General features: G+C 66.3%; 106 protein-coding genes (2 of these 106 cut by a window edge). 51 read left to right on the top strand and 55 right to left on the bottom strand.

The genetic code is table 11. From position 1 onward, the window contains the following. Positions 1-1,336, top strand: the 3' portion of a protein-coding gene (gene putA, locus ACZ1JS_RS09280; protein WP_465165825.1) for a bifunctional proline dehydrogenase/L-glutamate gamma-semialdehyde dehydrogenase PutA. 1,760 nt of this gene lie to the left of the window's left edge; the window shows 1,336 of its 3,096 coding nt (coding positions 1,761-3,096); its start codon lies beyond the left edge, outside the window; its stop codon occupies positions 1,334-1,336. Here the strand turns inward: putA and ACZ1JS_RS09275 are convergent. After that, positions 1,322-3,124, bottom strand: a complete 1,803-nt coding sequence (locus ACZ1JS_RS09275) for an aminopeptidase P family protein (protein WP_465165824.1) — start codon at positions 3,122-3,124, stop codon at positions 1,322-1,324. The genes putA and ACZ1JS_RS09275 overlap by 15 nt on opposite strands. Before the next feature lie 85 nt (positions 3,125-3,209). Between ACZ1JS_RS09275 and ACZ1JS_RS09270 the strand changes: the two genes are divergently transcribed. Next, a complete protein-coding gene (locus ACZ1JS_RS09270) occupies positions 3,210-5,267 on the top strand; it encodes a S9 family peptidase (RefSeq protein WP_465165823.1) in 2,058 nt (685 codons plus the stop codon). A 173-nt stretch (positions 5,268-5,440) separates the two neighbouring features. Here the strand turns inward: ACZ1JS_RS09270 and ACZ1JS_RS09265 are convergent, their stop codons facing one another. The 6 genes from ACZ1JS_RS09265 to ACZ1JS_RS09240 form a co-directional block, all read right to left on the bottom strand. Then, positions 5,441-6,499 (bottom strand): 5-(carboxyamino)imidazole ribonucleotide synthase, encoded by a 1,059-nt coding sequence (locus ACZ1JS_RS09265; RefSeq protein ID WP_465165822.1) that lies wholly within the window; start codon positions 6,497-6,499, stop codon positions 5,441-5,443. Next, positions 6,496-6,981 carry a 5-(carboxyamino)imidazole ribonucleotide mutase gene (gene purE, locus ACZ1JS_RS09260; RefSeq protein WP_465165821.1) on the bottom strand — a complete coding sequence of 162 codons (486 nt, stop codon included), beginning with the start codon at positions 6,979-6,981 and terminating at the stop codon, positions 6,496-6,498. The genes ACZ1JS_RS09265 and purE overlap by 4 nt, the downstream gene beginning before the upstream one ends. A gap of 785 nt (positions 6,982-7,766) precedes the next feature. Further along, entirely contained in the window at positions 7,767-8,453 is a 687-nt protein-coding gene (gpmA, locus tag ACZ1JS_RS09255; protein ID WP_242116654.1) for a 2,3-diphosphoglycerate-dependent phosphoglycerate mutase, read from the bottom strand. Between the two features lie 36 nt (positions 8,454-8,489). Next, positions 8,490-8,945, bottom strand: coding sequence for a GNAT family N-acetyltransferase (locus ACZ1JS_RS09250; protein ID WP_465165820.1), 456 nt, complete (start codon positions 8,943-8,945; stop codon positions 8,490-8,492). After that, positions 8,942-10,054: a M14 family metallopeptidase gene (locus tag ACZ1JS_RS09245; protein WP_465165819.1), complete on the bottom strand. Its 1,113-nt coding sequence runs from the start codon at positions 10,052-10,054 to the stop codon at positions 8,942-8,944. The genes ACZ1JS_RS09250 and ACZ1JS_RS09245 overlap by 4 nt, the downstream gene beginning before the upstream one ends. Next, positions 10,051-10,665 carry a DUF4136 domain-containing protein gene (locus tag ACZ1JS_RS09240; RefSeq protein ID WP_465165818.1) on the bottom strand — a complete coding sequence of 205 codons (615 nt, stop codon included), beginning with the start codon at positions 10,663-10,665 and terminating at the stop codon, positions 10,051-10,053. Before ACZ1JS_RS09240 ends, ACZ1JS_RS09245 begins: the two co-directional genes overlap by 4 nt. Positions 10,666-10,855: 190 nt before the next feature. Here ACZ1JS_RS09240 and ykgO point away from each other — a divergent pair, with 190 nt between their 5' ends. After that, positions 10,856-10,981 (top strand): type B 50S ribosomal protein L36, encoded by a 126-nt coding sequence (ykgO, locus tag ACZ1JS_RS09235; RefSeq protein ID WP_055755695.1) that lies wholly within the window; start codon positions 10,856-10,858, stop codon positions 10,979-10,981. Positions 10,982-11,259: 278 nt separating this feature from the next. Here ykgO and ACZ1JS_RS09230 read toward each other — a convergent pair whose 3' ends face one another. The 4 genes from ACZ1JS_RS09230 to ACZ1JS_RS09215 form a co-directional block, all read right to left on the bottom strand. After that, complete coding sequence (locus ACZ1JS_RS09230; RefSeq protein WP_465165817.1) at positions 11,260-11,673, bottom strand: hypothetical protein; 414 nt, start codon at positions 11,671-11,673, stop codon at positions 11,260-11,262. Then, positions 11,670-12,458: an arginyltransferase gene (locus ACZ1JS_RS09225; protein ID WP_465165816.1), complete on the bottom strand. Its 789-nt coding sequence runs from the start codon at positions 12,456-12,458 to the stop codon at positions 11,670-11,672. The genes ACZ1JS_RS09230 and ACZ1JS_RS09225 overlap by 4 nt, the downstream gene beginning before the upstream one ends. Before the next feature lie 100 nt (positions 12,459-12,558). Then, entirely contained in the window at positions 12,559-12,960 is a 402-nt protein-coding gene (locus tag ACZ1JS_RS09220) for a GFA family protein (RefSeq protein WP_465165815.1), read from the bottom strand. Next, a complete protein-coding gene (locus ACZ1JS_RS09215; protein ID WP_465165814.1) occupies positions 12,957-14,198 on the bottom strand; it encodes a threonine ammonia-lyase in 1,242 nt (413 codons plus the stop codon). The genes ACZ1JS_RS09220 and ACZ1JS_RS09215 overlap by 4 nt, the downstream gene beginning before the upstream one ends. Before the next feature lie 93 nt (positions 14,199-14,291). On the opposite strand from ACZ1JS_RS09215, the gene ACZ1JS_RS09210 reads away from it, so the two are divergent. From ACZ1JS_RS09210 to ACZ1JS_RS09195, 4 genes are all read left to right on the top strand, one after another. Then, complete coding sequence (locus tag ACZ1JS_RS09210; protein ID WP_465165813.1) at positions 14,292-15,266, top strand: SDR family oxidoreductase; 975 nt, start codon at positions 14,292-14,294, stop codon at positions 15,264-15,266. Positions 15,267-15,430: 164 nt separating this feature from the next. Next, positions 15,431-16,297 (top strand): NAD(P)-dependent oxidoreductase, encoded by an 867-nt coding sequence (locus tag ACZ1JS_RS09205; protein ID WP_465165812.1) that lies wholly within the window; start codon positions 15,431-15,433, stop codon positions 16,295-16,297. After that, positions 16,294-17,967: an amidohydrolase gene (locus ACZ1JS_RS09200; protein WP_465165811.1), complete on the top strand. Its 1,674-nt coding sequence runs from the start codon at positions 16,294-16,296 to the stop codon at positions 17,965-17,967. The genes ACZ1JS_RS09205 and ACZ1JS_RS09200 overlap by 4 nt, the downstream gene beginning before the upstream one ends. Before the next feature lie 68 nt (positions 17,968-18,035). Further along, complete coding sequence (locus tag ACZ1JS_RS09195; RefSeq protein ID WP_465165810.1) at positions 18,036-18,704, top strand: L,D-transpeptidase family protein; 669 nt, start codon at positions 18,036-18,038, stop codon at positions 18,702-18,704. 86 nt (positions 18,705-18,790) lie between these two features. Here ACZ1JS_RS09195 and ctrA read toward each other — a convergent pair whose 3' ends face one another. Continuing rightward, positions 18,791-19,492, bottom strand: coding sequence for a response regulator transcription factor CtrA (gene ctrA, locus ACZ1JS_RS09190; RefSeq protein ID WP_056450531.1), 702 nt, complete (start codon positions 19,490-19,492; stop codon positions 18,791-18,793). A 150-nt stretch (positions 19,493-19,642) separates the two neighbouring features. Further along, positions 19,643-20,545 carry a LysR family transcriptional regulator gene (locus ACZ1JS_RS09185; protein ID WP_465165809.1) on the bottom strand — a complete coding sequence of 301 codons (903 nt, stop codon included), beginning with the start codon at positions 20,543-20,545 and terminating at the stop codon, positions 19,643-19,645. Between the two features lie 92 nt (positions 20,546-20,637). Between ACZ1JS_RS09185 and ACZ1JS_RS09180 the strand changes: the two genes are divergently transcribed. Next, a complete protein-coding gene (locus ACZ1JS_RS09180; RefSeq protein WP_465165808.1) occupies positions 20,638-21,336 on the top strand; it encodes a pirin family protein in 699 nt (232 codons plus the stop codon). Between the two features lie 19 nt (positions 21,337-21,355). Beyond that, a complete protein-coding gene (gene wrbA, locus ACZ1JS_RS09175; RefSeq protein ID WP_242116641.1) occupies positions 21,356-21,958 on the top strand; it encodes an NAD(P)H:quinone oxidoreductase in 603 nt (200 codons plus the stop codon). 30 nt (positions 21,959-21,988) lie between these two features. Here the strand turns inward: wrbA and ACZ1JS_RS09170 are convergent, their stop codons facing one another. Then, a complete protein-coding gene (locus ACZ1JS_RS09170) occupies positions 21,989-22,711 on the bottom strand; it encodes a Crp/Fnr family transcriptional regulator (protein ID WP_465165807.1) in 723 nt (240 codons plus the stop codon). Between the two features lie 215 nt (positions 22,712-22,926). Here ACZ1JS_RS09170 and ACZ1JS_RS09165 point away from each other — a divergent pair, with 215 nt between their 5' ends. Then, the gene (locus ACZ1JS_RS09165; protein ID WP_465165806.1) at positions 22,927-23,919 is read left to right on the top strand and encodes a glycoside hydrolase family 43 protein; all 993 of its coding nucleotides are present in this window, start codon (positions 22,927-22,929) and stop codon (positions 23,917-23,919) included. A 190-nt stretch (positions 23,920-24,109) separates the two neighbouring features. On the opposite strand, the gene ACZ1JS_RS09160 is transcribed toward ACZ1JS_RS09165, so the two are convergent. Then, positions 24,110-24,895: a M15 family metallopeptidase gene (locus ACZ1JS_RS09160; protein WP_465165805.1), complete on the bottom strand. Its 786-nt coding sequence runs from the start codon at positions 24,893-24,895 to the stop codon at positions 24,110-24,112. Between the two features lie 74 nt (positions 24,896-24,969). Between ACZ1JS_RS09160 and ACZ1JS_RS09155 the strand changes: the two genes are divergently transcribed. The 4 genes from ACZ1JS_RS09155 (at position 24,970) to ACZ1JS_RS09140 (ending at position 27,772) form a co-directional block, all read left to right on the top strand. Beyond that, entirely contained in the window at positions 24,970-25,623 is a 654-nt protein-coding gene (locus ACZ1JS_RS09155; RefSeq protein WP_465165804.1) for an RluA family pseudouridine synthase, read from the top strand. Between the two features lies 1 nt (position 25,624). Continuing rightward, the gene (gene arfB, locus ACZ1JS_RS09150; protein ID WP_242116636.1) at positions 25,625-26,050 is read left to right on the top strand and encodes an alternative ribosome rescue aminoacyl-tRNA hydrolase ArfB; all 426 of its coding nucleotides are present in this window, start codon (positions 25,625-25,627) and stop codon (positions 26,048-26,050) included. Between the two features lie 57 nt (positions 26,051-26,107). Beyond that, positions 26,108-26,590 (top strand): GAF domain-containing protein, encoded by a 483-nt coding sequence (locus tag ACZ1JS_RS09145; RefSeq protein WP_465165803.1) that lies wholly within the window; start codon positions 26,108-26,110, stop codon positions 26,588-26,590. 105 nt (positions 26,591-26,695) lie between these two features. Then, positions 26,696-27,772 (top strand): RcnB family protein, encoded by a 1,077-nt coding sequence (locus ACZ1JS_RS09140; RefSeq protein WP_465165802.1) that lies wholly within the window; start codon positions 26,696-26,698, stop codon positions 27,770-27,772. 59 nt (positions 27,773-27,831) lie between these two features. Here the strand turns inward: ACZ1JS_RS09140 and ACZ1JS_RS09135 are convergent, their stop codons facing one another. Continuing rightward, the gene (locus tag ACZ1JS_RS09135; protein ID WP_465165801.1) at positions 27,832-29,121 is read right to left on the bottom strand and encodes a M20/M25/M40 family metallo-hydrolase; all 1,290 of its coding nucleotides are present in this window, start codon (positions 29,119-29,121) and stop codon (positions 27,832-27,834) included. Between the two features lie 410 nt (positions 29,122-29,531). After that, positions 29,532-29,987, bottom strand: a complete 456-nt coding sequence (locus ACZ1JS_RS09130) for a universal stress protein (protein WP_242116632.1) — start codon at positions 29,985-29,987, stop codon at positions 29,532-29,534. A 127-nt stretch (positions 29,988-30,114) separates the two neighbouring features. Between ACZ1JS_RS09130 and ACZ1JS_RS09125 the strand changes: the two genes are divergently transcribed. From ACZ1JS_RS09125 to ACZ1JS_RS09100, 6 genes are all read left to right on the top strand, one after another. Then, positions 30,115-31,479, top strand: a complete 1,365-nt coding sequence (locus tag ACZ1JS_RS09125) for a pyruvate dehydrogenase complex dihydrolipoamide acetyltransferase (protein WP_465165800.1) — start codon at positions 30,115-30,117, stop codon at positions 31,477-31,479. Next, entirely contained in the window at positions 31,480-31,698 is a 219-nt protein-coding gene (locus tag ACZ1JS_RS09120; RefSeq protein ID WP_465165799.1) for a hypothetical protein, read from the top strand. Continuing rightward, the gene (locus tag ACZ1JS_RS09115; RefSeq protein ID WP_345878240.1) at positions 31,688-32,080 is read left to right on the top strand and encodes an acyl-CoA thioesterase; all 393 of its coding nucleotides are present in this window, start codon (positions 31,688-31,690) and stop codon (positions 32,078-32,080) included. The genes ACZ1JS_RS09120 and ACZ1JS_RS09115 overlap by 11 nt, the downstream gene beginning before the upstream one ends. Then, positions 32,005-32,568 carry an endonuclease domain-containing protein gene (locus ACZ1JS_RS09110; protein WP_465165798.1) on the top strand — a complete coding sequence of 188 codons (564 nt, stop codon included), beginning with the start codon at positions 32,005-32,007 and terminating at the stop codon, positions 32,566-32,568. The genes ACZ1JS_RS09115 and ACZ1JS_RS09110 overlap by 76 nt, the downstream gene beginning before the upstream one ends. Continuing rightward, positions 32,569-33,981 (top strand): dihydrolipoyl dehydrogenase, encoded by a 1,413-nt coding sequence (gene lpdA / locus ACZ1JS_RS09105; protein ID WP_465165797.1) that lies wholly within the window; start codon positions 32,569-32,571, stop codon positions 33,979-33,981. A 61-nt stretch (positions 33,982-34,042) separates the two neighbouring features. Next, the gene (locus tag ACZ1JS_RS09100; protein ID WP_465165796.1) at positions 34,043-35,413 is read left to right on the top strand and encodes a porin; all 1,371 of its coding nucleotides are present in this window, start codon (positions 34,043-34,045) and stop codon (positions 35,411-35,413) included. A gap of 304 nt (positions 35,414-35,717) precedes the next feature. On the opposite strand, the gene ACZ1JS_RS09095 is transcribed toward ACZ1JS_RS09100, so the two are convergent. The 6 genes from ACZ1JS_RS09095 to ACZ1JS_RS09070 all read right to left on the bottom strand — a co-directional run bounded on the left by ACZ1JS_RS09095 (position 35,718) and on the right by ACZ1JS_RS09070 (position 44,717). Further along, on the bottom strand, positions 35,718-36,962 hold the full coding sequence (locus ACZ1JS_RS09095) for a pilus assembly protein TadG-related protein (protein WP_465165795.1): 1,245 nt from the start codon (positions 36,960-36,962) through the stop codon (positions 35,718-35,720). Between the two features lie 14 nt (positions 36,963-36,976). Continuing rightward, positions 36,977-37,408: a TadE/TadG family type IV pilus assembly protein gene (locus ACZ1JS_RS09090; protein WP_465165794.1), complete on the bottom strand. Its 432-nt coding sequence runs from the start codon at positions 37,406-37,408 to the stop codon at positions 36,977-36,979. A 192-nt stretch (positions 37,409-37,600) separates the two neighbouring features. Continuing rightward, entirely contained in the window at positions 37,601-37,876 is a 276-nt protein-coding gene (locus ACZ1JS_RS09085) for a hypothetical protein (RefSeq protein ID WP_465165793.1), read from the bottom strand. A gap of 167 nt (positions 37,877-38,043) precedes the next feature. Beyond that, positions 38,044-40,452: a TonB-dependent receptor domain-containing protein gene (locus ACZ1JS_RS09080; protein WP_465165792.1), complete on the bottom strand. Its 2,409-nt coding sequence runs from the start codon at positions 40,450-40,452 to the stop codon at positions 38,044-38,046. Positions 40,453-40,800: 348 nt separating this feature from the next. Continuing rightward, complete coding sequence (gene mfd, locus ACZ1JS_RS09075; protein WP_465165791.1) at positions 40,801-44,259, bottom strand: transcription-repair coupling factor; 3,459 nt, start codon at positions 44,257-44,259, stop codon at positions 40,801-40,803. A gap of 119 nt (positions 44,260-44,378) precedes the next feature. Beyond that, positions 44,379-44,717 carry an FAD assembly factor SdhE gene (locus tag ACZ1JS_RS09070; RefSeq protein ID WP_465165790.1) on the bottom strand — a complete coding sequence of 113 codons (339 nt, stop codon included), beginning with the start codon at positions 44,715-44,717 and terminating at the stop codon, positions 44,379-44,381. Between ACZ1JS_RS09070 and recG the strand changes: the two genes are divergently transcribed. Next, positions 44,716-46,776 carry an ATP-dependent DNA helicase RecG gene (gene recG, locus ACZ1JS_RS09065; RefSeq protein ID WP_465165789.1) on the top strand — a complete coding sequence of 687 codons (2,061 nt, stop codon included), beginning with the start codon at positions 44,716-44,718 and terminating at the stop codon, positions 46,774-46,776. The genes ACZ1JS_RS09070 and recG overlap by 2 nt on opposite strands. Before the next feature lie 4 nt (positions 46,777-46,780). On the opposite strand, the gene ACZ1JS_RS09060 is transcribed toward recG, so the two are convergent. Next, positions 46,781-47,929, bottom strand: a complete 1,149-nt coding sequence (locus tag ACZ1JS_RS09060; protein WP_465165788.1) for a helix-turn-helix transcriptional regulator — start codon at positions 47,927-47,929, stop codon at positions 46,781-46,783. Positions 47,930-47,964: 35 nt separating this feature from the next. On the opposite strand from ACZ1JS_RS09060, the gene ACZ1JS_RS09055 reads away from it, so the two are divergent. Continuing rightward, positions 47,965-48,405 (top strand): DMT family transporter, encoded by a 441-nt coding sequence (locus tag ACZ1JS_RS09055; protein ID WP_465165787.1) that lies wholly within the window; start codon positions 47,965-47,967, stop codon positions 48,403-48,405. Between the two features lie 126 nt (positions 48,406-48,531). On the opposite strand, the gene tyrS is transcribed toward ACZ1JS_RS09055, so the two are convergent. Further along, the gene (gene tyrS, locus ACZ1JS_RS09050) at positions 48,532-49,758 is read right to left on the bottom strand and encodes a tyrosine--tRNA ligase (protein WP_465165786.1); all 1,227 of its coding nucleotides are present in this window, start codon (positions 49,756-49,758) and stop codon (positions 48,532-48,534) included. A gap of 113 nt (positions 49,759-49,871) precedes the next feature. On the opposite strand from tyrS, the gene ACZ1JS_RS09045 reads away from it, so the two are divergent. The 5 genes from ACZ1JS_RS09045 to ACZ1JS_RS09025 are packed head-to-tail and all read left to right on the top strand — an operon-like array spanning position 49,872 to position 55,353. After that, a complete protein-coding gene (locus ACZ1JS_RS09045; protein WP_465165785.1) occupies positions 49,872-50,993 on the top strand; it encodes an anhydro-N-acetylmuramic acid kinase in 1,122 nt (373 codons plus the stop codon). Between the two features lie 9 nt (positions 50,994-51,002). After that, positions 51,003-52,175, top strand: a complete 1,173-nt coding sequence (locus tag ACZ1JS_RS09040; RefSeq protein WP_465165784.1) for a hypothetical protein — start codon at positions 51,003-51,005, stop codon at positions 52,173-52,175. Positions 52,176-52,210: 35 nt separating this feature from the next. After that, positions 52,211-53,305: a DUF2336 domain-containing protein gene (locus ACZ1JS_RS09035; protein WP_465165783.1), complete on the top strand. Its 1,095-nt coding sequence runs from the start codon at positions 52,211-52,213 to the stop codon at positions 53,303-53,305. Positions 53,306-53,310: 5 nt separating this feature from the next. Next, positions 53,311-54,690, top strand: coding sequence for a PAS domain-containing sensor histidine kinase (locus ACZ1JS_RS09030; protein ID WP_465168666.1), 1,380 nt, complete (start codon positions 53,311-53,313; stop codon positions 54,688-54,690). Positions 54,691-54,744: 54 nt separating this feature from the next. Continuing rightward, entirely contained in the window at positions 54,745-55,353 is a 609-nt protein-coding gene (locus ACZ1JS_RS09025) for a TetR/AcrR family transcriptional regulator (protein WP_465165782.1), read from the top strand. Here the strand turns inward: ACZ1JS_RS09025 and ACZ1JS_RS09020 are convergent. From ACZ1JS_RS09020 to gltX, 13 genes are all read right to left on the bottom strand, one after another. After that, on the bottom strand, positions 55,330-55,911 hold the full coding sequence (locus ACZ1JS_RS09020) for a biliverdin-producing heme oxygenase (protein ID WP_465165781.1): 582 nt from the start codon (positions 55,909-55,911) through the stop codon (positions 55,330-55,332). The two genes, ACZ1JS_RS09025 and ACZ1JS_RS09020, sit on opposite strands and share 24 nt — an antisense overlap. Positions 55,912-55,980: 69 nt before the next feature. Then, positions 55,981-57,672 (bottom strand): hypothetical protein, encoded by a 1,692-nt coding sequence (locus ACZ1JS_RS09015; RefSeq protein ID WP_465165780.1) that lies wholly within the window; start codon positions 57,670-57,672, stop codon positions 55,981-55,983. A 42-nt stretch (positions 57,673-57,714) separates the two neighbouring features. Continuing rightward, positions 57,715-58,791 (bottom strand): protein-glutamate methylesterase/protein-glutamine glutaminase, encoded by a 1,077-nt coding sequence (locus tag ACZ1JS_RS09010; protein WP_465165779.1) that lies wholly within the window; start codon positions 58,789-58,791, stop codon positions 57,715-57,717. Between the two features lie 2 nt (positions 58,792-58,793). Continuing rightward, positions 58,794-59,645 (bottom strand): CheR family methyltransferase, encoded by an 852-nt coding sequence (locus tag ACZ1JS_RS09005; RefSeq protein ID WP_465165778.1) that lies wholly within the window; start codon positions 59,643-59,645, stop codon positions 58,794-58,796. Between the two features lie 57 nt (positions 59,646-59,702). Continuing rightward, a complete protein-coding gene (locus ACZ1JS_RS09000; RefSeq protein ID WP_465165777.1) occupies positions 59,703-60,185 on the bottom strand; it encodes a chemotaxis protein CheW in 483 nt (160 codons plus the stop codon). Continuing rightward, positions 60,182-61,975 carry a methyl-accepting chemotaxis protein gene (locus tag ACZ1JS_RS08995; protein ID WP_465165776.1) on the bottom strand — a complete coding sequence of 598 codons (1,794 nt, stop codon included), beginning with the start codon at positions 61,973-61,975 and terminating at the stop codon, positions 60,182-60,184. The genes ACZ1JS_RS09000 and ACZ1JS_RS08995 overlap by 4 nt, the downstream gene beginning before the upstream one ends. Before the next feature lie 27 nt (positions 61,976-62,002). Beyond that, on the bottom strand, positions 62,003-62,524 hold the full coding sequence (locus ACZ1JS_RS08990) for a chemotaxis protein CheW (protein ID WP_465165775.1): 522 nt from the start codon (positions 62,522-62,524) through the stop codon (positions 62,003-62,005). Beyond that, positions 62,511-64,496 carry a chemotaxis protein CheA gene (locus ACZ1JS_RS08985; RefSeq protein ID WP_465165774.1) on the bottom strand — a complete coding sequence of 662 codons (1,986 nt, stop codon included), beginning with the start codon at positions 64,494-64,496 and terminating at the stop codon, positions 62,511-62,513. Before ACZ1JS_RS08985 ends, ACZ1JS_RS08990 begins: the two co-directional genes overlap by 14 nt. After that, positions 64,493-64,861 carry a response regulator gene (locus tag ACZ1JS_RS08980; protein ID WP_345878275.1) on the bottom strand — a complete coding sequence of 123 codons (369 nt, stop codon included), beginning with the start codon at positions 64,859-64,861 and terminating at the stop codon, positions 64,493-64,495. Before ACZ1JS_RS08980 ends, ACZ1JS_RS08985 begins: the two co-directional genes overlap by 4 nt. Further along, positions 64,858-65,166 (bottom strand): STAS domain-containing protein, encoded by a 309-nt coding sequence (locus tag ACZ1JS_RS08975; RefSeq protein WP_465165773.1) that lies wholly within the window; start codon positions 65,164-65,166, stop codon positions 64,858-64,860. The genes ACZ1JS_RS08980 and ACZ1JS_RS08975 overlap by 4 nt, the downstream gene beginning before the upstream one ends. A 266-nt stretch (positions 65,167-65,432) precedes the next feature. Then, positions 65,433-65,639: a hypothetical protein gene (locus ACZ1JS_RS08970; RefSeq protein ID WP_110154250.1), complete on the bottom strand. Its 207-nt coding sequence runs from the start codon at positions 65,637-65,639 to the stop codon at positions 65,433-65,435. Between the two features lies 1 nt (position 65,640). Then, positions 65,641-66,924: a citrate synthase gene (locus ACZ1JS_RS08965; protein ID WP_242116603.1), complete on the bottom strand. Its 1,284-nt coding sequence runs from the start codon at positions 66,922-66,924 to the stop codon at positions 65,641-65,643. A gap of 17 nt (positions 66,925-66,941) precedes the next feature. Continuing rightward, positions 66,942-68,372: a glutamate--tRNA ligase gene (gene gltX, locus ACZ1JS_RS08960; RefSeq protein WP_465165772.1), complete on the bottom strand. Its 1,431-nt coding sequence runs from the start codon at positions 68,370-68,372 to the stop codon at positions 66,942-66,944. A gap of 64 nt (positions 68,373-68,436) precedes the next feature. Between gltX and ACZ1JS_RS08955 the strand changes: the two genes are divergently transcribed. Continuing rightward, positions 68,437-70,602: a ComEC/Rec2 family competence protein gene (locus ACZ1JS_RS08955; RefSeq protein ID WP_465165771.1), complete on the top strand. Its 2,166-nt coding sequence runs from the start codon at positions 68,437-68,439 to the stop codon at positions 70,600-70,602. Here the strand turns inward: ACZ1JS_RS08955 and ACZ1JS_RS08950 are convergent. From ACZ1JS_RS08950 to ACZ1JS_RS08930, 5 genes are read right to left on the bottom strand one after another with little or no spacing between them, the layout of a single operon-like run. Then, the gene (locus ACZ1JS_RS08950; RefSeq protein ID WP_465165770.1) at positions 70,548-70,769 is read right to left on the bottom strand and encodes a hypothetical protein; all 222 of its coding nucleotides are present in this window, start codon (positions 70,767-70,769) and stop codon (positions 70,548-70,550) included. The two genes, ACZ1JS_RS08955 and ACZ1JS_RS08950, sit on opposite strands and share 55 nt — an antisense overlap. 5 nt (positions 70,770-70,774) lie before the next feature. Then, entirely contained in the window at positions 70,775-71,329 is a 555-nt protein-coding gene (gene dcd / locus ACZ1JS_RS08945) for a dCTP deaminase (protein ID WP_056450640.1), read from the bottom strand. Then, positions 71,326-71,769 (bottom strand): cytidine deaminase, encoded by a 444-nt coding sequence (locus tag ACZ1JS_RS08940; protein ID WP_465165769.1) that lies wholly within the window; start codon positions 71,767-71,769, stop codon positions 71,326-71,328. The genes dcd and ACZ1JS_RS08940 overlap by 4 nt, the downstream gene beginning before the upstream one ends. Beyond that, positions 71,766-72,434 (bottom strand): GH25 family lysozyme, encoded by a 669-nt coding sequence (locus tag ACZ1JS_RS08935; protein ID WP_465165768.1) that lies wholly within the window; start codon positions 72,432-72,434, stop codon positions 71,766-71,768. The genes ACZ1JS_RS08940 and ACZ1JS_RS08935 overlap by 4 nt, the downstream gene beginning before the upstream one ends. After that, entirely contained in the window at positions 72,434-72,916 is a 483-nt protein-coding gene (locus ACZ1JS_RS08930) for a UPF0262 family protein (RefSeq protein ID WP_242116597.1), read from the bottom strand. Before ACZ1JS_RS08930 ends, ACZ1JS_RS08935 begins: the two co-directional genes overlap by 1 nt. 91 nt (positions 72,917-73,007) lie before the next feature. On the opposite strand from ACZ1JS_RS08930, the gene ACZ1JS_RS08925 reads away from it, so the two are divergent. After that, complete coding sequence (locus ACZ1JS_RS08925; RefSeq protein ID WP_242116596.1) at positions 73,008-74,519, top strand: replicative DNA helicase; 1,512 nt, start codon at positions 73,008-73,010, stop codon at positions 74,517-74,519. A 77-nt stretch (positions 74,520-74,596) separates the two neighbouring features. On the opposite strand, the gene ACZ1JS_RS08920 is transcribed toward ACZ1JS_RS08925, so the two are convergent. Continuing rightward, a complete protein-coding gene (locus ACZ1JS_RS08920; protein WP_465165767.1) occupies positions 74,597-78,001 on the bottom strand; it encodes a TonB-dependent receptor in 3,405 nt (1,134 codons plus the stop codon). Positions 78,002-78,361: 360 nt separating this feature from the next. Between ACZ1JS_RS08920 and ACZ1JS_RS08915 the strand changes: the two genes are divergently transcribed. From ACZ1JS_RS08915 to ACZ1JS_RS08900, 4 genes are read left to right on the top strand one after another with little or no spacing between them, the layout of a single operon-like run. After that, complete coding sequence (locus tag ACZ1JS_RS08915; protein ID WP_465165766.1) at positions 78,362-79,882, top strand: tryptophan halogenase family protein; 1,521 nt, start codon at positions 78,362-78,364, stop codon at positions 79,880-79,882. Between the two features lie 9 nt (positions 79,883-79,891). Continuing rightward, on the top strand, positions 79,892-81,319 hold the full coding sequence (locus ACZ1JS_RS08910) for a tryptophan 7-halogenase (protein ID WP_465165765.1): 1,428 nt from the start codon (positions 79,892-79,894) through the stop codon (positions 81,317-81,319). Continuing rightward, on the top strand, positions 81,316-82,830 hold the full coding sequence (locus ACZ1JS_RS08905; RefSeq protein WP_465165764.1) for a tryptophan halogenase family protein: 1,515 nt from the start codon (positions 81,316-81,318) through the stop codon (positions 82,828-82,830). Before ACZ1JS_RS08910 ends, ACZ1JS_RS08905 begins: the two co-directional genes overlap by 4 nt. Next, positions 82,827-84,338, top strand: a complete 1,512-nt coding sequence (locus ACZ1JS_RS08900; RefSeq protein WP_465165763.1) for a tryptophan halogenase family protein — start codon at positions 82,827-82,829, stop codon at positions 84,336-84,338. Before ACZ1JS_RS08905 ends, ACZ1JS_RS08900 begins: the two co-directional genes overlap by 4 nt. Here ACZ1JS_RS08900 and ACZ1JS_RS08895 read toward each other — a convergent pair. After that, a complete protein-coding gene (locus ACZ1JS_RS08895; protein WP_465165762.1) occupies positions 84,335-85,351 on the bottom strand; it encodes a cupin-like domain-containing protein in 1,017 nt (338 codons plus the stop codon). The genes ACZ1JS_RS08900 and ACZ1JS_RS08895 overlap by 4 nt on opposite strands. Positions 85,352-85,539: 188 nt before the next feature. On the opposite strand from ACZ1JS_RS08895, the gene ACZ1JS_RS08890 reads away from it, so the two are divergent. The 9 genes from ACZ1JS_RS08890 to ACZ1JS_RS08850 are packed head-to-tail and all read left to right on the top strand — an operon-like array spanning position 85,540 to position 94,198. After that, on the top strand, positions 85,540-86,763 hold the full coding sequence (locus ACZ1JS_RS08890; protein ID WP_465165761.1) for an MFS transporter: 1,224 nt from the start codon (positions 85,540-85,542) through the stop codon (positions 86,761-86,763). Next, positions 86,760-87,818 (top strand): sugar phosphate isomerase/epimerase family protein, encoded by a 1,059-nt coding sequence (locus ACZ1JS_RS08885; RefSeq protein WP_465165760.1) that lies wholly within the window; start codon positions 86,760-86,762, stop codon positions 87,816-87,818. Before ACZ1JS_RS08890 ends, ACZ1JS_RS08885 begins: the two co-directional genes overlap by 4 nt. After that, on the top strand, positions 87,815-88,957 hold the full coding sequence (locus ACZ1JS_RS08880) for a Gfo/Idh/MocA family protein (RefSeq protein WP_465165759.1): 1,143 nt from the start codon (positions 87,815-87,817) through the stop codon (positions 88,955-88,957). Before ACZ1JS_RS08885 ends, ACZ1JS_RS08880 begins: the two co-directional genes overlap by 4 nt. A 2-nt stretch (positions 88,958-88,959) precedes the next feature. Continuing rightward, positions 88,960-89,337 carry a c-type cytochrome gene (locus ACZ1JS_RS08875; RefSeq protein ID WP_465165758.1) on the top strand — a complete coding sequence of 126 codons (378 nt, stop codon included), beginning with the start codon at positions 88,960-88,962 and terminating at the stop codon, positions 89,335-89,337. A gap of 5 nt (positions 89,338-89,342) precedes the next feature. Further along, on the top strand, positions 89,343-90,257 hold the full coding sequence (locus tag ACZ1JS_RS08870) for a hydroxypyruvate isomerase family protein (RefSeq protein ID WP_465165757.1): 915 nt from the start codon (positions 89,343-89,345) through the stop codon (positions 90,255-90,257). Positions 90,258-90,270: 13 nt separating this feature from the next. Next, positions 90,271-91,101, top strand: coding sequence for a 3-keto-disaccharide hydrolase (locus tag ACZ1JS_RS08865; RefSeq protein WP_465165756.1), 831 nt, complete (start codon positions 90,271-90,273; stop codon positions 91,099-91,101). Next, a complete protein-coding gene (locus ACZ1JS_RS08860) occupies positions 91,098-91,667 on the top strand; it encodes a gluconate 2-dehydrogenase subunit 3 family protein (RefSeq protein ID WP_465165755.1) in 570 nt (189 codons plus the stop codon). Before ACZ1JS_RS08865 ends, ACZ1JS_RS08860 begins: the two co-directional genes overlap by 4 nt. Beyond that, positions 91,664-92,497 carry a sugar phosphate isomerase/epimerase family protein gene (locus ACZ1JS_RS08855; protein ID WP_465165754.1) on the top strand — a complete coding sequence of 278 codons (834 nt, stop codon included), beginning with the start codon at positions 91,664-91,666 and terminating at the stop codon, positions 92,495-92,497. The genes ACZ1JS_RS08860 and ACZ1JS_RS08855 overlap by 4 nt, the downstream gene beginning before the upstream one ends. Before the next feature lie 24 nt (positions 92,498-92,521). Continuing rightward, positions 92,522-94,198, top strand: a complete 1,677-nt coding sequence (locus ACZ1JS_RS08850; protein ID WP_440488249.1) for a GMC family oxidoreductase — start codon at positions 92,522-92,524, stop codon at positions 94,196-94,198. A 215-nt stretch (positions 94,199-94,413) separates the two neighbouring features. Here ACZ1JS_RS08850 and ACZ1JS_RS08845 read toward each other — a convergent pair whose 3' ends face one another. The 8 genes from ACZ1JS_RS08845 to ACZ1JS_RS08810 all read right to left on the bottom strand — a co-directional run bounded on the left by ACZ1JS_RS08845 (position 94,414) and on the right by ACZ1JS_RS08810 (position 102,046). Then, entirely contained in the window at positions 94,414-94,881 is a 468-nt protein-coding gene (locus tag ACZ1JS_RS08845) for a hypothetical protein (RefSeq protein ID WP_465168589.1), read from the bottom strand. Between the two features lie 42 nt (positions 94,882-94,923). Then, complete coding sequence (locus ACZ1JS_RS08840) at positions 94,924-95,709, bottom strand: phosphoadenylyl-sulfate reductase (protein WP_465168588.1); 786 nt, start codon at positions 95,707-95,709, stop codon at positions 94,924-94,926. Then, entirely contained in the window at positions 95,702-96,127 is a 426-nt protein-coding gene (locus tag ACZ1JS_RS08835; RefSeq protein WP_242116578.1) for a DUF934 domain-containing protein, read from the bottom strand. Before ACZ1JS_RS08835 ends, ACZ1JS_RS08840 begins: the two co-directional genes overlap by 8 nt. Then, a complete protein-coding gene (locus ACZ1JS_RS08830) occupies positions 96,120-97,754 on the bottom strand; it encodes a nitrite/sulfite reductase (RefSeq protein WP_465168587.1) in 1,635 nt (544 codons plus the stop codon). The genes ACZ1JS_RS08835 and ACZ1JS_RS08830 overlap by 8 nt, the downstream gene beginning before the upstream one ends. A gap of 149 nt (positions 97,755-97,903) precedes the next feature. Continuing rightward, positions 97,904-98,200, bottom strand: a complete 297-nt coding sequence (locus ACZ1JS_RS08825) for a DUF2849 domain-containing protein (protein WP_465168586.1) — start codon at positions 98,198-98,200, stop codon at positions 97,904-97,906. Beyond that, positions 98,197-98,985 carry a uroporphyrinogen-III C-methyltransferase gene (gene cobA, locus ACZ1JS_RS08820; RefSeq protein WP_465168585.1) on the bottom strand — a complete coding sequence of 263 codons (789 nt, stop codon included), beginning with the start codon at positions 98,983-98,985 and terminating at the stop codon, positions 98,197-98,199. The genes ACZ1JS_RS08825 and cobA overlap by 4 nt, the downstream gene beginning before the upstream one ends. Before the next feature lie 77 nt (positions 98,986-99,062). After that, entirely contained in the window at positions 99,063-100,472 is a 1,410-nt protein-coding gene (astD, locus tag ACZ1JS_RS08815; RefSeq protein WP_465168584.1) for a succinylglutamate-semialdehyde dehydrogenase, read from the bottom strand. A gap of 86 nt (positions 100,473-100,558) precedes the next feature. Further along, a complete protein-coding gene (locus tag ACZ1JS_RS08810) occupies positions 100,559-102,046 on the bottom strand; it encodes a protein adenylyltransferase SelO family protein (protein WP_465168583.1) in 1,488 nt (495 codons plus the stop codon). A gap of 18 nt (positions 102,047-102,064) precedes the next feature. On the opposite strand from ACZ1JS_RS08810, the gene ACZ1JS_RS08805 reads away from it, so the two are divergent. The 4 genes from ACZ1JS_RS08805 to ACZ1JS_RS08790 all read left to right on the top strand — a co-directional run bounded on the left by ACZ1JS_RS08805 (position 102,065) and on the right by ACZ1JS_RS08790 (position 106,086). Beyond that, positions 102,065-102,943: an alpha/beta fold hydrolase gene (locus ACZ1JS_RS08805; protein WP_465168582.1), complete on the top strand. Its 879-nt coding sequence runs from the start codon at positions 102,065-102,067 to the stop codon at positions 102,941-102,943. Then, the gene (locus tag ACZ1JS_RS08800) at positions 102,940-104,076 is read left to right on the top strand and encodes a glycosyltransferase (RefSeq protein WP_465168581.1); all 1,137 of its coding nucleotides are present in this window, start codon (positions 102,940-102,942) and stop codon (positions 104,074-104,076) included. Before ACZ1JS_RS08805 ends, ACZ1JS_RS08800 begins: the two co-directional genes overlap by 4 nt. Positions 104,077-104,227: 151 nt before the next feature. Beyond that, on the top strand, positions 104,228-105,631 hold the full coding sequence (locus ACZ1JS_RS08795) for an NAD(P)H-dependent flavin oxidoreductase (protein WP_465168665.1): 1,404 nt from the start codon (positions 104,228-104,230) through the stop codon (positions 105,629-105,631). Next, entirely contained in the window at positions 105,631-106,086 is a 456-nt protein-coding gene (locus tag ACZ1JS_RS08790) for a hypothetical protein (protein ID WP_465168580.1), read from the top strand. The genes ACZ1JS_RS08795 and ACZ1JS_RS08790 overlap by 1 nt, the downstream gene beginning before the upstream one ends. A gap of 34 nt (positions 106,087-106,120) precedes the next feature. On the opposite strand, the gene ACZ1JS_RS08785 is transcribed toward ACZ1JS_RS08790, so the two are convergent. Further along, positions 106,121-106,315 carry a hypothetical protein gene (locus tag ACZ1JS_RS08785; protein ID WP_440488262.1) on the bottom strand — a complete coding sequence of 65 codons (195 nt, stop codon included), beginning with the start codon at positions 106,313-106,315 and terminating at the stop codon, positions 106,121-106,123. A 127-nt stretch (positions 106,316-106,442) separates the two neighbouring features. Between ACZ1JS_RS08785 and ACZ1JS_RS08780 the strand changes: the two genes are divergently transcribed. Together ACZ1JS_RS08780 and ACZ1JS_RS08775 are read left to right on the top strand one after the other, a co-directional pair. Beyond that, positions 106,443-107,123 carry a glutamine amidotransferase-related protein gene (locus ACZ1JS_RS08780; RefSeq protein ID WP_465168579.1) on the top strand — a complete coding sequence of 227 codons (681 nt, stop codon included), beginning with the start codon at positions 106,443-106,445 and terminating at the stop codon, positions 107,121-107,123. 186 nt (positions 107,124-107,309) lie between these two features. After that, a complete protein-coding gene (locus tag ACZ1JS_RS08775; protein WP_465168578.1) occupies positions 107,310-107,630 on the top strand; it encodes a hypothetical protein in 321 nt (106 codons plus the stop codon). 41 nt (positions 107,631-107,671) lie between these two features. Here ACZ1JS_RS08775 and ACZ1JS_RS08770 read toward each other — a convergent pair whose 3' ends face one another. Then, on the bottom strand, positions 107,672-108,673 hold the full coding sequence (locus ACZ1JS_RS08770; RefSeq protein ID WP_345878336.1) for a 2-hydroxyacid dehydrogenase: 1,002 nt from the start codon (positions 108,671-108,673) through the stop codon (positions 107,672-107,674). A 98-nt stretch (positions 108,674-108,771) separates the two neighbouring features. On the opposite strand from ACZ1JS_RS08770, the gene ACZ1JS_RS08765 reads away from it, so the two are divergent. The 3 genes from ACZ1JS_RS08765 to ACZ1JS_RS08755 all read left to right on the top strand — a co-directional run. After that, positions 108,772-109,254, top strand: a complete 483-nt coding sequence (locus ACZ1JS_RS08765; RefSeq protein ID WP_242116567.1) for an SH3 domain-containing protein — start codon at positions 108,772-108,774, stop codon at positions 109,252-109,254. 310 nt (positions 109,255-109,564) lie between these two features. Further along, the gene (locus ACZ1JS_RS08760) at positions 109,565-111,811 is read left to right on the top strand and encodes a S9 family peptidase (protein ID WP_465168577.1); all 2,247 of its coding nucleotides are present in this window, start codon (positions 109,565-109,567) and stop codon (positions 111,809-111,811) included. 74 nt (positions 111,812-111,885) lie between these two features. Beyond that, positions 111,886-112,495 carry the start of a DUF418 domain-containing protein gene (locus ACZ1JS_RS08755; RefSeq protein ID WP_465168576.1) on the top strand. Its footprint extends 749 nt past the window's final position, so 610 of the gene's 1,359 nt are visible here — the first part of the coding sequence; its start codon is at positions 111,886-111,888; the stop codon falls past the right edge of the window.

Genomic DNA, 112,495 nt, shown 5'->3' with positions numbered 1-112,495 from the left:
CACCGCCCAACCCCGCTGGAACGCGCTGGGCGGAACGGGTCGCGGCAAGGTCCTGCGCGCCATGGCCGACGCCCTCGACGCCCAGATGGACCGCTTCATCGCCATCCTCTCGGCCGAAGCCGGCAAGACGCTGAACGACGCCGTCGCCGAAGTCCGCGAGGCGATCGATTTCTGCCGCTATTACGCGCTCTTGGCCGAAACCCGCTTCGCCGGCCCGACCGTGCTGCCCGGCCCTGTGGGCGAAGTGAACCAGATCGAACTCCATGGTCGCGGCGTCTTCGTCTGCATCAGCCCGTGGAATTTCCCGCTCGCGATCTTCACCGGACAGGTCGCCGCCGCACTTGCCGCCGGCAACGCCGTCCTCGCCAAGCCTGCCGAACAAACCCCTCTGATTGCGTACGAAACCGTCGGCCTGTTCCACGCCGCCGGCCTCGATCCCGACTTGCTGGCGCTGCTGCCGGGCGAGGGTAGCGACGTCGGTGCGGCGCTGGTCGCGCATCCGTCGATCGCCGGCGTCGCCTTTACCGGCGGCACCGACACCGCCTGGGCGATCAACCGCAGCCTCGCCAACCGCAACGGCCCGATCCTGCCGTTCATCGCCGAAACCGGCGGTCTGAACGGTCTGTTCGTCGACACCAGCGCGCTGCGCGAACAGGTCGTCGACGACGTCCTCCTGTCGGCCTTCGGTTCGGCCGGACAGCGCTGCTCGGCGCTGCGTCTGCTGTACCTGCCGAAGGATACCGCCGATGCCGTCATCGAGACGCTGGTCGGTGCCGCCGGCTGCATTGTGATCGGCGATCCGTCCGATCCGACGACCGATATCGGCCCGGTGATCGACGCCGATGCGCGGACTGCCTTGAATGCCCATGTCGAACGGCTTGAACGCGAGGCGAAAATCCTCTTCCGCGCCGACGCGCGCGGCTGGGACCGACGCGGAACCTATTTCGCGCCGGTCATCGCCGAAGTGCCGAGCCCCGACTTCCTCGAACGCGAGGTGTTCGGCCCCGTCCTGCACATCTATCGCTACGACCCAGCCGACCTGCCGAACGTCGCGAGCAAGCTGGCGGCGCGCGGCTATGGCCTGACGCTCGGCATCCACAGCCGCATCGACCGGTTTGCCGAGGAAGTCGCGGCGCTGGTCCCGGCGGGCAACGTCTATGTGAACCGCTCAATCATCGGCGCCGTGGTCGGCGTCCAGCCGTTCGGTGGCGAGGGGCTATCGGGCACCGGCCCGAAGGCAGGCGGGCCCGACGCCCTGCTGCGCTATGCCGCCGAACGGTCGACGTCGATCAACATCATGGCGAAGGGCGGCGACCCGGCGCTACTCAACCTGTAACGGCGCGCACTTCGCCGCGACCCACGCCGCTGTCTCCATATCGAGCAGCGGCGTCAGCAGGTCGGCAACGCGGGCGTGATAGGCATCGACCCACGCCCGTTCGCTATCGGTGAGCAGCGCCGGGACGATCAGCGTCCGTTCGATCGGTACGAAGGTCAGCGTCTCGAATCCCAGCATCGGCAGGTCTCCGCCGGGCAAATCGCGCTCGACGACCAGCAACAGATTCTCGATGCGGATGCCGTATTCACCGGCCTTGTAATAGCCCGGCTCGTTCGACAGCATCATGCCCGCACGCAACGGCTCCATCGGCCCGCCGCCCGGATAATTGGGTGCGCCGATCCGTTGCGGTCCTTCATGCACCGACAGAAAGCTGCCGATGCCGTGGCCGGTGCCATGCGCGTAATCGAGCCCGGCCTCCCAGAGCGGCCGCCGCGCGAAGCCGTCGATATGGCCGCCCAACGTGCCGTCGGGGAAGATGGCGGTATCGATGGCGATATGCCCCTTCAGTACGCGGGTGAAGCGGTCGCGCATCTCGTCCGACACCGCCCCGACCGGCATGACGCGGGTGATGTCGGTGGTGCCGTCGACATATTGGCCGCCCGAATCGATCAGATATAGCTGGCCCGGCAGGATCGCCGCGTCGCTCTCCACCGTCGCCTTGTAATGCGGGCTGGCTGCATGCGCCCCGGTCGCGCTGATCGTATCGAACGACAGGTCGCGGAGCAGCCCGGTTTCGGCCCGGATCGCCGCCAGCCGGTCGGATGCCGACAATTCGGTGAGCGTGCCCGAGGGCGCCGTCTCCTCGAACCATTTCAGGAAGCGGACCATCGCCGCGCCGTCACGGGCCTGCGCGGCGGCATGGCCGGCGATCTCGACCGGGTTCTTGATCGCCTTCGCCAGCACGGTCGGGTCGCGTTCGGCGACGATCGTCGCGCCGCCATGGCGCAGCGTATCGTGGATTGCGGCGACTGCGCGGTCGGGATCGGCGGCGACGCGCTTGCCTGCGAACCGGCCGAGCGTGTCCTTGAACGCGTCCATCGGCTGCACGGTCACCGCGTTGCCGAGATGACGGACGACATCGTCGCCGACCTTGCCCGGTGCCGCGAACAACTCGGCGGTACCGTCGGCATGGACGATCGCATAGCTGAGCGCGACCGGGGTATGCGCGACGTCGGTGCCGCGCACGTTGAACGTCCATGCGATCGAATCGAGCGCCGACAGGATCACCGCGTCCGCCCGCCGTTCGGCCAACCATTCGCCGATCGCCGCACGCTTTTCGGCAGAGGTACGGCCGGTCAGCGCGTCGTCCTGCACGCACAGCGGCGCGGGCGAGGGGGCGGGGCGGTCGAGCCACAGCGCATCGATCGGGTTGGCATCGACCGCGATCAGTTCGGCACCGGCATCGGCCAGCGCCGCGCCGGTGGACGCGACCCAGTCGACCGTCGCCAGCCAGGGGTCATAGCCGATCCGGTCGCCGGCCTGCACCGCGCCGCGCAGCCAATCGGTCATCGACGTCGCGGGGACCTGTACGAACTGCCAGTCGGCGCCGTCGACCTGTTCGCGGACCTGCAGCGTATAGCGGCCGTCGGTGAACATCGCCGCCGTATCGCGCAGCACCACCGCGCTGCCCGCCGACCCCTTGAACCCGGTCAGCCATGCCAGCCGCTGTGCATAGTCGCCGACATATTCGCTCATATGTTCGTCGGTCAGCGGTACGACGAACCCGGTGAGGTCCAGCGTGGCGAGATGGGCGCGGAGCGCGGAGAGGCGTTCGTGGTAGTTGGTCATGGCGGCGTCGTTACCAGCCACGACCGCGCGGCAAAAGCACAAGTGAACTCGACTTCCGCTTCGGCTCGCCCCACATGGGCGTCCTATGACCAAGCCCATTCCGCCGATCGCCGAACAACGCACCCACAACTTTGAACGCCATGGCATCGTCGTCGACGACCCATGGGCATGGCTGCGCGACCCGAAGTATCCGAAGGTCGAGGATGAAGCGGTGCTCGCCTATCTGAAGGCGGAGAACGACTATTTCGACGCCGTGATGAAGCCGCACCAGCCGCTGATCGACACGCTGTTCACCGAGATGCGGGCGCGGATCAAGGAAGACGATGCGACCGTCCCGCAGCGTGACGGCGACTGGTGGTACTGGTCCGATTTCGAGACCGGTGGCGAGTATCGCCGCTGGTGGCGCAAGCCGGTGTCGGGCGGGGCGGACGAACTGATCCTCGACGAACCGGCGCTGGCCGAGGGCAAGGAATATTTCCGGCTGGGCGCGCTGTCGGTCAGCCCTGACGGACGGCTGCTCGCCTATGCGATCGACGATGACGGCGGCGAGCGGTTCGAGGCGCGGGTCAAGGACCTGACGACCGGCGAATTGCTGGCCGACGTGATTCCGGGAACGTTGTCGGAACTGGTGTGGACGGCGGATTCAAGCGGGTTCCTCTACGGCCTCGCCAACGAGCAGTGGCGGACCGACAATGCCCGGCTGCACCGCATCGGTACCCCGGTCGAGCAGGATATCGAACTCTATCACGAGGCCGATGAGGGCTGGCGCGTGTCGGTCGGCGAGACCCAGTCGCGGCGGTTCCTCGTCATTTCGGCGGGCGACCACGTCACCAGCGAGGTGCGTCTGGTCCCAGCCGATGATCCGACCGCCGAACCGATCCTGGTCCGCGCACGCGAGGAGCATGTCGAGTACGACGTGGAAGAGCATGACGGCACGCTGTTCATTCACACCAACGACACGCATCCGAACTTCCGCCTTGCGACCGCGCCACTGGAGCGGCCCGACGACTGGCAGGAGCTGATCGCGGCCGATCCGCATTTCTACATGACCGGCGTCACGACCTTCGCGAAGCTGTTCGTGGTCGAGGGGCGGCTCGACGGACTCGATCAGATCCGGTTGCATGACTATGCCGGCGGACCGGCGCGGCCGATCGCGTTCCCGGAGGCGAGCTATGTCGTCGGGCTGGGCGACAATCCCGAATATGACGTCGACACGCTGCGGCTCGGCTATGAATCGATGGTCACGCCGGGCACCGTCTACGACTATGACGTGGCGAGCGGCGAATTGACCGTGCGCAAGGTGCAGACGATCCCGTCCGGCTATGATCCCGCAAAATATGCGACCGAGCGGCTGCACATCACTGCGCGCGACGGGACGGCGATCCCGTGTTCGGTGGTGTATCCGAAGGACTTTCCGCGCGACGGGACGGGCAAGCTCTATCTCTACAGCTACGGCGCGTACGGCTATGCGATCCCGCCGGGGTTCTCGACCAGCCGCATGTCGTTCCTCGACCGGGGCATGGCGTTCGCCATCGCCCATATCCGGGGCGGCGACGATCTGGGCCAGCAATGGTATCTGGACGGGAAGCTGGAGAAGCGGACCAACACCTTCAACGACTTCGTCGATGTGGCGAAGGGGCTGATCGAGCTGGGCTTTACCGACAAGGGCAAGATCGCCATCGCCGGTGGATCGGCGGGCGGCGAGCTGATGGGGGCGGTGATGAACTCCGACCCCGAACTATGGGGCGCGGTGGTGGCGAGCGTGCCGTTCGTCGACGTGTTGAATACCATGCTCGACGACAGCCTGCCGTTGACGCCGGGCGAATGGCCGGAATGGGGCAATCCGATCGAGGACAAGGCGGCGTTCGAGCTGATCCGGTCGTACAGCCCGTACGACAATGTGACCGCGCAAGCCTATCCGCCGGTGTTCATTTCGGGCGGGCTGAACGATCCGCGGGTGACCTATTGGGAGCCGGCCAAGTGGGCGGCGCGACTGCGCGCGACCAAGACCGATGACAATGTGCTGCTGCTCAAGACCAATATGGGCGCGGGCCATGGCGGCAAGTCGGGGCGGTGGGAGAGTCTGCGCGAGGCGGCCGAGGAGATGGCGTTCGTGCTGTGGCAGTTGGGGGTAGACGCCTAAATTCTCCCCGCTCCGCGGGAAGAATCGGGTAGCTGCCTAAAATCCTCCCCGGCACGGGGAGGGGGACCAGCCGCAGGCTGGTGGAGGGGGGTATCCACGGGCGCTGTGCTGCGGGGCAATCCCCCTCCACCACCGCTGCGCGGCGGTCCCCCTCCCCGTGCCGGGGAGGACCTTCAGCGCGTCACCCGCGTCACATGCCCCATCTTTCGGCCGGGGCGGGCTTCGTTCTTGCCATAGAGGTGGAGGTGCGCGCCGGGTTCGGTCAGCAGCGCCTGCCACGCATCGACGTCGTCGCCGATCAGGTTGGTCATCTCGACCCGTTCGGCGATGCGGTCGGTGCCGCCGAGCGGCAGGCCGAGCACGGCGCGGATATGGTTTTCGAACTGCGAGGTCTCGGCCCCCTCGATCGTCCAGTGGCCCGAATTATGGACGCGCGGGGCCATTTCGTTGAACACCGCGCCGTCACGACCGCAGAAGAATTCGAGGGTCAGCACGCCGACATGGTCGAGCGCGTCGGCCACCTTGGTCGCCAGTGCCTCCGCCTCGGCACGCCATGGCTCGATCGAAGGCGCGGGTACGGTCGAGGTGTCGAGGATGCCGTCCTTGTGGACATTGGCCGGCGGCGGATAGAGGGCGACCGTGCCGTCGATGCCGCGCGCGAGGACGACCGAAAACTCCTGGTCGAATTCGACGAATGCCTCGAGGATCGCGGGACCGCCGCCGATCGCGAGCCATGCCGCGCTGGCATCGTCGGCCGACAGCAGCCGCGCCTGCCCCTTGCCATCATAGCCGAAGCGGGTGGTCTTCAGCACCGCCGGGCAGCCGACGCTGCGGATCGCATCGTCCAGCGCGGCGCGGTCGGGCACCTCGGCCCAGCGCGCCGGGCGCCCGCCTAGGGCCTCGACGAAGCGTTTTTCGCGGACGCGGTCCTGCGCGACGGCGAGCGAGCGGGCGGAGGGGCGGACCTTGTCGCCCAGCGCCTCGATCGGGGCGGCGGCGATATTCTCGAACTCATAGGTCACGACGTCGACCTGCCGCGCGAAGGCGCGCAGCGCGTCGATATCGTCATAGTCGCCGCGGCTATGCGCGAAGGCGATGTCGTTGGCCGGGCCGCTGTCGGGCGCGTAGACATGGATGCGGTAGCCGAGCTGCGCGGCGGCCACGCCGATCATCCGGCCGAGCTGGCCCGATCCGATGATGCCGATGGTCGATCCGGGGGGCAGCGGGGTCATTGCGGGTCGACCGCCACGCTATCGGTCTGCGCGGTGCGCCATGCATCGAGCCGGTCGGCCAGCGCATCGTCATGCGTCGCGAGGATCGAGGCGGCGAGCAGGCCGGCGTTGATCGCCCCCGCCTTGCCGATCGCCAGCGTGCCGACCGGTACGCCGCCGGGCATCTGCACGATCGACAGCAGGCTATCCATGCCCTTCAGCGCGTGCGATTCGACCGGGACGCCCAGCACGGGAAGGCGGGTCATCGACGCGACCATGCCGGGCAGATGGGCGGCACCGCCGGCCCCGGCGATCACGACCTTCAGCCCGCGTGCCACCGCATTGGTGGCATAATCGACGAGGCGGGCGGGGGTGCGATGCGCCGACACGACCTTGGTTTCATGGGGTATGCCGAGCCTGGTCAGGGTTTCGGCGGCGTGGCGCATCGTCTCCCAATCGGAAGTGCTGCCCATGATGATGCCGACCAATGGTGCGTCGTTCATTGTCTGCCCGTACCGCGTGGGGGAGGGCGCTGCTTAGGGAAGGGGTCGAAACAGGGCAAGCGCAAGGATGCCGTACGGGCATATTCAGTCGGCAAAGTTCACGAAGTTCACACTAGTGGCGAGTTTGTCGCGTCGGCGCGGGGAAGGCCAAAGTTCACGAAGTTCACATTAGTGGCGCTTTGTCGCATCGGCGCGGGCGAGGCCAAAGTTCACGAAGTTCACATTAGTGGCGCCTTGTCGCGTCGGCGCGTTCCCGGCCAAAGTTCACGAAGTTCACACTCGTGCGCGGTTTGCGTGACGGGCGGGGCGGCGGTGTCAAAGAGCGCGGGCCGGGTGCGGGGCCGGTGGGGAGTTTGGCGGGGGTGGGGCGTGTAGGAAAGGGGTTTGTGTTCGGCCGCTTGCACCTCACCCAAGATGCTGACCCATCCCCTTCCCGTTTGCTTCGAGCTTGTCGAGAACCGTAGTCGAGAAGGGGCTGCCGCAAACGGGGCGTTCTCGACGAGGGACAGGTCGGATTGTCCCCCGGACAATCCTGAACCATGCGGGGCATGGTTCACCTGTCCCTCTTCTCGACTTCGCTCGAAGCTGCTCGAACCGAACGGAAGGAAGAAAATGAAGGGCGATCTGGCGGAAAGACTTCCGCTTGAAATCCGTTCGTCCTGCGTAGCCGCTGAGCTTGTCGAAGCGGCGTATCGAAGGACCGCCACGGGGAGGTGCTTCGATACGGGTCCTTGGCAGGCTCAGCCCCTACTGAGCGCGAACGGAGGGCCTTAGTTCACATTAGCTTACCGCTCGCTGAGATAATAGCGATCGGTCGGCGTCAGGTCGTCGGCCAGTTCGTACACGATCGGCTGACCGGTCGGGATTTCGAGGCCGGTGATCTCATCATCGGGAATGCCCGAGAGATGCTTGACCAGCGCGCGCAGCGAGTTGCCGTGGGCCGAGATCAGGACGCGCTTACCGGCCTTGAGTTCAGGCGCGATGCGGCTTTCCCAATAGGGGAGGACGCGGTCGATCGTGTCCTTCAGGCTTTCGGTCTGCGGGATGGCGATCCCGGCATAGCGGCGGTCGGCCGACAGGTCCCACGGGCTGTCGGCTTCGGGAAGGGGCGGCGGCACGTCGAAGCTGCGGCGCCAGATCTTGACCTGTTCGTCGCCATGCTTGGCGGCCGTCTCCGCCTTGTCGAGGCCGGTCAGGCCGCCATAGTGACGCTCGTTCAGGCGCCAGTCCTTTTCGACCGGCAGCCACAACCGGCCCATCGCCTCCAGCGCGAGGTTCAGCGTCTTGATCGCGCGCGTTTGATAGCTGGTGAAGCAGAGGTCGAAATCATGCCCCTTTTCAGCGAGCAACTCGCCCGCCGCCTTGGCCTCGCCCTCGCCCTTCTCGGTCAGGTTGACGTCCCACCAGCCGGTGAAGCGGTTTTCGAGGTTCCAGGCCGACTGGCCGTGGCGGATCAGGACGAGCGTGGGCATGAAACCTCCGTTGCTGTGGTTGTGCGTGCGCCTAGCTCAAAGTGGGCGGGAGAGGAACCGGTTGAAGTCGGTCGCGACATAGTCGCCGAACGGCGCGCAGGGAACGAAGCCGTTGCGGGCATATAGGCGGTGCGCGGCGTCGAACATCGGACCGGTTCCGGTTTCGAGCAGGAGCCGGTTGATGCCGGCGGCGCGGGCGATAGTAATGATGTGGTCAAGGATCGCCTGTGCCACGCCGCGCCCCCGTGCGGCCGGATCGGTCCGCATCGATTTGATCTCTCCATCGCCCGTTCCCAGCGTGCGTAACGCTCCGCAGCCGAGCAGCGTGTCGCTATCCCATGCGGTGAAGAAAGCGATGTCGGGCGCCCCAAGACCGGACAGATCGAGCGCATAGACGCTGTCCGGCGGCGACGATGCGTGCATGTCGGCGAGGTGCGCCGTCAGCAGTGCCGCCGTCGCCGGATGGTCGAGCCCGCCGTTGCGAACGATCACCGGGTGAAGTCCGCCAGCACCTCCAGCCAGCTATGCGCCAGCCGCTTCGACCGTTCGGGCGACCAGCCATATTCGGGATCGGGATTGGGGTCGTGATCCTTGAACGGCATTTCCAGCGTCATGCAGAGCGCGCCGAACCGGTTGGCAAGCTGGTTAGTCGACATGGCAAGATTCGCCTGCCCCGCCGCCGCGATCGGATAGCCGAGCTTCGTCTGGAATTCGGGCGTCGCCGCCGCCCATGCCGCGCCGAAGCTGGTGAAGCGGGCGCCGTGTTCGTCGGTCCAGTTGGGAATGCCTTCGTACCCGGCGATGAAGTTGGCGGGGATGGCTTCGTCGCCATGGACGTCGATGGCGATGTCGACCCCGGTTTCGTCCATGCGGTCGCGCACGCACAGCACTTCGGGGCTGCGTTCCGGCGACGGGGCATGCCATTCGCGGTTGAGGTTCACGCCGGCAGCGTTGGTGCGCAGATGGCCGCGATAGGAGCCGTCGGGGTTCATGTTGGGGACGCAGTGGAAGGTCATGCGCTCCCGCAAATCGGCGGCGACCAACTCGGACGGGTCGGTCAGCCGTTCGAGCAGCCCCTCCATGAACCATTCGCACATCGATTCGCCGGGATGCTGCCGGGCATAGGCCCAGACCTGCAACGGCCCGGTGCCCAGCGTCAGATAGTCGATGGCGCGCCCGTCGAGGCTCTGGCCGAGTTCGCGGTGGGTAACGCCGGGGCGAGCGGCGATGCGGGCGATCAGGTCGTCGTGGCGATCCATGGTATAGGGGGCGAAATAGGCGAACCAGGCGAGTTCGCTGTCGATCGTCGCCGTGAAGGTCAGCACGCCATCGGCATAGTCGGTGTCGACCTGTCGCCATGTCGCGCGGTCGGTGCTCATGCGGGTGCGATAGCCAGGCCAGCCAAAGGCATAGGCCGATCCGCCGGCGTTGAGGATGCGGAAGGTCAGCGTCCTTCCGCGCGCACCGGCGACGCGGAAGTGAAACCATTGGTAGAAGTCGGACAGGTGGTCGGCGACGATCTCGAGGTCGATCACGTCGCCCTGAATGGCGACCACACGGATATTGCCGCTGTCGAACGCGGCGTTGACGATGATGCTCATTTCACCGTCGTAGTGATTCCCGACTCGCCTGGGAAGTTGCGGAACATGGCGTCGGCCAGACGATCCGCCTGAAATACCGGCTGCGCGCCGGGGGTGTTTTCGAGCGAATCAGTAATGGCGCGCGCTTCCCAGATGGTGGTGCCGTCGCTGCGGCGGCGAATCTGGACCATCATCTCGGTCCCGATCACTTCGCGCTGGCCACCGCCGATGCCGAAGCCGACCCCGCCGCCAAGACCCACGCCGCCACCGCGCCAGCCACCGCCGCCGCCGCCCGCGCCGACCCCGATCGAGACCGGCGGGCGCTTCTCGACGAAACCACGGGTGGCGCGGGTGAAGCCGACCGCGACGATCAGATCGGAAGGAGCGGTACCGGCGCGGACGAAGCCGAGCTTTTCCATCTCGCGCCCGACGGCATTGGCATAATTCTGGAATTCCGGGCTGATCGACCCGTTGGTCGACAGCGGTTCGAGCGAGAAGCTGCCTCGGGCGACCGGCTGGTTGAGGTGGAAGCGGGTGACGTCGACGGGGCGGACGCGCGACCCGGTGGTGGTACAGCCCGACGCCAACATTGCGCCCATGGCCATCAACCCGAATCTGAACGCATTGTTCATGCGACTCACCTTGTCTACGACACGCCTGATTGTTGCATAGCGCAACGCGCATCGACGGTGTTCGGGTTCATTGCGCTGGTGTTTCGATTGCGAACGCCGTTCCGCTCTTGACGAAAGGCGCGGTCGGCGATAGCTGGACGCCTCTTTTCCGGCCGTGCGAGCGGCCCTTTTGCCGTTTGAGAGCCGTGACATGAAGATCGTCAATTCGCTGAAGTCGCTCAAGGATCGTCACCGGGACAACCGCGTGATCCGCCGTCGCGGCCGTATCTACGTCATCAACAAGACCAACCGCCGCTTCAAGGCCCGCCAGGGCTGATTCGCGGTCGGTGCGGCCCGATCGGGCCGTGCTGGTTTGTGATTTGGAAGGGCATCCGATCCCATAGTGGATCGGGTGCCTTTTCGCGTTGGGGGTTTAGCAAGCTTTCCGTCATCCCAGCGCAGGCTGGGATCTCCCGGGGATGGCGTGGGACAAGCGCCGCGAGAGGCCCCAGCCTTCGCTGGGGCGACGTTTCAGGTCAGCTGAATCAGACGTTAGCATGTATCGCCCCGGCGTGCGCGGGGGTGACCATTCGGGACACGCTTTGGGAACGTGCCTTAGATCATCCCTTGTGACGCGGAACTGCGCGGCAGTTTGAGCGGCGAACAGGCGATCAGCACGCGCAATTCCCCGCTCGATCCGAACGGACGGGTCGCGTGGCCGGCCGGCACCTTCGCCAGCTCGGCGCGGAGCGGTGCGGGAAGGGCGGCATAAGCGACGTTGGGGCGCGAGGTGAGGGTGCCGGAAAAGATTCGGTCCTGCTTGTAGCGCGCGGCGATCCGCGCGGCGTCGGGGCAGGCGCGGATCGTGCGGGTGTCGGCGGTGAAGGTCGCGACGGCCCGGGTGCGCTCGGCCGGGGTCAGCGTTTCGGGGAGGCGGACTTCGAATTGCAGGAGGTCGACGCGGCGTTGGTCGAGCATTGGTCTCCCCGCCTGAGCAGCGAAGGCCAGCGCGACCAGCGTCGCGATCATGCCGGGACCGCCGTCCCGGCCGTTCCGACCGCCGCCGCCGCGGCCGCCGTCGCGTCGTCGAGCAGCGTCCAGCCGGCCGGCCCGAGGATCTCCAGCGGGCGGAACTTGGTCTTGTAGGTCATGCGCGGCGACCCCTGTACCCAATAGCCGAGATAGACATAGGGCAGGCCGGTCGCGCGCGCACGACGGATATGGTCGAGGATGATGAAGGTGCCTAAGCCCGCGCGCGCCTCCGGATCGGTTTCGAAGAAGCTGTAGACCATCGACAGCCCGTCGGCCTGTTCGTCGGTGATGCACGCGCCGACCAGCCGGCCGGGCACGCCGTCGACCGCAGGCTCGCGATATTCGATGACCCAGGACGTCACCGGCGAATGTTCGACCATGTCGGCAAAGTCGGTTTCGTCCATCGCGGTCATGCCGCCGCCGGGATGCCGCGCGGTCAGATAGCGGCGGAGCAGGCGGAATTGTTCGTCGGTCGCCCATGGCTTGCACGCGCGAATGTCGAGATCGGCGTGGCGGCGCATCAGCTTGCGCTGGGTCGCGTTCATCGTGAAGTCGCTGGCGACGACCCGGACCGAGACGCACGCGTTGCATCCGACGCAACTGGGGCGATACGCGACCGACTGGCTGCGACGAAACCCGATTCGCCCGAGCGCATCGTTCAGTTCATCGGCATGCGGGCCGTTAAGCTCCGTAAAAACCTTCCGCTCCTGCCGCCCGGGCAAATAGGGGCAGGGCGCGGGCGAGGTTACGAAGAAGCGGGGGAAACGAAACGGCGCGGTCACCCAGGGTTCCTTCGATCGGTCATGCCGGTTGGCATAGCGCCGAAAATATGGCGATTATCCTAACCGACGAAAAGTCGCTTCGCGATGATTTCGTCGGCGCTCAGAAGGCGGGCGGCCCCTGCCGATGCCGGGGCAGATCGTCGCCCAGGACCAGCCAGCGTTGCTGCGCCTCGGTCCAGATATGATCGGTCGGCTGGAAGCGGTCGGGGTCGTCGACGCTGCCGAGGGTCAGCCCGATCGTGCCCGCCGAGTCGCGGCGCGAGAACAGCGTCGTGCCGCAATTCGGACAGAAGCCGCGCAGCACGCCGGTGTCGCCATCATACCAGCCGACCGGACCCTCGATCGCGGTCGCGGCCAGCGGCACCATCACCCGCGCATAAAAGGGCGAGCCGGTCGCGCGCTGACATCGGCGGCAATGGCAGGCGCGGACGTTGATCACCGGCCCGTCGCTCCCATAGCGACACGCACCGCACAGGCACCGGCCGGTGATCCTGTCGCTCATGCCAGTTCGACCGGGCTTACTTCATAGCCGCCCGCGCGCAGCCCTTCGATCAGGCGGTCGAGATGGTCGCGGTCGCGCGTCTCGCATTCGATGTCGGTGATGAGGCCCTTCGCCGGCAGCGTGGTGAAGACGCGCTGGTGATAGACCTCGATGATGTTGACGGTGTGTTCGTGGAAGATCTTGGCGACGTGGAACAGCGCGCCGGGGCGGTCCTGCAGGCGGATGCGCAGCCGGGCGAGGCGGCCCGACCGCGCAAGGTCGCGCAGCAGCACGTTGGCGAGCAGGCGGGTATCGATATTGCCGCCGCACAGCACGATGCCGACGGTCTTGCCCTTGAACCGCTGCCCATGGCCGAGCAGCGCGGCGAGGCCGGCGGCGCCGGCACCCTCCACTACCGTCTTTTCGATCTGGACCAGCAGGCTGACCGCCTCTTCGAGCTGCCGTTCGCTGACCAGCACGATGTCGTCGACCAGTGCCGACACGACCTGCGCGGTCAGGCCGCCGGGCTGCTTGACCGCGATCCCCTCCGCCAGCGTGTCGCCGGCGCAGTCCATGGCGGTGCCGTGCAGGCGATTGTACATCGACGGGAAGAGTTCGGCCTGCACGCCGACCACCTCGATATCGCGCCCGGCGGCGCGGGCGACGGTCGCCATGCCGCTGATGAGGCCGCCGCCGCCGATCGGCACGACCAGCGTGTCGATGTCGGGCACGTCCTCCAGCATTTCGAGCGCGACGGTGCCTTGCCCCGCCATAATGCGCGGATCGTCGAACGGATGGACGAAGGTCAGCCCCTGTTCGGCCTCCAGCTTCAGGGCATGGGCATAGGCGGCGTCGAACGTCTCGCCCTCCAGCACCACGGTCGCACCGTGGCTTTGGGTCTGCATCACCTTCACGGTCGGAGTCGGGCGGGGCATGACGATCGTGACCGGTACGCCGAGTCGGTTGCCATGATAGGCAAGGCCCTGCGCATGGTTGCCGGCCGAGGCGGCGATCACGCCCTTGGCGCGGGTGGCCTCGTCGAGTTGCAATAGGGTGTTGAGCGCGCCGCGTTCCTTGTAAGCGGCGGTGAATTGAAGGTTTTCGAATTTCAGATAGACGGTCGCGCCGGTCAGGTCGGACAGCGTCCGGCTGATGAGCGTCGGCGTGCGCACGATCGAGCCGCCAATACGCATCGCCGCCTGACGCACATCGTCGACGGTGAGGGGCAGGGCGGGCGAAGCGATCGGGTTGGTAGCCATCGCGGGCGCGTAGCCGATTTGGTACCAAAGGGGAACCCGTCGACCCGGCGCGCGTCTGCTTGAGCGACGTTGCTCCAGCCGGAAAGCCGAACCATGACCGAGACCGATCGCCGCACCTTCGTGGCGGGTGCCGCCCTTGCCGGGATAGCCGCCAGCGCCGCGCCCGCCGCCGCGCAGGGGACGAAGCCGACCACCGCCGCTGCCGCCGCCTATCCCAAGCCGCCCTTTCCGGTGCAGCGCCAGCCCTGGCCGGGTCTCGCGTCAAAGATGAATCCGCGTCCCGACCATGGCGAGCAAAGCTACAAGGGATCGGGGCGGCTGGCCGGCAAGAAGGCGCTGATCACCGGCGGCGACAGCGGCATCGGTCGCGCCGCCGCGATCGCCTATGCCCGCGAAGGCGCCGATGTCGCGATCAATTACCTGCCGGCCGAGGAACCCGATGCGCGCGAGGTCGTCGAACTGATCCGCGCGGCGGGGCGCAAGGCGGTGGCGATCCCGGGCGACCTGCGCAACGAAGGCTTTTGCCGGCAACTGATCCAGCAGGCGGCGTCGCAGCTGGGCGGGCTGGACATCCTCGTCAACAACGCCGCGCGGCAACAGACCAGGCCCGATATCGCGTCGATCTCCTCGCAGGATTTCGACGATACGATGAAGACCAACGTCTATGCGCCGTTCTGGCTGACCAAGGCGGCGGTCGAGCGGATGGGGGCGGGCGGCGTCATCATCAACACATCGTCCGAACAGGCCGGCGATCCTTCGCCGGATATCGTCGATTACGCGCTGACGCGGGCGGCGGTGCTGAACTTCACCAAGGCGATGGCCAAGCAACTGGCGGCCAAGGGCATTCGGGTGAACGCGGTCGCGCCGGGTCCGTTCTGGACGCCGTTGCAGGTCAGCGGCGGCGCGACGCCCGAAAAGCAGCAGAGCTTCGGGAAGAGCAGCCCGCTGGGCCGGCCGGGGCAGCCGGCGGAGATCGCCGGGCTGTATGTTTCGGCGGCGGACCCGTCGAACAGCTTTTCGACGGGGCAGATTTTCGGGGCGACCGGTGGCGGTGGGCAGCCGGGGTGAGGTATTCCGGCGACGTACGTCATCCCAGCGCAGGCTGGGATCTCCCGGTAACGGTTCGGGACAGGAGCCGCGGGAGACCCCAGCCTGCGCTGGGGTGACGGGCGTGGTGGGCGGGGGAATTCCCCTCTTCCTTACAGCCGCCTAAGTCCATAGACCGCAGGCCCATGGCAAAACTCGCATTCATCGGCACCGGGGTCATGGGCGCGCCCATGGCCGGGCACCTCGTTTCCGCCGGCCATCAGGTCACCGTCTATAATCGCACCCGCGCCAAGGCGGCGGCATGGGCCACGCAGCATGGCGGCGATGTTGCCGAAACGCCGGCGGCGGCGGCGCGAGGGGCGGATGCGGTATTTGCCTGTGTCGGCAATGACGACGATCTGCGGCAGGTGACGCTGGGCGAGGACGGCGCGTTCGGCGCGATGCAGGCGGGCGCGCTGTTCGCCGATCATACCACCGTGTCGGCGGCGATCGCGCGCGAACTGGCCGAGGCGGGGGCGGCGAACGGGCTGCTGGTGCTCGACGCGCCGGTGTCGGGCGGACAGGCGGGCGCGGAGAATGGCAAGCTGTCGATCATGTGCGGTGGCACGGCGGAAGCCTTTGCGGCGGCGGAACCGCTGATGCAGGCTTATGCCGCGCGGATCGTTCATGTCGGCGATGCCGGTGCGGGGCAGACGACCAAGATGGTCAACCAGATCTGTATCGCGGGCGTGCTGGGTGGGCTGTCGGAAGCGCTGCGGTTCGCGCAAGGCTCGGGCCTCGATCTCGACAAGGTATTGGAAGCGGTGTCGGGCGGGGCGGCGCAGAGCTGGCAGATGGTCAATCGCTGGCCGACCATGGCGCAGGACCAGTTCGATTTCGGCTTCGCGATCGATTGGATGCGCAAGGATCTGGGCCTCGCCCTCGACGAATCGCGGCGCAACGGCGCGACGCTGCCGGTGACGGCGCTGGTCGATCAATTCTATGCCGAGGTGCAGGCCATGGGCGGCGGACGGCAGGATACCAGCGCGCTGGTGCGGAGGATCGCGAAATGATCCGCCATGCCCTGACCGTCGCGGCGCTGCTGCTCGCCGGCACCGCACAGGCCGACGGACTGGTCGATAACATCAACGGCGTCGCGCTGGATTCGCAGGGGAAGGTGGTGCGCTTCGGCGGCATCCTGATCGATCGCGAGGGCAAGGTCGTCCGGCTGGTGCCCAAGGGCGAGAAGGCGCCGAAGAAGCTCGACTGGCGCAGCGACATGGGCGGAAGGACCGTGATGCCGGGCATGATCGACGCGCACGGCCATGTGATGTCGCTGGGCTATCGCGCGCTCGAACTCGACCTGTCGAACACGAAGTCGTTGGCCGATGCGCAGGCGGCGATCCAGTCCTATGCGCGCGGCAACGGCAACCGGCAGTGGATATTGGGCGGCGGCTGGAATCAGGAGGCATGGGGGCTGGGACGTTTCCCGACCGCCGCCGAACTGGACGCGGCGGCAGGCGACAAGCCGGTGCTGCTGGAACGTGCCGATGGCCATGCGGTGTGGGCGAACAGCGCGGCGATGAAGGCGGCGGGGATCACCGCGAAAACCGTTGCTCCGGCGGGCGGACGCATCGAATTGCTGCCGAACGGGCAGCCATCGGGCGTGTTCGTCGACAATGCCGCCAGCCTGTTCGATGCCGCCAAGCCCAGGCCCAGCCCACGCGAACGCAATGCCGCGTTCCTGAAGGCGCAGGACATGCTGTTGTCGAACGGCATTACCGCGACGGCGGACATGGGGACGTCGGTCGACGACTGGCTGGTGTTCCGGCGGATGGGCGATATCGGCCAGTTGCGCGTGCGGATCATGAGCTATGGCGCGGGCCTCGAAACGGCGCTGACGGTCGCCGGGGCGGGGCCGACGCCGTGGCTTTATGGCGACCGGCTGCGCATGGGCGGGATCAAGCTGTACGCCGATGGCGCGCTGGGATCGCGCGGGGCATGGCTGAAGGCACCCTATGCCGATGCGCCCAAGCAGAGCGGGCTGTCGTTCATCAACGATACGACGCTGCTGAACCTGCTGAGCCGGGGCACGATGGATGGGTTCCAGTTCGCGATCCATGCGATCGGCGACCGGGCCAACCGGCAGGTACTGGACGCGATCGACGAACTGGCGTCGTCGTACAAGGACGATCGCCGCTGGCGGATCGAACATGCGCAGGTGCTCGATCCGGCCGATCTGCCGCGGCTGGGCAGGAACGGGATCATCGCGTCGATGCAGCCGGTCCATGCCACCGGCGACCGGACGATGGCCGAGGCGCGGCTGGGGCCGGCACGGCTGACCGGGGCCTATGCCTGGGCGACGGTGTTGCGCGATGGCGGGCGGCTGGCGTTCGGATCGGACTATCCGGTCGAGCATCCGAACCCGTTTATCGGCTGGGCGGCAGCGTTCACGCGCGAGGATGCGAACGGCCAGCCGCCGGGCGGGTGGCGGCCCGAGGAAAAGGTGACGCGGGAACAGGCGTGGAAGGCGTTCACGCAGGATGCGGCGTTCGCCGGGTTCGCCGAGCAGCGCTTCGGGTCGTTGCTGCCGGGGCAGAAGGCGGATTTCCTGGTGGTCGATCGCGATCCGGTCGCGGCGAGCCCGGCCGATTTGCGCGCGACCAAAGTGATCGAGACATGGGTCGGCGGGTACAAGGCATGGCCGCTGGACGAGAAGGCGAAGGCGGCGGCGGGGCGGTAAATCCTCCCCGTGCCGGGGAGGATTTGGTAAGTTCGATCGTGTAGGTCGGTCGTCGGATGGGAGAATCGATGCAGGTTGGCTGGCGGGCCGGAGTAGGAATCGCGTTGCTGGTCGGCGTCGCGGGGGCGACCGCCGGCGGGGCGGCGCTGTTGCTGCGCGCCGAGCCGGTGGCGCCGCCAGTTCCGATTCGCGTTGCTCCGGTGGCCAATGCGCCGGTCGTGCAGGCGAAGCCGATGCCTGCGCCCGCAGCTTCGCCGTCACCGATCGCCCGGCCGGAAGCGATGGTCGTCCGCCGCGTGCTGCCGATCGAGGGGCCGTTCACCCATGGCCGCTGGGTCTGGGACGAGGCAGGGGCGCCGGCGGTGGGTCCGCTGGTCGTCACCATCGACCTCGATGCGCAGGTGCTGTCGGTGTTTCGCGACGGCTATGAGATCGGCGCGGCGGTGGTGCTGTACGGTGCCGACTGGAAGCCGACGCCGCTGGGTGCGCTGAAGATCACCGAGAAGGACGCCGACCATGTCAGCAACCTGTACGGCGCGCCGATGCCGTACATGTTGCGGCTGACCAATGACGGCATCTCGATCCATGGCAGCGACGTGCAGGAAGGCGCGGCGACGCATGGCTGTATCGGCGTGCCGACCGCGTTCGCGAAGAAGCTGTTCGCGGTGGCGCGGCTGGGCGACCGTGTCATCATCACCAACGGCAAGCGATTGGCGATGGGCGGGGCGATCACGTAACGTCGGCGTGGTTTCGTCCGGCCCCCAAATGAACATGCCCCGGCGTTTGCCAGGGCATGTCGGAAATCGGGGGTGGTACGCGATCGTCAGGCGACGGCGGCTTCGCCCATTTCGTCAGGTTCGCGCAGCACATAGCCGCGGCCCCAGACGGTCTCGATATAGTTCTCGCCTTCGCAGGCCATGCTGAGCTTTTTGCGCAGCTTGCAGATGAAGACGTCGATGATCTTGAGTTCCGGTTCGTCCATCCCGCCATAGAGATGGTTGAGGAACATTTCCTTGGTCAGCGTCGTGCCCTTGCGCAGCGACAGCAGCTCGAGCATCGCATATTCCTTGCCGGTCAGGTGAACGCGCGCGCCGTCGACGTCGACCGTCTTGGCGTCGAGGTTCACCGAAAGCTTGCCGGTGCGGATCACCGATTGCGAATGCCCCTTCGACCGGCGGACCACGGCGTGGATGCGGGCGATCAGTTCCTCGCGGTGGAACGGCTTGGTAACATAATCGTCCGCGCCGAAACCGAACGAGCGGACCTTCGAATCCATTTCGTCGATGCCCGACAGGATCAGGACCGGCGTCTGTACCCGCGCCACCCGCAGTTTCTTCAGCACGTCATAGCCGTGCATGTCGGGCAGGTTCAGGTCGAGCAGAATGATGTCGTAATCATACAGCTTGCCCAGATCGAGGCCTTCTTCGCCGAGATCGGTCGTGTAGATATTGAAACCTTCGGTCGTCAGCATGAGCTCGATCGCCTTGGCGGTCGTCGGCTCGTCTTCGATCAACAGCACGCGCATCGGCAGTCCCCCGTTTCGCGGCGCACATTTCACCCAGCGCGCGACAAAAACATTAACGTAAACACCTCTGAACGCAAAAGGTTAATTTCTAACTAATGGAAAACGTTTCGTGAAATCCGTTGGTTAAGCGAAACGTCCTGAGTTCCTTGGCTAATCGCGCGGACAGGCGTTGCGGAACCGGGCGGAAAGAAACTCGATCAGCACCGCCACGCGCGCGGGTCGCAGCGTACCGGGCGGGGTCAGCAGGTGAAGCGCGACCGCACCGCTCGACCAGTCGGGAAGGATCGCTTCTAGCCGGCCGGCGGCGATATCGGCATCGACCAGAAAATCGGGCAGGCGCGCGACCCCCAGCCCGAGGCGCAGCGCGGGCAACATCGCCTCGCCATTGTTCACCGCCAGCGGACCGCCGGGGCGGACGGTGACTTCCTCTTCGCCCCGGCGGAAATGCCAGAGCGCATTGGGCAGGTTGGTATAGCGGAAACAGGCATGGCGCCCGAGATCGGCGGGATGGGTCGGTCGGCCATGTTCCTGCCAATAATCGGGTGCGGCGACGACGCGCACCGCGACCGGTCCCAGCCGCCGGGCGCGCAGCGAACTGTCGGGCAGTTCGGCGATACGCAGTGCGATGTCGATGCCGTCGGCGACGATGTCCACCTTCGCATCGGACAGGGTCAGGTCGATCTCGACGCCGGGATGCGCCTTCAGGAACTCGGCAATGGCCGGGGCGACATGCGTCTGGCCGAACGACATGGGTGCGGCAACGCGGACCAGCCCGGTCGGTGCGGCGGCGGCATCGCGCGCCTGTTCCTCCGCCGCCTGCGCCTCGGCAAGAATGCGGCCGGCGCGCTCGGCCAGCGATTGTCCGGCGTCGCTGAGCGTCAGCCGGCGCGAGGTACGGTGGAACAGGGTGGTGCCGAGCGATGCCTCCAGCCGGGCGACGGCCTTGGACACCGTCGCCTTCGACACGCCGATCGACTGCGCGGCGGCGCTGAACGAGCGGTGCTCGACGACGCAGGCGAACATCGCCCAGGCTTCGAAATCGGGGAGCCGCATATATCCTCCGCTGCGAAACGATAGGTTTCCGACGTTTCCATTTACGTCATGATTGCGGCGCTTATCTTTGGGGTCAAGCAAGGAGATCGACGATGATCGACAAACGTGACTTCAACAGCCTCGGCCATGCCGATCACGGATGGCTGAACGCGCGGCATCATTTCAGCTTCGCCAATTATTACGACCCCAAGCGGATGGGCTGGGGCGCGATCCGGGTGTGGAACGACGACGAGATCGCCGCGAACAGCGGGTTTCCGCCGCATCCGCACAAGGACATGGAGATCATCACCTATGTCCGTTCGGGCGCGATCACCCATCAGGACTCGATGGGCAACAAGGGCCGGACGGCAGCGGGCGACGTCCAGGTGATGAGCGCCGGCACCGGGGTACGCCACGCCGAATATAATCTGGAGGCGGAGACGACCCGCATCTTCCAGATCTGGATCGAACCACGTCAGAAGGGCGGCGCGCCGGCATGGGGTGCGAAGCCGTTCCCCAAGGGCGAGCGGTCGGGCAAGTTCGTGACGTTGGCGAGCGGTTTCGACGAGGACGACGACGCGCTGCGCATCCGCGCCGATGCCCGGGTGCTGGGCGCGACGCTGAAGGCCGGCGAAAGCGTGGAACATAGCGTGGGCGCAGGGCGTCACGCCTATCTGGTCGCGGCAACCGGCGCGATCACCATCGACGGGGTCGCCTTCGAGGCGCGCGACGGCGCCGCACTGTCCGGCGGGCAGACCGTCACCATCACCGCGACGCAGGACGCCGAAATCGTCCTGGTCGACAGCGAATAACCAACGGGAGTATCGCCGCATGGCCAAGGTATTGGTGCTTTATTATTCGTCCTACGGGCATATCGCGAAGATGGCGGACGCCGTTGCCGAAGGCGCCCGATCGGGCGGCGCCGAAGTCGATGTCCGCCGGGTGCGCGAAACGGCCCCGGACGAGGTCGCCAAGTCGGCAGGCTTCGTCGTCGCCGATCATCACGCATTGCTGACCGACCCCAACGAACTGACCAATTATGACGCGATCATCGTCGGCACCGGCACCCGTTATGGCCGGATGTCGAGCCAGATGGCGGCGTTCTGGGACACGACCGGCGGCGTGTGGGCGAAGGGCGGACTGGTCGGCAAGATCGGTGGCGCCTTCACCTCGACCGCGACCCAGCATGGCGGGCAGGAAACCACGCTGTTCTCGATCATCACCAACCTGATGCATCATGGGCTGACCATCGTCGGGCTCGACTATGGCTATGAAGGCCATACCGGACTGGACGAGGTGAATGGCAGCACGCCGTACGGCGCGTCGACCATCGCCGGTGGCGACGGCAGCCGCCAGCCGACCGAGATCGAACTGGGCGGCGCCCGGCATCAGGGCAAGCGGATCGCCGAACTCGCGGCCAAGGTGTTCGGATAAGTCGGATGGGGCGGCCTGCGGGTCGCCCCTTCACGCCTCCACTCGCGCGTCGAGGTGCAGGTAGCGCGGGTCGAATTCGGCCGCGTCCTGCAGCGCATCGATATCGTGGATCGTCATCTTGCGGCGGCAGAGCGACAACAGCCCCTCCGCCCGCATCCGCTGCAACACGCGATTGACGTGGATCGGCGTGATGCCGAGCGTGTCGCCAAGCTGTTCCTGCGTCAGCGGCAGGTCGAACGTGCCGTTTTTCGCCAGACCGACCTGACACATGCGCAGCCACATCTCGCAGAACAGATGGGCCATGCGGGTGTAGGAGTCGCGCTGGGCGACGTTGACCAGCCATTCGCGCGAGATCGCTTCGTCGACCAGCGCCGACCACCAGAAGCCTCGCGCCAGGGCCGGATAGCGTTCGGTCAGGTCGAGGATCACCTGTTTCGGGATCGCGGCGACCCGCGCGTCGCCGAGCGCGCGGATCGAATGGTCCATTTCCTCAAAGATAAAGATGTGCGGGTCGCACAGGTCGCCCGGGATCAGATAGGCGAGAATCTGACGCTTGCCATCGGGTAGATCCTTGTAGCGGCAGGCCCAGCCGTCGAGCAGCAGGAAGACTTGTTCGGGACGGTCGCCGATGCGGATCAGGTCTCTCCCGCCCCGAACCGTGAAGGTGTTGCGACAGAGTCGGTCGAGCGCTTCGGCATCCTCCGGCGTAAAGTTCGCGAAGCTGGCCAATTTTATCGTCAGCGGGTTGGACATGCCGTCCTCCTCGGTGCCGCGAGACCCAATTGGTCCGTAGCGTACCGACTAACCCAAAGCAGGGGCGGGGGCTTCGTTCCGGCATCGGATCGAAACGTGGCGTGGATGCGACGAACCGTTTGACGGCGAAACGAAATATCCCCTCCTCGATCGAAGCTGTTGGAATGGTAGCGCTATCGGCTATCATCGCGCGAAAAGAACGATGGGAGAGGCATGTGCGCGCATTCGGATGGACGGCATTGGCTTTGGCGGCAATGGCGGGGGTCGCGTCGGCGCAGGAGCGGGCGGCACCGGTAGCGGGCAGCAACCCGATCATCCGCGACAAGTTCACGGCCGATCCGGCACCGCTGGTCGTCGGCGATCGCCTGTATCTGTATGTCGGGCATGACCAGGCGCAGCGGGACGAGATGTTCAACATGCGCGAGTGGCTGGTCTATTCGACCACCGACATGCGCCACTGGACCGACCACGGCCCGATCATGAAGGTCGCCGATTTCAAATGGGCGAAGGCCGATGCCTGGGCCAGCCAGACGATCTACAAGAACGGCAGATACTGGTTCTATGCCGCGGTCGAGCATGACAATAGCCATCCGGGCAAGGCGATCGCGGTCGCGGTGTCGGACAAGCCGACCGGGCCGTTCGTCGATGCCAAGGGATCGGCGCTGATCACCAACCAGATGACGCCGAAGGGCACGCATAGCTGGGAAGATATCGACCCGACCGTCTTTACCGACAAGGACGGGACGACCTGGATCGCATGGGGCAACCGGCAATGTTACATCGCGAAGCTGAAGCCCAACATGATCGAGATCGACGGGCCGATCACCGAGATCACGCCGCCGCATTTCGAGGAGGGGCCGTGGCTGCATGAACGGAACGGCACCTATTACCTGACCTATGCCTCGCTCGACCGGTCGAAGCATCGTGACGAGCGCGTGTCCTATTCGACCGCGCCGTCGATCAAGGGGCCTTGGACCTATCGCGGCGAGCTGACGGGGTCGGGGAAGTACAGCTTCACCATCCATCCCGGCATCGCGCAGTTCAAGGGCGACTGGTATCTGTTCCTGCATAATGCGACGCTGGCGATCGGCGACATGAACGGCGCGATCGGGCGGCGGGCGGTGACCGTCGAGCGGCTTTATTACAACGCGGACGGGACGATGAAGCCCGTGGTGCAGACCGATGCGGGGGTTACTGCGGCGAAGTAGGAAGAATGGGTTCGCGCAGAGGCGCGGAGGCGCGGAGAGGCTCGATAGTGGCGACCGGCCCGCGAACGGCAGACCGGGGCTGTTGCTGCTACGAAGATGCGGCCCGCTGGCGCGGGTAAGATCCCTGCACGCGGAACGCCTCCGCGTCTCTGCGCCTCCGCGTGAACCCATTTCTTCTGTTCTTGTTAGATCACTCGACCTTCGGTTCGGCCGGAAACCGCGTCCGCGCAGTCGCGAACATGGTCCTTGCCGGCGTCGCGCCGGCTTCGCTGGCCGCCGTGCCGACCCAGCGCCAGTGCCAGGGTTCCCATTTCACCTGTTGCTTGTTGCCCGCCGGGAACGACATTTCGAAGCCGAAGCGGGCGGCGTTGGCGCGGAGCCAGCGGCCGGCGGGGGTGGCGCCGAAACACCCTTCCGCATTGCAGGCGGGCGCGGTCGCGCTGCCGAAGTCGACGACATAGCCGGTCGAATGTTCGCTGAACCCCGGCGGGGCGGAGGCCCATGCGCGTTCGGCGAAGCTGCCCGATCCGTCGGGGCCGATTCCGCCGCAGAAGGTGAGCTGCTGGAGCGCGACCGAGCGGTGGCACGATACCGCGCGCAGCGTGCCGGCGATCGCCGGGTCGGCATCGGCCGCGGCGAGCAGGCGGGTGAGGTCGGGCAGCATCGCCGGATGAATCCTGCACGATCCGCCGAGCGCGGGCGGGGCGTCGACCAGCGCGGTTGCCGGCATGTCGGGATAGGGGAAGTGATTGAACAGGCGGCCATCGGCGGTGCGCTGCACGGTGCCGCGCCCGCACAGTGCGACCGGGCCGGTGACCGGTGCGGGCGCCGGTGGTGCCGCGACAAATGGCGGGGCGACCGGGGTCGGTGTCGCTACCGGGGTCGGCACGGCGACGGGCGCAGGGGCTTGCTGGGCCGCCGGTGCGCAGGCGGCGAGCGGGGACAGGACACAGGCAAGGACGAAGGATCGACGCACGATGGTCTCCGGCTGGGGCGGTTGACCGCGCGAGCGCACTGGCACGGCGTCGCCAACGATGGCAAGGGAGGCAAATGCTCGACGACCTAGTCCTGTTCATCGATGGCGAAGCGATCGTCCTCGACAAGCCCGCCGGCCTGCCGGTCGATCCGCCGCGCGACGGATCGCCCAGCATCGTCGCGCGTGCCGACGAACTGCGCTTCACCTTTCAACGCGAACCGACCCCGGTCCACCGGCTCGACCGCGATACCAGCGGCTGCCTGTTGCTGGCGCGCAATCCCAAGGCGCATGCCCGGTTCCAGCAGGCATTCGAACAGGGCCGGGTGACCAAGCGCTATCTGGCGATCCTCGACGGCATTCCGAAGGGCGAGTCGGGCGAGATCGACATGGCGCTGGCGAAGGTCAGCAGCGTCGAGGAAGGCTGGCGCATGGTCGGCGATGCGAAGGGCAAGCCGGCGCGGACCAACTGGCGCGTGGTGCGGACGATCGGCGACCGGGCGCTGGTCGCGCTGTTCCCGGAAACGGGGCGTACCCACCAGATCCGCGTGCATATGGCGGAGGGGCTGGGCTGTCCGGTGGCGGGCGATCCGGTCTATGGCCGGGGCGGGCGCAATGGCATGTTGCTGCATGCGGCCGGGCTGATGGTGCCGCGCGACAACAAGCCGGCGATCGACGTCACCGCGCCATGGCCGCGCAGCTTCGTCGCGGCGGGGTTCGACGAAATCTAACGTGCCGCGCATTCCGATCACCCGGTCGATTTCGATCGATAGCGGCGAACTGGTCGAAAGCTTTACCCGGGCGTCGGGACCGGGCGGGCAGCATGTCAACACGACCGACAGCGCGGTGCTGTTGCGCTTCGACGTGGTGGCGTCGCCGGGATTGCCCGAGGCGGTCAAGCATCGGCTGGCGGTGCTGGCCGGATCGCGGCTGACCAAGGACGGCGTGCTGACGCTGCGCGCCGATGCGTCGCGATCGCAGGAGATGAACCGCCGCGAGGTGCGCGAGCGGCTGTTCGAACTGATCCGCGAAGCGACGATCGTTCCGAAGAAGCGCCGCGCGACCAAGCCGACCAAGGCGTCGCAGGTGCGGCGGGTCGATGCGAAGAAGGGCCGCTCACAAGTCAAGGCGGGGCGGGGAAAAGTGCGGTTCGACTGAATCCCCTTGTGATTGGGGAGGATTGGAACGTGGCTCCGTTCCGCCTACATCGCGGGCATGTACCAGTTCGACATTGCCACCGGCGCCAAGGGCGACCTGTACCGTGACCTGCTAAGCGCGCTCGACGCGCTGACGGGCGATGAGAGCGACGCGATCGCCAATATGGCCAATGCGTCGGCGTTGCTGATGCAATATCTGCCCGATCTGAACTGGGCGGGTTTCTATCGGTTGGTCGGCGACGAACTGGTGCTCGGGCCGTTTCAGGGCAAGGCGGCGTGCATTCGCATCGCGATGGGGCGCGGCGTGTGCGGCACCGCGGCGGCGTCGCGCGAAAGCCAGCTGGTGGCCGACGTTCATGCATTTCCCGGCCATATCGCCTGCGACGCCGACAGCCGCAGCGAACTGGTCGTGCCGATCGTAGTCGGGGATCGGTTGATCGGCGTGCTCGACCTCGACAGTCCGCTGCCGGGACGGTTCGACGACGCCGATCGGGCAGGATGCGAGGCGCTGGTCGCTTTGCTGGCGCCGCGCATCGGCTGACCCGGCGCGGGACGGCGCACGCATGGGCGGCGGATTGGCCGGGAACCGGGCGGCGTGATAGGGTTTCGACCTTCTATCTTGCCGTTCAGGGAGTTTTGTCGGCCGATGCGAACGCCATCCTATGCCGCCGCCGTCGCGCTGCTCGCTGCGTCCGGCCTGACCGCCGGCGTCGGCCAGGCGCAGCCGGTGGGGCAGGCGCCCGAGGCGCTGCCGCGCGGGCCGGCGGTGCAGGCCGGCGCGCCGCGCGTGAACCTGCCCGGACCGCGCTGGGGCGGGAAGGTGCGCGGGCGCTGGGTCGGCGGCCAATATGCGCCGGGCGGCTGGGCGGCGTATCGCCCGCCGGTGCGCGGCTGGGTGTTGCCGCGCTACTGGGTCGCGCCGAACTTCTTCATTCAGGACTGGCCGGTCTATGGCCTGAGCCGGCCGCAGCCGGGTTATGGCTGGTATCGCTATTATGACGATGCGGTGCTCGCCGATCGCGACGGGCGTGTGTACGACGTGCGCAGCGGGCTCGACTGGGATGCGCGCGACGACGGACGCTATGTCCGCGACGATCGCGCCTATGAACGCTATGCCGCCGAGCGCCGCGACGACGGTGTCGGCGGTGCGGTGATCGGCGGCGTCGCCGGGGCGGTTGCCGGCAATGTCATCGCCGGACGCGGCAACCGGCTGGGCGGAACGGTGCTGGGGGCGGGGATCGGTGCATTGGCCGGTACCGCGATCGATCGCGCCGAAGATCGCCGTGCCCCGCCGCCCCCGCCCCCGCCGCAGCCGGGCTATGGCGCGGACTATCCGATGCCGTATGACGATGTGCCGATCGCGCCCGACGACGGTTATTATGACGGCTATGACGACGCGCCGGTCGCACCCGATGTCGTGTTCGGGCCGATGCGCGAGCAGGTGCAGCCGATCGGGCCGCCACCGCCGCCGCGCACCCGCTATGTCGAGCGGCATATTGGTGCGCCGCCGGTCGCGCGCAGCTATACAACGACGACCACGACCACCGAGGGGCCGGAAGCGGGCTATATCGCCAACGGCTATTACTACCCGCCGCGCACGGTCACGACGGTGACGGTCGAGCATCCGTCGGTGGTCACGACGACGACCGAGGAGGTGGTGACCTATGCGCCGCGGCGTGCGGTGCCGCGGCGGGTGGTCCGGTCGAAGACGCTACGGCGATAGGGTTCTCGACGGGCGCTTCGCGACAGGCTCGAAGCTGCCCGAACCGAACGGGAAGGGGTTCAGCGCGGCGGGCGGCCGGCGAAGGTCGGCACGCTTTCCGCGCCGCCGGCCGATAGCGACGATACCGCGACGAAGTGATCGTCGACGATCACGCCCTTCAGCACCGCCTGCGCGCCGGTCACGTCGCGCTGGTCGGTCCAGTCCTGCGCATCGTTGCGGCGCCAGCGGATGCGATAGCCGGCCGCGCCTGCGACGGGCGACCAGCGCACCGTCGTGTCGGTCGACAGCGCGCCGTCGATCGACACCCCCGCCGGGGCGGCGGGCGCGGCCGCGAGACGGGCGATCGTCGCGACGTTCAGCGCGGTGACCTTCGCCAGATAGGGGAAGTCCATCCGGTCGATCGTGTCGCCATAGATTCGCGTGCCGTCGCGGCGCAGGTCCTGATGCTGCGCGTCGTAATTCTCGACCCCGACCGAAAAGCGGATCGCGGGATAGCCGAGCTTGAGAAAGGGTTCGTGATCGCCGCCGCGCCCGAACCGGTCGGGACGGCGGTCGAGAAAGGCATCGACGCCGCCGGGCAGAGTTTTCGCCACGGCATCGACCGTCTTGGCGAGCGCGCGCGACGGGCCGTCATCCTCGCCACCCGCCGCGCGGCGGGCGATCTGTTGTTCGATCGATTCGGAGGCGCGAATGCCTTCGGAAAACACCCGCACCCGGTCGGCGACGCGGCGGCCGTCCTGACCGACGGTGTTGCCGACAATGTCGTTGTTGAGGACGGCCGTGACGGTCCAGCCCTTTTCCTTCGCGGTGTCGGCGAGCAGTTGCGCGCCCCACAGTCCCTGTTCCTCGCCCGACAGCGCCGCATAGACGATGGTCGCGTCGAACTTCTCCTTCGACAGGATACGCGCCGCCTCCAGCACCAGCGCGACGCCCGAAGCGTCGTCATTGGCGCCGGGCGCATCGCTGGTCGCGTCCATGACGTCGCTGACCCGGCTGTCGATATGGCCCATGACGATCACGACTCGGCGCGGGTCGCGACCCTGCTGGAAGCCGAGCACGTCGACGACATTCACGCCCTGCGGCGCGCGCGGGCCGGTGAAGCCGCGTGCGATGTTGGCGACGGTAATGCAGTCGCCACAATCGCGTCCGATTCGGGTCATTTGATCGGCGAACCAGCGGCGCGCGGCACCGATGCCGCGCGTCGGATGGTTGGGATCGGAAGCGGTATGCCGTGTGCCGAAACCGACCAGCGTGGCGACGTCGGCGCGCAGCCGTTCGGGCTTTGGCGCATCCCGGGCGGGAGCGGCGGTGGCGAGCAACAGGGCGGGGAGCAGGAGAATCTTGCGCATTTGCGGGAGGATGCCGCCTTCGCCCCGGCGGCTCAACCGGTTTCGACGGATACCCATCGCTTGCGAAAACCCATCATCCGAATGGGTGAAATTGCTTAAACTGAATGTTTGGTTTCGTTTTTTGCAATTGCTAACAAGCCGGTTGCGATGCACAACGACTGTGCCTTTCAGGCATCCTCTCCTAAAACTTTCACAGGGTCGGTTCGCCGGCCCTTTTTTTTGTGCCGCTTCCGCGCTAACGCGATTCCACCAGTGCTGCGCTGAAATATAAGAGAGGACGCTGCCGGACATCCGGCGAACAGCAGCAGCCCGCGGGGGATCGAGCGCGAACCATGCGCGGCTCTCCCCCGCCCGGTACTTTCACAATATCGCATTGGCGGATCGCAGATGAACGCCGCATGTCCGACGGGTCAGCTAAGTCGATCAATTCCCTCGCGATCGAGGCTGCCCGGGATGATCATCAGCGGCACGGGCAGGGCGCCGGCATCGGTACCGGCGAAGTGGGTGACCATCGGTCCGGGCGATCCGGTGGCGGCGGCCCCCAGCACCAGCGCGGCGATATCGGGATTAGCGGCGATCATCTCGCGCACGATTCGCGGGCCATCGCCGGTGCGGACGGTCAGATGCGGTTGCAGCCCCGATTCGGCGATCAGCGTGCCCGCCGCCGCCTGTACCAATGCTTCGGCGCGCTCGGTCGCTTCCTCCTCGATCGTCGCCTGCACCCCGCCCCATGGGGCGAATTCCTGTGGTTCGACGAGCGCCAGCACCTCGACTCCGCCATTGGTCTTGACCGCGCGGCGCGCGGCGAAGCGGAGCGCGACCGCGCTTTCGGGGCTTTCGTCGACGACGACCAGATATGTGCGCATGATGACCTCGGCTTGGGCAACCGTTCATGCGCCGGTTCGGCGGGGTCGTGCAAGCTGTACCGGGGCTTGACCCGGACGCGCCCGACAGCGAAGAGGCGCGACGAGCCTGAGAGGACCAATCTGCCCCATGCCGATCGAGATCAAGATGCCCGCCCTGTCCCCCACCATGGAAGAGGGGACGCTGGCCAAATGGCTGGTGAAGGAAGGTGATACCGTCAAGTCCGGCGACATCATGGCGGAAATCGAAACCGACAAGGCGACGATGGAATTCGAAGCCGTCGACGAAGGCACGATCGGCAAGGTGCTGGTCGCCGAGGGTACCGACAATGTGAAGGTCGGTGCGGTGATCGCCATTCTGCTCGAAGAGGGCGAGGATGCATCGGCCGTCGACGCGGCGCCCAAGAAGGCCGAGACGCCGGAACCGGCCGACGACCAGTTCAAGGGCAAGCCCGACGCGACCGATCCGAACAAGACCGGCAGCGAAGCCGCGCCGGCTCCGGCCGGAACGTCGGACCATGGCCGCCCGGCGGGTGCCGGTGCCGCGCAGGGCGATGGTGCCAAGGATAGCGGGCGCGTGAAGGCAAGCCCGCTCGCCCGCCGCATCGCCGCCGACAAGGGACTCGACCTGTCGGGTATCGCCGGCAGCGGTCCCAACGGCCGGATCGTCAAGGCGGACGTGGACAATGCCAAGCCGGGCGCCGCGAGCGCGCCCAAGGCCGAGGCCGCCGCGCCTGCTCCGGTCGCTACTGCCGCACCGGCGGCCGAAGCGCCGAAGCCCGCCGCCGTGTGGTTCGACGATTCGATCCCGCACACGGTCGAGAAGCTGTCGAACATCCGCAAGACGATCGCGCGTCGCCTGACCGAATCGAAGCAGCAGGTGCCGCACATCTATCTGACGGTCGATATCCGTCTGGACGCGCTGCTGAAGCTGCGTGGCGACCTCAACAAGTCGCTCGACGCGCGCGGCGTGAAGCTGTCGGTCAACGACCTGCTGATCAAGGCGCTGGGCGTCGCGCTCGAAAACAGCCCGAAGTGCAACGTCACCTTCCTCGGCAACGAAATGGTGCAGTATGCCCGTGCCGACGTGTCGGTGGCGGTGTCGACGCCGACCGGCCTCATCACGCCGATCATCCGCGACGCCGCCAACAAGGGCGTGGCGAAGATCAGCACCGAGATGAAGGACCTGGCCGGCCGCGCCAAGGAGAACAAGCTGAAGCCCGAGGAATATCAGGGCGGCACGGCATCGCTGTCGAACATGGGCATGTTCGGCATCAAGCAGTTCGAAGCGGTCATCAACCCGCCGCAGGGCATGATCCTGGCGGTCGGTGCCGGCGAGAAGCGCCCGTACATCGTCGACGACGCGCTGGGCGTGGCCACGGTGATGACGGCGACCGGCAGCTTCGACCACCGCGCGATCGATGGCGCGGACGGTGCCGAAATGCTGAAGCTGTTCAAGGCGCTGGTGGAGTCGCCCCTCGGCCTGATCGCGTAAATGCGTAGCCGGCTGCTGACCGAGATCGTGCATGTCGTCGCCGGGGTGGCGGCGGCATGGGCGGTCGGGTCGCTGTCGGCATGGTCGTATCCGCTGGGGCGGCGCGACATCTGGACCGTGACATGGGGGGCGATGGCGATCGTCGTCGTGCTGGGTATCCGGCAGGTGCAGCGCGCCATGGCCGAGGAACGCGCCAAGGAGGTGCCGCATGATCGTTGAGAACTCGCCCGTTCCACCGGCCGACCAGCCCGCACTGCGCGTGACCGCGATGCCCGCCGACACCAATCCCTATGGCGACATCTTCGGCGGATGGATCATGTCGCAGATGGACATGGCCGCCGGCCTCGTCGCCGCGCGCCATGCCAAGGGACGGGCGGTGACGATCGCCGTCGATGCGATGCAGTTCCATGCCCCCGTCGCGGTCGGTGACGAACTGTCGGTCTATGCCGATCTGATCAAGGTCGGGCGGACGTCGATGACGATCAAGGTCGAGACCTGGCGCCGCGACCGCTTCGGCGAGGCGACGTGCCGGGTGACCGAGGCGCGCTTTGTGTTCGTGGCGATCGACGAGCACCGCAAGCCGCGGGTGATCGAGGGGTGATTGCTCCCGGACCTTTTCCCTCCCCCCGGGCGGGGGAGGGAGGGGCCCGCCGCGAAGCGGTGGGAGGGAGAGGGGGCGTTGCCCTTTCTCGTGCGCGTGCGATGCGGCGGGATCCCAGCGATGCGGAACGCAGCCTGTGGCGGCTGCTGCGCAATCGTCGTCTGGCCACGTACAAGTTCCGCCGGCAGCAGCCGATCGGACGCTACATCGTCGATTTCGTCTGTTTCGAGCGGCGGCTGATCGTCGAAGCCGATGGATCACAGCATATCGAAAGCGCCTATGATCGCGACCGCGACCATTGGCTGACGCAGCAAGGTTTTCGCGTCCTGCGACTGTTCAATTCCGATATTCTCGACAATCCCGAGGGCGTCTGCACCGCGATCCTCATCGCGTTGCATGGCGTCGGGAACGGCATCGAGCCGTCCCCGACGCCACCCCTCTCCCCAGCCCTCCCCCGCAAGGGGGGAGGGAGCCCTAGGAGCATTTAAATGGCTGATACCTACGACCTCATCGTGCTCGGTTCGGGCCCCGGCGGCTATGTCGCGGCGATCCGTGCGAGCCAGCTTGGCCTGAAGGTCGCGATCGTCGAGCGCGAGCGGTTGGGCGGCATCTGCCTCAACTGGGGCTGTATTCCGACCAAGGCGCTGCTGCGCTCGGCCGAAATCTATCACTACATGATGCACGCGGCGCAGTACGGGCTGTCGGCGGAGAAGCCGTCGTTCGACCTCGCCAAGGTCGTCGATCGCAGCCGCAAGGTCGCGGGCCAGCTGAACGCCGGCGTCAAGGGGCTGATGAAGAAGAACAAGGTCGCCGTCCATGAGGGCGTCGGCACGATCACCGCCAAGGGCAAGCTGTCGGTCAAGCAGGGCGACAAGACCACCGAGCTGGAAGCCAAGCACATCATCGTCGCGACCGGCGCGCGCGCCCGCGACCTGCCGTTCGCCAAGGCCGACGGGTCGAAGATCTGGACCTATCGTCATGCGATGGTGCCGCCCGAAATGCCGACCAAGCTGCTGGTCATCGGGTCGGGCGCGATCGGGGTCGAGTTCGCCAGCTTCTACAACGATATGGGCGCCGACGTGACGATCGTCGAGATGCTCGACCGGATCATGCCGGTCGAGGACGCCGAAGTCAGCGAGTTCATGCACAAGGCGCTGACCAAGCAGGGCATGACGATCAAGACCAAGTCGGGCCTCGAAAAGCTGGAAGCCGGCCCGGCGGGCGTGAAGGCCGCGATCAAGGGCGCGGACGGCAAGGTCGAGACGACCGAGTTCAGCCATGCGATCGTCGCGATCGGCATCGTGCCGAACACCGAGAATATCGGGCTGGAAGCGCTCAAGATCGAGACCGAGCGCGGCCACATCAAGACCGACGGTTACGGCAAGACCAATGTCGACGGCATCTGGGCGATCGGGGACGTGACCGGCGCGCCGTGGCTGGCGCACAAGGCGAGCCATGAGGGCGTGATCGCCGCCGAAGCCATTGCCAAGGCGCTGGGCAACAAGGACGTGCATCCGCACGCGATGGACAAGAACAATATCCCCGGCTGCACCTATGCCCGTCCGCAGGTCGCCAGTGTCGGCTTTACCGAGGCGAAGGCCAAGGAAGCGGGCTATAGCGTCAAGGTCGGCAAATTCCCGTTCATCGGCAACGGCAAGGCGATCGCGCTGGGCGAGGCCGAAGGGTTCGTGAAGACGGTGTTCGATGCCAAGACCGGCGAACTGCTGGGCGCGCACATGGTCGGCGCGGAAGTGACCGAGATGATCCAGGGCTATGTCGTCGCCCGTCAGCTGGAGACGACCGAGCAGGAACTGACCGAGACGGTGTTCGCGCACCCGACGATCTCGGAATCGATGCATGAGTCGGTGCTGGCGGCCTATGGTCGCGCGCTGCACATCTGATCGTCACACTATCGTCATAGTTCTTGACCCGCGCCGTGCCTGAACGGCATGGCGCGGGTCCATGAAGCAGCTCCTTCCGGCGATCCTCGCCACGTCGTTTCTGGTCGCACCGCCTGCCGCCGGGCAGACCGTGCAGGAGTTGCAGCGTCAGATCGACGAGTTGAAGGCGGTCATCGCCGAGATGAAGGCGGCGCAGGCGACTGCGGCGCCGCCCGCCGTCGCCGCTGCGCCGGCACCGGTGGCGGCAGCACCCGTTGCGCCAGCGCCGACGCAGGTCGCGGCCGCCCCGGCACCGGCCAAGCGCTGGTACGATCGCATCCGCATTCGCGGCTATACCCAGTTGCGGCTCAACGAGATCATCGCTGGCGACCGGACCGCGCCGGCGGGTGCGGCGCGGCTGCGGTCGGTCCATGACAGCGGCATCGGCGACGATACCGGCTTCACCTTTCGCCGGATCCGCCTGATCCTGCAGGGCGATCTGGGCGACCGGGTGTCCTTCTACCTGCAACCCGATTTCGCGACGGCGGTGTCGAGCCAGTCGGTCGGCGAGCGGCGCGAAGGGTTTCTGCAACTGCGCGACGCCTATTTCGATGCGTTTCTCGACAAGGACAAGCGGTTCCGGCTGCGTTTCGGCCAGTCGAAGGTGCCGTTCGGGTGGGAGAATATGCAGTCGTCGTCGAACCGGCTGACGCTCGACCGCAGCGACGCGATCAACAGCGGAGTGCCGAGCGAGCGCGATATCGGGGTGGTCGCCTATTATACGCCGGCCCATGTCGACGACATCTGGGAACGGCTGACCGAGGACGGGCAGAAGCTGTTCGGCAATTACGGCGCGTTCGGGATCGGCATTTATAACGGGCAGGGGATCAACCGCGAGGAAGCGAATGATGCGGTGATGGCGGTCGCGCTTGCGACATGGCCGTTCGAGATCGGCGGCGGGCGGGTGCTGGAGGTGGGCGGCAGTGCCTATACCAACCGCGTCCAGCCGGAGGTGCGCACCGGCGGGGTCAGTCCGGTCGCCTTCGCCGACGACCGGATCGGGCTGCACGCGATCCTGTATCCCCAGCCGTTCGGATTCCAGGCCGAATGGAATTGGGGGCGGGGGCCGGAATATGACCCGGTGCTGCGCGGCATCACGACCAAGGCGCTGCAGGGTGGATATGTGCAGGGAACGGCGCGGGTGCGGCAGTCGCCGGTGGGACCGTTCATGCCCTATGTCCGCTGGCAGACCTATCGCGGCGGGTGGAAGGCGGCGGTCAACGCGCCGCGGCTGGAGACGGACGAGATCGAGCTGGGCATCGAGTTCCAGCCGGTGCCCGCGCTGGAATGGACGATCGCCTATGCCCGGATGGAGCGCGCCGAGGCCGACGAGCGGCGGCTGGGCCGGGCCGAGGGCGATGTGTTTCGGACGCAGTTGCAGTTGAATTATTAGGATTTTTTCGGCGGATGCCGGCCAAAGTTCACTAAGTTCACACTTGCCACGTTTTGCGCCGGACGGAGAGCTACGGGTCGAGAAAGCGGGAAGCCATGGTGGCCGGCAAACAGAATGGCAGCGCCGCGGGGTGTAGGAAACCGTAGTATTGCGCCGTGCAGGTGTGATGCCGGTGTCAGCGCCGCCCTTATCTCAAAGGATGGTAGGAGGCGGAGCCATTCGGCACGTGGATCACCTTCAGGAAATTTGGCCGCAAGCAATTATTCCTCGTTGAATATTGCTCGACTAGAAATCGAGCGCATCATTAATGAACCAGTCTCGCTTTCGCTGTACCAATATTATTCTTGCAGTTGCGATGCGGCTTTGTTGATTTGTATTTGGAGTCGTTATCCAACTCCATTCTAGCTGCGACAATCCGGATGCAATCTGCTTCCCATGCGACGTCGTTCTCGAACTCTACCTGGCTGTTGGGCATGTAGATCGTTCCCGACGCCGACGCACCGAATTTCGAGTAGATGTCGTGATCGTTTTTGTTGGCGCGATCCGACCAGATCACCATCCCGGCATATGGCCCGGTGGTCGGCCCCTTCAGATCGAAACTTGTCTTGCGGTGGAAGAACAAGTCGTTTTCTTCCCCCTCCATGTAGATCAGCACGTCGTTCCCGCTGATCGCCGCACCGTTCCGTAACGTGAATTCGCCTTTGATGACGTAGATTCCCGGCAGGAACGTGACCGTAGCGTCATCGATCTCCAGTCCGTTACAAAAGGCGTACGTCGCGCCGATGGTGGCCGTGCCCCCCTTGATACGGTCCGCGCCGCCGCAATTGGTGTTCGTCGGTGGTGCGATGGCTGCGTAGGGATCGGCGATCGCAACCGCGCCCGACTCCGGGGCAGGGGAGACCGAAGCCTCGTCCGACTTGTCGAACCCGCCAACGACCCGGATGCTATCGACGTTCACATAGGAAGACTCGCCAAATTCCAGCGCGTTGGAATCCCGCGAATTGACCTGGACCGCGCAATCCGGGGCATCGATCTGCGCACCCGGATCCACGTCGAACGCTTCCTCATGCGTGGGGTGGAGGAGGAGAATGCATATCGGGTTGGGGGCGATCGCAACGGCTCTGGCTGACAGGTCCCATGACGATAGTCCGAACATTCCGGCAAAGAAGGTTTGGAGGGCGTTGTTCTTTGCTGCCGTCCGCGACACGGTCACCCGCACCGCGTTAATCGTTCCGTTCGGCGTAAAGCTACCCGCGTCCCAATTGCCGAATTCCAGTTCCGGCGCGCTCACCAGGTTCGTCACGCCGGGCTGGTTGCGGCCGGCATAGGTCTGCGCCGTCTTCAGTGCCGCTCTGCGGTCCGCCGTCGCGATATGACCCGCCGCGGCCAGCGCAGCCGCCTCCGCGCTGGTCTGCAACGCGTTTTTTTCGGCATATGCCATGCCGACATCGATGACGAGGCCAAGAACGGCAACGAGCAGCGGCAGCAGCAGCGCTATCAAGACCGCAACAGCGCCACGTCGATCACCCGGCAACCGACGGTTCCACACGGCCGTTCCTCGGGTCAATTTGCGATGCTCCGCATCGTCACGGTGGTCGACAGTCCCCCGGTTATGATATGTGCGATGGGCGTGATCTGCGCCATATTGGCCGGGGATATCGTCAATGTGACCTTGACGTCCTGATCCGAGGTATCACCCTTCGTTGCCGGATCGATCGTGGTCGTCACGGGGACATTCAGGTCGCCGCTCGCCCCGCGTCGGGCAAAACGTCTGGCCTCGGCCACGGTCATGTATCCGACCGAAACGCCCCGTGCTGCTTCCCGCGCATAGGTATGGATGACCATCCTCGCGTGCAGATAATTGGCTCCGGAAAAAATTCCGCCAAGTACCAGGATCAGGATTGGCGCTAATATGGCGAATTCGATCAGCACTGCGCCGCGCGTGTCCGGCTTAAAGCGATGAATTAGCCACATAATACTGGTGGCACCTTTCATCCTGCGTATCCTCCGATACAAACCATGGCATGGAAGTATCGGATCAACGTGAATCAACTGCTAATCGGGTAGGCTATTCATTAGTATGATGCGTCCGACTAATATCATTACTTTTGTGTGGCTTGGCTGTCTTTGATGGTAGAGCCGGCGCAGAATATCGGGACACGCCGATGATTCCTCAGGGGGATCCATTCAAGCTGAAGCGTAGCCGCTAGCGCGGAGATGGTTGGCGCATTGGTGAGCTGGGAAGGCGTCGAGCTGCGAGGCAATCTTCTTCCTTGTCGCCTCGAACGATCGTGTGTTTGCCGTGCGGAGCGGCGTCTTGCGCTTGATAAAGATCGGCGGCGAAGGGCTCGTCACCACGCCACGTTCATCCAGTTCCGGTAACAGGCGGAGCAACATCCCGGCGGCCGGGCTGCGGCGCGGCTCGCCCAGCGGACGCTGAACAGTTCGGCCGTCACCGGGCATGGTGGTGTCACGGAAAGTTGCGGAGGAAGGCCGGTGCGCAAGGTGGCACGGGTTTTCGTACTCGGAAGGCGCGGGACGACGGCACGGTCCGAGCGCGGAACCGGACGCGAATGCGCGCTTGCCGGACGCCGGGGGCGCCGCGTTCGGCGCACCCCGGTCCGATCGTATCAGTAGAAGAACCGCACCGACGCCGAAACCATACGGCCATAGAGGGTGCGGGCCAGCGCGATGTTGCTGGCGGGAAGCGAGGGTTCCAGTGTCTCGGTGATCGCCATCGCGTCGAACAGGTTCGTGGCGTTCAGGCTCAGGACCAGCCGGTCGACGGGACGTAGCTCGACGAACGCCCCGACCGTCGTATAGGCGGGCAGGCGCAGCAGGTTGACGTCCTGTGCGTAGCTGCCCGTAACGCCGACGATATTGGCACCGACCGAGAAACGATCGACGTCATATTGCGGCGTCAGCTGATAGATCAGCGCGGGCTGGTGGCGCGGCGTGTTGCCGACCAGCGCAGGATCTTCGGCCGAGGTGATCTGCGCATCGACCATCGTTCCGCTGGCGGTGACGCTGAACGGACCGGTGCGATAGCCGCCCTCGAACTCCGCACCGAAGGCCCGCGCGCCGCGCTGAACGAAGGCGACCTGGCTGTTGCCTGCCGCGTCCTGATTGACCTGCGACGTCGTTTCGCGGGTTTCGGCATGGAAGGCGGTCAGGTTGAGGGTCAGCCCGTTCCGGCGGAACTTCACCCCGGCCTCGGCCTGGCGCACGGAGTCGTTTCCGCTTTGCCGATCGATCAGGTCGCCGGTCAGCGGATTGATGCCCGGCGAGTTCAGCAGCGCGTCGCCAGCCGCACGACCGCCCTTGCTGTAGCGGGCGAAGATGGCCAGCGGGTCGGAAATGCGGAAGTTGATGCCGGTCGAATAGGAAAGATAGCCATGCCGGTAATCGACCGGCTGGGCGGCCGGCGTCACGGTGCCGATGACGCGATTGACATCATAGCGCAGCGAGCCGCCGATCGCGATCCGGTCATGTTGCAGATTGAACGAGCCATAGGGTGCGGTGATGTCATAGGCGACATTGGTGTAGCGGGTCGGCACGCCCGTGCCGCCGCCGGGCAGGGTGATCAGAAAGCCGTTCTGCGTGGCGGGCGCGCCGGTCGTGCCGTTGCGGATATCGACCAGGCTGGACTTTCCGCCTGTCTGCACATCCTGCACGAAGAAGGTGAGCGTCTGCGTCTGCTCGTAATTCTGTCGCGCCTTGTAGACCCCGACCGTGGTCGTCAGGCTTCCCAGATCGGTCGCCCAGACCCGGCTGGCGCGCAAGTCGTTAGTGACGCTGTCGGCATCGGGCGTGTTGGTGTTGTCGCCGAGGCTCAACGCCAGCAGGCCCGAACCGCGCGACGGGTCGAAGGCGCGCCCGGCCAGTGGCCCGTTCACATAGGTGAATTCGGGGTCGGCGATGCCGAGCGAGGCCGCCAGATCGGCCGGCGTGCCGGTCGAGTTCGGGAACAGCGACGTGCCGACGATGCTCATCGTCGAATAGCGGAAGCGATCGGTGATCGTCCATCCGGCGAGGCCGAACAGCAGTTCCGCGCCGCCGCTCTTCGCCTTCGCATGGATGCCGTCGCGGAACGGCTGGTTCTTCACCACGCCGTTCAGCGGGCCGGGGTTGGTCGTGATGTAGGACGACATCAGGGTGTTGCCGACCAGCGGAAAGCCGGGATAGTCCGAAAATTCCGGATTCTCGTTCGTGCCGGTCACGCGCACCGGATATTGCGCCAGCAGCGGCGTGTGGTCGTCGAGCAGCTTGGCGTAGAAGCGGATATGGCCGCCGTCGAACTCCCTGGTGATGTTCGCCTTGACCTGTCCGCCGCGGAAGGTGGTGAAGCCGGTGGCGCGGGGGCCTTCGCCGCTGCGATAGAAGCCGCCGACATGGAAGCGCCAGCCGCCGCCCAGATGGCCGCCATAATCGGCGTCGATGCGGTGGCTTTCATAACCGATGCCCGCCGATAGCTGCACCGAACCGCCCTCGGCCTCGCCGGTCTTGGAAATCAGGTTGATGACGCCGCCCGGCCCGTTCGATGCGAAGGTCGAGGCCGAACCACCACGGATGGATTCGATCTGCGCCACGTTGAAATCGGCGCGGACGAAATGATCGACCTGTGCTTCGAACAGGTCGCCCAGTTCCATGACGGGCAGGCCGTCTTCCTGGATCTGCAGATATTTCGACCCGTCGGCGACCATCGGCAGGCCGCGCACCGTATAGCCGTTGCCACCATCGCCCGCCGCCGCCTCGACGCGGATGCCGGGCACGTTGCGCAGCAGGTCGGCCAGCGATCGCGGCGACAGCTTCGTGATCTCGTTCTCCTTGATCACGCTGGTCGATGTCGCGCTGTCCAGCCGGTCGCGCCCCTTCGCGACGCCGGTCGTGATCATGTCGTTATCGTCGACCGTCTGGCTGGCTTCCCACGCGGTCGGCGCGACCTTCTGCTGGGCCTGCGCCAATGCCGGCCATGCGGTGCTGGCCAAGGTAAGCGACAGCCATGCGATCTTGCCGATAGCGTTGGAATGAATTGACATTTCGGTCCCCCTGCGCACGACTTGTGCGCCCCTGAATTCGTTCGAGGAGGAAGCTGTGCTCCAAAAAAGTTAATTAGACGTCATCATGTTATTGATGATGTTTGTTCTTGGACCTGTTTGATATTGTCGCAGACTGTATTTACAGCGATGCAGGCAATGCTCGCCGGGTTCGTCGATCAGAACGATTTGGCCGAGCCGGAACAGATGAAGTGTTTCTTTCCATGGACTTGGCATGGAAAAGCGAACTGGCCGGCCGCATCGACGACCGCTTGCAGGTTTCGCTTTCGCGAAACCGCCACGTCGATTTCCCGAATCGCGCCGAACCGACGCCGAGCGGGGCGCGCCGATTTAGCCCGCCGCCTTTGCCAGCCCCCGCGAGATCTGGAGCGCCGCGTTCAGCCGGGCCTGCGGGTCGCCGAAATTGCGGCTGATGACCAGCTTCATGTCGGGACGCAGCTTTGCCGTGCCGGCCAGCTTGTCGACATAGGCGAGCAACCCTTCGACACTCGGAAACTTGTCCTCGTGAAAGCTGACGATCGCGCCTTTCGCGCCGACGTCGATCTTGGCAATGCACGCCTTCTTGGCGTTCAGCTTGGCCTCGATCAGTTGCAGCAAATTGGCGGTGGCGACCGGCAGCTTGCCGAAACGGTCGATCAGTTCGGTGGCGAAGGCGTCGATCCCGGCGCGATCCTCGACATCGTTGAGGCGGCGGTACAGACCCATGCGCAGGTCCAGATCGGGGACATAGTCTTCCGGGATGAGGATCGGCGCGTCGACGGTGATGGCGGGCGAGAAGTCCTTCGGCTTGTCGTCGCGCAGGCCGCCGGCCTTGGCGTCGAGGATCGCTTCCTCGAGCATCGATTGGTAGAGTTCGAAGCCGACTTCCTTGATATGGCCCGATTGTTCGTCGCCGAGCAGGTTGCCGGCGCCGCGCTGGTCGAGGTCGTGGCTGGCGAGCTGGAAGCCGGCGCCGAGCGATTCGAGATCGGACAGGACCTTCAGCCGCTTTTCCGCCGCCTCGCTGACCAGCCGTTCGGGGGGCGTGGTCATGTACGCATAGGCGCGGGTCTTCGACCGGCCGACGCGGCCGCGCAGCTGATAGAGTTGCGCGAGGCCGAACTTGTCGGCGCGGTTGATGATCAGAGTGTTGGCCGACGGAATGTCGAGGCCGGATTCGACGATGGTGGTCGATACCAGCAGGTCGTAGCGCTTGTCGTAGAATGCCGACATGCGTTCCTCGACCTCGCTCGGTGCCATCTGGCCATGGGCGACGACATAGCGGATTTCGGGAACGTCCTCGGTCAGGAACTTCTCGATATCGGGCAGATCGGCGATGCGCGGGGTGACGAAATAGGCCTGCCCGCCGCGATAATGTTCGCGCAGCAGCGCCTCGCGCAACACGACCGGGTCCCACGGCATGATGTAGGTGCGGACGGCGAGGCGATCGACCGGCGGGGTCTGGATCACCGACAATTCGCGCAGGCCCGACATCGCCATTTGCAGCGTGCGCGGGATCGGGGTGGCGGTGAGCGTCAGGACATGGACGTCGGCCTTCATCGCCTTCAGCCGTTCCTTGTGCGTCACGCCGAACCGCTGTTCCTCATCGACGATGACGAGGCCAAGGCGTTTGAAATCGACCTGTTTCGACAGCACGGCATGGGTGCCGACCACCACGTCGATGGTGCCGTCGGTCAGGCCGTCGCGGACCTTCTTCGCTTCGGTCGCGGTGACGAGGCGGGAGAGGCGGCCGACCTCGATCGGGAAGCCTTCGAAGCGGGCTTTGAAGTTGTTGTAATGCTGGCGGGCAAGGAGGGTCGTGGGGCAGACGATCGCGACCTGCATTCCGGCCATGGCAGCGACGAACGCGGCGCGTAGCGCCACCTCGGTCTTGCCGAAGCCGACATCGCCGACGACGAGGCGGTCCATCGGCCGGCCGGCGGACAGGTCGTCGAGCACGTCGGCGATGGCGCGTTCCTGATCGTCGGTCTCCTGATAGGGGAAACGGTCGACGAACGCGGGGTAGCCGCCGCTATCGGGTTCGGCGACCTCGGCGGGGCGCATGGCGCGTTTCGCGGCGGTGGCGATCAGGTCGCCCGCGATTTCGCGGATGCGATCCTTCATCCGCGCCTTGCGCCGCTGCCATGCCTCGCCGCCCAGACGGTCGAGCGATGCGCCTTCCTCGCCCGCGCCATAGCGGCTGAGGACTTCGAGATTCTCGACGGGGACGTAGAGCTTGTCGCCGCCGGCATATTCGAGCTGGACGCAGTCGTGTGGCGCCTTGGCGACCGGCACCTGGGTCAGACCGACATAGCGGCCGATGCCATGATCGGCATGGACGACGAGGTCGCCGGGGGAAAGGGTGGCGAGTTCCTGCAGGAAGGCGTCGGTATTCTTGCGGCGTTTGGTACGGCGGACCAAGCGGTCGCCGAGCATGTCCTGTTCGGTCAGGACGGCGACGTCGGCGCTGGTGAAGCCGTGGTCGAGCGGCAGGACGACGAACGAGACGGTCGACTTCGCGCCGCCCAGCGCCTGTTGCCATGTCTCGACGGTCGACACGCCGGTCAGGTCGTGATCGGCGAGCAGGCCCATCAGCCGCTCGCGCGCACCCTCCGAATAGCTGGCGAGGATCGGTTTGCGGCCTTGCTTGCGTAAGCCCGCGATATGATCGACGACCGCTTCGTAGATATTGGCCTGTTGCGTGCGTTCGGGGGTGAAGTCGCGGGGGCCGTCGACTTCGAAATCGACCGAGGTGGCGCTGTCGGGGGCGTGGAAGGGCGTGACCTGATGCGCGGCGGTGTCCGACAGGCGGTCGGCCCATTCGTCCGACGACAGGTAGAGCGCGTTCGGCAGCAGCGGGCGGTAGCTGCCCGGGTCGTTGATCTGCGCGCGGACGCGGTTGGTGTGGTAGTCGGCGATCGATTCGAAACGCTGTTCGGCGGCAGCGGGGACGCCCGCGTCGCGGACGATGACCGCTTCGGGCGAGAGGTGGTCGAAAAAGGTTTCGAGCCGCTCTTCGAAAAAGGGCAGCCAATGCTCCATCCCCGACAGGCGGCGGCCATCGCTGATCGCCTGATAGATCGGGTCGCCGGTCGCGGTCGCGCCGAATTTCTCGCGGTAGCGGGTGCGGAAGCGCTTGACCGAATCCTCGTCGAGCAAGGCTTCGGAGGCGGGGAGCAGGGTGAAGCCGTCGACGCGGCCGGTGGTGCGTTGGTCTTCCGGAGAGAAGGTGCGGACGGTTTCGATTTCGTCGCCAAAGAAATCGAGGCGCAGGCCGGATTCGGAGCCTGACGGCCACAGGTCGACAAGGCCGCCGCGAACCGCGAACTCGCCCGCGTCGTGGACGGTATCGACGCGGTTGTATCCGTTGGCTTGTAGCAGCGCGGAGAGGCGCGGGAGCGAGATGCGTTCGCCGGGGGCGAGGCGCGCGACGAGCTGGCGGATGCGGAACGGGGTCAGCGTCCGCTGGGTCGCGGCGTTGACGGTGGTGGCAATCAGGCGGGGACCCTTCGCCTTGCCCTGTAGCGTGTGGAGGGCGGACAGGCGCTCCGCCATCGAGCGCAGCGTCGGGCTGGCGCGGTCATAGGGGAGGCAGTCCCAGGCCGGGAATTGCAGGACCGACAGGTCGGGGGCGAAGAAGGGGGCGGTGGTGGCGATGGCGCGCATCGCCGCTTCGTCGGGGGCGATGTAGACGAGGTCGCCCTTCGCGCCGCGGGCGAGGTCGGCGAGGAGGACGGGGAGGAAGCCTGTGGGCACACCCGCGAGGGTTAGCGAGCGGGGGGCGGACAGGATCTTGGAGAGGTCGGGCATTTGTCACCTTATGCCCTCTCCCCTTCAGGGGAGAGGGTTGGGAGAGGGGAATGCGGGCGCTTCGTTACTGCCCCTCTCCCCGACCCTCTCCCCTGAAGGGGAGAGGGGGATTGGTCGGTTCAGCGGCTGACCGGCACGAAATCCATCGTCCGCATGCCGTACAGCACCGGGTGATCGAACTGTGTCGGGGGCGGCTGCACTCCCATCGCCCAAGCCATGATGTCGACATCCTGTTCTTCGAGGAACGTCTCGAACCAGTCCATGTCCGCGTCGCTCCACGACGCGCTGTGCGCGTCGAAATAGCCGCCGATCATCAGGTCGGCTTCGCGGGTGCCGCGGTGCCAGCTGCGGAATTTCAGGCGCTTCAGGCGGGTTTCGCGGTCCATGGGACTCCAATGGCGATAGACCGACGGACGCTGGCAGCGGCCGCCGGTTCGGATATAGGACCAGATAGTCATGCGTCCCGATCTGCTCAACCCGCTGTTTGCTGAAGTGACCGCGCTGAAAGGCGTGGGGCCGGCGCTGGCCAAGCCGCTGGAGCGGTTGAAACTGGGCCGGGTGGTCGATGTCGCGTTCCATCTGCCGACCGGCTGGGTTGACCGGCTGCGGCGCGACGAGTTGATGGCGCAGGATGCAGGCCGCGTGATCGCGATCCCGCTGACCGCGACCGATTACCGGGTCAGCGCCGGGCGGGGGCCGACGCGGGTGCGCGCGGCGGACAGGCACGGCAACATCGTCAACCTGACCTATTTCGGCGGATCGTCGGGCTGGGTGAAGAAGCTGTTCCCGCTGGGCGAGACGCGGCTGGTGTCGGGCAAGCTGGAGACGTACGGGCAGGAATTGCAGATGGTCCATCCCGACCATGTCCTGCCCGAAGCCGAGGCCGGCAGCCTGCCCGAGCGCGAGGCGATCTATCCGCTGTCCGAAGGGCTGACCTCGCGCCGGGTCGGGCAGTTGGCGGCGCAGGCGATCGAACGCGCGCCCGACCTGCCCGAATGGATCGAGCCGAGCCTTTTGGCCAAGCACCAATGGCCGGCGTGGAAGGAGGCACTGGCGCGTATCCATGCCGACCCGGCCGATGCCAAGGCGCGGGAGCGGCTGGCCTATGACGAGGTGTTCGCCAACCAGTTGGCGCTGCTGCTGGTGCGCGGCGAGGCGCGGGCGCGCAAGGGGCGGGCGCTGACCGGCGACGGGCGGCTGCGGGCGAAGCTGGACCTGCCGTATAAACCGACCGGTGCGCAGTCGCGGACGATCGGCGAGATCGAGGGCGACATGGCGCAGACCCAGCCGATGCTGCGGCTGCTGCAGGGCGATGTCGGGTCGGGCAAGACGCTGGTGGCGCTGATGGCGCTGCTGATCGCGGTCGAGGGTGGGGCGCAGGGGGCGCTGCTGGCGCCGACCGAAATTCTGGCGCGACAGCATTACGCGACGTTGCAGCGGCAATTGGCAGGGACCGGCGTCACCGTCGCTGCCCTCACCGGGCGCGACAAGGGGCGGGTGCGCGAGGGCGTGCTGATGGGGCTGGCCGACGGGTCGATCGATATCCTGGTTGGGACGCACGCGATCTTTCAGGAGGCGGTCGGCTATCGCGATCTAGGGCTGGTCGTGGTCGACGAACAGCATCGCTTCGGCGTGGCACAGCGGATGATGTTGCAGGCGAAGGCGGCAAGACCGCCGCATTTGCTGGTAATGACCGCGACGCCGATCCCGCGGACGCTGACGCTGGCCCAATATGGCGAGATGGACGTCAGCCGGCTGGACGAGATGCCCCCCGGGCGGGAGCCAATCGAGACGGTGGTGATGTCCGAGGACAAGCTGGACGCGGTGGTCGATGGCCTCGCGCGGCATCTGTCGGCGGGGAAACAGGCCTATTGGGTGTGCCCGCTGGTCGAGGAAAGCGAGAAGTCCGATCTTGCCGCCGCCGAGGCGCGGGCGGAGGCGCTGCGGATGCGGTTCGGCGACAAGGTGGCGCTCGTCCATGGGCGGATGAAGCCGTTGGAAAAGGACGCGGTGATGGCCGAGTTCTCGGCCGCGCGCGCGGGCGTGCTGGTGGCGACGACGGTGATCGAGGTCGGGGTCGACGTGCCCAATGCGACGCTGATCGTGATCGAGGCGGCGGATCGCTTCGGCCTCGCGCAGTTGCACCAGTTGCGCGGGCGGGTCGGCCGGGGCGGCGGCAAGTCGGTATGTTTGCTGTTGCGGGGCAATTCGCTGTCGGAGACGTCGCGGGCGCGGTTGGCGCTGATGCGCGAGAGCAATGACGGCTTTCGGATCGCCGAGGAGGATCTGCGGCTGCGCGGCGGTGGCGAGTTGCTCGGCACGCGGCAGTCGGGCGAGGCGGTGTTTCGCCTCGCGACGCCGGAGATGCTCGGCGAATTGCTGCCGGTTGCTAACGCCGATGCGCGGTTGCTGGTGGATCGCGATGGCGGGCTGACAGGGCCGCGGGGGCAGGCGGCGCGGGTGGCGCTGTATCTGTTCGAGCGCGATGCCGGCGTGGGGCGGTTGCGGTCGGGCTGACGGGTCAGTTGCCCAGTCGGCCGATCAGCGCCGCGAGTTCCGATTGGCGGTGCGTCCCGGTTTTCATCAGGATGCTGCGGACATGGGTACGGACCGTTTCTCGCGACTGCCCGCGTTCCGCCGCGATCTGGGCCGGGTTCCGACCTGCCGCGATGGCGATGGCGATCGCCGCTTCGGTCGAGGTCAGCCGAAAGACGTTGGCGAGCAATCCCGCCATATCGTCGGGTGCGGCCTGATCGGGCAGGGTCAGTAATGCGCAGGTTTCCGAAAGGCCGGCACGGTCAGGCACCGGCGTCAGCGACGCGATGATCGCCGGCAAAGCGGCCGTCGCCGGACGCAGAACGATCCGGTTGCGCCGCATTGCCGCCGGGTCCCCTGCGGCGATCCGTCCGACCAGATTGCGCAGGTCGCGGTCCGCGTCGCGGTGACAGGCATATACGCGGCCGTGCCGCAGCCCCAGATATTGACCGCCGGAGAGCACGGGTTCGGCTCCGGGGGAGAGGGCGGTCGGTACCATATCCTGGCGAAGCGCGATGCAGAGGTGACGATGGTCGTCAAGGGCGACCGCCATCGCATCGGCCTGCATCCGGCCGAAGCGCACCGCCAACCGCGTCGCATCGGTGATTGCCGGGAACAGGCGTTCGAGCAGTCGCCGTACCGGAACGTCAGTCGTCGCGCCGCCTTCGCGACCGAGCAGGGCGAAGGTGATACAGGGGGCATCGCCATGAGCCGAGGATCGGACGATAGAGGCTGCGCACGAGCCGGTCGGAATGAACCAGTCGCGATAGATCGGCATGGCGCGCCGTACCGCAGCGGGCAACATGTCGTCGTCGGTAATGGCGACGCCGGGGGTGGCGCGCAACATCGCGGGAATGCGCGGATTGGTGGCCGGGTCGGATGTGCCGTAGCGTATCAGGTCGCGCATTTCGTCCGCCGAAACGCGCGACAGAACGCTTGCGACGACGCCCGCCTCTCGATCGATCACCGCAACCTGTCCGGTGCGGCAATCCAGCGGCCCGGCTATGGCATCGATCGCAGCCTCCCATGGGATATCGCCATAGGCCGCGCGCCAAAAGCCTTCGACGATCTGCGCCTCGTCCTGCATGGCCTTCCCCGCCGCTTTCCCTTCGCTTGCAGTATACGGTATCGCCATTGACTGTCGAGCCTAGGTTCATACGGCGGTGTCCCATGAACGCCCTCGCTCCGCTTGTCGTCGCTCTTTTGGGCGGTATCGGCCTTGCCGTGCAGCCGCCGACCAACGCGGCGCTCGGGCGGAGTATCGGGTCGGTGCTGCTGGCGGCGCTGGTGTCGTTCGTGGTGGGGGCGTTGATCCTGACCGGAGTGTGGTTGGTCGCCGATCGGACTCCGCTGGCCAATCTGCGCGAGGCGCGGGCGTGGATGTTCGTGGGTGGGGCCTATGGCGCGTTCTTCGTCGCGGCGGCGGCGTTTGCCGCGCCGCGGCTGGGGCTGGCGTCGATGCTGACGATCATGATCGCCACGCAACTGGTCGCGGCGGTGGTCATCGATCGGTTCGGGTTGATCGGGTTGCCGCGTACGCCGATCAGCGGGTTGCGGATGGCGGGCGTCGGGTTGGTGCTGGTGGGGGCGGTGCTGGTTCGGCGGGGGTAGGACTTGCTTCCCACGTTTGCTTCGAGCTTGTCGAGAACCGTAGTCGAGAAGGGCGTGCCCCAAACGACCAGGTTCTCGACGGACGCTTCTCGACAAGCTCGAAGCTGCTCGAACCGAACGGGTTTATCAGGAAGCCGGCGTCAGCAACCCGTGGTTCTTCTTCCCCGCCGACACGCGCACCGGGGCATCCACCGCGATCACCTGCGCCTCATCCACGACCTTTTCGCCATCCACCCGTGCGCCGCCGCCCTTGATGAGGCGGCGCGCCTCGCCCTTCGAAGCCGCCAGGCCCAATCCGACCAGTGCGTCGACGACGTTGATCGCGCCGCTGACACCGAAGGTCGGCAGCGTGTCACCCGCCGAGCCCTCTTCGAATGTCCGGCGCGCTGTCTCGGCCGCACCCGCCGCCGCATCCGCGCCGCGGCACATGGCGGTCGCTTCGTTGGCGAGGATCTTCTTGGCTTCGTTGATCTCGGCGCCCTGCAACGCCTCAAGCCGCGCGATCTCGTCGAGCGGCAGGTCGGTGAACAGGCGCAGGAAGCGGCCGACGTCGCGGTCGTCGGTATTGCGCCAGAATTGCCAGTAATCGAAATGCGGCAACTGGTCCTCGTGCAGCCAGACCGCGCCCGACATGGTCTTGCCCATCTTGCCACCATCGGCGGTGGTGATGAGCGGGGTGGTCACGCCATAGACGTCGGTCCCGTCCATGCGGCGCGCCAGTTCGATGCCGTTGACGATATTGCCCCATTGATCGCTGCCGCCCATTTGCAGGCGGCATCCGTGGCGCTGCGACAATTCGCGGAAGTCATAGGCCTGCAGGATCATGTAGTTGAATTCGAGGAAGGACAGCGACTGTTCGCGGTCGAGGCGCAGCTTCACCGAATCGAACGACAGCATCCGGTTGACCGAGAAATGCTGCCCGACTTCACGCAGGAAAGGGATATACTCAAGCCGGTCGAGCCATTCGGCATTGTCGAACATCACCGCATCGGTCGGACCGTCACCAAAGGTCAGGAAGCGTTCGAAGATGCGCTTGATCGACGCGACGTTGGCCGAGATGCCGTCCTCCGCCAACAGCTTGCGCGCTTCGTCCTTGAAGCTCGGATCGCCGATCTTGCCGGTGCCGCCGCCCATCAGCACGATCGGCTTGTGCCCGGTCTGCTGCATCCGGCGCAGCAGCATGATCTGCACCAAGCTGCCGACATGCAGCGACGGCGCGGTCGGATCGAAGCCGATATAGCCCGGCACGACCTGCTTGCTCGCCAGCGCGTCGAGGCCGGCGGCATCGGTCAGCTGATGGATATATCCCCGTTCGGACAGGGTGCGCAGCAGGTCGGAGCTATAGTTCGTCATGCGGCCTGTTAGCGTCGCCACCGCACCAAAGTCCACGCATCTCGACTTCGCGCTTGCCGTGGCATTACTATGAAGCGTGTATGGGGCGGGATGAACGCCCGGCGGAGAGGTCCATGCTTGCGATCGGCCTGATGTCTGGAACCTCGCTCGACGGCATCGACGCCGCGTTGATCGAGACCGATGGCGAGGGTGAGGTGCGGCCGGTGGCGTTCGTCGGCACGCCGTATAGCGACGAGGATCGCGCGGCGCTGGCGGCTGCTACCGAGCTGGCGCTGCTGTTCAACGATCCGGGCGAGCATCCGCTGATCGAGCGGGCCGAGACGTTGCTGACGCGGACCCATGCCGCCGCCGTCGCCGCGCTGCTGGAGCAGGCCGGGGTCGAGGCACGCAGCGTCGATGTGGTCGGTTTTCATGGGCAGACGGTCGCACACCGCCCCGACAAGGGCTGGACGTGGCAGTTGGGCGACGGGGCGGCGCTGGCGGCGGCGACCGGCATCGATGTCGTGGCCGACCTGCGCATCGACGATGTGCGGGCCGGTGGGCAGGGCGCGCCGTTGCTGCCCGTCTATCATGCCGCGCGCGCGGCGGGGATGGAACGGCCGGTGGCGGTGCTGAACCTGGGTGGGGTCGGCAACATTACCTATGTCGGCGAGGGCGACGAACTGATCGCGTTCGATACCGGTCCTGCCAATGGCCTTGTCGACAGCTGGGTCGAGGCGGAAAGCGGCGCGCGCTATGACGAGGGCGGCGCGCTGGCGGCATCGGGACAGGTCGACGACGCGGTACTGACGGCGATGCTCGACCATCCGTTTTTCGACCTGGCCGCCCCCAAGTCGCTCGATCGGCACGACTTCACCATCCAGCCGGCGCGCGGTCTGTCGGCGGCGGATGGGGCGGCGACGCTGACCGCGTTTACCGCCGCCTGTGTCGCCGAGGCGGTCGATCGGTTGCCGGCGCGGCCGGTGCGACTGATCGTCGGCGGCGGTGGGCGGCATAATCCGGTGATGCTGCGGATGATCGCCGAGCGGACCCGCGTCGCGGTCGAGCCGAGCGATGCCTATGGCTGGAACGGAGACGCGCTGGAGGCGGAGGGGTTCGCCTATCTGGCGGTGCGGTCGCTGAGGGGATTGCCGATCACCTTTCCGGGAACGACGGGCGTGTCGGCGCCGCTGACCGGCGGCACCTTATACCGGACGACGCGGGCGGGGCTGGCGTTGCGGGTCGTGACCGCTTAACCGGGCGCGATGCTGACCGGCCTGATTTTCGCGACCGAAGAAGCCGAACACCAGCCGGGCGTGCTGGCGGCGACCCTGCCATTCGGCGGAATGACCCTGATCGAATATCAGGCGCGGCTGTTGATCGCGGCGGGATCGGCGCAGTTGCTGGTCGCGGTCGGGCGGGTGACGCCGGCGCTGGCGGCGGCGGTCAACCGGATCGGGCGGCGCGGCGCCACGGTCGATATCGTGCGGTCGGCCGAGGAGGCGAAGGCCAAGGCGCACCCGCTGGCGGTGATCGTCGCGCTGGCCGACGGGCTGGTCACCACCGATGCGGTGGTCGCCAACATGGCGCTGGAGCCGGCCGACACGCTGCTGGTCACCCCGACCGGCGATGCGACGTCGGTGGAACGGGTCGATTCGGGGCATTGCTGGGCCGGGGTCGCGACGCTGTCGGTCGACCGGCTGGAGGATGCCGCGCGCCTGCCGCGCGAATATGATTTCCAGTCGACGCTGCTGCGCGTCGCGACCCAGGCGCGGGCCAAGCATGTCCTGTTGCCGGCCAAGGCGGTGCGATCGGGGCACGGCGTCGAGCGCGATGCCGGTACGCTGGAGGTGCGCAGCAAGGACGTGCTGGCGTCGCTGGCCGAACAGCGCACCGGTTGGATCGACCGGTTCGTGTTCACGCCGGTGACGCGGCTGGTGCTGCCGTTGCTGGTGCGGCGCAAGGTGCCCGATATCGCGGTCGGCATCGCGGGCGGCGCGATCGGACTTTTCGGATTGGCCGCCATCCCATTTTGGGACGCCGGCGGCGCCACCGTGCTGCTGTTCTTGGCGATGGTGCTGCTGTCGGCCGGTTCGCTGCTCGGCTGGCTGCGCGGCGAAGACGGCCATGCCGCGTTGCAGGAACGTGGGCTCGAGGTGCTGGGAGTGGCGGGAATCCTGGGGATCGGGCTGGTTCAGTCGCTGATCGTGTCGGCCGGAACGGCGGCGGTGCTGGCGCTGACCGGGGTATTGGTGACCATCCTGACGCGGCGGATTCCGGCACCCCGGCCGCCCTGGGCCGCGACGCCGGCGACCGCCTTGGTCCTCCTCGCACCGTTCGCACTGGCTGGAACCGTGACGCCCGGGCTGGCATTGGTCGCGGTTCATGCGGGGGTTACCCTCGCCCATGCAATCGAAAATTTGCGGCGTCGGGCTTAGGATCGCCTTAACCGCTATTGGTTAATGCGAGTACCATGTCCGACGATCTGCTCGATCCCCGCGATGCCGATGCGTCCGCCGCTTATCTGCTCGACCATGTCGCCGCAGCCGAGCGTGCGGGACACCGCCGACTGCGCGCATCCGCCGATCATTTCCACCTGCCCGCCGATGCGCGAATCGACGATCGTACCGCCGCCCGGCTGGACGCGACGATGCGCGCGACCGTGGCCAGTGTCGAAAGCGAGATTCGCGACCATGCCGCGCGCCTGCTGACCTCGCGCGGGCAGGCGGCGGTGGCGCAGGGGCTGCGCGCGGTCGGATCGACATTCGAGCGGGTGCAGCGCGCCGGGCTGTTCCGCGATCCGGTATTGTTCGGCGAATTGTTCGCGCGGGTCCGGCTGGACACGATCGGGCGTGCGCTGCCGACGATGGTGATCGAGATCGGCGACCGGCCGACGATGATCTCGCGGCTGGCACAGGCGAGCGACCGGCTGGTCGCGGCCGCCGCCGTCGCGATGCTGGCAGCACAGGCGCGGCGCGGGTCGGTGATCGATGGCGGGCCGGTTGCGGTCGACCTGGTCCGGCCGCTCCACGCGCGGATCGCATGGTGGGTGGCGGCGGCGCTGCGCGATGCGGCGGAGGTCGGCGACTCGATCGCCGCGCTCGACGCGGCCTTGGCCGAATCGGTGCGTCGTGCGATCGATGCGCAGGGCGAATTGGTGCCGATGGAAATCGCGGCGATGCGGCTGGCACAGGCGATCGATGCGCAGGGCGACGAAGTGCCCGCGCTGCTGACCGAGGCGATCGGCGACGGGCGGCTGGTGCTGTTCGTGGCGCTGGTCGCGCGGGCGAGCGGGCTGGCGTTCGACCGGGTCCGCGATCTGGTGATCGATGCCGATGGCGCGCGCCTGTGGGTGGTGTTGCGCGCATTGGCGGTCGACCGGGCGACGATCGCGCGCATCGGCTTCGCACTGGCCGAGGCGGAGCCGGTCCGCGACATCGAACGCTTTGCCGATCAGCTCGACAGCATCATGGGCGTCGCGCCCGAGGCGGCGCGCGTCGCGCTGGCGCCGATGGCGCTGGACGCCGAATATCATGCGGCGATGCTGGCGTTGGGGATGGCCGAGTGATCGACATGCGGCTCGGTGCGGCGCCCGCCATCGGGCGGCTGTCGGCGGACGGGCTGTTGCTCGACGCCGAACCGCGCCTTGCCGAGCTGAACCGTCGTGCCGGCGGCGGACCGGGCAAGCCGGTCGCGGTGCCGCAGATCGCGGCGCTGGTCCGGCTGGTCCGGCGGCTGGGCATCCCGCTGACCCGCGCGATCGTGGCGGCCGATGGCGATGACGATATCGCGCTGACCGTGCGCGCCGAACCCGACGAACTGGGCATCCGGCTGGAGGTCAATGGCTGGCAGGCCGGCGCGGCATGGGAGGCGGAGCATGCGCCGCGGCGGGCGAGCGATTTCCTGCGCGCCGATGCCGACTGGGTATGGTCGACCGATGCGGCGCTGCACCTGACCCATGTGTCCGACCATGCCGGGCAGCGCTTCGGATTCGATTCGCAGACGGTGCTGGGCCAGCCGATCACCCGCCTGTTTTCGCTGAGCGACGATGGCGAGGGCGGTTTTCCGATCCTCGGCGCGCTGGCGTCGCAGAACCGGTTCGAGGGGCAGGAGGCGCTGATCCGCGGCACGGCGCATCGCGTCCGCCTGTCGGCGGTGCCGCGGCTCGATGCCAATGGCCGCTTTGCCGGGTTCGACGGCGCGGCGCATGCGATCACGCCGCTGCCCTCGCCGCCCTTCGCCGCCGAAGCCGGCGGGACAGCCGAGCCGAACACCGATTTGCCCGATGGGTTCAGCCGCCGGATCGGCCGTGCGTTGCGCCATCCGCTGGGGCGGATCATCGCCAATGCCGACAGCATGTCGGCGCAGGCCGACGGGCCGCTGCGCGACGATTACGTCGCCTATGCCGCCGACATCGCCAGCGCGGGCCGGCACCTGATGGGGCTGGTCGACGATCTGGAGGATCTGTCGGCGATCGAGCGTTCCGATTTCGAGGTCGCTGTGGAGGATCTCGATCTGGCCGATGTCGCGCGGCGCGCTGCGGGCCTGCTCGGGGTGCGGGCGGTGCAGGGCAATGTCCGCATCGACCGGCCGTCGTTCGACGACTCGCTGCCGGCGCGCGGCGAGTTCCGCCGGGTGTTGCAGATCATGGTCAACCTGATCGGCAATGCGGTGCGCTATTCGCCGCCCGGCGGCACGGTGTGGATCCGGCTCGAGCGCGACGGCGACAATGCCTGCGTCATCGTCGCCGATCAGGGCAAGGGCATCGCCACCGGCGATCAGGAGCGGATCTTCACCAAGTTCGGCCGGGTCGATCCGACCGAGGCGGGGGGCAGTGGCCTCGGCCTCTATATCGCCCGGCGGCTGGCGCGGGCGATGGGCGGCGACATCCTGGTCGACAGCGCGCCGGGGCAGGGCGCGCGGTTCGTGCTGGTGCTGCCGGGGCGGTCCTGACGCGGGGCGGTTTTCGCGGTCGCATCGGCCGCGTTCGATGCTATCACGCCGACCATGGGACGCAGGTCGGATCACAGCCGCGCGGAAATCGAACACATGCTGCTGGTCGAGGGGCATCGCCATCTGGCCGAGGTCGGCTTCGCCCGGTTTTCGGCGCGCGAGGTCGCCAAGCGGATCGGCTATTCGATCGGGACGCTGTACAATGTCTTCGGCAGCTATGACCGGTTCGTCGTCGCGCTGAACACGCGGACCTTCGGCATATGGGCGAGGGATCTCGAATCGGTGTTGGCGGCGTGCAGCGGCGACCGCATCCGCTGTCTGGTCGAACGCTATTTCGCCTTTGCGCGGACCAACCGCAATCTGTGGCTGGCAATCTACGACCATCATCTGCCCGGCGACTTCGTGTTGCCCGAGGAGGATCACCGGCAGCGCGGCGAACTGACCCGGATCGTGATCGACGAGATCGCGGCGATACTGCCGCCCGACAAGGCGCCCGACGTGCCGCGCCTCGCCCGGTCGCTGGTCGCGACGGTCCATGGCCATTGCATGTTCGACCTGACCGGGAGCTTCGCGCTGATGGGCGAGAGCGAACCGGTCGAGATGGCGCTGGCCCGCGTGCGCGAGACGCTGGCCGTCGCGTCAGGCGAACGCCGCCTCGGTTAGCGCGGCGAAGCGGGCAAAGGCGGCGCGCGCGGCGTCGATCATCCGCGCCTCGTCGGCTTCGGTCATCGCGGCATCGTCGATCGCGGCGGTAAAGCGCCGCCAGTGCGCGGCGCGGCCGTCGGGATGGCCGGCAAGATGCCGCGCACCATGATCGGCATCGAAGCCGATACGCTGTGCCGCCTTGATCAGGAACGCCGCGCCCAGCGACGACCCTTCGGCGACGTACAGCCAGCCGAGCGCCGCCGGTACGTCGCTGGCCGCCACGGATGCGGCATCGGGAACCGCGGGCGGCGGCAGCGCGACGGCGGACAGGTCGGCGGCGATCGCGGCAGAGCGGTCGCGTTCGGCCAGATCGGGGACCAGCGACTGCAATGCAGGGTCGGCGTACAGCCGGGCAAGACCATCGTGGAATGCCTGTTGCACCCGCAGGAAGCGGACATAGCGGTCGGGCGCGGCAAAGGGATCGAGCGCCATGATCCGCGTATCGAGCCGGTCGTGCAGATCGGTGGTCGCGGCCTTCAGCCGCTGCGAACGGGTCGGGGGCGGGGGGGTGGACACGCGGACCCTCTAGCCGTTTCGGATCGGAGGGTATAGCGGCCCGTCCGGTACCGAACGGGCCGCCACCGATCAGAACAGGCCGTCGTCGTCCTCGTCCTCCTCGACGACGGCGCTTGCCACCACGAAGCAGGGCGGCACGTTGGCGGCGTGAATGTCGCGTTCCTGCGCCATCGTGTAGAGCGCGGCAATCTGCGGCAGCAGGGAGCCGAGCGCGACCAGCGCATCTTCCGACAAATCCTCCGGCAGCGTGCTGACCGCCAGCACGATCGCCGATTGCCGCATCGTCGCGCCCAGTTCGAGCTCGGCACCGATTTCGTCGCCGGTGGTCGTCAGCAGCTCGATCAGCTGGCGGGCATCGTCGCCGCCTTCGCGGACCGCCATTTCGGTGCGCTGGCAGCCTTCGCGAATGACGCCGAGCGCCTGGGCGAGTTTCGTACCCATGTCGCCGCCGACCGTGTCGCCGCGTTTGGCGGTCAGCGCGGCGTTGACCTCGGCCAGTTCGCGGATCGGCGCGCCGATGCCGCGCATCGCGTTGCCGAGCGAATGGGCATAGATATCGACCTCGCCCGCCACGACCGACACCGCCTTGCCCAGATCGCCATGGCGACGGCACAGCAGGCGGGTGTTGGTGGCGATATCCTGCACGTTGAACTGCACGCGCTGGAGATGGGCGAGGCGGCCGGTCAGTTCGTCGACGGTCTCCGCGATCAGGTCCAGCATCGCGGCCGAACGGTGATCCGCCTCCTGCAACTGGCCGGTGATGACCGCGATCTCGCCGACCGCCTCGTCGATCTGGGCGAGGAACGGGCGACCGTTGCGGCCGGCATCGTCCTCGACCAGCGTCAGCAGCGCGTTGGTGTCGGGCTGCAAGGCCTTCAGCGAAGCGACCAGCCGGCTGGCGTCGCGGTCGAAATCGACCGAACTCGCGTCCAGCTGCGCGGCGAGCAGATGGTGGACGACGCCGGTGACTTCGGCGAGCGCCGGTTCGGGCAGGGTCAGCCCTTCGAGCAGTTGCAGTCCCGAGACGACATGCTCGACCCGCTGGCGGGTGCTGTCGCCGACCTGCAACGCGCCGAGCATCGTCGCGACGCGGCCCTGCACGGTGCGCGCGATCTCCGAAACCTCGCGGGCCATGGCAGCGACGTCGCCCAGATGGCCGTGCAGCGCATCGGCGTCGCGGGTCAGCCGCTGCGGCACGGCGGGCAGGATCTTCTTCGCTTCGGCGGCGAGCAACCGGCCGGCCTGCTGCACGCTGCCGACGCTGGTCGACAGCTCCTTCAACTTGGCGAGAAACCCTTCGAGATGTTCCTCCCCCGCTGCAAGGCGTTGGCCCATGTCGTTGACGAAACCGACGAAGGCGGCTTCGCCGGAGGCGGCGATCTTGATGTTCATGCCATAGATGTGGAGCACGCGCAGTGCCTGGCGCATGTCCATCACATGGTCGCGCAGCACGCGTGATGCGGTGCCGATCCGGGCCATGTCGGCTTCCCGTTCGACCTGTACCTCCGGCAGCGCGTCGAGCTGCGCGGCGACGTCCTTCAGGCTGGTGACCGCGATGCCGGCGACGCTTTCGTCGAGGGCGCCGGTCACCCCTTCGATCGAGGCGATGATGCGGTCGATCGTATCGATCGCGGTGGCGAGCGTGGTGCCGGCACGGACGAAGCGTGCGTCCATGCTCGCCGCCATCAGCGCCAGCGTGCGCTTTAGATCGGCGGCATCGATCGCCTGACCCTGTGACAAATCGATCCGAAGGTGCTGCATGTCGGGGGTCCTAGGCGAAGAGGAAGGTGGCAGGGGGGACAATCATCGTGCCGTCGCCAGCAGCAGTTCACGGGCAATGTTCTGGAGCGGCACGACCTTGTCGGCGGCGCCACGGGCGATCGCCTCCTTGGGCATGCCGAACACGATCGAGGTCGCTTCGTCCTGGGCGAAGGTGCGGGCACCGGCCTGCTTCATCTCCAGCAGGCCACGCGCGCCGTCGTCGCCCATGCCGGTCATGATGATGCCGACCGCGTTCGACCCGGCATTGCGCGCGGCCGATCGGAACAGCACGTCGACCGAAGGGCGATGGCGCGAGACCAGCGGCCCTTCACGCACCGCCACGACATAGCGCGCGCCCTGCCGTTCGAGCAGCGTGTGGCGCAGGCCGCCGGGCGCGATCAGCACATGGCCGCGCATCACCGTGTCACCGTCCTCGGCTTCCTTCACATCGACCTGGCACAGGCCGTTCAGCCGCTTGGCAAAGGCGCGGGTGAAGCTTTCGGGCATATGCTGGACGATGACGATGCCGGGCGAGTTGGCGGGCAGCGCCTCCAGCAATTCGCGCAGCGCCTCGGTCCCGCCGGTCGACGCGCCGATGCACACGACCATTTCGGTGGTGCGGCTCATCGCGCGGCCGGTGGGCGGCGGCAGGACGGCATCGGCGGTCAGCTTCGCGGCGGGGGAACTGATCCGGCTGGACGCGGGGCGCGCGCGCAGCCGGGCGCGGGCAGCGCCCTTCACCGTGTCACGGATCCGCATCTTGGAATCGTTCAGATGGTCTGCCACGCCGAGCCGTGGTTTCAGGATCACGTCGACCGCGCCCGCCTCCAGTGCGTGGAGGAGCGTTTCCGATCCTTCCTCGACCAGCGAGGAGCACATCACCACCGGGATGGGCCGCTGGCTCATCAGCTTGCGCAGGAAGGTGACGCCGTCCATGCGGGGCATTTCTACGTCGAGTGTAATGACATCGGGAATCTCTTCCTGGATGTAGCGCGCGGCGGCGAAGGGATCGGCGGCGGCGGCGATCACCTCGATATCGGGATCTTCGTTCAGAATGCTGGTCATCGCCTGGCGCACGCTGGCGCTGTCGTCGATCACAAGGACGCGGATCTTGGCCATGCTCAGTCCTTCATGAAAACGGTGTAGGAAACGGTCGAGACCGGCAGGTCCATACCGGCGATCGATTCCGAATGGCCAAGGAACAGATAGCCGCCGGGCCGCAGGCAGTCGCACAGCCGGCGCACCACCTTTTCCTGCGTTTCCTTGTCGAAATAGATCAGCACGTTGCGGCAGAAGATGATGTCCATCGGATCGCCCACCGGATAGCTGGCGTCCATCAGGTTGAGGCGCGCGAACCCGATTGCCGAGCGCAGCGACGGCACGATGCGCACATCGCGCGACGTGCGGTCGACCGGCGTCGCGACATAGCGCTGGCGCAGGATCGACGGCACCGGTTCGACCAGTTCGGCCGGGTAGATGCCGCGCCGCGCGGTCTCCAGCACCGCGGTATCGATATCGGTCGCGAGGATGCCGTAATCGGGGCCGCCGCCTTGCGCGAACTGGTCGAGGACCATCGCCATGGTATAGGGTTCCGCGCCGGTCGAGCAGGCGGCGCTCCACGCGCGGATGCGGCGTTGCCCGGTCGCGGCGATCGTCGGCAGCGCGCTTTGCGCCAGATAGTCGAAATGACCGGGTTCGCGGAAGAAATCGGTCTTGTTGGTGGTCACCGCGTTGATGAGGTGGACCAGTTCCCCCGACGCCGCGCGCCCGTCGAACAGGTGATCGCAATATTGGTCGAGCGTCGCCATGCCGGTTTCGCGCAGCCGCCGCTGCAACCGGCCCTCCAGCATCGTCGCCTTGGTCCGCGGCATCTTGATGCCGGTCTGGTCGTAGATCAGCGTGGCGAGCTTCGCGAATTTATGCGGGCTCAGCCGATCGGGGGCGGGCGACGCAGTGGCAAGGGCAGCGGACATGGCGCGGACTTTCGGATGGGGGTGGTCGGATCGCCGCGGGTGCGGCGATCCGACGGATCAGGCGGCGTGCGCCAGCGCGGCGATGTCGGCCGCTTCGTCGCTGGCGAAGACGTGCGCCACGTTGATGATGACGACGAAGCCGTCGGCCTCGCGCACCACCCCCTCGATATAGTCGGAGCGCCAGCGCATGCCGACATCGGGTGCCGATTCCAACCGGTCGCGTTCGAAGGTCGCGACCGCGATGACCCGGTCGACCACCAGCCCGAGCGCGAGCGTCCGGTCGGGCAGGGCGACGTCGACGATCAGCACCCGCGTCGCCAGCGTGGCGTCGACCGGCGACAGGCCGAGCCGGGTGCGCAGATCGACCATCGGCACACCCTGACCGCGCACATCGGTCAGGCCGAGCATCCAGGCCGGTCCGCCGGGCACGCGGAAGGCGGGCGTATAGTCGAGGATTTCGCGGACCATGGTCACCGGGACCGCGAACACCTCATCCCCCAGGCCGAACGTGACGACCTGCACCGGACCGGCGGCGCTCATGCCGCCCGTCCGAAGGCTGCGTCGTCACCGTCCGGCCCGCCCTGCATCAGGTCGAGCGCGAAGCCGCGGGCACGGGCCTGCTGGTCGGCGACCGAATTCGGCTTGGCCTTGGGCGCGGCGGGCGCTTTGGTCTTGGCGGGCTTGCGCGCGGCGGCGGGACGCTTGGCCGTTGCGCCCGAGCCGGTATCGACGCGGAAGAAGGCGATGCTCGACTGCAGCTCTTCCGCCTGTCCGGCCAGTTCCTCGGAGGTCGAGGTGATCTGTTCCGAAGCCGACGCGTTCTGCTGCGTTACCTGATCGAGCTGCTGCAGCGCCTGGTTGATCTGCGACGCGCCGATATCCTGCTCGCGGCACGCGGCGCTGATCTCCGACACCAGTTCGGCGGTCCGGCGGATGTCGGGCACCAGCTTGGTCAGCATCTCGCCGGCCTGTGCCGCCGCCTGCACCGTGTCGCCCGACACCGCGCTGATCTCGGCGGCCGCCGTCTGGCTGCGTTCGGCCAGCTTGCGGACTTCGGAGGCGACCACCGCGAAGCCGCGGCCATGTTCGCCGGCCCGGGCCGCTTCCACCGCCGCGTTCAGCGCCAGTAGGTCGGTCTGACGGGCGATTTCCTGCACGATGCCGATCTTTTCGGCGATCGTCCGCATTGCCTTTGCGGCGCGGTCGACCGCGACGCCGCTGGCTTCGGCGTCCTTCGACGACTGGCGTGCGATCTTCTCGGTCTGTGCCGCGTTGTCGGCGTTCTGCTTGATGTTGGCGGCCATCTGTTCCATCGACGCCGAAGCTTCCTCGGCAGCCGCCGCCTGTTCGGTCGCGCCTTGGCTGACCTGTTCGGACGAGGCGGAGAGCTGCTGGCTGCCGGCGGCGACATTGTCCGCCGCTCCCGACGCGTCACCCACGACATTGCGCAGGCGGTCGACCATCGAGACGAGGGCCTGGCCCAGCTGATCCTTGTCCGACAGCGGCGTGTGATCGACGGTCAGGTCGCCCTGTGCGATCGTGTCGGCCAGCGCCGCCGACTTGCGGAGCGCAACGGTCATGCGGTTGACGGTGTCGACCAGATCCTTGATCTCGTCGTTGGTGGTCACGGTCACCTCATTGTCGAGGTCGCCGATCGCCACCGCGTCGAGGGCGACGCTGACCCGCTTCAGGCCGCGCGAAACGATCAAGCTGATCCACAGCGCGCCGATCAGGGCAACCAGTACCGCCGCGACGGCGACGACGATCAGGATGGTCCGGGCATTCTCGTAGCTGGCTTCCGTTTCGGCCCGTGCTTCGGTCATGCGATCGGCATTGCGAGCGACGATGGCGTCGAGCGATTTCGACAGGTCGGTCATCAGCGCGCGCGACTGGGTCACCGAGATCTGACCCGCCTCGACGTTCTTGTTCGCCAGGGCGAGATCGCGGATCTTGCGGTTCACCGGCTTGTATTCATTCCACTTCGCGGCGACGTTGTCCCATTCCGGCTTTGCCTGCGGGCTGGCATTGGCCACGCCGAGACGGATCAGCTCGTCGATCTTCGCTAGCTTGCTGGCGGATTGCTGCTCGAAATCGCGGGCGACGGTATCGTCGGTGATCAACGCCATGTTCTTTTCAAGTCGCAGCAGTTCGTTCACGCCGACCTGGACGTTCAGCGAACGCGTCTGCCGCGCCGCCGGACCTTCGATAACGTCGACGATACCGGTGTTCATCGCCGACATCTTGGTGACGCCGATGACGATGACCGCCAACAACATCGCAATTACTACGCCGAATGTTACGGCGAGTTTCATCTTTATCGTAGCGCGCATTGGTGGAGCCCCCCCAAAAAACGGGAATCAGTGGATGGATGCAGCGGCGGCGCCGTGCGTGATCGTCTGGAAAATGGCTTCGAGGTCGGGCAGGACGACGATGTCGTCATTGTCGTGCCGGACCAGCGAGCGAACATGCTCGCGCTTCCAGCGCAGTCCGACGACCGGCGCGTCCTCGCTGGTCGCGGCCGAGAAGGTCGCGACCTCGTGCACCTTGTCGGTGCGCAGGCCGATGATCGTCGGTTCGCCGTCGAGGTCGAGTTCGATCACGACGATGCGGCTATCCTTGGTCGGTTCCGGCACCGTCATGCCAAAGGCGAGGTGCAGGTCGGCCAGCGGAATGATCCGCCCGCGAAAGTTGATGACGTGACCCACCAGCGCAGGCGCGCCGGGCACCCGCGTTTCGGGCATCATGTCGAGGATTTCGCGGACCAGCACCGCCTCGAGCGCAAAGCTTTGCCCCCCCAGGTCGAAAACCAGCACTTCGAGCTGTCGGTCGCTGTTCCACGGGACCAGGCCGGTCGCCTGGCAATGTTCATCCGGCTGCACGCAGCATCTCCTCACGAGGCTGGCCGAGCGCGATGAGCTGGGCGATGTCGAGGATCAGCGCGACCTCGCCATCGCCGAGGATCGTCGCGCCGGCAAAGGTGGCGGCGTCGCGGTGCAGCGCCGACATAGGCTTGATGACCGTCTGGTGGTTGCCGATGATCTGGTCGACGACCAGACCGACCCGGCCCTGCGGCGTCGACACGACCACGATTTTCTGGAACGGATCGGGCCGGGTGTCGGTGGCGAAGACTTCGCGCAGCCGCAGGAACGGCACCAGCTTTTCGCGCAGCGTGATGAGGCTGCGCCCGCGATGGCGCATATCGTCCTCGAGCGAGAGTTCGATGCATTCCTCGACCGCGGTCAGCGGAATGACGTAGCGGCCGCTGCCGACCCGCACGAGCAGGCCGTCGATGATCGCCAGCGTCAGCGGAATGCGCAGCGCGATCAGCGATCCCTCGCCCTCGGTCGACTGGACGTCGATCGATCCGCGCAACCCTTCGATCGTACGCTTCACCACGTCCATGCCGACGCCGCGGCCCGACAGGTTGGTGACGGTCGCGGCGGTCGAGAAACCGGGCGCGAAGATCATCTGCAACAGTTCGTGGTCGTTCAGCGCCTGATCGGGCTGGATCAGGCCGTTCGCCTCCGCCTTGGCACGGACGCGGGCGCGGTTGATGCCGCGGCCATCGTCGCGGATGGTGATGACGACCTCGCCCCCCGCCTGATGCGCGGCGAGCCGGACCGAACCGGCGGCGGGCTTGCCGGCGGCGATGCGGTCCTCGGGCGTTTCGAGGCCATGGTCGCAGCTGTTGCGGATCAGGTGGACCATCGGGTCGAACAGGCGTTCGATCACGGTCTTGTCGACCTCGGTCGCTTCGCCTTCGGTTTCGAACTCGATCGTCTTGCCGGTGTCGCGCGCCAGGTCGTGGATCAGGCGGCGGAAGCACGAGAAGAGCGAGCCGACCGGGACCATGCGCAACACCATCATCGTGTCGCGCAATTCGCCTGCCAGCCGCTCGATTTCCTCGGAGACCGAGCGCAGGACAAGATCCTGGCCGCGATCGGCGCATTGCGACAGGCGGCTCTGGGCGATGACCAGTTCGCCGACCCGGTCCATCAGCGCGTCGAGCCGTCCGGCGGGGACGCGCACGCTTTCTTCGGCCTTGGCGGTCGAACGGGCGGCGGGACTGTCGGCGGTCGCTGCGGTCGCTGCGGTCGCGACCGGTGCGGCGGCTTCGGCGAGGACCGGTGCGTCGTCGGTCGCAGCGGCGTCGGCCGCCGCGTCCGCATCGGCGACGCCGAGCGGTTCGATCGACAATTCCATGTCGTCCATCACGAAGATGAAGACATCCTCGATATCGTCGCGCTTGACGTCGCCGACCAGCGTCACGTCCCAGCCGATATGGCATTCGGTCGCGACCAGATCGGCGAGCGGCGGGACCTTGTCGGTCCGCGCGACGACGGTGCAGTCGCCCAGTTCGCGCAGCTCGTCGAGCAGCATCAGCGGGTTGGTGCCATTGGCCATCGCATCGGCGGGAAGCCGGAACGCGATCTGCCAGCCGGAAGCGGCCGGTGCGCTGGCCGCAGCCGGAGCGGTGCCCGACGCTTCGTCGATCGCCGCCTGCAGCCGGGCGAGGATCGCATCGCCTTCTGCGGCGGGGGCGTCACCTTCGACCAGCGCGCGCATGTGGTCCTGCGCGGACAGGATGACCGACACCAGCCCGGCGGTGGCGGGGACCTGCCCCTTGCGGACGCGGTCGAACGCGGTTTCGCAGTGATGGGTGAAGCCGGCCAGCGCGTCGAAGCCGAACATCGCGCCCGAGCCCTTCAGCGTATGCAGCCCGCGGAAGACGGCGTTGACGAGATCGGCATCGTCGAGACGGTGGCCAAGGTCGAGCAGCGCCTGCTCGACCTGATCGAGCACCTCGCCCGCCTCCACGCGGAAGGCGGCGATCGGATCGTCGGCGATCACCGGCCCAGCACCTTGCGCGCGACCTTCACGAGCTGGTCGGGCACGAACGGCTTGACCAGCCAGCCGGTGGCGCCGGCGGCCTTGGCCTGGTTCTTCATTTCCGGATCGGATTCGGTGGTCAGGAAGATGATCGGGACGCCCGCCTGTGCCGGCTGCTTGCGCAGTTCGCGGATCATCGACAGCCCGTCCATGTTCGGCATGTTCAGATCGGTGACGATCATGTCGAACTTGGTCGCCGTCGCCTTGGTCAGCCCTTCGACGCCGTCACCGGCTTCGGTCACGGTATAGCCCGCACCGGTCAGCGCGATGCGGATCGCCATGCGCAGGCTGGCGGAATCGTCGACGGCAAGAATGGAAGCGGTCATTGCAGGGGCACTCCGTGGAACCAGAAGGCGTTGTCGTCAGGCGTCATCGCGGCGACGAAACCGGCGCGATGCAGCAGGGCGGTAAGGGTTTCGTCGGCCGGCGCGGCAAGGCTGACCGACGCATCGTGCAACCGCGATTCCGCGCGCAGGCTTTCGATCAGTTGCAGGACGCTGAGGTCGGGTGCCGTCAGACCGGCCGCATCAAGGACCAGGTCGCCACCGGACGGCAATGCGCGCAAATCGTCGACGATGGCGGCGATGTTCGCCATCGATAGATTTGACGGCAGGCAGAAAGCAGTACTCATGTGATCTTGCCCCCAAAAGAACTGCGAGCTTCTTCGCAGTTCGGGATTAAGATCGATTTAAGTACACAGCGGAAACAGAAGCAGCATAGTTACCGGATGGTTAATGCACGAAAGCGCACCATCCATTCTGTTTCCAACGAAAACAGTAATTTGCGCAATTCGGCGGTATGCGCCGACGAGCAACTGATTGCACCGATCTGGTAGAAAATGCCGAAGACCGAAATATTGTCGTCGGAAGTTCGGCTGCCGCTGCGCGAGTCGCGGGATCAGCGGCGGGGCAGGCGCCGCGCGATGAGGATCAGGAGCAGCCCGGCTGCCGCTACGACCGATCCGGTGACGACCCAGAGATACTGGTCGATCATGAAGGAACTGGCGGGCCAGCGGATGATCCCCATCCCCTGACCCAGCCAGAACAGTCCGACGAACGCGAGGATCGCACCGACGATCGTCAGCGCCCGCCGGACGATGCGCATCTCAGCGCTGGCCCACGGGTACGTAATCGCGCTGTGCAGGGCCGGTATAGAGCTGACGCGGACGGCCGATCTTTTGTTCGGGGTCCGAAATCATCTCGTTCCACTGCGCGACCCAGCCGACGGTGCGGGCGAGCGCGAACAATGCGGTGAACATCGTGGTCGGGAAACCGATCGCCGACAGGATGACGCCCGAATAGAAGTCGACGTTCGGGAACAGCTTCTTCTCGATGAAGTAATCGTCCGACAGCGCCAGTTCCTCGAGCCGCAACGCGGTTTCGAACACCGGATCGTTGACGCCCAGCGATTCGAACACTTCGCGCACCGTCTTCTGCATGACGGTCGCGCGCGGATCGTAGTTCTTGTAGACGCGGTGACCGAAGCCCATCAGGCGGAACGGATCGTCCTTGTTCTTGGCGCGGGCGATATATTCCGGGATACGCTCGGGCGTGCCGATCTCGCGCAGCATGTTGAGCGCAGCCTCGTTCGCGCCGCCATGCGCCGGACCCCAGAGGCAGGCGATGCCGGCGGCCATGCAGGCGAACGGGTTCGCGCCCGACGAACCGGCGAGACGGACGGTCGAGGTCGACGCATTCTGTTCGTGATCGGCGTGCAGGATGAAGATGCGGTCCAGCGCCTTTTCGACGACCGGGTTCACTTCATAGGGCTCGGCCGGCACGCCAAAGGTCATCTTCAGGAAATTGCCGGTGTAGCTGAGCGAATTGTCCGGATACTGGAACGGCTGGCCGACGCTGTACTTGTACGCCATCGCCGCGATCGTCGGCATCTTGGCGATCAGCCGGTGCGAGGCGATCGTCCGCTGGGTCGGATCGGTGATGTCGGTCGAATCATGGTAGAAGGCCGACAGCGCGCCGACGACGCCGCACATGATCGCCATCGGGTGCGCGTCGCGGCGGAAACCGCGATAGAAGGTCGCGAGCTGTTCGTGCAGCATCGTGTGGCGGCTGATCGTGGTGGTGAAGTTGCCCAGTTCCTCGCCCGACGGCAGTTCGCCGTTCAGCAGCAGATAGGCGACCTCCATGAACGACGATTCCTCGGCCAGCTGACCGATCGGATAGCCGCGATGCAGCAGCACGCCTTCGTCACCATCGATATAGGTCAGCGCCGAATCGCAGCTGGCGGTCGAGGTGAAGCCCGGATCGTAGGTGAAGGCGCCGGTCTGCGCATAGAGCTTGCGGATGTCGACGACGTCGGGACCGATCGTTCCCGATCGAACCGGAAATTCGACGTCCTTGCCCGCAACCTGCAGTTTAGCGTTATCGGCCATCTGGCGTCTCCTGTTGGTTATGCGGCCGGTTTGGCCATCTGATCTTCGATGCGGCCAAGGCTTTCGGCGCGGCCCAGAAGGGCAAGCACGTCGAAAATCCCCGGTGAGGTGCGCGAACCCGTCAGCGCGGCGCGAAGCGGTTGCGCGGCGGCACCCAGCTTCAACCCCGCCGCCTCCGCCACTTCGCGTACCGCAGCTTCGATCGTCTCCGTATCCCATGCTGCGAGTGCGTCAAGCTTGGCGTGCAACTGCGACAGAATCGCACGTGCCTCGGGCGTCAGCAGCGCGGTGGCGCCGTCGTCCATCGGCAGCGGCCGCGACTTGAAGAAGAAGGCGGCATTGGCGGCGAGTTCGTTGAGATCGGCGGCGCGCACCTTCAGCACCGGCATGGCGCGCTGCAGCAGGTCGCGGTCGATCCCGTCGGGCAGGCGTTCGGCCACTAGCGCGGTCAGGCGCGCATCATCGGCCTCGCGAATATAATGGCCGTTGAGGTTCAGCAGCTTCTTCGTATCGAAACGGGACGGCGAGCGGCCGACGCCCGACAGGTCGAAGACCTCGGTCGCGCGCTCGCGGCTGATGATTTCCTCGTCGCCATGGCCCCAGCCGAGCCGCAGCAGATAGTTGTTCAGCGCTTCGGGCAGCACGCCAAGTTCGTCGCGATACGCTTCTACGCCCAGAGCACCGTGGCGCTTCGACAGCTTGGCACCGTCGGCGCCATGGATCAGCGGCACATGGGCATAAACGGGATCGGGCCAGCCGCCCTCGACCGCGTCCATCGCGCGGATCAGCGAGAGCTGGCGAAAGGCGTTGTTGAGGTGATCGTCGCCGCGAATGACATGGGTGACGCCCATGTCGTGATCGTCGACCACGACCGCGAGCATATAGGTCGGCGTACCGTCGGAGCGGAGCAGCACGAAATCGTCGAGTTCGGCATTGGCGACGGTGACGTCGCCCTGCACCTGGTCCGAAATCGTCACGGCGCCTTCCTTCGGCGCCTTCAGCCGGACGACGAACGGCGCGCCTGCGGGCGCATCCTCGGGCGCGCGGTCGCGCCAGCGTCCGTCATAGCGGATCGGCTTGCCGGCGGCGCGCTGTTCCTCGCGCAGGGCGGTCAGTTCCTCAGGGGTCGCATAGCAGCGATAGGCATGACCGGCGTCGAGCAACTGGTGCGCGACGGCGGCGTGGCGGTCGGCGCGCGCGAACTGGAACACGGCGTCGCCGTCCCAGTCGAGGCCGAGCCAGCGCATGCCGTCGAGGATCGCGTCGATCGCCGGCTGGGTCGAGCGGGCGCGATCGGTATCCTCGATCCGCAGCAGGAAGCGACCGCCATGGCGACGGGCATAGAGCCAGTTGAACAGCGCGGTGCGCGCGCCGCCGATATGGAGAAAGCCGGTCGGCGACGGCGCGAAGCGGGTGACGACAGGCGTCGCGGAAGTGGTTGCGCCCAAGCGCGGATGCTCCCAGAAATCGGGTGGAACAGATATGGCCAGTTCAGCCGCGACCGCCCCTAGCATGGCACCCGTGCCGCTTCAAACCGCCGGTATCGGGGCTCGGTTCCTTGCCGCGCTGGAACGCGTGGCCGAGGCGGAGCGGGGACAGTTGCCGCTATGGATGCCGGTCGCATTGGGAGCCGGCATCACGGCGTGGTTCGTGCTGCCGGGACCGGCGGCTTGGGGTGCGGTGCTGTTGGCCGGGCTGGCGGCCGCGCTGGCCGGACTGGTGCTGCCATGGGGGATGCGGACCGCGCGGGCGATCACGATCGCGGGCCTGCTGATGATGCTGGGCTGTGCACTGATCTGGGGGCGGGCGGAGCGGGTGGCGGCGCCGGTGCTGGCGCGACCGGTGGTGGCGGCGTTCGAAGCGCGGGTCGAGCGGGTCGAGCCGTTGCCGGCGCGCGAACTGGTTCGCCTGACCCTGCGGCCGGATGCCATGGCCCGTTTGCCGTCGCTGGTTCGGGTCAATATCGCCGAAAGCGATCTGCCCGCCGGGGTGGTGCCAGGCAGCCGCCTGTCGCTGCGTGCGCGTCTGATGCCGCCGCCCTCCGCCGCAGTGCCGGGCGCCTATGATTTCGCCCGGACCGCGTGGTTTCAGGGGATCGGCGCGACCGGGCGCGGCTTCGCACCGATCCGCATCGTCGCGCCGGGCGATCCGGGGAACGCCGCGCTCCGCTCGACGCTGACCGGCCATATCGTCTCCCGGGTCGATGGCAGCGAAGGCGGGATCGCGGCCGCGTTCGTGACCGGTGATCGCGGCGCGATCGATGCGGCTGATGCGGAGGCGATGCGGCGCTCAGGTCTCGCCCATCTGCTGTCGATCAGCGGGCTGCACGTCACCGCGGTGGTGGTCGGCACGATGACGCTGGTGCTGAAGCTGCTGGCGCTGTTCCCGCCGCTGGCGCTCCGGGTGCGGTTGCCGGTCGTCGCGGCCGGGGCGGGGGCGCTGGCGGCCTTGGCCTATACATGGTTGTCGGGGGCCGATGTACCGACGGTTCGGTCGTGTATCGCGGCGCTGCTGGTGTTGGCCGCGCTGTCGATCGGGCGCGAGGCGATCACGTTGCGGCTGATCGCGACGGGGGCGTTGCTGGTGCTGCTTGCGTTACCGGAGTCGCTGGCAGGTCCGAGTTTCCAGTTGAGCTTTGCCGCCGTCACCGCGATCGTCGCGCTGCACGAACATCCCCGCGTCCGGCGCTGGTTCCTGAAGCGCGACGAGGCGCGGTGGAGAGGGTTCGGACGCGGTTTGGCGTCGTTGTTGCTCACCGGGCTGGTGGTCGAGGCGGCGTTGATGCCGATCGGCCTCTATCATTTTCACAAGGCCGGGCTGTACGGCGCGCTGGCCAATATCGTCGCCATCCCGCTCACGACCTTCGTCACCATGCCGCTGGAGGCGCTCGCATTGGCGCTCGATCTGGTCGGGATCGGGGCACCGGCATGGTGGGCGGTCGAGCGGTCGCTGACGTTGCTGCTGTGGATCGCGCGGACGGTTGCGGCGGCGCCGGGATCGGTCGCTTCGCTGCCGGCGATGCCCGACGGTGCATTCGCGCTAATGGTCATGGGCGGTCTGTGGATCGCGCTGTGGCGGACGTCGCTTCGGCGTTGGGGGATCGTGCCGTTCGCGGCCGGGGCGCTATGGGCGCTGGCGACGCCGGCACCCGACCTGCTGGTGACCGGCGACGGGCGGCATCTGGCATTGGCGACGCCCGATGGCGGCATGGCGATCCTGCGCGACCGGGCGGGCGATTATGTCCGCGCGACGCTGGGCGAGGGCGGCGGCGTCGAGGGCGCGTTGCCGCCGCTGTCCGAACAAGCCGGCGCAAGGTGCAGCGCCGACCTGTGCATCGCCACGCGGGAGACGGGCGGGCGGCGCTGGACGATCGTCGCGACGCGCAGCGGCTATGCGGTGCCGTGGGTCGAACTGATCGCCGCCTGTCGCCGTGCCGATATCGTCGTCAGCGACCGTCGCCTGCCCGATGGTTGTACGCCGCGCTGGTTGAAGCTCGACCGGACGATGCTGGCACGGACGGGCGGCGTCGCGATATCGCTGGCGAACGGGCGGGTGACGACCGTGCGGCAGGGCGGGCGGCATCCATGGGAGGTGCCGCAGACGGTCGCGCCGCAGCGTCCGCCCTATCGCGACCGGCGCGTGGGGCGGAAGGGAGCGGTTTCCGACGCCGCCCGATGATCGTTGATCGCGACCCGAGCGCAGACGAACGCCATCCACAGGATGAGCGCGCCGCCGATACCGAAGGCGAGCGGCAGCGGCAGCTTCGGGGCGAACAGCGCCAGAATCGGCAGGAGCGCCGACAGGCGCACCACCGCGCTGCGCCCGGTCCAGTTGCGTCCGATCATCGTCGTCAGAGCCGCGGCAGGGTGACGCCGCGCTGGCCCATATATTTGCCGGCGCGATCGGCATAGCTGGTGCCGCAGGGCTGGTCGCCCTTCAGGAACAGGAACTGGCAGGCGCCTTCATTGGCGTAGATCTTTGCCGGAAGCGGCGTCGTGTTGGAGAATTCCAGCGTGACATGCCCCTCCCATTCCGGCTCCAGCGGCGTCACGTTGACGATGATCCCGCAGCGCGCGTAGGTCGATTTGCCGAGGCAGATGACCAGCACATCGCGCGGCACGCGGAAATATTCGACGGTGCGGGCGAGTGCGAAGCTGTTGGGCGGGATGATGCATACGTCGGTCTTGCGATCGACGAAGCTGTTCTGGGCGAAGTCCTTCGGATCGACGACGGCGGAGTCGACGTTGGTGAAGATCTTGAATTCGTCCGACACCCGCGCGTCATAGCCGTAGGACGACAGGCCGTAGCTGATGCACCCCTCGCGCCGCTGCGATTCGACAAAGGGTTCGATCATCCCCGTCGCCAGTGCCTGTTCGCGAATCCAGTGATCCGACAGGATCGTCATTGCTTTCCCCCAATACCCAGATCGCCCGGGCCAAATGCATGCGGCAACAGGTCGGACAGCCGGTGCGTTTCGATGGTGCCGCCGCCAAGCCCGGAACAATAGACCGCCAGATCGCGTCCGCCCATCTGCGCCGCTTCGTTCAACACCTGCCGACAACGGCCGCAGGGGCGGATCGGATCAGTGTCGCGCCCGCCCATGCGCCCGCCGACGATGCCGACCGCAACGATCTGACCGAGCTTGCCTGCCCCGCTAGCGGTCGCGGTGGCGACGGTTTCGGCGCAGAGCGACAGGCCGTAGCTGGCGTTTTCGAAGTTCGTGCCGGTAACAATCGATCCATCGGTCAGCAGCAACGCCGCGCCGACCGCGAAGCGCGAATAGGGCGCGTGGGCATGGGCGGCGGCGGCGCGCGCGGCGTCGATCAGGGTGGCGGGATCGGTCATTGGGCGGCTACACTCCACGCGACGGGACGGGCGACGCCGTCGATGCGCCGCGCCGGGTTCGCCTGCCACATCCGCCACGGCCGCGCCAGATAATCGGGTTCGAAGAAGCGGCGTTGCGCCCAGAGCGGCCGGACGATCGCGGCGCTGACCCGATATTCCGCTTCGAAGGCGGGTGAAATGCGCAGCATCATCGCCCGGCCGTCATGATATTCGGCCGGCCCCAGAAACCCGCGGATCGCGGTCATCACCTGCGCGCGGGTCGGACGCGTGGTGCAGTCGGGCGAGAAGTCGAGCGACAGCGTGGCGGGCAGAGCATCGGTCGCGCGCGGTACCGTGGTCAGATAGGTCGTGACCTGATCGGCGGTCGGCTCGCACAGCGAAAATTCGTGGAGCGCACCGTGGCGCATCCCGATGGCATGCGCGCCGTTCCAGTTCGTTTCGAACGCGGCATCGCGCTGCGTTCCCCGCGACGCCGTGACATAGGCGAAATCGGCGCCGCGCGCGCGGACGGTCGGCCAGTCGATCGGGCCGTCCCCGGTCGATACCGTCAGGCCCTGGACCGGAAACCGCGTGCGATCGGGCGTCCAGCCGAACGACCATTGCCACAGGAACAACGCAACCAGCGCCAGCACCGCCAGCGCGCCGAGAATCAATTTGAACCGCATCACGCCTTGATATGCAGCACGCAGATCAGGGTGAAGAGGCGGCGTGCGGTGTCGAAGTCGATCTCGACCTTGCCGTCCAGCCGTTCGCGCAGCGCCTCGGCCGCCTCGTTGTGGATGCCACGCCGCGCCATGTCGATCGTCTCGATCTCGTGCGGGGTCGCCTGTCGTATGGCTTTGTAATAGCTGTCGCAGATCGCGAAATAATCGCGGATCGGGCGGCGCAACCGCGCCATGCCCAGCACCAGCGTCTCGATCAGGCTGCCGTCCTCACGCGCGATGTCGATCGCCAACCGCCCCTCGGGCACCGACAACGCGATGCGGTACGGACCGGCATAATGATCGGCAGGCACCCGGGCGGGGGCGAAGTGATTCGCCTCGAGCAGGTCGAAGATCGCGATCCGCCGTTCCTGTTCGATATCGGCGCTGCGCCATAAAATGGTGCGCTCGTCGAGGGTCACGTCGATGATCCGGGGATCGGCCATGGCCTCCTGTCGCCGCTTCATGTCGTGGCGTCCACCGCAAAATGCGCTGTCAAGCGGTTGAGCGTAAGGCCGAGGTCTGGGACAAGGGGCGATGGCTACTGTTCACAGCATTGGCGGGGGCACTCCCCCGCAACCACCGCGCGTGCCCCACAATGTCGATGCGGAGGCGGCGCTGCTGGGCGCGATGCTGATCGACAACGGCCTAGCCGACGACATGGTCGAACGGCTGGATATCGAGCATTTCTACGATCCCGCCCATGCGCGCATCTTCGAACGGATTCGCGACGTCCGCCGCACCGGCATGATCGCCAGTCCGGTGACGCTGCGGCCGATGTTCGACAATGACGAATTGTTGGCGGCGCGTGGCGGCACCCAATATCTGGTCGAGATCACCGGCAGCAACGCCAGCCTGATCGGTGCGCGGCAGTTCGCGCAGCAGATCTACGACCTCGCCCAGCTGCGCGCGCTGATCACCGTGGGCCGCACGCTGGTCGAAAACGCCACCGACACCTCGACCGAGGTCGACCCCAAGAAGCAGATCGAGGCGGCCGAGGAAGCACTGTTCAAGGTCGCGGCGGAGGGGAACACGACCAACGCGGTCAAGTCGTTCGCGCAGGCGACGACGATGGCGGTGCGCATGGCCGAACGCGCGATGAACTCCGGTGGCGGCCTGTCGGGCGTCACGACCGGCCTCGCGTCGGTCAACGGCCGCATCGGCGGCATGCATCATAGCGATCTCATCATCCTTGCCGGGCGACCCGGCATGGGCAAGACGTCGCTGGCGACCAACATCGCCTTCAACGCCGCGCAACGTTATATGGACGATCAGCGCGCGGGCATGGAAAAGGGCAAGTCGGTCGGCGCGAAGGTCGCGTTCTTCTCGCTCGAAATGTCCGCCGATCAGCTCGCGACGCGCATCATGGCCGAGCAGGCGGAAATCAGTTCCGAAGCGTTGCGCATGGGCAAGATCCGCAAGGAGGATTTTACCCGCCTCGCCAACGCCGCCGCCGATCTGGAGCAGTTGCCGCTCTATATCGACGATACCGCCGGCCTGTCGATTTCGGGCCTGCACACCCGCGTCCGCCGGTTGCAGCGCAAACTGGACGGTGAACTCGGGCTGGTCGTGGTCGACTATCTTCAGCTCCTGCAGGGATCGGGCAAGGGCAGCGACAACCGCGTGCAGGAAATCTCCGAGATTTCGCGCGGGTTGAAGACGCTGGCCAAGGATATCGGCGTGCCGGTGATGGCGCTGTCGCAGTTGTCGCGTGCCGTCGAGCAGCGCGAGGACAAACGGCCGCAGCTGTCCGACCTTCGTGAATCGGGGTCGATCGAACAGGACGCCGACATGGTCTGGTTCGTGTATCGCGAAGACTATTATGTCGCGGCGAAGGAGCCGAAACGCCCGCGCGACGGCGACGATGCGAAGGTGTTCGAGGACCATGCCAAATGGGCGATGGATATGGAACGTGTCTATGGCCTCGCCGAGCTCATCATCGCCAAGCAGCGGCATGGCGCGACCGGCAAGGTGACGCTGAAGTTCGAGCCGCAGATCACCAAGTTCAGCGACTATGCCGGCGGCGGGTTCAGCGGACTGGACGAATAGCCGATCGGTCCTGGCCGGGCAAAAAAAGGGGGAGGCGCCGGTGGCACCTCCCCCCGATTTGTTTGCAGTGGTCCGCGTCAGATGCGGAACAGGGCGCCGATCACGATGCGGCGATCGTTCAGGAAGCTGAACCGGTCGTAGCGCTGACCATCACCGTCGATGATGCCGTACGCCTTGCTCTTCGTATCGAGGATGTTGGCGATCGACCCGCGCAGCTGCAGGTTGCCGATGTTGAACTTCAGCGACGCGTCGAGGAAGCCCGCGTCTTCGGCGAAGATCGGGTTGCCGGTCACATAGTCGCGATAGGTCAGCAGGTAGGACGAACGCCAGTTATAGGCGAGACGCGCTTCGACCACCTTGTCCTGATAGATCGCGACCGCGTTGGCGATATGCTTGGACTGGCCGAGCAGATCGCTGACGCCCCAGCGGAACACCTGCGTCACGTCGTCGGGCACGCCGTCGCCATTGGCATCGGCGCCGTTGCCCGGCGGCGTCGTGTTGGCATCGATGAAGGTGTAGTTGGCCTGCACGCCCAGATGCTTGAGCGGTCCCGGCAGGAAGTCGAAGAATTGCTGATAGCCGACTTCGACGCCCTTCACCGTCGCCTTCGCCTGGTTGACCGGGCCGTTATAGATGATGTTCAGCGTCTTGCCGTCGAGCGTCGTCGTCCCCAGCGAGAGGTCGCCGTTGGTGATGATGTTCGACAGCTTCTTGTAGAAGCCGGCGACCGACAGATAGCCGCCCTTGAAGTACCACTCATACGACAGGTCGAAATTGTCGGCGGTGGTCGGCTTCAGGAACGGGTTGCCACGGCTGACGCGGATTTCGCTGGCGGAAATGTCCACAGCGCCACGGTCCACGCCGAACAACGGGTCGTTCTGGTCGGTAATCTGCTGATACCGGGTGCTGGTGGTCGTGACGACATATTCCTGCGAAGCGCGCAGATCCTGTACGTTCGGCCGGCTCAGCCCCTTGCTGTAGCCGAAGCGGAACAGCATCTCGCGGTTGAGATTGAACTTCATGTTGAAGGACGGCAGCCACTTCTCGTCGACCAGGTTGAGCGTGGTCGGGATCGCGGCCTGTTCCGAATATGCGACCGCCTGCGGAGCGAAGTCGCGGATATCGTCGCGGCTTTCGGCATCGTCGGTACGCAGCCGGCGGCCGGTCGTCGGATCGAACGTATATTGGCAGCCCGTCTGTCCCGCGCCGCCGGCCGGATTACAGGACGGCAGGTCGGGGTTGAACGGGCGGAATGCCTGGAAGCCCGACGATTGCAGTTCGGTGCGGACGTAGCGCACACCGACATTGCCGTCGATCGACATGCCGCCGTCGAAGTCATGTTTGAAATCGATGCGGACATAGGCGTTCTTTGTCCGCTCGGTGATGTCGGACGTATCCTCGGGACGATAGACGCCCTGACCGAAACGCGTGCCGTCATCGATCCCGCGCGGGACCCAACTGCCCAGCGTCGCCAACTGGGGTTCGCTGGCGAGATATTTGCGATAGGCGGAATAGTCGTTGAGGATATCGCTATTCACGAAGACGAATGCGGTGTTGCTGCCCGGAATGACGCCATCGCCACGGAAGAAGTTCTTGAACTCGACCGCTTCGAAGCCCTTGTTCGGGTTCTGGAACGTGCCGGCGATACCATAGCCGCCCGCCCATGCCGGAGCGATCGCGCCCCAGTTGAGCGCCATTTCCGAATTGACCTGGCTGCGTTCGGCGAAACGCGCACCGAACTTGACGCTGTCGAACCAGCCGGCAAGCCCGTCGCCGCCCGACACGTCGTAGCTAACGTCGCCACGCAGCGAATAGAGGTCGCCTTCGCCGTTCTGGAACTGATCGGCGGCATACTGGAAATTCGCGCCGTTGAAGTCGGCCGAGTTCGTCGGCGACGGGATGTAGACGCCGGGCGCGTTGATGAACCCGTTAGAATTGGTGATCGGATCACGATCACCGGTGAAGCGGGTATTGCTGGGGTTGAAGCGGTGCGCGGGGTCGATGAAGAATTCGACGCGCGGATGGTCGAGGTCCGGCGTCACCGAATAGTTGAAGTAGCTGTTCATGCCACCCCAGATCTGACGCTGCCGGGCGTCCGCCTTGGTATATTGTCCATCGAGCGTGACGAAGAGGCGCTCCGTGGCGTTCCATTTGATGTTCAGGCTGAAGTCTTCGGTGGTGGCTTCTTCCTGCTTGCCCACGCCCAACATGCCGATGTCACGACCGCGTGCACCGGTCCATGAATCGTTGTTGCTGGTAACCAGGCCCGATTCCATCAGGCCGCCGCGGACCGGATACAGGTTTTCGCAATCGCCGGGAGCGACCGGACGCCCGCCCGGACCGCTGCACAACGGCAGTCCGTTCGAACCCCAGTTCTTATCGAGCTGCATGTTCTGCACGCCGATCTGCACGCCGCCATTATGGTCGGGGAACCATTCCAGCGTGTCTTCGATGCTGTTGATCTTGCTTTCGACGCGAATGTACTTGAACGTGGCCTGCAGACCGTCGTTGCGCCACTGCAACGCGCCATAATAGCTGATGCGGTCGCGATCGAATTCGGTGTTGCGGAACTGGAAGCCGGGCGTGATGCCGACGATGCGCGACGGATCGGCACCGTTGAACTCGTTCAACCGGTTATCGTCGTTGAAGTTGCCGGTTTCTGGCACGTTGCCGTTAGCATCGAGCACGCGAGGGATCGGCGGGCTTTGCTGCCAGCCGTTGATCCGCGAATCGAGGCGCGAGCGGGAATAGGAACCGAGGATGCCGATCTCGCCAATGCCGGTGTTCCAGCGCTTGCCGGCGGTGATGCTCGCCTGCGGCGACCACTTCTCGCGCAAGTCGGAATAGGTGCCGTCAACCGAGATGACGAACAGATCCTTCTTGCTGTCGAACGGTTCGAGCGTGCGCAGGTTGATCGTGCCGCCGATGCCGCCCTCGATCAGGTCGGCGCTCTGGTTCTTGTAGACGTCGACGCCGCCGACCAGTTCGGGCGGAATGCTGGAGAAGTCGAGCGCACGACCGCCATTGGCCGAAAAGGCGTCACGGCCGTTGAATTCGGAGCGGACGAAACCGAGACCGCGCACGAGGTTGCCGCGACCTTCGGGCGAGGGGAAGTCGGGGCTGCCGCCGTTGGTCGGGAAGCGCGAGATGGTCACGCCCGGAATACGGCCGATCGCTTCGGCGACCGACAGATCGGGTAGCGTCGCAATGTCCGACGCAGTGATCGAATCGACGAAGGTCGACGAGCGGCGCTTGATCTCCTTGGCCGATTCAAGCGCGGCGCGGATGCCGGTAACGACGATTTCACCTTCGGGCGTCGCGTCCTGCGCATCGGCCAGCGGCGTCGGCACCTTTTCGTCCGGCGGCGTGATGGCGGTCTGTGCAAAGGCGGCTGCCGGCGTCAGTGCCAAGGTCAGCGCGGATGTGGCCAACAGCAACTTCTTGGCCGAACGCGACGGATACGCGAGTACCTGCATCTTCATCAATCTATCCCCTCCCTGTAGCGACGTCTGTTCGCGTCGCCCGGCGTTACCTGTGCGCGATCCTTGCTGCTCGTTTCTCGTTTTTCGATACGATACGGCTAGCAATGGTGCGGCAACATTCGGGTGCATATCTGATCTGATTTACCCCGACAAGATAGCGGTAACATATTTACCCGACATCGTTGACAATTGTCCGGGTGGGGCGTTCTGATTGTAATCCAAGTAACATTACGTACGTAATTATTGCTGCATTGCAACGTATTAACGATATGGTTGCGCCAATGCTTGGGCAGTGCGAACGATGTTGTCGGAGAGGGGCGTTTCTATGACTAAACATGCCGGTAACCGGCCGAGGGCCGTATGACGGCGGCTGCCGAGATCGAACGGGTCTGCATCGTCGGCGGGGGTACCGCCGGCTGGATGACTGCTGCTGCGCTTGCGAACAGGCTGCACGGTCTGGGCGTCCGGGTGCAGCTGATCGAATCGGACGAAATCGGGACGGTCGGGGTCGGTGAAGCGACGCTGCCGCATATCCGGGCGTTCAATACGACGCTGGGTATCGCCGAATCGGATCTAATGCGCGCGACCGAAGCCACGTACAAACTGGGCATCGAGTTTTGCGACTGGGGTCGAATCGGCGACCGCTATATTCACCCGTTCGGCAATTACGGGCCGACCGACGACGGCATCCCCTTTTATCATCAATGGCTGCGGCTGCGCGAACAGGGGGATACGACCCGGCTCGACGAATATTCCTTTCCGGTCATCGCCGCCGAGAACAACCGCTTCCGCCATCCCGGCAGCGATGTGCGGCAGGTCGAATCGAGTTTCGGCTATGCCTATCAGTTCGACGCCTCGCTCTATGCCCGCTTCCTGCGGCGTTATGCCGAAGCGCGCGGCGTCGAGCGGGTCGAGGGCAAGGTGGTCGACGTCGCGCTCGACGCGGAGCGTGGCCATGTCCGTGACGTGACGCTGGCCGACGGACGGGTGGTACAGGCCGACCTGTTCGTCGACTGTTCGGGCTTTCGCGGGCTGTTGATCGAAGGGGCGTTGCAGTCGGGCTATGACGACTGGAGCAGCTGGCTGCCGTGCAACCGGGCGGTCGCGGTGCCGACCGACAGTCGCGGACCGCTCGGCCCCTATACGCGCGCGACGGCGCGGACGGCGGGGTGGCAATGGCGGATCCCGTTACAGCACCGGGTCGGCAACGGTCATGTCTATTGCAGCAGCTTCATTTCCGACGACGACGCGCAGGCGCAACTGGTCGCCAATCTCGACGCGCCGATGCAGGCCGAGCCGCGGCGGCTGCGCTTCACGACCGGACGGCGCCGCGACTTCTGGAAACGCAACGTCGTCGCGATCGGGCTGGCCAGCGGGTTTCTCGAACCACTCGAATCGACGTCGATCCACCTGATCCAGGACGGCATCACCGAGTTGCTGGCGCTGTTCCCGACGCGTCGCTTCGATGCGGGCGACATCGACGAATATAACCGGCGGATGGCGCTGCACTTCGAACGGGTGCGCGACTTCCTGCTGCTGCACTATGTCGCGACCGAGCGGGAGGATAGCGAGATGTGGCGTCATTTCCGCGCGCTGACCCTGCCCGACAGTTTGCAGGCGAAGATCGATGCATGGCTGACGCGCGGCTATGTCGTACCCTATCAGTTCGGATTGTTCCTGCCGCCCAGCTGGGTGGCGGTGATGCTGGGGCAGAGGCTTATGCCGAAGGGATATGATCCGCGCGTGCTCGCGCAGGACGATGCGACGATCGCGGCGCGCGCGGCGGCGCTGCGCGGGGCGGTGGCGCAGGCGGTGCAGGCGACCCCCGACCATGCCGACTATATCCGCCGATCGCCGGCCGCGGCCGGTCTGGCGGCCTGAAGGACGGTGATGCACGGGTTCGAAACGTCCGCACCGGTCGGGCGCATATTGGTGTGCGGCAGCGGGCTTGCCGCCGAAATGACCGTCGCGGCGCTGGCGGCGCACTTGCCGCCGCATGTCGCGATCCTGCGGGTGGACGCCGGTGACCAGCGCGGCAGCGACCTGTTCTATGGCAGCGTCACCGCGCCGTCGGCTTATGCCTTCAACCTGTCGGCCGGGGTCGACGAACGCCGGCTGATCCTCGACAGCGATACCAGCTTTTCATGGGGGACGCGCTATGCCGATTGGGGCGGGCGCGGGTGGATGCAAGGGTTTGCGCTGCCGTTTCCGGTGATCGACGGCGTACAGTTGCATCAGTATCTGGCGCTGGTCGCGGCGGACGGGATTACGCCCTATGTCGCGGGCGTGCAGGCGGCGCGGCGCGGCGTGTTCGTCCATCCGCCGCGCGAGGGCGACGGTCAGCATCCGCTGGCGCGTGCCGAATATGGCTATCAGTTCGATCCCGCAGACTATGCGGCGCTGTTCGTGGCGGCGGTTCCGGCGGGGCGGGTCGAGCGGGTTGCGGGGTCGGTTGTCGGTGTCGACGTCGCGGAGGGCGCGATCGCGGGCGTGCGGCTGGACGATGGCACTCAGGTGCGCGCGGACCTCTATGTCGATTGCAGCGGCCCGGCGGCATTGCTGCTGTCGGCGATGGCATCCGACTGGCTGGGCGATCGCCGGATCGGCATCACCGTCGAGGATCGGGCCAGCACCGACGAAGCACCTCTACGCACCGTGCGCGTGTCGCCCGATGGGTGGCAGAGCGAGACGCCGCTGAAAGGACGCGTGCGGCATATGCGGGTTTCGACGGCAGGGTCGGTGGAAGCCCCGATTGGTCGCCGGTCGCGCGGCTGGGTCGGCAATTGTGTTGGGATCGGACAGGCGGTGGCGATGGTCGAGCCGTTGACGCCGGCACCGCTGATGCTGCTGGAACGCGATATCGAACGGCTGCTGTCGCTGATCCCTTCGCGGCAGGAGATGGGCGTAGAGGCGCGCGAATATGACCGGCGCTTTGCCGACGATCACGACCATGCCGACCTGTTCCAGCGCGCCTTCTTCACCGCCGACGGCCTGCCTGACGGTCCCTATTGGCAGGCGGCAACGGCAAAGGCGGTGCCCGAAAAGCTGGCGCGCAAGCTTGGCATGTTCGCCGAACGCGGGGTGCTGGTCGCCTATGACCTCGAACCCTTCCATCCGGAGGACTGGACGATCCTGCACATGGGGATGGGGCTGCGACCGACGCGCCACGACCGGCTGGCCGACCGTGCCGATCCGGCCCGGGTGCGGCAGTTCCTGGTGAAGATGGCAGGCGATATCGAAGCGGCGGTCACCAAGCTGCCGCCGGCGCGAATCTATCGTGCGCAACTCGAACAATATCTGAAGCGGGGAATGGTATGAGCGCGCCGCTGTTGCGCCGGATCGTGATCGTCGGCGGCGGATCGGCGGGGTGGATGACCGCCGCCGCGCTGTCGAGCCTGCTGGATCCCAAGGACGTCGCGATCACCCTGGTCGAATCGGATGCGATCGGCACGGTCGGCGTGGGCGAGGCGACGATCCCCGACATACTCAACTTCAACCGGATGCTCGGCGTGAACGAGGCCGAGTTCATGGCCGCGACGCAGGCGACGTTCAAGCTGGGCATCGAGTTCGTCGATTGGGGGGCGAAGGGCGACCGCTACGTCCATCCGTTCGGCCAGCATGGCGTCGACATGCAGGGGATCGATTTCCACCAATATTGGCTGCGCGCCCGCGAACACGGCGCGCCGCAGCCGATCGAGGATTACAGCCTATGCGCGGTCGCAGCGCGGGCGGGCAAGTTCGCGCTGCCCGACCCCAATCCGCGATCGGTCCTGTCGCACATCCGCTATGCCTATCATTTCGACGCGACGCTCTATGCGCGCTTTCTGCGTCGCTATGCCGAGAAGCGCGGCGTGGTCCGCGTCGAGGGGATCGTCGGTGCGGTCGGGCAGGGTGGCGATGGTACGATCACCGGGCTGACACTGGGCGACGGGCGGGTGGTCGAAGGGGATTTCTTCTTCGACTGCACCGGCTTCCGGTCGCTGCTGGCAGGCGAGACGCTGGGCAGCGGGTTCGTCGACTGGAACCATTGGCTGCCGTGCGACACCGCGCTGGCGGTGCCGAGCGAACATGCCGGACCGCCGACACCCTATACCCGCGCGACCGCGCGCGATGCCGGCTGGCAATGGCGCATTCCGACGCAGCGCCGGGTCGGCAACGGCCATATCTTTTCGAGCGCGTTCACGACCGAGGAAGCGGCCAGCGCGACGTTGCTCGCCAATCTCGATGCGCCGCCGCTTGCCGATCCGCGCCGCATCCGGTTCAGGGCGGGGTGTCGCGAGCGTTTCTGGTCGGGCAACTGCATCGCGATCGGGCTGGCGGCCGGGTTCCTAGAACCGCTCGAATCGACGTCGATCTATCTGATTCAGGAGGGGATCAGCCGGTTCATCTCGCTATTCCCGCGCGGCGACATCCCGGACATTCTGCGCACCGAATATAATCGTCACATGCGCACCGAATTCGAACAGGTGCGCGACTTCATCATCCTGCATTATGCGGCGACCGCGCGCGATGACACGCCATTCTGGAACCATTGCCGGACCATGATCCTGCCCGATACGCTGCTCCACAAGATCGATCTGTTCCGCGAGACGGGGCGGGTGTTCCGTTATAATGACGAACTGTTCACCCGGCCGAGCTGGGTCGCGGTGATGCTGGGACAGGGGATCGTGCCGAAGGCGTCCGATCCGATCGTTGCGACGCTGCCCGAAGCGGATGTCGCCCGCAGCCTCACGTCAATGCGCGAGGCGATGGCGGCGGCGGTGGCGCGGATGCCGGACCATGGCGACTTCCTGGCGCGCTACTGCCCGGCACAGGCGATGGCGGCATGAGCGAGGCGAACATCCGCAGCATCGTCATCGTCGGCGGCGGCACGGCGGGATGGATGGCGGCGGCGGCGCTGTCGCACATGCTGGCGGGCAGCGGCATGACGATCCGCGTGGTCGAATCCGAAGCGATCGGCACGGTCGGTGTCGGCGAGGCGACGATCCCGCACATTCAGTATTTTAACCGGCTGCTGGGGATCGACGAGGACGATTTCGTTCGCCGTACCTGCGCGACGTTCAAGCTGGGCATCGAGTTCGTCGACTGGGGCCGGATCGGCGAGCGCTATATCCATCCCTTCGGCACCTATGGGCAGGAAATGGAGGGCATTCATTTCCACCATTTCTGGTACCGCCATGCCCAGGCCGGGCGCGCGCTGCCGCTGGATCGCTACAGCATCGGCGTGGGCGCGGCGCGGGCGGGGAAGTTCATGCGGCCCGATCCGTCGCGGCGCGGATCGCCGCTGGCAGGCATCAGCTATGCGTTCCAGTTCGACGCCGCGCTCTACGCCAAATATCTGCGCGAGCGTGCCGAAGCCGCGGGCGTGGTGCGGACCGAGGGGCGGATCGTCGACGTCGCGTTGAACGGCGCGAACGGCCATGTCGATCATGTCGTGCTGGATGATGGCAGCAACGTCGCGGGTGACCTGTTCATCGACTGCTCGGGCTTTCGCGGGCTGTTGATCGAGGGGGCGTTGAACGCCGGTTACGACGACTGGCGCGAATGGCTGCCGTGCGACCGGGCGGTGGCGCGACCATGCGCGCGGGTCGGCGATCCGACCCCCTATACGCGAGCGACCGCGACCAGCGTCGGCTGGCGCTGGCGCATCCCGCTCCAGTCGCGCACCGGTAATGGCCATGTCTATTGTTCCGACTATGTCGACGACGACACCGCGCTCGCCATGCTGGATGACGGGCTGGACGGCGCGCCGCTGGCCGGGCCGAACTTCCTGCGCTTTACGGCGGGGGTGCGGCGAAAGGCGTGGGACCGGAATGTCGTCGCGCTGGGGCTGGCGGCGGGGTTTCTTGAACCGCTCGAATCGACCTCGATCCATTTGATCCAGACCGGGATCGCGCGCCTGCTGACCAACTTTCCCGACCGTTCGTTCAACCAGCCCGATATCGATTATTACAATCGGCGGACGCGGCTGGAATATGAGCAGGTCCGCGACTTCCTGATCCTGCATTACAAGGCGACGGCGCGCGACGACAGCCCGTTCTGGCGCCGCTGTCGCGACATGGCGATCCCGGCGTCGCTGGAGGAACGCATCGCGATCTTCCGGGAGAATGCCCGGCTCTATCGCCACGACAATGAATTGTTCAGCGAGACCAGTTGGCTGGCGGTGCTGCACGGGCAGAATATCCACCCGAAACGCCATCATCCGATCGCCGACATTCTAACGGAAGAGGAGCTCGACCGGCGCATGACCCATATCGCCGGGGCGATGGACGCCGGGGTGCGGGCGATGCCCGACCATATGGCGTTCATCGATCGCTTTTGTCGCAGTCCGTCCTAACGCCGCAAATCGTCGATCAGATAATGTTTCACCCGCTGCGCCATGTCGGGGGTCATCTCGCCCAGCGCACCGCGACCGGTGGGGGGCAGGTGGGTGACGGCGTCATGACCGGTACCGAAGACATAATGGTCGAACCATGTTCGCCACACGTCGCGCTCCCGCTCCGGCAGGTCGCGGATGCTCATCACCGCGTGCATCAGCGTACGGAAGGGGGAACCCTGCCAATGGCGCGGCGACAGGTCCCACCAATAGTTGGCGAGCACGTTGACCGGTGACAGCCCCTCGACCTGATGCCACCACATATAGGGAATATAGATCGCGTCGCCGGGTTCCAGTTCGGCCTCAAGCGCGGTTTCCAGTGCCTCGGCATAACGGGGATAGCGGTCGAGATCGGGATTGCGCAGGTCGACCATGCTGACCGGCGGCCCGGCAAAGGTGAAGTCGAACGGCCCGACATAGAGGTTGCGGACCTGTTCGGGTGGAAACAGCGTGAAGCGCCGCCGCCCGCCGACGACCACCGCGATATTCTCCGACATATCGAAATGGGTCGACACCGTCACCCGGTTGCCGATCCACAGCCGCGCGACCGCGCCCGGACCGGTGATGCCCAGCACATTGTCGCGTGCGAAATCGGGACAATTTTCAGCGATCGGCACCGCACCGGCATAGAATGCGGGCGGCTGTTCCTCGTCGCGGACGCGCATGAGCACGTGGAGCAGTTCGGCGATGGGAGCGATGCGTTGCTGGTAGTTCAATCCGCGCAGGTCGTTGCTGTACCAGAATCGCCCGTTGATCTGCGGCGGCCCCAGAAAGGCGGGCACCGGTTTGCCGAGGTCGGTCGCCTCGATATAGTCGCTGAGCGCCGCGTCCGACCGCCGTGCCGCCTGCACCGCCGGCCACGACGCGGCGATGCCGCGCAGCACCGCCGGCTGTCGCAGCGGGACGATGTCCGCCTCGAAACGCTGCCGATCGACAGCATGCCATTCGCGGATCGGCGGAAAACTGCGCGTCATATGGATAGGCCTGCCAAATACCGTCCGGCGCCCACGCACCGGATGTAACAGCCTGTAAATGGCCGGTTTGCGGAAGTCGATGATATCGCGTCTTTACACCGCGCGTCGACCTACCTAGCGTTGCCTACAAATTAGCAGACAAAACTGCGGAGGGGTGGCTGATGGCCATAGCGGAGGGTGTCGGGCCCGTGACCGAACGTTCGGTCGGCGGAAGCCTGACCGCGCGGCTGAGCGCGTTGATGTTTATGCAGTTCTTCATCTGGGGCGCGTGGCAGGTCACGCTCGGCCTGGTGATGCAGACGGTCGGGATCGGGAACCTGATCGGCAATGCGTTCTCGATGGGGCCGATCGCGTCGATCGTCGGTTCGCTGCTGCTCGGCATGGTCGCGGTGCGCTATGTCGCGCCGCGGATGCTGATGGTGATCCTGCATCTGGTCGGTGGCGTGCTGCTGTACCTGTTGCCGACGTTGCTGACGCCCGAAAATGGCGGTACGTTCGTGTGGCTGCTGCTGGGCTATATGATCCTGTACATGCCGACCGTCGGCCTTGCGAACACGATCGCGCTCAAGAGCTTCGGCGATCGGACCGACAATTTCCCGTTCGTCCGCGCCTTCGGCACGATCGGCTGGATCGCGGCGGGTCTCATCATCGGCTGGGCGGGGCTGTCGGCCAGCCCGAAGATTTTCTGGGTCGCGGCGGTCGTTTCGGTCGCGCTGGGGCTCTACAGCTTTACCCTGCCGGCGGTCGAAGCCGACAAGCCGCAGGGCGGCAGCGTGCTTGCGCAGGTGTTCTGCGTCGAGGCGTTCGGCCTGATGCGGCAGAAATCGTTCCTGATCTTCATCGTCTGCGCGACGCTGATCTCGGTGCCGCTGGCCATGTATTACGCCTATGCCTCACCCTATGTCGGCGCGGCGGGGATCGAGAATGTCAGCGGGACGCTGGCGATCGGGCAGATGTCCGAACTGGTCTTCATGTTCTCGATGCCGTGGCTCTACCGCCGCTTCGGGGTGAAGCCGCTGTTGCTGGTCGGCATGGCGGCATGGGCGCTGCGCTATGCGTTGTTCGCAATCGGTGACGGCGGATCGGGGCTGTGGGCGATCTATCTCGGCGTCGCGCTGCACGGCGTGTGCTACGACTTCTTCTTCGTGGCAGGCGCGATCTATGTCGGCACCATCGCCACGCCGAAGGGCGTCAATGCGCAGGCGCAGGGCATGTTGACGCTGTTCACCTATGGCGTCGGCATGTTGCTGGGGTCGCAGATCGGCGCGCTGATCTATGCGCAGTTGCCGGCCGCGCCGACCATCGCCGACTGGCAGGGCATGTGGGTCTATCCGGCGGTCGCCGCCGCGGCGATCGCGCTGCTGTTCCAATTCACCTTCCGCGACGATCGTCGCAAGGAGACGCTGGCATGACGGGAATGAAGGGGCCGGGCATTTTCCTGGCGCAGTTCATGGGCGACCAGGCGCCGTTCGACACGTTGGAGAACATGGCCGAATGGGCAGCGGGTCTTGGCTATGTCGGGGTGCAGATTCCGTGCGACACGCGGCTGATCGACCTGAAGACCGCGTCGGAGAGCAAGGATTATTGCGACGACCTGCGCGGCAAGCTGGCCAAGCACGGCATCGAGCCGACCGAGCTGTCGACGCATCTGCAGGGGCAGCTGGTTGCGGTCCATCCGGCCTATGACACGCTGTTCGATGGTTTCGCGCCCCCCGAAGTCCATGGCAAACCCGCCGAACGGCAGGTCTGGGCGGTCGAGCAGGTCAAGATGGCGGCGAAGGCCAGCGCCAATCTGGGGTTGAAGGCGCATGCGACCTTCTCCGGCGCGCTGGCATGGCCCTATGTCTATCCGTGGCCGCAGCGTCCGGCCGGACTGGTCGAGGAAGCGTTTGCCGAACTGGCGCGGCGCTGGACCCCGATCCTCGACGTGTTCGAGGAAAATGGCGTCCACTGCGCGTTCGAGGTTCATGCCGGCGAGGACCTGCACGACGGCGCGACGTGGGAGCGTTTCCTCGACGGGGTGAAGGGGCACAATGCCGCGCGGCTGCTGTTCGATCCGTCGCATTACGTGCTGCAACAGCTCGATTATCTCGACTTCATCGACCGCTATCACGACCGGATTTCGTGCTTCCACGTCAAGGATGCCGAATATAATCCGACCGGGCGCTCGGGCGTCTATGGCGGCTATCAGGATTGGGTCGATCGTCCGGGGCGGTTCCGCTCGCTTGGCGATGGGCAGGTCGATTTCTCGGGCGTGTTCAGCCGCATGGCGCAATATGGCTATGACGGTTGGGCGGTGCTCGAATGGGAATGCGCGCTCAAGAACTCGGCGGATGGCGCGCGCGAAGGCGCTCCGTTCATCGACGCGCATATAATCCGCCTGACCGATCACGCTTTTGACGACTTCGCCAAGAGCGGTGTCGATCGAGCCGCGATCCGCAAGCTGATGGGATTGTCGGCGGAATGAGCGGCAAGGCGTTGAAGCTGGGCATGGCCGGCGGTGGCGAGGGCGCGTTCATCGGCGCGATCCACCGCAAGGCAGCGGCGCTGGACGGCGACTGGCAGTTGGTGGCCGGCGCGTTCAGCAGCGATGCCGCGCGCAACGAGCGTAGCGGTGCCGCGCTCGGGCTCGATCCGCAGCGTGTCTATGGCGACCTGAACGCGCTGATCGCCGCCGAAACCGCATTGCCGGAGGGCGAGCGGATCGACGCGCTGGCGATCGTCACTCCCAACCACCTTCACGCACCGATGGCGATCGCGGCGCTGGAGGCGGGCATCCACGTCTTCTGCGAAAAGCCGATGGCGATGAGCAGCGATGAAGCCCGCGCCATCGCGGCAGCGGCGCGGAAGAGCGGCGCGAAGTTCGCGCTGGCCTTCACCTATAGCGGCTATCCCCTTGTCGAAGAGGCGCGCGCCCGCGTCGCGCGCGGCGATCTGGGCAAGGTCCGGCTCGTTCAGGTCGAGTATCTACAAGGCTGGCTAAGCCTGCCGATCGATGGCGACGGCAACAAACAGGCGGAATGGCGCACCGATCCGGCCAAGGCTGGCCTTGGCGGCTGTCTGGGCGATATCGGGACCCATGCCTTCCACCTGGCCGAACATGTCTCGGGTGTGGCGGTGAGCGAGGTGTCGGCGGACCTGACCGCGCATGTCGCCGGGCGGCGGCTCGACGACGATGTCAGCGCGCTGCTGCGCTTCGATGGCGGTGCGCGGGGTACGCTCAAGGCAACGCAGGTCGCGGCGGGCGAGGAGAACGGCCTGAAGCTGCGCGTGTCGGGCGAACACGGCACCCTCGAATGGGCGCAGATGGAGCCGAACACGCTGACGCTGCGCTGGCTCGATCGGCCGGCGGAAGTGGTGCGCGCAGGCGGACCGGGGCTCGCCGCGTCGACGCAGGCGCTACTGCGCACGCCGTCGGGGCATCCCGAGGGCTATATCGAGGCATTCGCCAATCTGTATCAAGGGTTTGCAGCAGCGATTCGCGGGCAGGACGAACGCTTCGTCCCCGGGCTGACCGACGGGCTGCGCACGATGAACTTTATCGAGGCGGTGATCGCGAATGCGGCCTCCGACCGGAAATGGACCCCAGTGGAAGCGGGAGAGTAAAGATGAAACTGCTGACGGGTATGGCGATTGTCGGAGCGGCGGGTGCGACCGCGCTGCTGGCGACCGCGACGCCGACCACCGCCCAGACCGCGGCACCGCCCGCGTTCAATGCGTGCAAGGCGTGCCACACGGTCAACAAGGGTGGCCGCAACGGTATCGGCCCGAATTTGTTCGGGGTGGTCGGACGGCCGGCGGCATCAGTGCCGGGCTTCAACTATTCGCCGGCGATGAAGTCGTCGAAGCTGCGCTGGGACGCCAAGACGCTCGACGAATATCTGGCAGGACCGGCCAAGAAGGTGCCGGGCACGCGCATGCCGATCGCGACGCCCGATCCGGCCAAGCGCGCGGCGATCATCGCTTACCTGACGTCGGCCAAGTGAGCCCCGTGTCGCGGCGAACGGTCATGGCGGGAGCCGCCGCCGCGACCCTGGCCGCCGGTGTCGGGGCGTCGCAACGGCGCGATAGCGGCGGCAGCAACGCCGCGCGCTTCTCGCTGAAGTTCGCGCCGCACGAGGGCAGCTTCGCCAGCCGCGGCGACCGGATCGAACAGATCGCCTATGCCGCCGATCAAGGCTTTACGGCGTGGGAGGATAACGAAGCGGCCGGGCGCAGCATTGCCGAACAGACGGCGATGGCGAAGGCGCTGCAACAGCGCGGCATGACGATGGGCGTGTTCGTCGCCAGCATGCCGAAATGGTCGCAGTCGCGGCCGCTGTTGGGCGCGAATGATGGGGCGGAGCGCGAAGGCTTCCTGAACGACATCCGCGCCTCGATCGACGTTGCCAAACGGCTGTCGGCGACGCGGATGACGGTCGTGACCGGCTTCATGGATCCGAAGGTGCCGCAGGATATCCAGACCGCGCGGGTGATCGACGTGATGCGCCGGGCGGGCGATATCGTCGCGCCCCACAACATCGCGATGGTCATGGAGCCGCTGAATACGCGGACCAATCATCCTGGCGTCTATATGCAGTCGATCGCCCAGGGCTATGCGGTCGCGCGGGGTGCGAACAGTCCGGGGGTCAAGATCCTTGCCGACCTGTATCATGAGCAGATCCAGTCGGGAAATCTGATCCCGACGCTCGACACCTGCTGGGACGAGATCGGCTATATCCAGTTCGGCGACAATCCGGGCCGCAACGAGCCGGGAACCGGCGAGATCAACTATGCCACCATCGTCAAATGGCTGAAAGGCAAGCGCTATGCCGGGGTGATCGGCATGGAACATGGCAATTCGATAAAGGGTCGGCCGGGAGAGGAGGCGCTGGTCGCCGCTTATCGCCGGATCGACCAGGCATAAGAAGGAGGGGATGATGAGGCTGCGTGACATAGCGGCGCTCGGTTCCGTTCTGACAGCGTTGGCGGGATCCGCCGGTGCGCAGGACAGGCCGGGTTTCAAGGATACGCCGGTGCTGCCCGGTGGTCAGTGGCGGGTACATGACGCCGACCGGCCGACACCGACGGTGGTGACGCCCGCCGCCCAGCCGGGCGGTGCGCCGTCCGATGCGATCGTTCTGTTCGATGGCCGATCGAGCGATGCGTGGACGCCGAAGGGCACGCCATGGCCGGTCAAGGACGGCGTGCTGACCGTCCCGTCGCGCGGGCCGGACGGCAAGGGCGGCGGCGATCTGGTGTCGAAACAGAGCTTCGGCGACGTGCAACTGCACCTCGAATTCCGCAGCCCCAATCCGCCGACAAAGACGTCGCAGGATCGTGGGAATAGCGGCATCTGGTTCATGCAGCGCTATGAGGTGCAGATCCTCGACGGCTATCAGAACCCGACCTATGCCGATGGCACGGTCGGTGCGGTCTATGGCTGGAAGCCGCCGCTGGTGAACGCGTCGCGCAAGCCCGGCGAATGGCAGAGCTACGACATCATATTCGAACGGCCGCGCTTCGCCGCCGACGGTTCGCTGGTGCGCCCCGCCTATGTCACCGCGCTCCTGAACGGGGTGGTGGTGCAGAACCACCAGGCGATGCTGGGCACGACCATCTGGCGGCAGGTCGCGAAGTACGAGGCACATGGCGACGCCGCGCCGATCCAGTTGCAGGATCATGATTCGCCGGTGTCGTTCCGCAACATCTGGGTACGACCGCTGCCCGAGAGCGCGATCGCGCAGGACCTGAAGGAGAACAGCAAATGATCGATCGCAGGACGGCGCTTGCCGGTGTCGCGGCGATGTTCGGCACCGCGCTCTATGCCCCGCTCGCCCGCGCCGTGGGTGCAGAGGGTCCGGTCGGCGTACCGGCGATCAGCGATGGCCCGCCGAGCGCCGCGGTGTTCACCGCGTCGCAACGCGCGCTGATGACGGCGCTGAGCGAACGGGTGATCCCGACCACCGATACGCCGGGCGCGATCGCCGCGGGCGTTCCGGCCTATATCGAGAAGCTGTTGGCCGATTGGTCCTATCCCGCCGAGCGGGTGCCGATCGTCGCCGGGCTCGACGCGATCGAGAAGCGCAGCATGAGCGATTACAAGGTTGCGGGTGCCAAGGCGACGCCCGCGCAGCAGGACGCGCTGCTCACGCTGGCGATGAACGACCAGATCCCGGGCGGCAAGACCTTCTTCGAAGCGTTTCGCCAGCTGGTCATCGCCGGCTATTACACGTCGGAGATCGGCATGACGCAGGAGCGTGAATATCTGCCGGTGCCCGGCGAATATAACGGCGCCTTTCCCTATTCGCAGGTCAACAAGGTGTATAGCGCATGATCGTCAATCGCAGGCACGTCCTGGCCGGTGCGGGCGGCATCGCCGCGCTCGGCGTAACCGGGTTCGCGCAGGCCGCGCAGATCAAGGCCGTCGGCATCCAGCTCTACACCGTGCGCGACCTGTTCCAGAAGGACCCGGTCAAGACGCTCGGCGACATTGCCCGCATCGGGTACAAGGAAGTCGAATATGGCGGTGGCGGCTATGACGCCATGGACCATAAGCTTCTCCGCCGGACGATGGATCGGCTGGGGCTGAAGGCGCCGTCGATCCATGTGCCGTATGAAGCATTGCTGGGCGCGTTCGACAAGCAGGTCGAGATGGCCAAGACGCTGGGCGCCGATACGGTGGTCCTGCCGTACATGGTCGACCAGCATCGCAACGAGGCGGGCTGGAACGCGGCGCTGCCGAACTTCAACCGCTTCGCAACCGATCTGCGCAAGGCCGGGCTGGGCTTCGCCTATCACAACCATGATTTCGAATTCACGGTGAAGCCGGGCGGGGTCAGCCTGTACGAGCGGTTGCTGAAGGCGACCGATCCGGCATTGGTGAAGATCGAGTTCGACCTCTACTGGGTCGGCCATGCCGGCGAGGATGTCGGCGGCTGGATCGACCGGCTGGGGCCGCGCCTCTACGCCTATCACGTCAAGGACGCGCAGGCCGATGGCAGCATGACGGCGGTCGGTGCCGGCAAGACCGATTTCGCGGCGCTATTCCGCCGCCGCGGGAGTGCCGGCGTCCGCCATTTCTATGTCGAGAACGATCAGGCGCCTGCGCCCTATCTACCCGATATTACCACCAGTTTCCGGACGCTCAAGGCGCTGCGTTACTAAAACAGATACCCTTGGAGGGGAATTATGGCAGTCACCAACAGGTTCGACGCGATCGTCATCGGATCGGGCGTCAGCGGCGGGTTCGCCGCCAAGGAATTGACCGAAAAGGGCCTGCGCGTCCTGATGCTCGACCGTGGCCGCATGGTCGAGCATGTCGAGGGCTATCCGTATGACGGCAAGCCCGCATATGAGGTCCCGGCGCGCAACCAGATGCCCAAGCCGCTGATGGACAGCGACTATTTCATCGCGAAGTACGGCTATGTCTCGCCCAGCAACCGGTCCTTCTACAATGACGACCGGCTGAACCCCTATGCCTATGACGAAGGGGAGAAGTTCTACTGGATCCGTCCGGGTGCGGTCGGCGGCAAGTCGCTGATCTGGGGACGCTGGTCGTTCCGGTGGAGCGCCGACGATTTCGAGGCGAACAAGCGCGAGGGCATCGATGGCGCGTGGCCGATCGGCTATGACGACGTCGCGCCGTGGTACAGCTATGTCGAGAAATATATCGGCGTATCGGGTTCGCGCGAGAACCTGCCCTATCTGCCCGACAGCGAATTCCAGCCGCCGATGCCGATGAACGTCGCGGAGAAGTGGTTGAAGGAACGGTTGGAGACCCAGTTTCCGGGCCGCAAGCTGATCCACACCCGCCTGTCGAACATGACCGAGGACAAGCCGGACCAGAACCGCAGCAAGTGCCAGTTCCGCAACCAGTGCGGCAATGGCTGTTCGTTCGGCGCCTATTTCTCGACCCAGGCGGTGACCTTGCCGGCGGCGCGGGCGACGGGGCGGCTGACGCTGCGGTCGGACGCGGTCGTCACCAACCTCGAATATGATGCCGCGCGCAAGAAGGTGACCGGCGTCCGGTTCGTCGATGCCAAGACGGGGCAGGCGGAGACGGTGCAGGCGAACCTCGTCTTCCTGTGCGCCTCGGCAATGGCATCGACGCAAATCCTGATGAATTCGCGGATGGGCGGCGGCGGTCGCAGCCATTTCGACACCAGCGGGACGCTGGGTCGCTATGTCATGGACCATATCTTCCGCGTGGGGGCCGAGGGCGAGATCCCCGGCATGACCGACCTGATCGAATATGGCCGGCGGCCGGGCGGCGTCTATGTCCCGCGCTTCCGCAACCTGAAGGGTGAGGAAGGCGTCGGCTTCCGCCGCGGCTATGGCTATCAGGGCAGCGCCCGTCGCGAGCCGATGGCGCCGGTCGGCTTCGGCAAGGACATGAAGCACGGCATGCGGCAATATGGCCCGTGGAAGTTCGGCATGGGCGCGTTCGGCGAATGCCTGCCCTATGCCGACAACCGCGTGTCGCTGCATGCGAACAAGGTCGACCGGTTCGGCGTGCCGCTGATGAAGTTCGACGTGAAGTTCCGCGACAACGAACTGAAGATGATGGCCGACGCCCGGATCGAGGGCGAGAAGATGCTGAAGGCGGCGGGCCTGACCAACGTCCGCAGCTATGAAGGCGCGCATATCCCGGGCGACGCGATCCATGAAATGGGTGGCGCGCGCATGGGGGCCGATCCGCGCAAGTCGGTGCTGAACGGGTGGAGCCAGGCGCATGACGCGTCGAACCTGTACGTCACCGATGGCGCGCAGATGGCGTCGGTATCGTGCGTGAACCCGTCGCTGACTTTCATGGCGCTGACCGCCCGCGCGGCCGACCATGCGATGCGGACTAAGCCCTGGGCGTAGAGTCGGATTGCATGAACCTGACCCGTTCGTCCTGAGTAGCCATTGAGCTTGTCGAAAAGGCGTATCGAAGGACCGGCTGTGGCGGGTGCTTCGATACGGGTCTTCGGCAAGCTCAGCCCCTACTCAGCACGAACGGTTCTACCTCTTGTCATCACGCTATAGGCCGGCCGAAGGCTGAGATCGTCACTCCAGCCTTCGCTGGGGTGACGTTTGGGTCAGGCTTCGGTGGAGGTGAATGCCGGGTCCGGTCGTAGTCCGAGCAGGATCAGCAGTGCGCCTGCCATCGCCTCGCCATCGCCGACTGTGACGATTTTCGCATCGTCTGGGCGCGGTTCGAAGCCGTTGTTCGCGCCGAGATTGTCTGAAGGCGTAAGCACGACCGTGTCGCCGGTCCGGTCGATATCGACGTGGCGCGCTTCGCGCATGAAGGTTTTGAAATTCTTGACCGCTGCCGCATCCTGGAACGGGATGAACTGCCGCTTCCACTGGTCCGGCGTCGGGTGCGGAACGTCGATCCGCGATCCTGCCAATGCCTCGCCGATCGCTTGTGCGATCACCGCCTTCTTCGCTGACTTGCCGAACCATTTCGGGTTGGAGGCAATGTAGACTCCCACTGTAGTGCGCGACATAGGGGCGAGGATGATCCGGCCGTTGGTGAAATAGGCGACTGCCGATTGCTGCATCGCCGCCCTTTGCGCCCGAAACCGGGGCGGGGCAAGCGCGGCTCAGAAGCTGGGCAGGTTCGGATCGCCGTCGAGCAGCGGCTTGTGGATGCCGCATTCGACCTTCTCCCAGCCGGCCCAGCGGCCCGAGCGCGGGTCTTCGCCGGGCTTTACCCGGTTGGTGCAGGGTTGGCAGCCGATCGAAGGAAAACCCTGTTCGACCAGCGGGTGACGCGGCAGGTCGTGCTGCGCGAAATAGGCGTCGATGTCCGCCGGGGTCCAGGTGATGAGCGGATTGACCTTCAACCGGCCGACCGAGTCCGACGTGTCGAGTTCGAAGCGGGGCAAGGCGGTGCGGGTCGCCGACTGGAACGCCTTGCGCCCGGTGAAGCTGGCATCGAACCCGGCAAGGCCCCGCGCGAGCGGTTCGACCTTGCGGATTTCGCAGCAGCCATCGGGGTCGTAGGACCAGCGCAATTCCGTCGCATCTTTCGCCGCCAGCAGCGCCGGATCGGGGCGGAGGTTGCGGAAATCGGTCAGGCCCAGGCGATCGACCAGCAGGTCGCGATAGGCGAGCGTTTCGGGGAAATGCTTTCCGGTTTCGAGGAACAGTACCGGGACGGACCGGTCGACCGATGCGATCAGGTGGAGCAGCACCGCCGATTCCGCACCGAAGGACGACACTGCCGCGACCTTGCCCAGCAGCCGCTCGCGCAAGGCGACGGTCAGCATCTCGTGCGTCGAGGCATCGCGAAAACGGTCGTTCAGCGCCTGCGCATCGGCGGCGGTGAAACGCGGGGCTAGGTCCAGCCGGTCGCGCACGCGAATATCGGGGTCGGCATCAGCCATGACGCAGTTTCCACACCGGCACCTGCCCGTCGGCCGCCGCCTGATAGACATGGTCGTAGCGTTCCAGCGCGCGTTCGAGCGCGGCGGGATCGACCGGGGCGGCGGGCGCGAAACTGTCGAAGCCGCAGCGGCGCATCAGCGGAATCTGATCGACCAGCACGTCGCCCTCGGCGCGCAGTTCTCCGGTATAGCCCGCCTCGCGCAGGATACGCCCGGCCGAATAGCCGCGGCCGTCGCGGAACTTGGGGAAGCTGACCTCGATCAATGCCAGCCGGTCGAGATGCGGCAGCAGCAGGCGGGCATCGTCGCCGGCCTCGATCCGCACGGCGGTCGCGTTCGACTGGCCGAGAAAGGCGTCGAGGGTGACGGCGGGTTCGTCATGCGCGGCATCGTCGCGCAGGCGCAGGGCCTCAACCATAGATAGCCTCCTTGAACGGTTCCATGCCGATTCGGCGATAGGTGTCGACGAAGCGTTCGCCATCGGTGCGTTCGGCGAGATAGCGGTCGGTGACGCGCTCGATCGCGTCGACCACGCCGTCCTCGGAAAAGCCGGGGCCGGTGATCTTGCCGAGCGAGACGTCTTCCGCACCCGATCCGCCGAGCAGGAGCTGGTAATTCTCGGTGCCCTTCCGGTCGACGCCGAGGATGCCGATATGCCCGGCATGATGGTGGCCGCAGGCGTTGATGCAGCCGCTGATCTTGAGCTTCAGTTCGCCCAGATCGCGCTGCCGCACCGGATCGGCGAAGCGATCGGCGATCTTCTGCGCGAGCGGGATCGAACGCGCATTGGCGAGGCTGCAATAATCAAGGCCGGGGCAGGCGATGATGTCGGTGATCAGGTCGAGATTGGCCTCGGCCAGCCCGATCGCCACCAGCCGGTCATAGACCGCGCGAAGGTCAGCCGAACGGACATGCGGCAGGACGATGTTCTGTGCATGGGTGACGCGCAGTTCGGCAAAGCTGTACGCCTCCGCCAGATCGGCCATCGCGTCGATCTGATCGGCCGATGCGTCGCCGGGGATGCCGCCGGTCGGCTTCAGGCTGATCGTGACGATGGTATAGCCGGCGCGCTTATGGGCGTGGGTGTTCTGGTCGAGCCATGCGGCGAAGCCTGCATCGCTGCGGTCGACCGGGGCATCGCCGCTGGTGTCGGCGAAGGCGGGATCGGCGAAGAAGGCGGCGATGCGGTCGAACTCGGCCTGGGGCGGGTCGATGCTCAGCGTCTTGATATGCGCGAATTCCTCGGCGACTTCGGCGCGATATTTGTCGACGCCGATCTCGTGGATCAGGATCTTGATCCGCGCCTTGTACATATTGTCGCGGCGGCCATAGCGATTGTAGACGCGCAGGCACGCCTCCAGATAGCTCATCAGGTCCGACAGCGGCACGAAGTCGTTGACCAGAGGCGCGATCATCGGCGTGCGGCCCATGCCACCCCCGACATAGACCTGCGCGCCGGCGACGCCGTCCTGCTGGGTGATGCGCAGGCCGATATCGTGAAGGCGCATCGCGGCGCGGTCCTCGTCAGCGGCGATCACTGCGATCTTGAACTTGCGCGGCAGGTAGCTGAATTCGGGGTGGAAGGTGCTCCACTGGCGTAGCAATTCGGCCCAGGGGCGCGGATCAGTCAGCTCGTCGGCGGCGGCGCCGGCGAACTGGTCCGAACTGATGTTGCGGATGCAGTTGCCGCTGGTCTGGATGGCGTGCATCTCGACCTTCGCCAGCTTTTCGAGGATGTCGGGCGTGTCGGCCAGCTTGATCCAGTTGAACTGGAGGTTCTGGCGCGTGGTGAAATGACCGTACCCCCGGTCATAGGTGCGGGCGATATCGCCCAGCACCCGCATCTGCGTCGACGACAGCGTGCCATAGGGGATGGCGACACGCAGCATATAGGCGTGGAGCTGGAGATACAGGCCGTTCATCAGCCGCAGCGGCTTGAACTGGTCCTCGGTCAGATGGCCCGACAGGCGGCGTTCGACCTGGTCGCGGAACTCCGCGACGCGGGCGTCGACGATCGACTGGTCGTAGGTGTCGTATTGGTACATCGTCTTTTCCTAAATCCTCCCCGCTTTGCGGGGAGGGGGACCGGCCGCAGGCCGGTGGAGGGGGAGTGCCGCGCAACGCAACCGTTGTGGAGTAGGCCAACCCCCTCCACCATGCTGCGCATGGTCCCCCTCCCCGTGCCGGGGAGGATTTATATTACCCACGCCCCGGCTTGCGGGTCGGCGGGCTTGAGCGTCAGGTCGGTGCGCACCGTGGGACCGAGTGCGCGGATGCGGTCCTTGATATGGGCGGGGCGGGGACCTTCGGGGGTCGCCACCGCGTCGATCACATAGGGCACGTTGACGCGCCGCGCCGCTTCCTCGACCTGGGCGATGCGGTCGCCGTCCTCGCCGACGTCGGCGGCGTCCTCGACGTGGCGCGACCAGTCGCTGCCGGTCCACCAGGTCACGTCGCCGCTGGCGAGATCGTTTCCGGTCAGCAGCTTCATGCCAATGCCTCCGCAGCCTTCGCCCAGTTGCCGAGCTTGTCCTCGGCATCGGCCAGTTGCACGACTTCGCCGACGACGATCACCGCCGGGCTCTTCACATCCTCGCGCGCGACCATCGGGCCAAGATCGGCGAGCAATGTGCGCAGCGCGCGAGCGTCGGCATAGGTGCCGCGCTCCAGCACCGCGACCGGCATGTCGGGTGCGACGCCATCGGCCATCAGCTTGTCGGCGATCGCCTCCGCCGTCGCGACGCCCATATAGATCACCAGCGTGCGGCCCTGACCGGCAAGACCCGACCAGTCCTGTTCGGACAGGCCCTTGCACTGGCCCGCGACGAAGCTGACCGCCGACGACCAGTCGCGATGCGTCAGCGGCAGCATCGCCCCCGCTGCACAGCCAAGCGCGGCCGAAACACCGGGAATGACCTCGACCGGCAGGCCGGCGGCGCGCACTGCCTCGACCTCCTCGCCGCCGCGACCGAAGATGAACGGGTCGCCGCCCTTCAGCCGGATGACGATCGCGCCGGTCTTCACATGCGCGACGATCAGCGCGTTGATCGATTCCTGCGGCAGGGTGTGCCGCGCGCGTTGTTTGGCGACCGAGATGCGCTGCGCGGTCGCTGGCGCGAGGTCGAGCACGCGCGGGTCGATCAGCCCGTCATGCACGACGACATCGGCGGACTTGAGCGCTTCCACCGCGCGCACGGTCAGCAGGCCGGGATCGCCCGGGCCTGCCCCGACAAGGATGACGCGCCCGCGCGCGGTCGGATCGAGTAGCGTTGCCATGCTGCCGTAGATGCGACCGCGGCTCCCCCCAGGCAACCGACGCTTGCTTGGGGGGCGGGAAGGGATTGTTTAGCGGGCTATTGGTTGCGCAGGCCGATGCCGATTGAGGCGCGTGCCTGTTCCGCTTCGGCCGAGACCACCGGATAAGCACAATAGTCGGCGGCGTAATAGGCGGAGGGGCGATGATTGCCCGACCAGCCGATGCCGCCGAACGGCGCCGCCGAGGATGCGCCGTTGGTCGGGCGGTTCCAGTTGACGATGCCCGCGCGGATATTCGCCCAGAAGCCGTCGTACAGTTGCGGATCGGACGAGATCAGCGACGCCGACAACCCGTAACGGGTGTTATTTGCCTCGGCGATGGCATCTTCGAAGCTGTCGACGCGGAATATCTGCAGGACGGGGCCGAACAGTTCGATATCGCTACGCTCGGCAGTATCCGACATGTCGATGATGCCGGGGGTCAGGAACGGGCGCCCTTCGACCAGCCGCTGCAGGAAGCGCAGCGGACGCCCGCCGCGCGAGGTCAGCGACAGGAAGCTTTCAGTGAGCTGGTCGGCGGCCTCGTTGTCGATGACGGGGCCCATGAACGGTGCGGGATCGGCATGGGGTTCGGCAATAATCAGCCGCTCGCATAGCCGGTTGATTTCGGCGAGCAGCGGTTCGGCCAGCCGTCGTTCGACGATCAGCCGACGCGCGGCGGTACAGCGCTGTCCGGCGGAGGTGAAGGCCGACTGCACCACCAGCACGGCGGCGGCATAAAGGTCGGGCGCGCTCCAGACGATGATCGGGTTGTTGCCACCCATTTCCAGCGCGAGGATCTTTTCGGGCGTCTCGGCGAACTGGCGGTTGAGCGCGATGCCGGTGCGCGCCGATCCGGTGAAAAGCAGGCCGTCGATATCGGGATGACCGGCAAGCGCCCGGCCCTGTTCGGGTCCACCGATCAACAGCCTGACGCAATCGTCGGGGACGCCGCCGGCGCGGTAGCAATCGACGAGGAACGCACCGCTGGCCGGGGTCTTTTCGGAGGGTTTGAATACCACTGCATTGCCCGCGATCAGCGCCGGGACGATGTGGCCGTTGGGCAGATGTGCCGGAAAATTATAGGGGCCGAGCACCGCCAGCACGCCATGCGGTTTGTGGCGGAGCGCCATGCGCGAGCTTGCCTGTGATTCCAGCCGGCGCTGGCTGGTGCGTTCGCCATAGGAAGTGATCGAGATTTCGACCTTGGCGATGACGGTTTCGACCTCGGTCCGCGCTTCCCACAACGGCTTGCCGGTTTCGCGGGCGATGACGTCGGCAAAGGCTTCGGCACGGCTGCGCACGACATTGGCGAAGCGGCGCATCGCCTCGATCCGGTAGGCGAGCGAGCGCGATGCCCAGCCGGCCCAGCCGGCGCGGGCGGTGGCGACTTCGGTATCAGCATCGCCGAGAGGGGCACGCCACAGAGTCGCGCCGGTTGCGGGTTCGGTCGAGACAAGTTCGGCCATGCGTAGTCGTATCCGCCTCCTGATGTGCGCGCATCCTTGGACCAGATCGCGCGACGATGCCAGTTGTCTGCTACGATCGGTCGAGGTCAGGCAAGGGCCTGTCCCATGCGACGGATGGCGGCGACCTTGTCATTGAACAGCGTCCAATCGTCGCGTTCGGCGATGGCGGCCCAGATTTGCTCGACTTCGCCGATCAGCATCGAACAGGGTGCCGCATCGGACCAATAGGGGTGGCTGCGGTCGCTGCGCGGGCGATAATCGGACAGCAGCGCGCGGACCGCTTCGAACGCGGTCCATGCGTCGCCTTCGGGTAGCCAGCCGCCGAATGCGTCGAAGAAGAAAAGGTCGATCGGCATCTGCGACGCCGCAAGCGCGGCAGTGACCGCATCTGCCAGCGCGCGATCGGTGGCCGGATCGCGCGGGGCAACGCCGAGCCGCCACAGCATCGCTTCCGCCGCCGCCGCTGCATAGCGTTCGGGGAAGGTCTCCAGCACCTCGATCAGCGGCGGTGCCTCGACGATGGTGCGCAGCGCGACCGCCAGTTGCATGACGTTCCAGTGCATCGCGTCGGGTTGGCGGCCGAAGGCGTAGAGGCCCTGATGGTCGAAATAGGCGGCGGTGAAGCCCGCGTCCCAGATCGGGGCGAACCGCCACGGGCCGTAATCGAAGCTCTCACCGGTGACGTTGATATTGTCGGTGTTGAGCACCCCGTGCACGAATCCCGCCGCCATGAAGTGCGCGGCAAGCGTGGCGACGCGGCCGACGACCTCATCGAACAATTCGATCGCCGGGGCGCTACCCGGCGTGCGGCCGTGCAGGCGGGTCAGCACATAATCGACCAGCCGGTGCATGGCATCCGCGTCGCGTTCATAGGCGAGCCGCTGAAAGGTGCCGATGCGGACATGGCTATGGTTCAGCCGGACCAGCACCGCCGAGCGGGTCGGCGAGGGCTCGTCGCCGCGCACCAGTTCCTCGCCGGTCTCGATCAGCGAGAAGCTGCGCGAGGTGGGGACGTGCAGCGCCTCCAGCATCTCGGTCGCCAGCACCTCGCGCACGCCGCCTTTCAGCGTCAGGCGACCGTCGCCGAAACGGCTGTACGGGGTCTGCCCCGACCCCTTGGTCCCGAGATCGAGCAGGCGGTCGCGCTGGTCCGTCGCCTGCGCGAACAGGAAGCCGCGGCCGTCGCCGATATCGGGGTTGTAGGACTGGAACTGATGGCCGTGATAGCGCAGCGCCAATGGCTGCGGGATGCTGCCGGGCAGGGGAGCGAAGCGGCCGAAATGGTCGAGCCAGGCGTCGTTGGAAAGGGTTAGAACACCCCCTCCCGTATCCCCGCGAAGGCGGGGATCCAGGGTTTCGATCGCTGCCGGTGGTTCTGCCGGGCTCTGGACCCCCGCCTGCGCGGGGGTACGGTCGATGGGGACGATCCCGATCTCCACCGCCGCCCGGTCGTTCCTGAACCGCAGGATATGTTCGGGAAACGCCGCCGGGGTCACGGCATCGTAGAACGGTTCGCCCAGCGCCAGAATATCGGTGCGGGGGCGATAGCGAGCGGGTTGCGGGTTTTCGGCCATGCGGCGATATGGGGGGCGATGGCGCTATCCGACAAGCAACGCTTCACCGATGGCTATTGGTGGTCGAACGACGGCCTCCGGCTGCATTATCGCGACTATGCGGGGCGGGACGACCGGCCGGCGATCCTGTGCCTGCACGGGCTGACCCGCAATGCGCGCGATTGGGAGGATGTCGCCGACCGGCTTGCCGGACAATGGCGGCTGATCGTTCCCGAGATGCGCGGGCGCGGGGAAAGCGGCTATGCCCGCGATCCGATGACCTATGTGCCGCTGGTCTATCTGCAGGATGTCGAGGCGCTGCTGAACCAGCTGGAATTGCCGCAGGTCGTCGCATTCGGCACCTCGCTGGGCGGCATCCTGACCATGTTGCTGGCGGCGACCGATCGCGACCGGATCGCGGCGGCGATGCTCAACGATGTCGGGCCGGAACTCGATCCGGTCGGATTGGGGCGCATTCGCGGCTATGTCGGCAAACAGGTCAGCCACCCGACCTGGATGCACGCGGCGCGGGTCGTCGCCGAAGCGAATAGCGACGTCTATCCCGGCTATGAGGTGCAGGACTGGCTGCACATGGCCAAGCGGGTGCATCGCCTGAATTCGGCGGGCCGGATCATCCTCGACTATGACATGAAGATCGCCGAGCCGTTCCGTGTGCCGGGGAACGAGGCGGGACCGGACATGTGGCGCGCCTATGAAGCACTGGCCGGCAAGCCGGTGGCGATCGTTCGCGGCGAACTGTCCGATATCCTTCCGGCGCAGGTCGCGGCGGCGATGGCGGCGCGTATCGACACGGCCGAGCTTGCGACCGTCGATCAGGTCGGCCATGCTCCGACCCTGACCGAACCGCAGGCGGCGGCGGCGATCGACCGGTTGCTGGCGCGGGTGGCGGGGGCGTGAGCGCGCCGGTCCGCATCCTGCACCTCCATTCCTCCTTCGCCTATGGCGGCAAGGAGGCGCGGGCGATCCGGCTGATGCACGCATGGGGATCGAACGCCGTTCACACGATCGTGTCGGGCGTGCCCGAACGGACCGAGGCGCAGGCGGCGATCGGCAAGCATATCCGCTACGAGATCGCGCAGAATCCGCCGCCGCTGACCGGCAAGCCGTCGGTCGCGCGGTTCGAGGCGATCGCGAAATATATGCGCCGCTTCGATCTGGTGCTGACCTATAACTGGGGCGCGATCGACGGGGTGATGGCGCGGCGGGTGTTCGCCAAGGGCGCACCGCCGATTGTCCACCACGAGGACGGCTTCAACGAGGACGAGGCCACCCGGCTGAACCCGGTGCGCAACCTGTATCGCCGCTTCGCGCTGGGCGCCGCCGAAGCGCTGGTCGTGCCGTCGGAGCGGTTGCTGGACGTGGCGCGGACGGTGTGGAAACAGCCCGATAGCCGGCTGCACCTGATCGGCAACGGCGTACCGGTCGCGCGGTTCGCGCAAGGGTGCGCGCCCGACGCGATCCCCGGTTTCCGCCGCAAGCCGGGCGAGGTCGTGATCGGCTGCGTCGCTGGGCTGCGCGAGGTGAAGGACCTGCCGCTGCTGGTGCGTTCGGTCGGTGGGATTTCGGTCAAGGTGCGGCTGGTGATCGTCGGCGAGGGGCCGGAGCGGCAGAATATCCTCGACGCCGCCGAGGCGATGGGCATCGACGACCGCGTTCACCTGCCCGGCTTCCTGCCCGAAGCGTGGCGGTACATGGGGCTGTTCGACATCTTCGCGCTGTCGTCGAAGAGCGAGCAGCAGCCGATTTCGGTGATGGAGGCGATGGCGGCAGGGCTGCCGGTCGTCGCGCCGCCGCTGGGCGATATCGGCAGGATGGTTTCGGAGCCGAACCGGCCGTATATGGGCATCGACCGGATGGAAGTGCATCTGCGCGACCGGCTGCAGATGCTGGCGGTCGATCCGGCGGCGAGCCATTATGTCGGCGAAAGCAACCGCGCCAAGGCCTATGCCGAGTTCGACGAGACGACGATGATCGCCAGTTACAAGGCGCTGTACGAACGCGCGATCGGGCGGCCGGGGGCGTTGGGGTAACGGCAGGATTGCTGGGCATCACCGTCTCGGGGGTCCGGCACCGCGCGGTGCTCGCAATTTGCTCGCGTTCGGCGTCGGCTGCGATTAATGACGCTTCGATGCGATCGTCGGTTCAGTCCGTCCCGCACCGAAGTTCCCGCTGGAGGTCATGTTGTTCAAAGGTCTGTCGCCCATCGTCTATAACGGCCGCGAAGTCTGGCCGCTGATCGAAGGGGGCAAGGGCGTTGCCGCGACGAACCACGCCTCGGCGGGTGCCTGGGCGGCGGCGGGCGGGATCGGCACCGTCTCCGCGGTCAATGCCGACAGCTATGATGCCGAGGGCAAGATCATCCCGCAGGTGTACAAGGCGCTGACCCGCCGCGAACGCCATGAGGAACTGATCGAATATGCGATCGAGGGCGCGGTGCAGCAGGTGCGGCGCGCGTGGGAGATCGCCGGCGGCAAGGGCGCGATCAACATCAACGTCCTGTGGGAAATGGGCGGGGCGCAGCGCATCCTGCACGGCGTGCTGGAGCGGACCCGCGGGCTGGTGTCGGGCGTGACCTGCGGCGCGGGCATGCCGTACAAGCTGTCCGAGATCACCGCCTCCTATGGCGTCAGCTATCTGCCGATCGTGTCGTCGGGCCGGGCGTTCCGTGCGTTGTGGAAGCGTGCCTATTCGAAGGCGGCGGAATGGCTGGCGGCGGTGGTCTATGAGGACCCGTGGCTGGCGGGCGGGCATAACGGCCTGTCGAATGCCGAGAATCCGCTGGAGCCGCAGGACCCCTATCCGCGCGTTCGCGACCTGCGCGCGACGATGCGCGAGGGCGGCATCTCCGACGACGTGCCGATCGTGATGGCCGGTGGCGTCTGGTATCTGCGCGACTGGAACGACTGGATCGACAATCCCGAGCTGGGCAAGATCGCGTTCCAGTTCGGCACCCGCCCGCTGCTGACGCAGGAAAGCCCGATTCCCGAAGAATGGAAGGCGAAGCTGATGGAGATCGAGGAGGGCGAGGTGCTGTTGCACCGGTTCAGCCCGACCGGCTTCTATTCGTCCGCCGTCCGCAACCCGTTCCTGCGCAACCTCGAAGCGCGTTCGGAGCGGCAGATCGCCTTCTCGACGCAGCAAGCGGGCGACCATGTCTTCCAGCTCGACGTCGGGGTGAAGGGCAAGAATTTCTGGGTGACGCAGGGCGACCTGCTGCGCGCCCGCGAATGGTTCGGCCTAGGCTTCACCGACGCGCTGAAGACGCCGGACAACACGCTGGTGTTCGTGACGCCGGAGGAAAAGGGCATCATCCGCAAGGATCAGGCGGATTGCATGGGCTGCCTGTCGCAGTGCAGCTTTTCGAGCTGGGCCGATAGCGAGACCAACTCGACCGGACGGCTGGCCGATCCGCGCAGCTTCTGCATCCAGAAGACGTTGCAGGACATCGCCCATGGCGGGCCGACCGACCAGAATCTGATGTTCGCAGGGCATGCCGCGTACAACTTCAAGCGCGATCCCTTCTATTCGAACGGGTTCGTGCCGAGCGTGAAGCAGTTGGTCGATCGGATCCTGACCGGGGATTGATGCGGCTGTCGGGCGATCACGTCGCTGCGCTGGCCGTGGTCGATCGCCTGTTGCGGCAGGCGCAGGAGCCATGGTGGGTGATTGCTGGCGCCGCCGTGGCGCTGCATGCGACGGAGCGGCTCGCGGTCGACGATGTCGACGTGCTGCTGGCGATGCGCGACGTGCCGTTGGTCGCGGACGTGCCCGGTCTGGTGCGCAAGGGCGGGGCGGGCAATGCGCTGTTCCGCTCGGCCTTTTACGCCTCGCTGCCGGTCGGCGGGGTCGATGTCGAGTTCATGGCCGGTTTCGAACTATGCGGGGCGGCGGGCTGGCAACCGGTCTGGCCGCGATCGCGGGTGTTCGTCGAGGTCGGCGGTCTTGCCGTGCCGACCCCCGACCGCGCTGAACTGATCGCGATGCTGACGGCGTTCGGCCGACCCAAGGATCTGCAACGGGTCCGGTTGCTTGAGAGCTGACCGGGGCAGCGCGTGCCGCCCCGGTCGATCCCGATCAGTCGTCGGCGACGGTGCCGACCACCGCACCGCCGACGCCACCCACGGCCGCGCCCTTTTCGACATTGCCGCCGGTCGCCGCCGCGATGCCGGCGCCGCCCGCCGCGCCGATCGCGCCGCCGCGCAACGTCGAACAGGCGGCCAGCGAGCTGCCGGCGGCGAGGGCGAGGACGATAGTCGCGATCTTTTTCATGGGGTTACTCCTGTTGTACACACAGGGCCGCCAATGGTTTTGCACCGCCGGGGTTCCAAACCCGTCCCATTGCAACACAAAGAAACATTACAGGTGCCATTAACCTGCGTCGCGATAGACTGCGCCCATGAAGTCCGCGTTGATCGTTCGCCACGTTCCCTATGAAGGCTGTGCCGGATATCGTGCGCCGGTGGAGGCGGCGGGCTACGTCATCGACCGGATCGACGTGACCGATCCCGCCTTCGCCACCGCCGACCTGACCGCGCCCGACCTGCTGATCGTGATGGGCGGGCCGATGGGAGTGTATGACGTCGCCGACCACCCGTGGATCCCGGGCGAGATCGCGGCGCTGTCGCGGCGGCTGGCGGCGGACCGGCCGACGCTGGGCATCTGTCTGGGCGCGCAGATGATGGCGGCGGCGTTGGGGGCCAGCGTCTACAAGGGCGACGGCGGATGCGAGATCGGGTTTGCGCCGATCGACCTTGCCGATGAACAGTCGCCGCTGCGCCATGTCGCCGGGGTGCCGGTGTTGCACTGGCATGGCGACACGTTCGACCTGCCCGAAGGGACCGAGTTGCTGGCGACGACCGCGCGCTATCGGCAGGGGTTCCGGCGGGGTGCCAACCTGCTGGCGCTGCAATTCCATGCCGAGATGGGCGAGGATGCGCGGTTCGAGGCGTGGTTGGATTATCTCGACTGCCCGAACCATCGCGGCGAGTTGACCGAGGAGTACCGGACGCTGGGACCGGCGGCGGTGCGCGCCGGGCAGGCGATGATTGCGGAATGGCTAAGTGGTCTGAAGGCTTAGGGTTTTCGACCAAAGTTCACTAAGTTCACACTTGCGACGTGGTTGCGTGCTGTGTGGGGCGGCGGTGTCAAAGAGCGCGGGTCCGACAGGGACTGGTGGTGATCGTGGCAGGCACGCGCGGAGTAGGGAAGTATGGAATGGCCTGACTTGGTGGAAAGTGGATATTAGAACTGAGAAACGGCTGCAATGAGATGGGAACCTGATGACCTTGGGGTTTGGCTGAGCGACGTTGATGTGAATGGCTTGTCGGATTCTGACGCAGACATTCTTGCGCAGTATGATCCTTCCTCCGATGAAGGACTCGACCAGATCGTGACAGACTGGGTTAGGCCTCGGTTTGAGGCTTGGGACGCGCACAACCAGCAGCAGATGCTCGCCATTCTATCCCAATCAGCGAAATGGGACAGAGAGCAACTCGCGCCAGTGTTTGAGCAATTCGCCTTTCCCGGAGCCCATATCGATTACAGCCACTTCATCGATGCTCTTAGGCGGCATTTCTTGACCTGAATGTCCGCTCCTGGGCGAAAGCGGTCCTGCGACCACTCACCCTACCGCAACCCCTCCAACACCTGATCCGGTGGGCGATGCCCGTCCGCCCAGACGCGGATGTTGGTGATCACCTTCTCCCCCATCGCCACGCGGCCTTCCAGCGTCGCCGATCCCATATGCGGGGTCATCACGACATTGGGCAGCGCCAGCAGGCGGGGGTCGATCGCCGGTTCATGCGCCCAGACGTCCAAGCCGGCACCGGCCAGCCGCCCGCCCTCCAGTGCGTCGACCAGCGCCTCTTCGTCGACGATCCCGCCGCGCGAGGCGTTGATGAGATAGACGTGGCGGCGCAGGCGGGCGATGCGGCGGGCATCGAGGAGGTTCTCGCTGTCGGCGTTGCGCGGGGTGTGGATGGTCAGCAGGTCGATCTGCCCCAGCATCGCGTCGAGATCGGCATGCCATGTCGCGCCGAGTTCGGCCTCGACCACCTCGGGCAGGCGGTGGCGGTTGTGGTAGTGGATTGACAGGCCGAAGGCACGGGCGCGGCGGGCGACGGCCTGTCCGATACGGCCCATGCCGATGATGCCCAGCGCCTTGCCGCCGATGCGGTGGCCCAGCATCCCGCCGGGGCTCCACCCCTTCCATTCGCCCGATCGGACCAGCTTTTCCCCTTCGGCCAGCCGGCGCGGCACGGCGAGGATCAGCGCCATGACCATGTCGGCGGTATCTTCGGTCAGGACGCCCGGCGTGTTGGTGACGATGATGCGGCGGGCGCGGGCGGCCTTCAGGTCGATATGGTTCACGCCCGCGCCGTAATTGGCGATCAGGCGCAGGCGGTCGGGCGCGGCGTCGATCAGCGCGGCGTCGATGACGTCGGTGACGGCGGGGACGAAGACGTCGCAATCGGCCATGGCGGCGGCGAGTTCGTCGCGGGTAAAGGCATGGTCGTCGGGGCTGAACACCGTGTCGAACAGCGTCGCCATCCTCCCCTCGGTCGCCGCCGGCAGACGTCGCGTCACCTGGACTCGCGGATGGCGGGGCGGGGGCGCGGTACCGTTCATGGTTACCGGATTGGCGCTTGGGCGAACCTGCGTCAACGGCTTGCGGGCATGGTGTCGTTGCCGATACAGGCAGGGTTCGGACAAAAGGGGACGATAACATGCGCTTCGCAAGGCAATCGATCGCGGTCGCGTCGATGCTGGTGGTGCTGGCGACCGGATCGGCGGAGGCGCAGCGCCGCAAGCCGCCTTATTATGCGTCGATCGCGGCGGGCGAGGCGCGGATGCGCAGCGGCCCCGGCAAGAATTATCCGACGCAATGGGTGTATCGCCGCGCCGACCTGCCGATCAAGGTCGTCGACATCTATCAGGACTGGCGCCGGGTCGAGGACCCCGACGGCACGCGCGGATGGTTGCAGGTCGGGTTGCTGAGCGACCGGCGCACCGCGTTCGTCGGGCGCGAGGTGATCGAACTGCGCGCGTCGCCGCAATCGGGCGCGGCGGTGGTGTGGCGCGCGGCGCCGGGCGTGGTCGGGCGGCTGTCGCGGTGCAACGGCGCGTGGTGCTTCTTCGACGTGCGCGGGCGCGGCGGCTATGTCGAACAGGCGCGGTTGTGGGGCGTCGATCCGGGCGAGACAATGTAGGGGGAGGTTGTGCGTCATTCCCGCATGGGGGGCGTCTGCGAAATTCTTTGCTTAACCCCGAACCCACCGTACCCCCGCGAAGGCGGGGGTCCAGAGCCCGGCGAAACCAAGGCTTGCGCGTGTCGCCCTGGGCCCCCGCCTTCGCGGGGGCACGGATAGGCACAGGCGTTTTGCAGCGGGCTGCGCGGGAGCGACGGAGGGACGACCCGAGGTTCCGCTCCTACAAACTCCGCCATTTACCTCCGCCCCCAGTCCGACGATAACCGTTGTTACGATCGGCGCGGTTTCACCGCAGGACTTATGGGGCAATATGGTCAAATGGTTGATGGGTGCGGCGTTGCTGGCATTGGGTCAGGCCGGCATGGCGAGTGAACCGGCAGCGCCGGTAGCGGCGAGCGAGGCGGTGAAGGCAGGGGATCTGACGCTCGAACGCGTCTTTGCCAGCCCCGATCTGAACGGGACGGCGCCGCAGAATCTGCGGCTGTCGCCCGACGGCAAATATGTGACGCTGCTACGCAACCGCGCCGACGAACGCGAGCGGTTCGACCTGTGGGCGATGGACACGACCAGCCGCGAATGGCGGATGCTGGTCGATTCGAAGAAGGTCGGCACCGGCGCCGCGCTGTCCGAGGCGGAGAAGATGCAGCGCGAGCGCGACCGGTCGCTGACCGGCAAGCGCGGCATCCTCGCCTATGACTGGGCGCCCGATGGCAAGTCGATCCTCGTGCCGTTGGACGGCGACCTGTATCTGGCGTCGATCGACGGCAATGTCCGGCGGCTGACCAACAGCGAGAGCGGTGAGCTGAACCCGGTGGTCAGCCCCGAGGGGCGCTATGTCAGCTTCGTGCGCGACCAGAATCTGGTGACGCTCGACCTGAAGACGGGCCAGGAGACGCCGGTCACGACCGAGGGCAAGGATACCGTCCATTTCGGCGAGGCGGAGTTCGTCGCGCAGGAGGAAATGGACCGGCGCACCGGCTATTGGTGGTCGCCCGACGACCGCTTGATCGCGGTCGAACGCTTCGACGAGGCGCCGGTCGGCATCGTCACGCGATCGGCGATCGGGGCCGAGGGAACCAGCATCTATCAGCAGCGCTACCCGAAGGCGGGTACGGCCAACGTGTTGGTCGAACTGTACGTCATGAAGCCCGATGGGTCGAACAAGGTGAAGGTCGATCTAGGCCCCGATCCCGACATCTATCTGGCGCGGGTCGACTGGACGCCCGATGGGAAGGCGCTGCTGGTCCAGCGGCAGAACCGGTCACAGACGAGGCTCGACATGCTCCGCGTCGATCCGGCGACGGGGGCGGCGACCGTCCTGTTCAGCGAAGAGAGCGGGCCGAAAAGCTGGGTCAACCTGTCCAACGCCTATCACGCGATGAAGGATGGCAGCCTGATCTGGTCGTCGGAACGCGACGGCTATGCGCATCTCTACCGCTGGAAAGGCGGCAAGTGGACGCAGCTGACCAGCGGCAAATGGATGGTGTCCGATCTGGCCGGGGTCGATGAGGCGAAGGGGCGCATCTATTTCCTCGCCAACAAGGACGATGTGCTGGAGCGGCAGCTGTACCGCGTCGATCTGAACCGGCCCAATGCCATCAGCCGGCTGACCAAGCGGGGGTGGTCGTACAGCGCGTCGATGGATGGAAAGGCGTCGCGGCTGATCGTGTCGCGGTCCAACCCCGACCAGCCGGCGCAGACCTATCTGGCCGATACCGCCGCCAAGCGGATCGCATGGATCAACGAGAATGCCCTGACCGGCGACCACCCCTATTCGCCCTATGTCGCCAGCCACCGCCCGACCGAGTTCGGGACGATCAAGGCGGCGGACGGTTCGACGCTCTACTGGAACATGATCACGCCGAAGCTGGAGCCGGGCAAGCGCTACCCCGTGTTCTTCTCGCATTACGGTGGCCCCGGCAGCCAGGTGGTGAAGCGTGCGTGGGGCGGGGCGCTCCGGCAATATCTGGTCGATCGTGGCTGGATCTGGTTCGAGATCGACAACCGCGGATCGCCCGAACGCGGCAAGGCGTTCGAGGATCAGATTCACCAGGCGATGGGAACGGTCGAGGTCGACGACCAGATCGCCGGGGCGAACTATCTGAAGACGCTGCCGTTCGTCGCGCCGGACAAGATCGCGACCTATGGCTGGTCCTATGGCGGCTATATGACGCTGAAAATGCTGGAAAAGGCGCCGGGGGTGTTCGCCGCGGGCGTGTCCGGCGCGCCGGTGTCGCGCTGGGAGCTGTACGACACCCATTATACCGAGCGCTATATGGGCGATCCGCGCGTCGTGGGCGATGCCTATACCGCGTCGGCGACGGTGCCCGATGCGGCGAAGATCAAGGATCCGCTGCTGCTGATCCACGGCATGGCCGACGATAACGTCGTCCTCGAACATTCGACGGCGATGATGGCGGCGATGCAGAAGAGCGCGACGCCGTTCGAATTGATGCTGTATCCGGGGCAGACGCACCGGGTCGGCGGGCCCGGCATCAGCGAACATCTGTGGAAGACGATCCTCGACTTTCTCGACCGGCAAGTCGTCGAAAAGTAACCTCTAAACGGAGTATTGACGCCCGACTTTTGCCAAGCCTAGCCTCGTGGGCGAGGACTTGGGGGAGTCGGGCGATGGCGGAAGCAGTCGGCGGGATCGCGCCGGTCACCGGGCGGGCGCGGATCGAGGTGCTGGACGTCCTGCGCGGATTGGCCATCCTCGCCATCTACTACATGAACATCGTGTCGCAGGCGTCGCCGATCACCAAGCTGTTCGCCGATCCGCGCTGGATCGGCTGGACGCCCATCGACAAGTTCGCATGGAGCTTCGTCTTCATCTTCCTCGAGGGGACGCAGCGCGGCACGCTCGAATTGCTGTTCGGTGCCGGCTTCATGGTACTGACCGCGCGGGCGATGCGTCCCGACGGGCCGGTCGCGGTCGCCGATCTCTTCTACCGCCGGACCTTGTGGTTGTTGTTCTTCGGACTGGTCAACGTGTTCGTCGTGCTGTGGGTCGGCGACATTTTGACGATCTATGCGCTGGCGTCGCTGTTCCTGTTCCCGTTCCGCCTGTTGGGGCCGAAGGCGCTGGTCGCGATCGGCAGCCTGTTCGCGCTGTTCACGGCGGTCGGCGGCACCATGGAATATATCCCCCGGCTGGCGATGGAGGCGAAGGTCGAGCGTGCCGAGGCGGCGAAGGCGGCCGGCCGTCCGGTCGCGAAGGACGACGCCAAGGCGCTGGCCG

The sequence above is a fragment of the Sphingomonas sp. BL-S-05 genome (assembly GCF_055521695.1).
Note: the sequence above shows the minus strand (reverse complement) of the source record. Positions and strands in the feature narration are given on the sequence as shown.

What these genes read in the sequence shown, in the direction of transcription:
- ACZ1JS_RS08940 (WP_465165769.1), bottom strand. Translation starts at nt 71,769, where the DNA reads ATGACCGATCCCGCCACCCTGATCGACGCCGCGCGCGCCGCCGCCGCC.
- ACZ1JS_RS09155 (WP_465165804.1), top strand. Translation starts at nt 24,970, where the DNA reads ATGCTCGACGACCTAGTCCTGTTCATCGATGGCGAAGCGATCGTCCTC.
- ACZ1JS_RS08935 (WP_465165768.1), bottom strand. Translation starts at nt 72,434, where the DNA reads ATGCGGTTCAAATTGATTCTCGGCGCGCTGGCGGTGCTGGCGCTGGTT.
- ACZ1JS_RS09125 (WP_465165800.1), top strand. Translation starts at nt 30,115, where the DNA reads ATGCCGATCGAGATCAAGATGCCCGCCCTGTCCCCCACCATGGAAGAG.
- recG (WP_465165789.1), top strand. Translation starts at nt 44,716, where the DNA reads ATGCGTCCCGATCTGCTCAACCCGCTGTTTGCTGAAGTGACCGCGCTG.
- ACZ1JS_RS09270 (WP_465165823.1), top strand. Translation starts at nt 3,210, where the DNA reads ATGACCAAGCCCATTCCGCCGATCGCCGAACAACGCACCCACAACTTT.
- ACZ1JS_RS09135 (WP_465165801.1), bottom strand. Translation starts at nt 29,121, where the DNA reads ATGCGCAAGATTCTCCTGCTCCCCGCCCTGTTGCTCGCCACCGCCGCT.
- ACZ1JS_RS09010 (WP_465165779.1), bottom strand. Translation starts at nt 58,791, where the DNA reads ATGGCCAAGATCCGCGTCCTTGTGATCGACGACAGCGCCAGCGTGCGC.
- ACZ1JS_RS09055 (WP_465165787.1), top strand. Translation starts at nt 47,965, where the DNA reads ATGAACGCCCTCGCTCCGCTTGTCGTCGCTCTTTTGGGCGGTATCGGC.
- ACZ1JS_RS09085 (WP_465165793.1), bottom strand. Translation starts at nt 37,876, where the DNA reads ATGCCCGGTGACGGCCGAACTGTTCAGCGTCCGCTGGGCGAGCCGCGC.
- gpmA (WP_242116654.1), bottom strand. Translation starts at nt 8,453, where the DNA reads ATGCCCACGCTCGTCCTGATCCGCCACGGCCAGTCGGCCTGGAACCTC.
- ACZ1JS_RS08880 (WP_465165759.1), top strand. Translation starts at nt 87,815, where the DNA reads ATGAGCGGCAAGGCGTTGAAGCTGGGCATGGCCGGCGGTGGCGAGGGC.
- ACZ1JS_RS08765 (WP_242116567.1), top strand. Translation starts at nt 108,772, where the DNA reads ATGCGCTTCGCAAGGCAATCGATCGCGGTCGCGTCGATGCTGGTGGTG.
- ACZ1JS_RS08775 (WP_465168578.1), top strand. Translation starts at nt 107,310, where the DNA reads ATGAGATGGGAACCTGATGACCTTGGGGTTTGGCTGAGCGACGTTGAT.
- ACZ1JS_RS08895 (WP_465165762.1), bottom strand. Translation starts at nt 85,351, where the DNA reads ATGACGCGCAGTTTTCCGCCGATCCGCGAATGGCATGCTGTCGATCGG.
- ACZ1JS_RS09040 (WP_465165784.1), top strand. Translation starts at nt 51,003, where the DNA reads ATGCTGACCGGCCTGATTTTCGCGACCGAAGAAGCCGAACACCAGCCG.
- dcd (WP_056450640.1), bottom strand. Translation starts at nt 71,329, where the DNA reads ATGACGATCCTGTCGGATCACTGGATTCGCGAACAGGCACTGGCGACG.
- ACZ1JS_RS09045 (WP_465165785.1), top strand. Translation starts at nt 49,872, where the DNA reads ATGCTTGCGATCGGCCTGATGTCTGGAACCTCGCTCGACGGCATCGAC.
- lpdA (WP_465165797.1), top strand. Translation starts at nt 32,569, where the DNA reads ATGGCTGATACCTACGACCTCATCGTGCTCGGTTCGGGCCCCGGCGGC.
- ACZ1JS_RS09035 (WP_465165783.1), top strand. Translation starts at nt 52,211, where the DNA reads ATGTCCGACGATCTGCTCGATCCCCGCGATGCCGATGCGTCCGCCGCT.
- ACZ1JS_RS08770 (WP_345878336.1), bottom strand. Translation starts at nt 108,673, where the DNA reads ATGAACGGTACCGCGCCCCCGCCCCGCCATCCGCGAGTCCAGGTGACG.
- ACZ1JS_RS09030 (WP_465168666.1), top strand. Translation starts at nt 53,311, where the DNA reads ATGCGGCTCGGTGCGGCGCCCGCCATCGGGCGGCTGTCGGCGGACGGG.
- ACZ1JS_RS09090 (WP_465165794.1), bottom strand. Translation starts at nt 37,408, where the DNA reads ATGAAAGGTGCCACCAGTATTATGTGGCTAATTCATCGCTTTAAGCCG.
- ACZ1JS_RS09220 (WP_465165815.1), bottom strand. Translation starts at nt 12,960, where the DNA reads ATGAGCGACAGGATCACCGGCCGGTGCCTGTGCGGTGCGTGTCGCTAT.
- ACZ1JS_RS09070 (WP_465165790.1), bottom strand. Translation starts at nt 44,717, where the DNA reads ATGACTATCTGGTCCTATATCCGAACCGGCGGCCGCTGCCAGCGTCCG.
- ACZ1JS_RS08760 (WP_465168577.1), top strand. Translation starts at nt 109,565, where the DNA reads ATGGTCAAATGGTTGATGGGTGCGGCGTTGCTGGCATTGGGTCAGGCC.
- astD (WP_465168584.1), bottom strand. Translation starts at nt 100,472, where the DNA reads ATGGCCGAACTTGTCTCGACCGAACCCGCAACCGGCGCGACTCTGTGG.
- ACZ1JS_RS09210 (WP_465165813.1), top strand. Translation starts at nt 14,292, where the DNA reads ATGACCGAGACCGATCGCCGCACCTTCGTGGCGGGTGCCGCCCTTGCC.
- ACZ1JS_RS08970 (WP_110154250.1), bottom strand. Translation starts at nt 65,639, where the DNA reads ATGCGCATCGTCCGGCGGGCGCTGACGATCGTCGGTGCGATCCTCGCG.
- ACZ1JS_RS08930 (WP_242116597.1), bottom strand. Translation starts at nt 72,916, where the DNA reads ATGGCCGATCCCCGGATCATCGACGTGACCCTCGACGAGCGCACCATT.
- ACZ1JS_RS08865 (WP_465165756.1), top strand. Translation starts at nt 90,271, where the DNA reads ATGAGGCTGCGTGACATAGCGGCGCTCGGTTCCGTTCTGACAGCGTTG.
- ACZ1JS_RS08780 (WP_465168579.1), top strand. Translation starts at nt 106,443, where the DNA reads ATGAAGTCCGCGTTGATCGTTCGCCACGTTCCCTATGAAGGCTGTGCC.
- purE (WP_465165821.1), bottom strand. Translation starts at nt 6,981, where the DNA reads ATGAACGACGCACCATTGGTCGGCATCATCATGGGCAGCACTTCCGAT.
- ACZ1JS_RS09140 (WP_465165802.1), top strand. Translation starts at nt 26,696, where the DNA reads ATGCGAACGCCATCCTATGCCGCCGCCGTCGCGCTGCTCGCTGCGTCC.
- ACZ1JS_RS09230 (WP_465165817.1), bottom strand. Translation starts at nt 11,673, where the DNA reads ATGATCGCGACGCTGGTCGCGCTGGCCTTCGCTGCTCAGGCGGGGAGA.
- tyrS (WP_465165786.1), bottom strand. Translation starts at nt 49,758, where the DNA reads ATGACGAACTATAGCTCCGACCTGCTGCGCACCCTGTCCGAACGGGGA.
- ACZ1JS_RS08905 (WP_465165764.1), top strand. Translation starts at nt 81,316, where the DNA reads ATGAGCGCGCCGCTGTTGCGCCGGATCGTGATCGTCGGCGGCGGATCG.
- ACZ1JS_RS09185 (WP_465165809.1), bottom strand. Translation starts at nt 20,545, where the DNA reads ATGCGGCTCCCCGATTTCGAAGCCTGGGCGATGTTCGCCTGCGTCGTC.
- ACZ1JS_RS09100 (WP_465165796.1), top strand. Translation starts at nt 34,043, where the DNA reads ATGAAGCAGCTCCTTCCGGCGATCCTCGCCACGTCGTTTCTGGTCGCA.
- ACZ1JS_RS08925 (WP_242116596.1), top strand. Translation starts at nt 73,008, where the DNA reads ATGGCTACTGTTCACAGCATTGGCGGGGGCACTCCCCCGCAACCACCG.
- ACZ1JS_RS09215 (WP_465165814.1), bottom strand. Translation starts at nt 14,198, where the DNA reads ATGGCTACCAACCCGATCGCTTCGCCCGCCCTGCCCCTCACCGTCGAC.
- ACZ1JS_RS08910 (WP_465165765.1), top strand. Translation starts at nt 79,892, where the DNA reads ATGCACGGGTTCGAAACGTCCGCACCGGTCGGGCGCATATTGGTGTGC.
- ACZ1JS_RS09200 (WP_465165811.1), top strand. Translation starts at nt 16,294, where the DNA reads ATGATCCGCCATGCCCTGACCGTCGCGGCGCTGCTGCTCGCCGGCACC.
- ACZ1JS_RS08860 (WP_465165755.1), top strand. Translation starts at nt 91,098, where the DNA reads ATGATCGATCGCAGGACGGCGCTTGCCGGTGTCGCGGCGATGTTCGGC.
- ACZ1JS_RS09180 (WP_465165808.1), top strand. Translation starts at nt 20,638, where the DNA reads ATGATCGACAAACGTGACTTCAACAGCCTCGGCCATGCCGATCACGGA.
- ACZ1JS_RS08805 (WP_465168582.1), top strand. Translation starts at nt 102,065, where the DNA reads ATGGCGCTATCCGACAAGCAACGCTTCACCGATGGCTATTGGTGGTCG.
- ACZ1JS_RS08875 (WP_465165758.1), top strand. Translation starts at nt 88,960, where the DNA reads ATGAAACTGCTGACGGGTATGGCGATTGTCGGAGCGGCGGGTGCGACC.
- ACZ1JS_RS09005 (WP_465165778.1), bottom strand. Translation starts at nt 59,645, where the DNA reads ATGTCCGCTGCCCTTGCCACTGCGTCGCCCGCCCCCGATCGGCTGAGC.
- ACZ1JS_RS08840 (WP_465168588.1), bottom strand. Translation starts at nt 95,709, where the DNA reads ATGGCTGATGCCGACCCCGATATTCGCGTGCGCGACCGGCTGGACCTA.
- ACZ1JS_RS08955 (WP_465165771.1), top strand. Translation starts at nt 68,437, where the DNA reads ATGGCACCCGTGCCGCTTCAAACCGCCGGTATCGGGGCTCGGTTCCTT.
- ACZ1JS_RS09195 (WP_465165810.1), top strand. Translation starts at nt 18,036, where the DNA reads ATGCAGGTTGGCTGGCGGGCCGGAGTAGGAATCGCGTTGCTGGTCGGC.
- ACZ1JS_RS09080 (WP_465165792.1), bottom strand. Translation starts at nt 40,452, where the DNA reads ATGTCAATTCATTCCAACGCTATCGGCAAGATCGCATGGCTGTCGCTT.
- ACZ1JS_RS08785 (WP_440488262.1), bottom strand. Translation starts at nt 106,315, where the DNA reads ATGAAAAAGATCGCGACTATCGTCCTCGCCCTCGCCGCCGGCAGCTCG.
- ACZ1JS_RS09130 (WP_242116632.1), bottom strand. Translation starts at nt 29,987, where the DNA reads ATGCGCACATATCTGGTCGTCGTCGACGAAAGCCCCGAAAGCGCGGTC.
- ACZ1JS_RS09205 (WP_465165812.1), top strand. Translation starts at nt 15,431, where the DNA reads ATGGCAAAACTCGCATTCATCGGCACCGGGGTCATGGGCGCGCCCATG.
- ACZ1JS_RS08855 (WP_465165754.1), top strand. Translation starts at nt 91,664, where the DNA reads ATGATCGTCAATCGCAGGCACGTCCTGGCCGGTGCGGGCGGCATCGCC.
- ACZ1JS_RS08950 (WP_465165770.1), bottom strand. Translation starts at nt 70,769, where the DNA reads ATGATCGGACGCAACTGGACCGGGCGCAGCGCGGTGGTGCGCCTGTCG.
- ACZ1JS_RS09120 (WP_465165799.1), top strand. Translation starts at nt 31,480, where the DNA reads ATGCGTAGCCGGCTGCTGACCGAGATCGTGCATGTCGTCGCCGGGGTG.
- ACZ1JS_RS08790 (WP_465168580.1), top strand. Translation starts at nt 105,631, where the DNA reads ATGCGGCTGTCGGGCGATCACGTCGCTGCGCTGGCCGTGGTCGATCGC.
- ACZ1JS_RS08825 (WP_465168586.1), bottom strand. Translation starts at nt 98,200, where the DNA reads ATGAAGCTGCTGACCGGAAACGATCTCGCCAGCGGCGACGTGACCTGG.
- ACZ1JS_RS08850 (WP_440488249.1), top strand. Translation starts at nt 92,522, where the DNA reads ATGGCAGTCACCAACAGGTTCGACGCGATCGTCATCGGATCGGGCGTC.
- ACZ1JS_RS08900 (WP_465165763.1), top strand. Translation starts at nt 82,827, where the DNA reads ATGAGCGAGGCGAACATCCGCAGCATCGTCATCGTCGGCGGCGGCACG.
- ACZ1JS_RS09060 (WP_465165788.1), bottom strand. Translation starts at nt 47,929, where the DNA reads ATGGCGATACCGTATACTGCAAGCGAAGGGAAAGCGGCGGGGAAGGCC.
- ACZ1JS_RS08975 (WP_465165773.1), bottom strand. Translation starts at nt 65,166, where the DNA reads ATGAGTACTGCTTTCTGCCTGCCGTCAAATCTATCGATGGCGAACATC.
- ACZ1JS_RS09115 (WP_345878240.1), top strand. Translation starts at nt 31,688, where the DNA reads ATGATCGTTGAGAACTCGCCCGTTCCACCGGCCGACCAGCCCGCACTG.
- ykgO (WP_055755695.1), top strand. Translation starts at nt 10,856, where the DNA reads ATGAAGATCGTCAATTCGCTGAAGTCGCTCAAGGATCGTCACCGGGAC.
- ACZ1JS_RS08835 (WP_242116578.1), bottom strand. Translation starts at nt 96,127, where the DNA reads ATGGTTGAGGCCCTGCGCCTGCGCGACGATGCCGCGCATGACGAACCC.
- ACZ1JS_RS08915 (WP_465165766.1), top strand. Translation starts at nt 78,362, where the DNA reads ATGACGGCGGCTGCCGAGATCGAACGGGTCTGCATCGTCGGCGGGGGT.
- ACZ1JS_RS08995 (WP_465165776.1), bottom strand. Translation starts at nt 61,975, where the DNA reads ATGCGCGCTACGATAAAGATGAAACTCGCCGTAACATTCGGCGTAGTA.
- ACZ1JS_RS09025 (WP_465165782.1), top strand. Translation starts at nt 54,745, where the DNA reads ATGGGACGCAGGTCGGATCACAGCCGCGCGGAAATCGAACACATGCTG.
- ACZ1JS_RS09245 (WP_465165819.1), bottom strand. Translation starts at nt 10,054, where the DNA reads ATGAGCATCATCGTCAACGCCGCGTTCGACAGCGGCAATATCCGTGTG.
- ACZ1JS_RS08965 (WP_242116603.1), bottom strand. Translation starts at nt 66,924, where the DNA reads ATGGCCGATAACGCTAAACTGCAGGTTGCGGGCAAGGACGTCGAATTT.
- ACZ1JS_RS09145 (WP_465165803.1), top strand. Translation starts at nt 26,108, where the DNA reads ATGTACCAGTTCGACATTGCCACCGGCGCCAAGGGCGACCTGTACCGT.
- ACZ1JS_RS09015 (WP_465165780.1), bottom strand. Translation starts at nt 57,672, where the DNA reads ATGCAGCACCTTCGGATCGATTTGTCACAGGGTCAGGCGATCGATGCC.
- ACZ1JS_RS09240 (WP_465165818.1), bottom strand. Translation starts at nt 10,665, where the DNA reads ATGAACAATGCGTTCAGATTCGGGTTGATGGCCATGGGCGCAATGTTG.
- ACZ1JS_RS08830 (WP_465168587.1), bottom strand. Translation starts at nt 97,754, where the DNA reads ATGTACCAATACGACACCTACGACCAGTCGATCGTCGACGCCCGCGTC.
- ctrA (WP_056450531.1), bottom strand. Translation starts at nt 19,492, where the DNA reads ATGCGCGTGCTGTTGATCGAAGACGAGCCGACGACCGCCAAGGCGATC.
- ACZ1JS_RS08920 (WP_465165767.1), bottom strand. Translation starts at nt 78,001, where the DNA reads ATGAAGATGCAGGTACTCGCGTATCCGTCGCGTTCGGCCAAGAAGTTG.
- ACZ1JS_RS08810 (WP_465168583.1), bottom strand. Translation starts at nt 102,046, where the DNA reads ATGGCCGAAAACCCGCAACCCGCTCGCTATCGCCCCCGCACCGATATT.
- ACZ1JS_RS08885 (WP_465165760.1), top strand. Translation starts at nt 86,760, where the DNA reads ATGACGGGAATGAAGGGGCCGGGCATTTTCCTGGCGCAGTTCATGGGC.
- ACZ1JS_RS08845 (WP_465168589.1), bottom strand. Translation starts at nt 94,881, where the DNA reads ATGCAGCAATCGGCAGTCGCCTATTTCACCAACGGCCGGATCATCCTC.
- wrbA (WP_242116641.1), top strand. Translation starts at nt 21,356, where the DNA reads ATGGCCAAGGTATTGGTGCTTTATTATTCGTCCTACGGGCATATCGCG.
- ACZ1JS_RS09000 (WP_465165777.1), bottom strand. Translation starts at nt 60,185, where the DNA reads ATGAGCGCCGCCGGTCCGGTGCAGGTCGTCACGTTCGGCCTGGGGGAT.
- ACZ1JS_RS09265 (WP_465165822.1), bottom strand. Translation starts at nt 6,499, where the DNA reads ATGACCCCGCTGCCCCCCGGATCGACCATCGGCATCATCGGATCGGGC.
- ACZ1JS_RS08980 (WP_345878275.1), bottom strand. Translation starts at nt 64,861, where the DNA reads ATGACCGCTTCCATTCTTGCCGTCGACGATTCCGCCAGCCTGCGCATG.
- ACZ1JS_RS09275 (WP_465165824.1), bottom strand. Translation starts at nt 3,124, where the DNA reads ATGACCAACTACCACGAACGCCTCTCCGCGCTCCGCGCCCATCTCGCC.
- cobA (WP_465168585.1), bottom strand. Translation starts at nt 98,985, where the DNA reads ATGGCAACGCTACTCGATCCGACCGCGCGCGGGCGCGTCATCCTTGTC.
- mfd (WP_465165791.1), bottom strand. Translation starts at nt 44,259, where the DNA reads ATGCCCGACCTCTCCAAGATCCTGTCCGCCCCCCGCTCGCTAACCCTC.
- ACZ1JS_RS09170 (WP_465165807.1), bottom strand. Translation starts at nt 22,711, where the DNA reads ATGTCCAACCCGCTGACGATAAAATTGGCCAGCTTCGCGAACTTTACG.